Here is a 112,353-nt window from a genome sequence, read left to right as displayed (position 1 = left end):
CCAAAGCCTCTGGCCCGGAGCGCAATCGCCTGACCGATCCGGCCCATGCCGACGATCCCCAGCGTCTTGCCGCTGATCCGGCGGCCGAGCATTCCGGTGGGCTTCCAGCCGGTCCATGTGCCAGATCGCACCAGCCGTTCGCCCTCCGCCAGCCGGCGCGGCACGGCGAGCAGCAAGGCCATCGCCATATCCGCTGTATCATCGGTCAGTACGCCGGGCGTATTGGTGACAATGATGCCGCGGGCGCGGGCGGCCTTGAGATCGATATGATCCACGCCATTGCCGAAATTGGCGATGAGTTTCAGCTTTTCGCCTGCCCCGGCGATCAGATCGGCGTCGATCCGGTCCGTGATCGTAGGCACTAGCACGTCGCATTCGGCCATCGCCCCAGCCAGCGCCGTGCGGTCCATCGGTGCATCGTCCAGACTGAGATCGGTGTGGAATAATTCGGTCATCCGCGCCTCGATCATCGGCGGCAAGCGGCGGGTCACGGAAACCCTTGGCTGGTCAGGGCGTTCAGGCATTGTCATGCGTATTGCGCTAGGCTGCGACGGCCATGGGCGTCAAGCCGCGCGCTTGCAGCAGGCTCGCGCATTTGCGAAAATAAGGCCATGGGCCGGATATGATAATCAGGTGGGGATGAAGCGGTGATATATAAAAGTCTGATTGGCACGGCGGCAATCGTCGTCCTGGCGGTGACGGGCTTTGGCGATGCGATGGCGCAGAAAAAGCCGCCTTATTGGGCCTCGATCGGCGCGGGCAAGGCCTATATGCGCTCGGGGCCGGGGCGGCAATTTCCGGCGCAATGGCTGTTCGTGCGCGCGGATCTGCCGGTGAAAGTGGTCGAAACCTATCCGAACTGGCGCAAGGTGCAGGATCCCGATGGCGCGCAGGGATGGATGCAGGCCAATCTGCTGAGCGAGGCGCGCACGGGGATGATCCGCGGCGAGACACGGCCTTTGCGTTCGTCACCCGAATCCGATGCCAGCATCAGTTGGCGGGCGGAAGCCGGCGTGGTCGGCAAACTCAGCGAATGTGCCCAAGGCTGGTGCAAATTCGATGTGCGCGGCAAGGCAGGCTATGTGGAAACGGCGCACATCTGGGGCGGGGATGAATTGCCGGGAGGGTGAGGACAGGGAAATTTGTCGTCACCCTGAACTCGTTTCAGCGTCCATTTCAAAGTCACGACCCATGCAAGGGCGGAAGAATGGATGCTGAAACAAGTTCAGCATGACGCGGTGGGGATCAATCGCAACGCCTCCACCAGCGGATGTTCGTTACGATCTACGTTCCAATGCGGTCCAAACAGCAAGCCGATCTCGCGGCTCTCATCGAAGCCCGTCATCAGCGGCATGGCCACGCCCGGCCCGCCGAGCGATTCGGGCGCGACCGTGATGCCCAGACCGGCGCGCACCATTGCCATCGCGCGATCATCATTGGCGGACCGGAAACTGAAGGGCGGGCGGACGCCGCGCTCGGTGAAATGGCGGCTGGTTTCGCTCAGCATCTCGCACGCACGCCGCGCGATCATCGTCTCCCCGGCAATTTCCTCCGCCGCCACGGTCTCCCGATCCGCGAGCGGATGATTGGCGGGGAGGGCGAGGCGATAAGGCTCGGTATAAAGGCTTTCGGCCGCAAACCGGTTTGCCTCCGGATGGAGGATGGTCACCGCCAGATCGATGCGGCCATGCGTCAGCGCGCCGTTCACTTCGCGTTCGCCGCCCTCGATGATTTCGATCGGCTCCACGCCGGCATAAGCCGTTAGCGCGCGTTCGATGCGGTCGGTAGACAGGCTGAGCAACAGGCCCAGCCGGATCGGCTGCACGGGCGCAGCGATCCCCGTCACGCTTTCCTCCGCCTCGCGAAATTCGCGTTCGATCGTGCGCGCATGGGCGAGCAGACGGTTGCCCGCCGCGGTCAATTGCACGCGGCGGTTGCTGCGCGCGAACAGCCTAGCCCCCAATTGGTGTTCGAGCGCTGAGATGCCCGCCGAGAGCGTGGGCTGGGTGACATGGATCTGTGCGGCGGCGCGCGTAAAGCTGCCGCTATCGACCACGGCGAGAAACTGGCGGAGATGGGTGCGGCTGATCATAGAAATATTCTATGTGAAATTCGGATCAATTTCAATTTTTACGATGTTAAGGCCTAGGCTATGAAGCGGGCAGAGGCTCCGATAGCATGGCCCGCGAAGGAGAGACGGACGTGACCGCTACCCCCGATTTCGATTTCGCGCTGGGCGAGACGGCGGACATGATCCGCGACAGCACGCGCCGCTTCGCCGAAGACCGGATCGCGCCGCTCGCCGCGAAAATCGATGCGGACGACTGGTTTCCGCGCGAACTCTGGACTGAAATGGGCGATCTCGGCCTGCACGGGATCACCGTTGAAGACGCCGATGGCGGTCTTGGTCTCGGTTATCTGGAGCATGTGATCGCGGTGGAGGAGGTCAGCCGCGCGTCCGCATCCATCGGCTTGTCCTATGGCGCGCATTCCAATCTGTGCATCAACCAGATCCGCCGCTGGGCGAATCCGGCGCAGAAAGCCAAATATCTCCCCAAATTGATTTCCGGCGAACATGTCGGTTCGCTTGCCATGTCCGAAGCCGGGGCCGGGTCCGATGTGGTCTCGATGAAATTGAAGGCCGAGGCACGCGATGGCGGGCATGTGCTCAATGGCACGAAATTCTGGATCACCAATGCGGCCTATGCCGACACTTTGGTGGTCTATGCCAAGACCGGTGAAGGATCGCGCGGGATCACCGCCTTTCTGATCGAAAAGGACATGCCCGGCTTTTCGATCGGGCAGAAGATCGACAAGATGGGGATGCGTGGCTCGCCCACCGCCGAACTGGTGTTCGACGATTGTTTCGTGCCGGATGAAAATATCATGGGGCCGCTGAACGGCGGCGTCGGCGTCTTGATGTCCGGCCTCGATTATGAACGCGCGGTGCTCGCGGGAATCCAGATCGGGATCATGCAGGCGTGCCTCGATGTGGTCATCCCGTTCGTGCGCGAGCGCAAGCAATTCGGCAAGGCGATCGGCACTTTCCAGCTTATGCAGGGTAAGATCGCGGACATGTATGTCGCGCTGCAATCGGCGCGCGCTTATGTCTATGCGGTCGCGCGTTCGTGCGATGCGGGCAAGACCACGCGCTTCGATGCCGCGGGCGCGATCCTGCTGGCGAGCGAGAACGCCGTGCGCGTCGGGCTGGAGGCGATCCAGGCGCTGGGCGGGGCGGGCTATACCAAGGACTGGCCGGTGGAACGCTATATGCGCGATGCGAAATTGCTCGATATCGGCGCGGGGACGAACGAGATCCGCCGGATGCTGATCGGGCGGGAGCTGATCGGGGCGTGAGGGGGGGTGGCATAATAATGGACTGGTGCCCCCCCAACCGTTCGTCCCGAGCGAAGTCGAGGGACGTAGGGACCGGTCCGGAACGTGTCTCGACTGCGCTCGACACAAACGGTTTTGGGTATGGACTGGATTGCCCCACATGATCGAAGCCCTCAAATGGTTCGCGAGCATCAGCGGGATGATCGCCGCGCTGATGATCGCCTGGGATCACAGCCGCCGCATCACCGGCTGGGGCTTCGTCATCTTCGTCGCCGCCAGCATCGCCTGGATCGCATCGAGCCTGATCGAGGGCGAAGCGCCGCTCGCCGTGCAGAATGGCGTGCTGCTCATGATCAATCTGTTCGGCGTTTATCGCTATCTCATCCGCAAGAAGGAAACCAAGGCTTGAGCGCCCCCGTTCTCGATACCAAGATCGCCACTGACAGCGAGATTTTCCGCAGCAACGCCGTGCATAACAAGGCGCTGGCGGAGAAGCTCTATGCCGACGTCGCCACCGCGGCGCTGGGCGGCAGCGAAGCCTCGCGCGCCAAGCACACCGCGCGCGGCAAATTGCTGCCGCGCGAACGGGTGGAGCGGCTGCTCGATCCCGGCTCACCCTTTCTCGAGATCGGTCAGCTCGCCGCGAACGATCTTTACGGTGGAGAGATTCCCGGCGCGGGGATGATCGCGGGCATCGGGCGCGTGTCCGGCCGGCAGGTGATGATCGTCGCCAATGACGCCACGGTGAAGGGCGGCACTTATTATCCGATGACCGTGAAAAAGCATCTGCGCGCGCAGGAGATTGCCGAGGCCAACCGGCTTCCGTGCATCTATCTGGTCGATAGCGGCGGCGCCAATCTGCCGCATCAGGATGAGGTGTTTCCCGATCGTGACCATTTCGGGCGGATCTTCTTCAATCAGGCCAATATGTCGGCGCTGGGGATTCCGCAGATCGCCTGCGTGATGGGCAGTTGCACCGCGGGCGGCGCTTATGTGCCCGCCATGTCCGACGAAAGCGTGATCGTGCGCAATCAGGGGACGATCTTTCTCGCCGGTCCGCCGCTGGTAAAGGCGGCTACGGGCGAGGAGATCAGCGCCGAGGATCTGGGTGGCGGCGATCTGCACGGGCGCAAATCGGGCGTGGTCGATCATGTGGCCGAGAATGACGAACATGCGCTGACGATCGTGCGCGATATCGTTTCCACGCTCAATCCGCCGCATGATCCGCGCGTCAATCTGAAGGAGCCGCGCGCGCCCAAATTCGATGCGGAGGAGCTTTACGGCATCGTCCCCGCCGATGTCCGCGCGCCCTATGACGTGCATGAGGTGATCGCACGGATCGTGGACGGCAGCGAATTTCACGAGTTCAAGGCGCTTTACGGCACTACGCTGGTGTGCGGCTTTGCGCATATCTGGGGGATGCCCGTCGCGATCCTGGCGAACAATGGCGTGCTGTTCAGCGAAAGCGCGGTGAAGGGCGCGCATTTCATCGAACTGGCGTGCCAGCGGCGCATCCCCTTGCTGTTCCTCCAGAATATCTCGGGCTTCATGGTCGGCGGCAAATATGAGGCGGAGGGGATTGCCAAGCATGGCGCGAAACTGGTGACCGCCGTGGCCACCGCGACCGTGCCCAAGATCACGGTGCTGATCGGCGGCAGCTTCGGCGCGGGCAATTATGGCATGTGCGGCCGCGCCTATGCCCCGCGCTTCCTCTTTTCCTGGCCCAACAGCCGCATCTCGGTCATGGGCGGCGAGCAGGCGGCGAGCGTGCTGGCGACGGTGCACCGCGATGCAGCGAGCTGGACGCCGGAGCAGGCCGAGGCCTTCAAAGCGCCGATCCGTCAGAAATATGAGGATGAAGGCAATCCCTGGCACGCGACCGCGCGATTGTGGGACGACGGCATCATCGATCCCGCGCAGACGCGCGATGTGCTGGGGCTTGCGTTTGCGGCGACCCTGGAAGCGCCGATCGCAGAGCGACCGGCGTTCGGGGTGTTCAGGATGTGATGGGGGTGGTTTCTACTCGCCGCCGTCACCCTGAACTTGTTTCAGGGTCCATCCATCCGCGTGGTCGATCTCATCGGATCGAACCCCAGCGCAACCGCCAGATCCTCCCAATGGGGATTGTCACTCTCGATCAGATTGATCTTCCATGGCCGATGCCACCGCTTCAACTGCTTCTCGCGGCCAATGGCGGAAGGCATGTCATCGAACATCTCGAAGCGCACGAGCCGAAAGACGCCGTGTCGGGTCGTAAAGCCGGGGGTGGCGCATGTTCGATGCTGATGAATTCGCGCCAAAATATTCGACGTTACGCCAATATAAAGCGTCCCATAATGTCCACTCGCGAGAATATAGATGCAGGCTTGTCTTGCCATTCCGTTCGCCCCGCCGCCGTCATGCTGAACTTGTTTCAGCATTCATTTCAACACCGCACAATGGTCCAGACGTGTAAATGGACCCTGAAACAAGTTCAGGGTGACGCAGTTGGCGGAGATCTTGGAGTTGTCTGTGATTAAATCCCTCCTCATCGCCAATCGCGGCGAAATTGCGTGCCGGATCATCCGCACCGCGCGGGCCATGGGTATTCGTACCATTGCGGTTTATTCCGATGCCGATGCCAAGACGCTGCATGTGCGTCAGGCGGACGAGGCCGTGCATATCGGGGCGTCTCCCGCGCGGGAAAGCTATCTGGTCGGTGACAAGATCATCGCCGCGGCCAAGGCGACGGGCGCGGAGGCAATCCATCCGGGTTATGGCTTTCTTTCCGAAAATGCCGCCTTCGCGCAGGCGGTGATCGATGCCGGGCTGGTGTGGGTCGGGCCGCGCCCGGCGAGCATCACGGCGATGGGATTGAAGGATGCCGCCAAGAAATTGATGCAGGAAGCGGGCGTGCCGACCACGCCGGGCTATCTGGGCGAGAATCAGGATCCCGATCACCTGAAAATCGAGGCCGATGCGATCGGCTATCCTGTGCTGATCAAGGCCGTGGCGGGCGGCGGCGGCAAGGGGATGCGGCGCGTGGATGACGCGGCGGATTTCACGGATGCGCTGCTCTCGTGCAAGCGCGAGGCGGCGTCGTCCTTTGGCGACGATCGCGTGCTGATCGAGAAATATATCCTCTCGCCCCGCCATATCGAAGTGCAGGTGTTCGGCGATACGCATGGCAATGTGGTTCATCTGTTCGAACGCGATTGCTCGCTCCAGCGGCGGCACCAGAAGGTGATCGAGGAAGCCCCCGCGCCAGGCATGGACGAAGACACGCGCGAGGCGATCTGCGCGGCGGCGGTGAAGGCGGCCAGGGCGGTCGATTATGTCGGCGCGGGCACGATCGAGTTCATCGCCGACGCCAGCGAAGGCCTGCGCGCAGACCGCATCTGGTTCATGGAGATGAACACGCGGCTGCAGGTGGAGCATCCGGTGACCGAGGAGATTACCGGGCAGGATCTGGTCGAATGGCAATTGCGGGTGGCGTCGGGTGAGGTTCTGCCCAAGCGGCAGGATGAGTTGAGCATCAATGGCTGGGCGATGGAGGCAAGGTTGTATGCCGAGGATCCGGCCAAGGGGTTCCTGCCGAGCGTGGGACGCCTTGAACGCTGCTATTTTCCCGAAGACTACGTTCGTATTGAAACCGGCGTAGAGCAGGGCTCTGATATTAGCCCCTTCTACGACCCGATGATCGCGAAGATCGTCGTGCATTCCGATGACCGCGCTAATGCCATCGCCTTGCTCAGTCAGAAAATGGAAGGGCTTGCGGTCTGGCCGGTAAAGACAAATGCTGGCTTCCTTTTTCGTTCGTTGAACCACGCGATCTTCCGCTCGGGGGAGGTGACCACCGGTTTCATCGCCGATTACCAGGACGCGCTTGTGCCCGAAGATGTCCCCGGAGATCTTTTGCTAAAGCAAGCGGCGCAGGTGATCGTAAGCCATTACGCGGATCAACATGCTGTCGAGCCCATCGGCTTTCGTCTCAACCGCAGGCCCGAGCTTACCGTTCATCTTACCGTCGGTGCTGAGACCTATGAGGTCACAGCGGATCGCGAGCCCGTTGGCGACATATATGCTTCTACCATTGGGGACCGAGGTGCCTTGGTGACATTCGAAGGGCAGAGCTTTGGTGTTCTGCTCAAGCGAACGAACGGCGCAGCGGGCGGCGCGGCCGGAGACGGCGCGATCATGTCGCCCATGCCGGGCCGGATCATCGCGGTGGATGTCGCGGCGGGGCAATCCGTGACCAAGGGGCAGAAGCTCGTGACGCTGGAGGCGATGAAGATGGAGCATTCGCTGACCGCGCCATTTGACGGGATTGTCGCCGAATTGAATGCCGAGACGGGCGGTCAGGTGTCCGAAGGGACATTGCTGGTGAAGATGGAGAAGGTGGAGACGGAGGCGGCTTGACCTTTGATCGAGCAGAACCGTCACCCTGAACGCGTTTGGCTTGCGCCGTCCTACGGTTCAGGGTCCATTCGTCCTCCTGCATGATCTCGTGCGTGACGGAATGGATGCTGAAACAAGTTCAGCATGACGTTAGGGGAAGAGTGCGCGACTCTAGCGGAGACCATGAATGCCCGGAAAATTCTACGACCAATGGTGCATCGGCGACCGGATCGTCCATGATCTGCGCCGCACGGTCACCGAGACCGATAATATCCTCATCACCACGCTCACCCACAATCCGCAGCCGCTGCATCTGGATGCCGAATATGCGGGCGCGACCGAATTCGGGCGGGTGGTCGTGAACGGCATCTTCACTTTCGGGCTGCTGATCGGTATTTCGGTGGGCGATACCACGCTCGGCACGCTCGTCGCCAATCTGGGCTATGACAAGGTGGCGATGCCAAAGCCGGTGTTCATCGGCGATACGCTGCGCGCCGAAACCGCGGTGGTCGATCTGCGCGAGAGCGGATCGCGGCCGGGGGCGGGGATCGTGACCTTTCGCCATCACATGTTCAACCAGCGTGACGAGGAAGTCTGTTCCTGCCTGCGTATGGCTTTGCTGAAGAAGACGCCGGCGGCCGCGTGACCGGCTGGATGCCGCTCGCCGGGCTGATCCTCGGCCTGATCTTCGGCAGCTTCATCGCCAATCTGGTGATCCGCTGGCCACAGGGGAAATCGGTGGTGGGCGGACGATCCGCCTGCGATGCCTGTGGCAAGCCGCTCGGCGCGTGTGAGCTGGTGCCGGTGATCAGCCATATCCTGCAGCGCGGCCGCTGCCGGGGCTGTGGCGCTGCGATCGACCGGCGGCATCTGGCGATCGAGATTGCGGCGGGGCTGATCGGGGCGAGCGCCTTGTTCGTTGCGCCCGATCTCAATGGGCTGGCGGGCGCTGTGTTCGGCTGGTGCCTGCTGGCGCTGGCCGTGCTCGACGTGGAGCATTTCTGGCTGCCCGATCGGCTGACGCTGCCCTTGATGGCGATCGGGCTGGTCGTGGCCCCCTTCACCCGTCCCGAGATGACAGAAATGCGGATCATCGGCGCGCTGGCGGGCTTTGTCGGGCTGGCGTTCATCGGCTGGGCCTATCGCCAATGGCGCGGGCGGCAGGGGCTGGGTGGGGGCGATCCCAAAATGCTCGGCGCGATCGGGGCATGGCTGGGCTGGCCCATGCTGCCCTTCGTGCTGCTGCTGGCGAGCCTCGTAGGGCTGGGCGCGGTCCTCATACGCCGGGAGGCGATGCACGCCACCACGCGCGTGCCGCTGGGCGCGTTGATGGCGGTGGCGGCCTGGCCGCTCTGGCTGGTCGGGCAGGGCGCTTTCCCGCTGTTTTGACATTGCCGCCCTGCATCGCCAAACTCGGTTTCAAATCGAAATGGGAGCGGGCCTGTGACGCAGGATATGAAGGCAATTCTCGAAGCGCAGCGCGCTGCGTTCACGGCCGAATTGCCCGTAAGCATCGCGGCACGCAAGGATCGGTTGAAGCGCGCAATCCGACTGCTCGTGGATCATGGCGAGGCGCTGTGCCACGCATTGTCCGAGGATTTCAGCCATCGCAGCTTCGAACAATCCATGGTCACCGATGTCGTGGCGTCGATCCGCGGGCTGAAGCACGCAATCAAGCATGTGGACGCATGGGCCAGCCCGGACAAGCGCAAGCTGGATTTTCCGCTGGGGTTGCTCGGCGCGAAGGCCCGGGTGGAATATCAGCCCAAGGGCGTGGTGGGCGTGATCGCGCCCTGGAATTTTCCCGTGCAACTGAGCTTCGGCCCGATATCGGGCGCGTTCGCGGCCGGAAACCGGGTGATGGTCAAATCCTCCGAATATACGCCCGCCGTGGCGGCGCTTCTGGAGCGGATCGCACCCGATTATTTCGACCGTTCCGAACTCGCCTTCTTCAGCGGCGGGCCTGATGCGGGACAGGCTTTCTCAAGCCTGCCCTTCGATCATCTGATCTTTACCGGCGCGACCCCCATCGGCAGACACATCCTTCATGCCGCGGCGGACAATCTGACGCCGGTGACGCTGGAACTGGGCGGAAAATCTCCCGTCATCATCGGCAAGGGCGCGCATATCACGCAGGCGAGCGAGAGGATTGCGCTGGGTAAGATGATGAATGCGGGCCAGATCTGCCTCGCCCCCGATTATCTGCTCGTGCCGCAGGAGAGCGAGCGCGCCTTGGTCGAGGGGATCGGAAAAGCGGTGGCGGCTTTGTATCCCACGCTGCTCGACAATCCCGATTATACCGCGGTCGCCAACAGCCGCCATGTGACGCGTTTGCAAGGCTATCTGGATGATGCGCGCGCCAAGGGGGCGGAGATTGTGGAGATCAATCCGGGGCATGAGGATTTCGCCGCTTCCAACAGCCAGAAGATGCCGCTCCATCTGATACTTAACCCGACCGACGACATGAAGGTGATGCAGGAGGAGATTTTCGGTCCTATCCTGCCGGTGAAGCGCTATGCCGCCGTGTCGGACGCGGTGGATTATGTGAATGCGCATGACCGGCCGCTGGGGCTTTATTATTTCGGATCGGATGCGGCCGAGCAGCGCATGGTGCTGGACCGCACGATTTCGGGCGGTGTGACGATCAATGACGTGATCTTCCACGTTTCGATGGAGGATCTGCCCTTCGGCGGGATCGGCCCTTCGGGCATGGGCAGCTATCACGGGGCTGACGGTTTCAAGACGTTCAGCCATGCCAAGAGCATCTATGTACAGCCCAGGATCGATGTGGCGAAGCTGGCTGGGATTAAGCCGCCTTATGGCAAGGCGACGCGGGGCGCGATCGCCCGGGATTTCAAAGCCTGATCGTTTGAGGGCCGAATTATTTGACGATGCCGCGGAACATCAATTTGCCCGTGCTGCCCGCCGGTATCGCCTGTTTTAGTGTCCAGCGCACATGGGTCACATCCTCGGGCCGGGCACCGCGCACATAGCCATTGCGCTCTTTCACCCGCAATTGCCCCAGCGTGCCCCAGGTGGCACCGCCATCGACGGAGACGAATGCGCCGGCGTCGGGCGTGCCCTGATAGGATACGGCCTGGGGCAGCGGATTGGTGACGATGAAATCGTTTGCGGGATGGTTGCCGGTGTTGCGATAGCTGAGCATGAACACCAGCTTGTCCCCCGGCGTGACCATCCGGGGTGCCTCGAGCACGATCGAGCGGCGGCCCTGGGCATCCGCCCGATCCTTTTCGACGAAGACCGCGCTCGACAGGGAGACCTGATTGGCGGCCCGCGCCGTTGCCGGTGTGGCGCAGGCCAGCGCGGCCATCATGAATATCTTGATCGTCATGACTTGGTCGTCCGCTTTCAGTTCCGATCGCGGAAAAACCCTCCGCCCCCTGAACCGAGAGATGCGCCCAAATGGCAAACAAACCGTTAACCATATTCGGGCGGGCAAAAGCTTCTTCTCGTTCCCGCTCCGCTCCAAGCCTTGGTGGAGGGGTTGTGTGTGGTTTTTCTTCTTCTCCTTCTTCGTCAGGAAGAAAGAAAAAGGCCCACCCCCAGCCCCTCCCGGAAGGCAGAGAGGGGGAAGAAGGTGTTTCGCATTATGGGGTGAGGCATAGTAGCTGTTATGGTCGGGCCAAACTGGCTTGAGCCGCATCACAGGGAACATATGGCCGACAGCGATCCACTCACGATCCAGCAAGGCGTGGAAGATACCGCGACAATGCCGGACGTTCACCCGCCGCATGGTCATCATGACCGGATGGATTTGCGGCGGGACCGGCTTCTGGCAGCACTGACACTGCTCGCGGGAATCGGGCTGCTGCTGGGGCTGCCCTTTGCGCTCCGGGCGGGATCGGAGTTTTTTCTGCCCGTTACCGCCGCGCTGGTCGTGGCCATCGCCATGGTGCCGGGGCTTGAATGGCTGCAGCGCCGGCGCATTCCCGCGCCTGCCGCGGCGTTCCTGTGCGTGCTGATTTTCCTGGTCGTCATCAATCTGGTGCTGGTCTCGATCGTGGTCCCGGCGGCGGAATGGTTTCGCGTGCTGCCGGAGCGGATCGGGCTGATCCAGGCCAATCTCGCGCCGGTCATCGATTTCTATGCCAATCTGCAGAAATTCATCGACGACAGCATCGCGATGATCGCCAGCGGCCCGGTCGCCGCGGCGCAGACGGTGGCGGTCGCTGCGCCCAGCTCGCTGCTCGATCTGGTGGCCACCTCAGCGCCTTATGCGCTGATCCAGATGTTTTTCGCGATTCTGCTGATCTATTTCTTTCTCGCCGGATGGACCCGCCTGCGCGAGCATACGATCACGGGGCGGAGCAGCTTCGATGGCGCGATGGCAACCGCGCGGGTGATCCAGAATGTGGTGGATGCCACCTCGGCCTATCTCGGTACGATCACCGCGATCAATCTGTGTCTGGGCCTCGCGGTGGCGGCGGCGCTGCAATTGCTAGGAATGCCATCGCCGCTGATGTGGGGGGGCATCGTCGCGATTCTCAACTACATTCCCTATCTGGGGCCGATTCTCGCTGCGATCCTGCTCGCCATGGGCGGGTTGATGACCTTTCAGGATCTGTGGGTCGCGCTGCTGCCTGCGATCGTCCAGATTATTTTTCATTTGATCGAGGCGAATCTGATCACGCCGACCATCGTCGGACGGCGGCTGACGATCAATCCGTTGCTGATTCTGATCTCCTTGAGCTTCTGGGGCTGGATTTGGGGCACGCCCGGAGCGCTTCTCGCCGTACCGCTCACCATCATCATCCGCACCGTGATGGCGGCCGCCGGCAAGCCGGATATCGCGGGTTTCCTGTTCGAGGAAGGCACGCTGACTCATATCGATGACGAGGTTGTGCAGGAAGTTTCACCTGGACCCGCGCGGGCCGCTTGACAGCTTGGCAACCCTCAACTAACTGCCACGCCTCACCGCGAGAGCGGGTGTAGCTCAGTTGGTTAGAGCGCCGGCCTGTCACGCCGGAGGTCGCGGGTTCAAGTCCCGTCACTCGCGCCATCCTCCGCATTTCGGAGGATGGTTTGGAAGCGCGATGATACTCCCCCAAGGCTTTGCGCCTTATCAGAAAATTGACCTTCTCGCCTCCAATGGTCGCGCGATGTTATAGGTGATTTCCGAATCGGCGGATCGTACCGGCCTGGGGGCAAGATGAGCGTTCTTCAACTGCATTCGATTGATGGTTTCCTGCATTTCGACGAAGCGGAATGCCGCGCTGCAGGCAAAGCGCTGGCTGCGAGTTATCAAACGGCATCGCCATTCCCGCATGTGGTGATCGATGATCTCCTGGATGCGGATGTGCTGCGGGATGTGGCCGCGCATTATCCCGCGACGGATGACAAGACCTTCTTCGACCGCGATCAGGAGCGGTTCAAATTCCAGTTCCACCCCGAAGAAGTGCCCAGCGGACAGACGCGCAATCTGCTGGCCGAACTCAATGGGCGGGCGTTTCTGGGTTTCCTGGAGGAGATGACGGGAATCACGGGACTGGTGTCCGACCCCTATTATGCCGGGGGCGGCCTGCATTTGACGCGGCGGGGCGGGCATCTGAGCGTGCACGCCGATTTCAACGTGCATGGCGAAATGAAGATGGAGCGCCGCCTCAATCTGCTGGTCTATCTCAACGAGGATTGGCCGGATGCCTATGGCGGCAAGCTCGAACTATGGGATCGCGAGATGAAGGGCTGTGAAAAGTCCGTCGCGCCGCTGCTGGGACGGGCGGTGGTGTTCAATACGTCGCTGGACAGCTTTCACGGCCATCCCGATCCGCTGTCGTGCCCGCCAGAGCGTGACCGCCGTTCCATCGCGACCTATTATTACACCGCGCTGGGCGACGGGCAGACGGCGATCCCGATCCGCACCACCACCTTCCAGACGCGCCCCGGCAGCGCCGACAAGACCGACTGGGGCGTCAAAAGCGGGCATTTCATTGCGGACTGGGTACCGCGCCGCCTGCAGCGCTATGCGAAGCGGATCAATCCGTTTGGTTGAGTTAGTTTGAATATGCCTGGGTTTCGACCGATTTTTGCAGTGTGCCCTTTCGCATCAAATAGCTGCGGGCGGGCCTTTCCACATATTTGAGCGTTCCCAGAGAGATCACGATGAGGGAAGCAAAAACAATCAGTAGGAACGCAATTCTCAGGAAAGGTTCCGGGATCATGGGCAGGCGATCCGCCAATCTGATCCAGAAAAAGCTCAGGATCATGATTATGGGGACGTGATTGAGATACATCGAGTACGAAATATTCCCTAGCGTCTGAATAGGTGCGCTGCTCAGCATATGCGAAGCTATGCCGCGATCTGTGCATGTCGATAACACAAGCGCGCAGAATGGCAGGATGAATGCTATGTCATTACAATCCCAGACCAGTCCGGAAACAATGGCAGCAAGTGATATGATCTGTACAATAGATAAGGTCGATGCTGACATGCGATCGCAAATCCGACGCGCATAATAGATCACCATGCCAAGGCAAAAACCGGCCAGGCAACGTAATGGTGCCAATCCTGAAACGATGTCCAGGTCGCCGGTCGATTGGCCTATCCAGAGATAAAAAGCAGTTGGAACGCCTATAAGGATCAGCATACCGATCGGGCGCGACCGGCCATGCAACCATACTAGCGGCAGAAACATGAAATAGGCGAAGATCTCGGCGCTGATTGACCAAGAAGGGATATTCCAGGCTACCCATTCGGGTGGTCCCCAGGATTGGAGAAGCAGAATTTGAGCGCCCAGCGCCTTCAAATTCTCGGGTGCCCACCATCCGGCATCCGCGTTCTTTCCTGCTGCCAAGAAAGCGAGCGTTACCAATCCAAAATAGGCCACGAGATAAGCAAGGCAGAATATGTGTAACGGATAGATGCGGGCTATGCGCTGTCGCATGAAGTGCCTTGCTTCCGGCCATGAAAACCCGAGGTCCCGCTCGGCATTCGCAGTGTAGCTGATGATGAAACCGCTCAGGACGAAAAAGAGATCAACCCAAAGGTAGCCTCTCCCGAAAAAGGTATCAGAACCCTCGAACGGAAAGCGGTAACCCTCGCCGAATTGCAGATGATAAGCTACCACAAGTAGCGAAGCCAAACCACGCAGCCCCGTGTGCGAATGAATATGCGCAAGCCGCGCCGGACGGACGGCCTCTACGGATGAAGTGTCCGCACTCATACCCGCCACTTTCCCAATTCCATCCAGCGGAGCAATCGTTTCATCGGGAAGAGCCAGAGCCAGAGGATGCCGGCGGCGAGATAGGCGGCGGCCTGGGCCAGGATGGGCAGGGCGAGGGCGTCGATCAGCGATACGGCGAGCACGCACCAGATCGTGATCATCAGCATGATGGCCAACATGCCTATTGGTTTGCGCCAGCTTGGGCTTGGGCTCACGATGATGGTCCTATCCACTCTTTTTCGGTGACGATGGCGTGGAGCGGCATGTCCCATGCGTCAACCGGGATTTGGGGCACCTCTTGCACACTCCAGGCGATTCCGACGCAGATGGATGCGGGATGGGCGGACAGCCAGCGGTCGTAAAAGCCCGCCCCCTGGCCGATGCGCTGCAACGCGCGGTCGAAGCCGAGCAAGGGGGTGAGAATGACGTCTGGCACGATCGGCAATCCGGTGTCGGGTTGGGGGAGCCCGAAACAGCCCTTCTCCAGCACGGTGCCGGGCGTCCATGTGCGGAAGTCCATCGGCCTATCCCGGTGCGTGACATGGGGCAGGGCGGTGGCGATGCCGCGTGATGCCGCCTGCTCCAGCGCGGGCAGGATCGGGAATTCGTTGCCGAGCGGGGCATAGCCGCCCACGCAACGCGCTGTTTGCAAAATCGGGATCAAGCGTGCGGCGACGGCCATCGCGTGGCGCGCGATATCGTCCGGGTGCATGTGCGAGACGAAAGCAGCCCGCGTGGCGCGCAACCGGGTGCGCAGCGCCGCCTTGTTCATCGGATCAGGCCGGGAGGGTGGCGGGACCGCCATGGCCGTTTGCCGGAATATCCTCTGACGCCAGTAACGTCAGGTGGGGACCATATGCACCGGACCAGGGTCCAGACAGGGACAGCCCCCTCGGAAAGTGAATCGCCTCAGGGATTTTCATGGCTCGTACCGGGCAGAACCCGCCATGCCCAATCTAGGCATTTGTGTCCGCAGTCTCAAGCCTGTCCGCCAGGGATTCGACGCGCGCGGCCAATTTTTCAAGCATCGGGGCCATGTCCGCCGCCGGATCGGGCGCGATGGCGGGCGCGGCGGGTGCCTCGGCGCGCACTTCATTGAGTTCATCGGCGAGCAAAAGCGCCGCGAGCAGCATCTGCCGCGTCTCGTTCACGCCGCCTACGGCGCGCTGGATATCCTTGGCCTTCGCATCGACCAGGCTTGCGATCACGCGCAGATGATTCTCTTCGCCATCGCGGCAATTGACCGGATAGGAGCGGCCAGCCACTTCGACCAGGACTTCAGCCATGATATTCAGCCTTTCGCGATGATCCCGTCCAGAGCGGCAATCGCACCCTCAACCTGTTGCTTCAGCCGGTCATGCCGCGTCGAAAGCGCATCCCATGCCGCCTGTGTTTCATTGTTTGCAGCGGGGGTGGACGCAGGCGATTTCTGAGCCGCGTTTTCCACCCGCGCCAATGCCCGTTCCAGGCGCCCGATGGCGAGGATAAGCCGGTCTTCTGACATATTGTGTGAAATAGCAGGTGTCTCGCCATGAGCAAGCATTAAGCAATTGTGACGGTTACCGCGGTTGACGCCCCGGCCCCCAGCGGTCAAGGAAACCGCGCGCGGCGACTCGTGCCCGCGCCCAGCCTGATGACGCCTGTTCGGGAACAGCATGACCATAAGCCACAATGAGCTCGCCAACGCCATAAGGGCGCTTTCCATGGATGGCGTGCAAGCCGCCAATTCCGGGCATCCCGGTATGCCGATGGGCATGGCCGATGTGGCGACGGTGCTCTTCACGCGCTATCTGAAGTTCGATCCCGCCGATCCCAAATGGCCGGATCGCGATCGTTTCGTGCTTTCGGCGGGCCATGGCTCCATGCTGATTTACGCGCTGCTGAACCTGACGGGCTATGCCCGCCCGACGATGGACGACATCCGCAATTTCCGTCAGCTCGGCAGCCCCTGTGCCGGGCATCCCGAGAATTTCGAGCTGGCCGGGGTGGAATGCACCACCGGGCCGCTGGGTCAGGGCTTGGCGATGGCGGTGGGCATGGGCGTGGCCGAGCGCCATTTGAACGCCGTGTTCGGTGACGATCTGGTTGATCACCGCATTTGGGTGATCGCGGGTGACGGCTGCCTGATGGAAGGCATCAACCACGAAGCGATCGGGCTGGCGGGTCATCTCAATCTCGGCCGCCTGATCGTCTTGTGGGACGATAACAAGATCACCATCGACGGCGCGGTTTCGCTGTCGTCCAACGAAGATATCCCGGCGCGTTACCGGGCGACCGGCTGGCATGTCGTGAGCTGCGATGGGCATGATCCCGTCGATATCGCGCGTGCCATGGAGGAGGCCATGGCCGATCCCCGCCCGTCGCTGGTCCAATGTCATACGGTGATCGGCAAGGGCGCGCCCGGCAAGGAAGGCACCAGTGCCGTTCATGGCGCGGCGCTTGGGGCGGCAACCGTCTCTGAAACCCGCGTCGCACTCGGCTGGACGTCGCCCGCGTTCGAAATCCCCGAAGCGATCGCCGCCGAATGGCGCGCCGCCGGGCAGCGCAGTGCTGAGGCACATCGCGCATGGGATGTGCGGCTGAAAGCCTCGGATGCCAAGGTAGCGGCCGATTTCACCAGCCGGATGGCGGGCGATCTTCCCGCAAGCATTGAAGGCTTCGACGCCTATCTCGCCGATCTGCAGGCCTCGCCCAAAACCGTCGCCACGCGCAAGGCGTCCGAAATGGCGCTTGAAGTGCTGACCGCCGCTTTGCCCGAAATGATCGGTGGTTCTGCCGATCTCACGGGATCGAACAACACCAAGACCAAATCGCTCAGCGTGCTCTCCCGCGACGATTATGCGGGGCGCTATGTCAATTACGGCATTCGCGAATTCGGCATGTCTGCGGCGATGAACGGCATGGCGCTGCACGGCGGCGTGATCCCCTTCGGCGGCACCTTCATGGTCTTTTCGGACTATGCCCGCCCGGCGATCCGCCTGTCGGCGCTGCAGCGCGCCCGCGTGATCTATGTGATGACGCATGATTCGATCGGTCTGGGCGAAGATGGTCCGACCCATCAGCCGGTCGAGCATCTGATGAGTTTGCGCGTCATGCCCAATCTCAGCACCTTCCGGCCGTGCGATGTGGTGGAGACCGCCGAATGCTGGGCCTTGTCGCTTGAAAATCAGGATGGTCCCTCGCTGCTGGCTCTCAGCCGCCAGAATCTGCCGCAACTTCGCACCGACGTGTCCGAAAACCTCTGCGCCAAGGGGGCGTATCGCCTCGTGACCGCGCAGGCGGCGCGCAAGGTGGTGCTGATCGCCACCGGCTCCGAAGTGGAGATCGCGGTGAACACCGCCAAGGCGCTTGAAGCACAAGGCGTCGGTGCCGATGTGGTGTCTATGCCGAGCTGGTCGCATTTCGATGCGCAGCCCGAAAGCTATCGCAATGATGTTCTCCCCGATGATGCGCTGCTGGTTTCGATCGAAGCCGGCATCACGATGGGCTGGGAACGCTATACCGGCCGCAAAGGCCTGAATTTCGGAATGACCGGTTTCGGCGCTTCGGCACCCGCGCCCGATCTTTACGACCATTTCGGGCTGACCCCCGAAAAGATTGCGCCGCAGATCCTTGCGGCCTTGAACTGAGAGCAGGAGCAGAAAGACATGGCAGTGAAAGTCGCGATCAACGGGTTCGGACGCATTGGCCGTCTGGTCGCCCGCGCTATTCTCGAGCGTGGCAATGGCGAACTCGAACTGGTCGCCATCAACGACCTGGGCGATGCCAAGGCCAATGCGCGTCTGTTCAAGCGCGATTCGGTGCATGGAGCCTATCCCGGCACGGTGGAAGCCGATGGCAATGACCTGATCATCGATGGCAAGCGCATCCATGTCACCGCCGAGCGCGATCCCGCGAACCTGCCCCATGCCGCAAATGGCGTGGATATTGCGCTGGAATGCACCGGCTTCTTCACCGATCGCGCATCTGCCGAAAAGCATATCGCGGCTGGCGCGAAGCGCGTGCTGATCTCGGCACCCGGCAAGAATGTCGATCTCACCGTCGTGTTCGGCGTGAATCATGACAAATTGACCGCGGAACACACGATCGTTTCCAATGCGTCGTGCACCACCAACTGCCTGGCACCCGTTGCCAAGGTGCTGAACGACAGCGTGGGCATCGAGCGCGGGCTGATGACAACGGTTCACGCCTATACCAACGATCAGAAGATCCTCGACCAGATCCATGAGGATCCCCGCCGTGCGCGCGCCGCCGCCATGTCGATCATTCCGACAACCACGGGCGCTGCCCGCGCGGTGGGCGAAGTGCTGCCTGAACTGAAGGGCAAATTGGATGGATCGGCCATCCGCGTGCCCACGCCCAACGTGTCGCTGGTCGATCTGACCTTCACGCCCAAGCGCGAGACGACCAAGGACGAGATCAATGCCATCCTGAAGGCGGCTTCGGAAAGCGGTCCGCTGAAGGGCATTCTGGCTTTCACCGACGAACCTCTGGTGTCGATCGATCTCAACCACAATCCGGCATCGTCCACCGTGGACAGTTTGGAAACGACCGTGCTCGAAGGCAAATTGGTGCGCGTCGTGAGCTGGTATGATAATGAATGGGGCTTCTCCAACCGCATGGTCGATACGGCGACGGCGATCGGCAAGTTGATCTGACGAAACCCTTGATTTTGCACCCTATTCCGTTTGTGTCGAGCGCAGTCGAGACACCTTTGGTGCGTGACCCATACGTCCCTCGACGTCGCTCGGGACAAACGGTGGAGTGCGGTTAATGGATGGCCGCCTGATCGGCATTGCCCGGCACGGACGTCCGCGGGGGCCGATCGAGATTCTGGATCATGTCCATGTCTCGATCGAAGCGGGCGTTTCCGGCGATTTCCGGGGGGCGGTGAAGCCCGGTGGGCGCGGCAAGCGTCAGGTGACGATCATGTCCCGCGAGGGATGGGAACAGGCGATGACCGATCTGGGCCGCGACGATCTCGACTGGTGGATACGGCGGGTCAATCTGCTGACCGAACATGTCGCTTTGCCGCATAAACCGGGGACGATCCTGCATTTGGGATCGTCCGTCGCATTGCAGGTGACGGGCGAATGCGATCCGTGCAGCCGGATGGAGGAGATTGCGCCGGGGCTGAAGGCCGCTTTGACGCCGGAATGGCGTGGCGGTCTGTTGTGCCGCGTGATCGCTGGAGGCGAGATCGCATTGGGTGACGGCGTGAAGATAGAGGAACAGGCGTGAGCGGCTTCAAGACACTGGACGATATGGGCGATCTCACGGGCAAGCGCGTGCTGGTCCGCGAGGATCTGAACGTGCCGATGGCGGATGGCAAGGTGACCGACGATACGCGGCTGCGCGCTACGCTCGCCACGGTGACCGAGCTTGCCGATCGCGGGGCGATCGTCCTGATCCTGGCGCATTTCGGACGCCCCAAGGGCGCGCCGAATGCAGCGATGTCGCTGGCGATGGTGACCGAGCCTTATGCTGCGGTATTGGGCCGTAACGTCCTGTTCGTGCGCGATTGCCAGGGCGAAGTCGCAGAAACCGCGATCGCCGCGATGCAGCCCGGCGAGATCGCGGTGCTGGAAAACACGCGCTTTCATGCCGGCGAAGAGAAGAATGATCCGACGCTGGCCGCCGGAATCGCCCTGCTCGGCGATTATTATGTGAACGACGCCTTTTCCGCGGCGCATCGCGCGCATGTATCCACCGAAGGCCTCGCGCGCTTGCTGCCCGCCTTTGCGGGGCGCGCGATGGAGGCGGAATTGCAGGCGCTTGAAAAGGCGCTGGGCAATCCAGAGCATCCCGTGGCGGCCGTGGTCGGCGGGGCCAAGGTGTCGAGCAAGCTCGATGTTTTGACGCATCTGGTGACCAAAGTGGATCATCTGATCATCGGCGGCGGCATGGCCAACACATTCCTGGCCGCGCGCGGCGTGGATGTGGGCAAGTCGCTCTGCGAACATGATCTGGCCGAGACCGCAGAGGGCATTTTGGACGCCGCCGATCGCGCCGGATGCACCGTGCATCTGCCCTATGACGTGGTGGTGGCCAAGGAGTTCCGGTCCAATCCGCCCACGCGCACCGTGAACGTGCATGAAGTGGCCGCGGACGAGATGATCCTCGATGTCGGCCCGGCTGCCGTCGAGGCGCTGGCCGATGTGCTCAAGAATTGCCGCACCCTGGTGTGGAACGGGCCGATGGGCGCGTTCGAGATGACGCCGTTCGATGCGGCCACGGTCGCGCTCGCGAAAACGGCGGCGGCGCTGACCAAGGATGGTTCGCTGGTATCGGTGGCCGGGGGTGGCGATACCGTCGCCGCGCTCAATCATGCGGGCGTGGCGGGCGATTTCACCTTCGTCTCCACCGCGGGCGGCGCTTTCCTCGAATGGATGGAGGGCAAGGAATTGCCCGGCGTTAAGGCGCTCGAAAGCTAAAATTGCGAGAGCAGGTGGCAGAGGCTATCTGGCGCTCAATCTGAGATTCAAACCAACCGAAAGGACACGGCATGACGATGACGCCCACCGTGAAGGCAATTCTCGACAATTATGAGAGCGACAATCCCGGCGTAAAGGCCAATCTCGCGCGCATCCTGATGCAGGGCAAGCTGGGCGGCACGGGCAAGTTGATCATCCTGCCGGTCGATCAGGGTTTCGAACATGGCCCGGCGCGCAGCTTCTCTGTTAATGCACCGGCCTATGATCCCCATTACCATTTCCAGATGGCGATCGACGCGGGCCTGTCCGCCTTTGCAGCGCCGCTCGGCATGATCGAGGCCGGTGCGGCGACGTTCGCCGGCCAGATCCCGACGATCCTGAAGGTCAATTCCTCCAATAGCTGGTCGACCGGTGCCAATCAGGCGCTGACCGGCGGCGTGGACGATGCTTTGCGTCTCGGTTGCTCGGCGATTGGCTTCACGATCTATCCGGGTTCGGACGATTGCTTCGAATTGATGGAAGAGATTAAGGAATTGTCCGCGGAAGCCAAGTCGGTCGGCATCGCCACCGTCATCTGGTCCTATCCGCGCGGCGGCGATCTGCCCAAATCGGGCGAACTGGCGCTGGATGTGGGTGCCTATGCGGCGCATATGGCCGCGCTTCTGGGCGCGCACATCATCAAGGTGAAGCTGCCGAGCGATCATATCGAGCAGAAGGATGCCAAAAAGGCTTATGAAGGCTTTGACGGCTCGACCCAGGCCAAGCGTGTCGCGCACGTCCGTCAGGCGTGCTTCAACGGCCGCCGCATCGTGGTGTTCTCCGGCGGTGCCGCCAAGGGTGCCGATGCGGTCTATCAGGATGCGCGCGATATTCGCGACGGCGGCGGCAATGGCTCGATCATCGGCCGCAACACTTTCCAGCGCGAACGCGGCGAGGCGCTGGCCATGCTCGAAAAGCTGGTGCGCATCTACAAGAACGAAGAATAAGCGCTGCAAACGGCAAAACGCATTGTCATCCCCGCGAAAGCGGGGATCCCGCTTCTTCTTGCGGCATGAAAAGAAGAAGCGGGATCCCCGCTTTCGCGGGGATGACAGTGGGGTTATGAAGCGATGATGACAGAAATAGATGATGATGACGTCCGGCTCGATCCGGGATTTGCCGACCAGTTCGACCGCGGCTTTCGGCCACCCTGTCAGCTTTACCTGATTTCGCCGCCCGAGATCACCGATGCGTTCGGAGACCGGCTGAGCGCCGCGATCGATGCGGGGTCGGTCGCCGCATTCCAACTGCGGCTAAAGGGCATAGACGATCACGCGATTGCGCGGCTGGCCGAGCCTTTGCAGAAGATCTGCGCCGACCGCGATGTGGCGTTCATCATCAATGACAGCATCGGCCTGGCCAAGCGCCTGGGCGCCGACGGCGTGCATCTGGGGCAGGGCGATGGCGACGCCCGCGACGCGCGCGCGCAGCTTGGCCCCAAGGTGCAGATCGGCGTGACCTGCCACGACAGCCGCCATCTTGCGATGGAAGCGGGCGAGGCGGGCGCGGATTATGTGGCATTCGGCGCTTTTTATCCGACCACGACCAAGGACACCGAGCACCGCGCGGAGCCCTCGATTCTGGGCTGGTGGACGACGGTGTTCGAATTGCCCTGCGTGGCGATCGGCGGAATTACACCGGATAACGCCCGGCCGCTGGTCGAGGCCGGCGCGGATTTCATTGCTGCGTGCAGTGCGGTGTGGACCGATGGGGATGGCGAAGCGGCGGCGGTGAAGAAGTTCGCGGCGCTTTTCTAGACCCTAAGACCGTCTGTCCCGAGCGCAGTCGAGGGACGTTGGAACTGTAACCACGTCCCTCGACTGCGCTCGGGACAAACGGTGTCTGGGTATCGATTTAGCCTAAATCGCCTTTCCTCCGTCACGATAGCCCATCAGGTAGAAGCGCTGGGCCACGCTTTCCCAGTCATGCGCCACATCGTCCGCGCTGCGGCGCGGGGTGCCGCCATAGGCTTCGGTCGCGTGAAGCTGGCCAAAGCAGCCTGCGGCGGGCGCGGTGCATCTGGCGGGCGTCGCGGCCTGGTCCTTTTCGATTTCGATGGTGTAGTCTGACATCATACGCTCCTACAGACCGGGCGCTTACAGGCGCGGCCCCAGTGATCCAATGCCAAAAGTTTACGCTTTTTAACCTTTGCCGTATTGGACGAATCCGACGTCGGTTTTGCGCTGCGCTTGCCTCGGCGCGCCTCTGGCGATAGAGCGCCCCAGCTTATTTCTTTGAACCAGCGAGAAACCCATGAAGATCAGCGGCGTGGACATTCGTCCCGGCAACATCATCGAGTATGAAGGCGGGATCTGGAAGGCGACCAAGATCCAGCATACCCAGCCCGGCAAGGGCGGGGCGTATATGCAGGTCGAGATGAAGAATCTCATCGACGGCCGCAAGAACAACGTCCGCTTCCGATCGGCCGAAACTGTCGAGCGCGTGCGTCTCGATACCAAGGATTTCCAGTTCCTGTTCGCCGAGGGCGAGGCGCTGACCTTCATGGATAAGGACACTTACGAGCAGATCACGCTCGATCGCGGTGTGCTGGGTGAGGCCGCGGCCTTCCTGCAGGATGGCATGGACGTGGTGCTTGAGCTTTGGGACGAACGCCCGATCTCGGTGCAATTGCCCGATCAGATCGAAGCCTTGATCGTAGAAGCCGATGCCGTGGTGAAGGGGCAGACGGCGTCGTCGTCATTCAAGCCCGCCATCCTCGAAAATGGCGTCCGTATCATGGTTCCGCCGCATATCGGCGCGGGCACGCGCATCATTGTTGACGTGTATGCGCAGGAATATGTGAAGCGGGCGGAATAGCCTGAACTCCCCTCCCGTGTTTCGGGAGGGGCCGGGGGTGGGCTTACCCATCCCGCGTGTCGATAGATGCCCACCCCCAACCCCTTCCGCACGCGGGAGGGGGGAGAAGAACATGGTTTCCAATTCTGGCCTTCTGACCGTCATGGAGCGCGCCGCACGCAAGGCTGCGCCACGGTTGCGTCGTGATTTCAACGAGGTGCAACATCTTCAGGTCTCGCGCAAAGGCCCGGCCGATTTCGTGTCGATGGCCGATCAGCGCGCCGAGCGCACGCTCTATGACGAATTGCTCAAGGCACGCCCCGATTGGGGGTTCCTGCTCGAAGAAGGCGGGGAGATTCAGGGCGATCCCAACAAGCCGCGCTGGATCGTCGATCCGCTCGACGGCACCAGCAACTTCCTGCACGGCATCCCCCATTTCTCGATCTCGATCGCGGTGGAAGAGCCGCGTCCGGGCGGGCGATCGGAAATCACCTGCGGCTTGGTCTATCAGCCGCTGACCGACGAAAGTTTCTGGGCGGAAAAGGGCAGGGGGGCCTGGTTGCAGGACCAGCGCCTGCGGGTCTCGTCGCGCCGTCATCTCGATGAGGCGCTGATCGCAACCGGCGTGCCGTTCAAGGGACATGGCAATTTCGGCCAGTGGCGCGCGATTTATGACGCCGTTGCACCGGAAGTGGCCGGTTTGCGTCGGTTCGGCGCGGCGTCGCTCGATCTGGCATGGGTCGCGGCGGGGCGGTTCGACGGTTTCTGGGAAAGCGATCTGAAGCCTTGGGACGTTGCGGCGGGCCTGTTGCTGGTACGCGAGGCGGGTGGCTTCGTCACCGATTTCCGCGGCGGCGATCGGGCTATGGAGCGCAGCGAATTCCTGGCGGCGAACGATGTGTTGCATTCCAAGATGCACAAGCTGGTGGCCAACGCTTTGAAGGCACCGCGCTAGGCGTTTGTTCCGGCCTCGCAACCCCCGGAAAACCGTCTAATTGCGAGTCATTCTCACAGGCCTTGGCCTTGCTTCGCACCTGCAGCAGTCCTAAAGCCGCAGCACATTAAACTCGCAGCCGCACGAGAGTCATTTGGTCGATCTGTCGCAATATCTGCCGATCCTGCTGTTCCTCGGGGTTGCGCTCGTGCTTTCCAGCATTTTCGTGTTCGCCCCGATGGCGGTCGCGCGGCTGACCGGCGCGCACAAGCCCGACGCCGAGAAGCTCTCCGAATATGAATGCGGCTTTCCCGCGTTCGAAGATTCGCGCAGCCAGTTCGACGTGCGTTTCTATCTCGTGGCGATCCTCTTCATCATCTTCGATCTCGAAGCGGCGTTCCTCTTTCCCTGGGCGGTTTCTCTGAAAGAGATCGGTTGGGCCGGCTGGGGTGCTATGATGATCTTTCTGGCCGAACTTGGGCTGGGCCTTGTGTATGCGTGGAAAAAGGGAGCGCTGGAATGGGAGTAGAATTGCAGCCCGCCATGCCCGGCGCGCCGCCGATCGGCACGCAGCCGGATCAGGCATTTTTCCAGGATCTGAACGGCGAATTGGGCGATAAGGGCTTCCTCGTCACCTCCACCGAGGATCTGTTTCAATGGGCGCGCACGGGTTCGCTCTGGTGGATGACCTTCGGTCTCGCGTGCTGCGCGGTCGAGATGATCCATGTGAACATGCCGCGCTACGATCTGGAGCGCTTCGGTGCCGCGCCGCGCGCGTCTCCGCGCCAGTCCGACGTGATGATCGTTGCGGGTACGCTGTGCAACAAGATGGCCCCGGCGCTGCGCAAGGTCTATGACCAGATGAGCGAGCCGAAATACGTCATCTCCATGGGCAGTTGCGCCAATGGCGGCGGCTATTATCACTATAGCTACAGCGTCGTGCGCGGTTGCGACCGGATCGTGCCCGTGGACATCTATGTTCCGGGCTGTCCGCCGACTGCAGAGGCGCTGCTTTATGGCATCATGCAACTCCAGCGGAAGATCCGCCGCATCGGCACGATCGAGCGCTGAGATGCGGATGCTTGCTTTTCTCCGTTCGTCCCGAGCGCAGTCGAGGGATGTGGCCGCAGGGCGCGATGTCTCGACTTCGCTCGACAGTAACGGAATCCGGTAATGGCCAGCCCCGCACCCGCATATGCCAGCAATGATGGCGTGATCGATGCTATCCGCAGCGCGTTGGGCGCGGCGGCGCTCGATGTGACCGAGGCCGTCGGCGAAATCTTCGTGACCGTCGAGCGCGAGGCTTTGGTGCCCGCGATGATCGCGCTGCGCGACGAACTTCACTATCAATCGCTGATGGAGATCGCCGGTGTCGACTGGCCCGATCAGCCCGAGCGGTTTGAAATCGTCTATTGCCTGCTGTCGCTGACCAAGAACCACCGCATCCGCGTCCATGTCTGGACCGATGAGGACAAGCCCGTGCCCAGCGTGACGGGCATCTGGCCCGTTGCGGGTTGGCTCGAGCGTGAAGTGTATGACATGTATGGCGTGCTCTTTTCGGGCAATGCCGATCTGCGCCGTATCCTGACCGATTATGGCTTTCGCGGCCATCCGCAGCGCAAGGATTTCCCGCTGACGGGCTATGTCGAATTGCGCTATTCGGAAGAGGCCAAGCGCGTGGTCTATGAGCCGGTGCAACTGGCGCAGGATTTCCGCAGCTTCGATTTCATGTCGCCCTGGGAAGGCGCGCAATATGTGCTGCCCGGCGACGAGAAGGTGAAGGCGCCCGAGGCCAAGGGCGCGCCCACTCCGCTCACGGCTGACGAGATCAAGAAGGCGGATGCGGCCGTGGCAGCGAAAGCGCCGCCGTCCACGCCCAAAACGACCGAGACCAAGGCGCAGACCGGTGCGGGCGAACCCGCCAATACCATGGCCGCCAAAAAGTCCCCGGCGCGCAAGGCGAATGCGGAGGATGGCCCGGTGACGAAGGTGGCCAAGCCCCGCGCCCCGCGCAAGCCCAAGGGTGAAGCATGAACTTATTTCCGTTCATCCTGAGCGCAGTCGAAGGACTAGGCCGAGCGCAGCCGAGGTCTTTGGTCGGGCTGACAGATGTTCTCGGCTTCGCTCGAATGCGTCCCTCGACTGCGCTCGGGATGGACGGGTTTGTGGTTAGCGCGGGAGATATCGCATGACTGACCATGTCGCAGAACTCGAAGCTCAGGTGGATGCGCTCAATCCGACGCCCGGCGATGTCGAGATCCAGAATTACACGATCAATTTCGGTCCGCAGCATCCCGCCGCGCACGGCGTGCTCCGCCTGGTGCTCGAACTGGATGGCGAGATCGTCGAGCGGGTCGATCCGCATATCGGTCTGCTCCACCGCGGCACCGAAAAGCTGATCGAATATAAGACCTATCTTCAGGCTTTGCCCTATTTCGATCGTCTCGATTATTGCTCGCCGCTGGCGATGGAGCATAGCTATGTGCTGGCCATCGAAAAGCTGCTCGATCTGGAAGTGCCGCTGCGCGCGCAATATCTGCGCGTGTTCTTTGCGGAGCTGACGCGCATCTGCAATCACATGCTCAATCTGGGTTCGCATGTGATGGACGTGGGCGCGATGACGCCCAACCTCTGGCTGTTCGAAATCCGCGAGGATTGCCTCAATTTCTTCGAACGCGCGTCGGGCGCCCGGATGCACTCGGCCTATTTCCGGCCCGGCGGCGTGCATCAGGATGTGCCCTTGAAGCTGCTCACCGATATCGGAGACTGGCTGGACAAGCGGATGCCCGAATTGTTCGAGGATGCGATCAGCCTGGTGGCGGACAACCGCATCTTCAAGCAGCGCAATGTGGATATCGCGGTCGTCTCCAAGGACGATGCGGTGAAATGGGGCTTTTCCGGCCCGATGATCCGCGGCTCCGGTATCCCCTGGGATCTGCGTAAGTCGCAGCCCTATGATGTCTATGATCGCATGGACTTCGACGTGCCCGTGGGCACGCGCGGCGATTGCTACGATCGCTTCATGGTGCGCGTGGAAGAGGTCCGCCAGTCCGCGCGGATCATGAAACAGTGTCTGCGCGATATGCCCGAAGGCCCGATCGCCAGCCTCGATCGCAAGGTCGTGCCGCCCAAGCGCGGCGAGATGAAGCGCTCGATGGAAGCGCTGATCCATCACTTCAAGCTGTATACCGAAGGTTTTCATGTGCCCGCGGGCAGCGTCTATGTCGCGACCGAAAGCCCCAAGGGCGAATTCGGCGTCTATCTGGTGTCCGATGGCAGCAACAAACCCTATCGCTGCAAGATCCGGCCCACCGCTTTCAGCCATCTCCAGGCGATGGATTTCATGACCAGGGGCCATATGCTCGCGGACGCCACAGCGATCCTGGGCGCCATGGATATCGTGTTCGGGGAGTGCGATCGTTGACGGACCGTATTGCCCAGGTCGACACGCTGATGGCATTTTACAATGCGCAGGATGCGGATAATTATGCCGACATGTTCACCGAGACCGGCAGCGAAGCCGGTTATCGCGGCGACGTGGTGCGCGAGGGCCGCGAAGGTGTCCGCGCTGGGCTGAAAAAGACGTTCGCCGAATTTCCCGAAAACCGCGCGGACATCCTCCAGAAATTCCAGATGGGCGATTTCGTCGTGCTGCACGAGCGCGTCTATCGTTCCAAGACCGCCGAACCGTTCGATGTGATGACCGTCTACAGCTTTGACGGCGATCTGGTCGATCGGGTGGAGTTCATTCGCTAATGGCCGACAAACCCAACATTCCTGATGAAGCCGAGACCCGCGCGCGCTGGGGCGCTTTTGCGTGGTCGGAGGCGAATGCCGCCAAGGCGAAAGAGATCATTGCGCGCTATCCTGCGGGACGTCAGGCTTCGGCTGTGATGCCCTTGCTCGATCTGGCGCAGCGTCAGGTGGGCGTGGAAACCAAAACGCAGGGCTGGCTGCCCGTGCCGGTGATCGAGTTCGTCGCGGCGCAGCTCGATATGCCCTATATGCGCGCCTATGAGGTCGTGACCTTTTATACGATGTATAACATCGCGCCGGTCGGCCGCTATCATGTGCAATTGTGCGGCACCACGCCGTGCATGTTGCGCGGGTCCGACGATGTGATGGCCGCGTGCAAGAACCACGGCCTGCAAAAGGGCAAGACCACGCCCGATGGGCTGTTCACGCTGACCGAGGTGGAATGCCTGGGCGCCTGCGCCAACGCGCCGATGGTCCAGATCAACGACGATAATTATGAAGATCTGGATTTTGACAGCATGAGCAAGATCCTCGAAGCGCTGGCCCGCGGCGAAACGCCGAAGCCCGGCCCGCAGATCGACCGTCAGACCAGCGCGCCCGAAGGTGGGCCGACCACGTTGAAGGATATGGTCGCGGCGAACCATGATTATCGGGGGGAATGGAAGTGATTCCGACATCCCCCATCCGTTCGTTTCGAGCAGCGTCGAGCATCGCCGAGACGCGCCCGTCGAGAAGCCTGGCGCTATCGTTCTCGACACCGGTTCTCGACTGCGCTCGAACCTTGCTCGAACCCAACGGTTTTGGAGGCGATTTCGGTGCTTAACGACAAGGATCGCATCTTCACCAATATCCATGGTTTCCAGCCCTGGAATGTGGACGCGGCCGTCAAGCGCGGCGATTGGGATAATACCAGGGCGCTGATGGCGCGCGGGCAGGATGCGATCATCGAAGAGATCAAGGCATCGGGCCTACGCGGGCGCGGCGGGGCAGGGTTCCCCACCGGCATGAAGTGGAGCTTCATGCCCAAGGAACCCAAGCCCGATCGTCCGAATTTCCTCGTCATCAATGCCGATGAATCCGAGCCGGGGTCTTGCAAGGATCGCGAGATCATCCGTCATGATCCGCACAAATTGATCGAAGGCGCGCTGATCGCCGGCTATGCGATGCGCGCGCGGGCGGCCTATATCTATATCCGCGGCGAATTCATTCGCGAGGCCGAGACTTTGTTTGCGGCCGTCGCCGAAGCCTATGCCAAGGGCTATATCGGCAAGAATGCCTGCAAATCGGGCTATGATTTCGATGTGTTCGTCCATCGCGGCGCGGGCGCTTACATTTGCGGCGAAGAAACCGCGATGCTCGAAAGCCTTGAGGGCAAGAAGGGCCAGCCGCGCCTGAAGCCGCCTTTCCCGGCGGGCGCGGGCCTTTATGGTTGCCCGACCACGGTCAACAATGTGGAATCGATCGCGGTGACGCCGACGATCCTCCGCCGTGGCGCGCCCTGGTTCAAAAGCTTTGGCCGTGAGGGCAATGCGGGCACCAAGCTGTTCCAGATCAGCGGCCATGTGAATACGCCGTGCGTGGTCGAGGAAGAGATGTCGATCCCGTTCCGCGAACTGATCGAAAAGCATGGCGGCGGCATCCGGGGCGGGTGGGACAATCTGCTCGCTGTGATCCCCGGCGGTTCCTCGGTGCCGCTCGTGCCTGCGGCCGAGATCATGGATGCGCCGATGGATTTCGATGGTCTGAAGGCTTTGGGTTCCGGTCTGGGCACCGCCGCGGTCATCGTGATGGACAAGTCCACGGACATCGTGCGCGCGATCAGCCGGTTGAGCTATTTCTACAAGCATGAGAGCTGCGGCCAATGTACCCCCTGTCGCGAAGGCACGGGCTGGATGTGGCGCGTGATGGAGCGGCTGCGCAAGGGCGAGGCCGATGTGTCGGAAATCGACATGCTTTACGACGTCACCAAGCAGGTCGAAGGCCACACCATCTGCGCGCTGGGCGATGCGGCGGCCTGGCCGATCCAGGGGCTGATCAAGCATTTCCGTCCCGAGATCGAGCGGCGGATCAATGAGACGAACGGCAATGCGGCCATGATGGAGGCGGCGGAGTAACATGCCCAAGCTAACAGTAGACGGCATTGAACTCGAAGTGCCCGCAGGCGCGACCGTGCTGCAGGCGTGCGAGCTGGCCGGGAAGGAAATTCCGCGTTTCTGCTATCATGAGCGGCTGAGCATCGCGGGCAATTGCCGCATGTGTCTGGTCGAGGTGAAGCCCGGCCCGCCCAAGCCGCAGGCGTCGTGCGCATTGCCCGCTGCCGAGGGGCAGGACATCCGCACCGACAGCCCGATGGTCAAGAAGGCGCGCGAAGGGGTGATGGAGTTTCTCCTCATCAACCATCCGCTCGATTGCCCGATCTGCGATCAGGGCGGCGAATGCGATCTGCAGGATCAGTCGATCGCTTATGGCAAGGGCCATTCGCGCTATGACGAGAATAAGCGCGCGGTCACCGAGAAATATATGGGGCCGATCGTGAAGACGGTCATGACCCGCTGCATCCAGTGCACGCGCTGCATCCGTTTCGCCGAGGAAGTGGCGGGCGTGCCCGAAATCGGCGCGATCGGGCGTGGCGAGGATATGCAGATCACCACCTATCTGGAACATGCCGCGCAGAGCGAACTCTCCGGCAATGTGGTCGATCTCTGCCCCGTGGGTGCGCTCACCTCCAAGCCCTATGCGTTCGAGGCCCGGCCGTGGGAGCTGAAAAAGACCTTTGCGATCGACGTGATGGATGCCGTGGGCACCAACATCCGGCTCGACAGCCGCGGTCGTCAGGTGCTGCGCGCGCTGCCGCGGATCAACGAGGATGTGAATGAGGAATGGGCGTCGGACAAGACGCGCCATGCCGTGGATGGTCTCGTCCGCCGCCGCCTCGATCAGCCGTTCGTGCGCAGGGATGGCAAGCTCATCCCCGCGACCTGGGATGAAGCCTTTGCCGGGATCGCGCAGGCGGCCGCACGCGCGGGCAGCAATGTCGCGGCGATCGCGGGCGATCTGCTCGATTGCGAGACGATGTATGCGGCCAAGGCGCTGTTGCGGTCGCTTGGTTCGGATCTGCTCGAAGGGCGCCAGACGGGCTTGTCCTATGACGTGACCAATCTCGCAGCGGTGAATTTCAATTCGACCATCGCGGGGATCGAGGAAGCCGATGCCATCCTGCTGATCGGCACCGATGTGCGCCGCGAAGCGCCTCTGGTGAACACGCGCATTCGCAAGGCGATCAAGAAGGGCGCGCAGGTCTTCGCTGTCGGCCCCGAAAATGACCTCACCTATAAGGTGGAATGGCTGGGCAATGATCTGGCGCTGCTGGGCAAGCTCTCCAAGAACGTGCTTGAAGTGTTCAAGAATGCGGCCAAGCCCGCGGTGATCGTGGGCGGCGGCGCGCTGAACAATGGTCTGGGTGCCGCGCTGGCGCTCGTGCCGAAGCTGGGTCTGGTGAAAGAAGGCTGGAACGGCTTCAACGTGCTGCACATGGCGGCGTCGCGCATGGGCGGGCTGATGCTCGGTTATGCGCAGGCCGGCGGCATTGCCGATGTGGTAGCGAAAGCGCCCAAGCTGACGTTCTTCCTGGGCGCGGATGAAGTGGATTTCTCCAAATTCTCCGACAGCTTCAACGTCTATATCGGCCATCATGGCGACAAGGGCGCACACGCGGCGGATGTGATCCTGCCGGGGGCGGCCTATAGCGAAAAGCCGGGCACCTATGTGAATCTCGAAGGCCGGGTCCAGCGCGGCGATCGCGCCGTCTTCCCGCCGGGCGATGCACGAGAGGATTGGACGATCCTGCGCGCGCTGTCTGCGGCGCTGGGCAAGCCCTTGCCGTTCGATACGCTGGCGCAGCTTCGCGCGGCGATGGCGAGTGAAGTGCCTGCCCTGGGTGTCGAGGGTCTCGCGACTTTTGCCTGGGCGCCGCCCAAGCTGGACGCCAAGGCATCGGGGCCGGTCGGCTATCCGATCAAGGATTTCTACCTCACCAACGCCATCTGCCGCGCCAGCCCGACGATGGAGCGCTGCTCGGCGGAGCTTGTGCATGGCGAGCAGTATCTGGAGGCGGCGGAATGATGGCCGCAGCAACTCAAAACTCCGTTGGTGTCGAGCGTAGTCGAGACACGTTGGCGCAGTCCCCACGTCCCTCGACGTCGCTCGGGACAAACGGCGTGGGTGAAGGCGTAAGCGCATGACCGAATTCTTCCAATCCACCTTCCTCGGCTATGGCTTCGGCTGGTTCCTCGCCACGCTGCTGCTGATCCTGTTCATCGCATTGCCGCTGATGCTGGCCGTCGCCATGATCATCTATGCCGATCGCAAGATCTGGGCGGCGATGGCGCTGCGCCGCGGACCCAATGTGGTCGGGCCGCTCGGCCTGCTCCAGTCGTTCGCGGACGGCCTCAAGGTCTTTCTGCAGGAAACGATCGTTCCGAGCGCGGCCAATCGCGGGCTGTTCGTGATCGCGCCGATCATCACCTTCACGGTCGCGCTGATCGTCTGGGCGGTGATCCCGTTCGGCGCGGGCATGGTGCTGGCCGATATCAATGTCGGCCTGCTCTATATTCTCGCGGCGTCGTCGCTCGGCGTTTATGGTGTGATCCTTGCCGGCTGGGCGTCCAATTCCAAATATCCGTTTTACTCCGCGATCCGCGCTGCGGCGCAGATGGTCTCCTATGAAGTCTCGATCGGCTTTATCCTGATCTCCGTCGTGCTCTGGTCGGGCACGTTCAACATGAGCGGGATCGTGGAAGGGCAGCGCGGCCAGATCTTCGGCGTCATCAATGCCTATGGCTTCAATCCATTGCTGTTCCCGATGGCGGTGATGTTCCTGATCTCCGCGCTCGCCGAAACCGCGCGCGCACCGTTCGATCTGACCGAAGCGGAATCGGAGCTGGTGGCCGGCTATCAGACCGAATATTCCTCCATGTCCTTCGCGCTCTACTGGCTGGGCGAATATGCCAACGTCATCCTGATGTGCGGGCTGAACGCGATCCTGTTCTGGGGCGGCTATCTCCCGCCGTTCGAATGGGCACCGCTCTATATGGTGCCGGGCATCTTCTGGTTCTTCGGCAAATTGCTGTTCTTCTTCTTCGTCTTCTCGTGGATCAAGGCGACCGTGCCGCGCTACCGCTATGACCAGCTCATGCGGCTGGGCTGGAAGATCTTCCTGCCGATCTCGCTCTTCTGGGTCTTCCTGGTGAGCGGCTATCTGATGTTGACGAGGTATTCGGCATGAGCATTGCTCACCTGATCAAGTCCTTCACCCTCTGGGAGTTCGTGAAGGCGCACGCTTTGACCTTGAAGTATTTCTTCAAGGCCAAGGCGACCATCAACTACCCTTATGAAAAGAACCCGCTCTCCCCGCGATTCCGCGGCGAGCATGCGTTGCGCCGTTATCCCAATGGCGAGGAGCGCTGCATTGCGTGCAAGCTCTGCGAAGCGGTGTGCCCGGCGCAGGCGATCACGATCGAGGCCGAGCCGCGTGACGACGGCAGCCGCCGCACCACGCGCTATGACATCGACATGACCAAGTGCATCTTCTGCGGCTTCTGCCAGGAAGCCTGCCCGGTGGATGCGATCGTCGAGGGACCGAATTTCGAATATGCGACCGAAACGCGCGAGGAGCTTCTCTATGACAAGTCGAAGCTGCTGGACAATGGCGACAAATGGGAACGCGCGATTGCCGCGAACCTTGCCGCCGATGCCCCGTATCGGTAGGGCGCGCTGATCGTGATTCAAACACATTCCCAACCGTTTTTCCCGAGTGCAGTCGAGGGACCAGGCCGAGCGCCGCCGAGGTCTGTTTCCGCGCGCGCGCACGTTCTTGGCTTCGCTCGAACCGGTCCCTCGACTGCGCTCGGGATGAACGGGTTTGAGTCCGGTCTCACTGGTGTGAACGCATGATACAGGCTCTCGCTTTCTATCTCTTTGCCGCGCTCGTCATCGGCTCCGGCCTGCTGACGATTACTGCCCGCAATCCCGTGCACTCCGTGCTGTGGCTGATCCTGGCGTTCTTCAACGCCGCGGGTCTGATGCTGCTGGTGGGTGCCGAGTTCATCGCGATGCTGCTGGTGATCGTCTATGTCGGCGCGGTCGCGGTGCTGTTCCTGTTCGTCGTCATGATGCTCGACATCGATTTCGCCGAACTGCGTGCGGGTTTCGCTCGTTATGCGCTGTTCGGTCTGGCGATCGCGATCGTTCTGGTGTCGGAGATGATCATCGCCGCGGGTGCCTGGAGCGCGGGCAGTCTTGAATTGGCGCAGCGCATCGCGCCGACGCCGAACGACATGCCCAATATCCAGGCGGTCGGCGGATTGCTCTACACGCGCTATCTCTATCTGTTCGAAGCCGCGGGTTTCGTGCTGCTGGTCGCCATGATCGGCGCGATCGTGCTGACGCACCGTGCGCGCAGCGGCGTGCGTCCGCAGAATATCAGCGAGCAGGTGAAGCGCCGTCCGCAGGATGCGGTGCGCAATATCAACCAGCCTTCCGGGCAGGGAGTGGAGCTGTGATTGTTTCTCACGCCGTCATGCTGAACTTGTTTCAGCATCCATTTATCCACGCGAACATTGGTGGGGCGGACAAATGGACCCTGAAACAAGTTCAGGGTGACGTTATTCATGGGATTTTCTCATGATCGGTATCCAGCATTATCTGGTCGTTTCGGCGATCCTGTTCGTGATGGGGGTGCTCGGCATCTTCGCGAACCGCAAGAATGTGATCATCATCCTGATGGCGATCGAACTGATCCTGCTTGCGGTGAACCTCAATCTCGTCGCGTTCAGCGCCTATCTGGGCGATCTTGTCGGCCAGGTGTTCGCGATGTTCGTGCTGACGGTAGCGGCGGGTGAGGCTGCGATCGGGCTTGCGATCCTGGTCATCTATTTCCGTGGCCGCGGCACGATCGCGACCGATGACATCAACCGGATGAAGGGATGATGGCTTTGCTTCAACCCAGTGCCGTCATTCCCGCGCAGGCGGGAGTCCCGCTTCTTTCTTCTTCTGATGCTTCCCGGAAAAGCGGGATTCCCGCGTTCGCGGGAATGACAGGAAAAACAAGCAAGTGAACGCGATCCTCTTCATCGTCTTCCTGCCGCTCGTGGCAGCGATCATTGCGGGCTTCGGCAATCGCGTGCTGGGCAACACTGTCGCCAAGTCGCTGACCACCGGCGCGCTGTTCGTCTCCTGTCTGCTGAGCTGGCCGATCTTCCTCTCCTTCATGGGCGGCACCGGCCATGCCGAAGTCGTCCCGGTGCTCGATTTCATCAAGTCGGGCAATCTCGACGTCTCCTGGGCGCTGCGCGTCGATACGCTGACCGCGGTTATGCTGGTGGTGATCACCACCGTGTCCGCGCTCGTCCATCTCTATAGCTGGGGCTATATGGATGAGGATCCCGATCAGCCGCGTTTCTTCGCCTATCTCTGCCTCTTCACCTTCGCGATGCTGATGCTCGTGACCGCCGACAATCTGGTGCAGATGTTCTTCGGCTGGGAAGGCGTGGGTCTGGCCTCCTATCTGCTGATCGGCTTCTGGTTCAAGAAACCCTCGGCCAATGCGGCTGCGATCAAGGCGTTCGTGGTCAACCGCGTCGGCGATCTCGGTTTCATGATGGGGATCTTCGGAACCTTCCTGGTGTTCGGCACGATCTCCATTCCCGAAATCCTGGCGGCCGCGCCCGGCATGGCCGGATCGACGATCGGCTTCCTCGGCTATCGCTTTGATACGATGACGGTGCTCTGCCTGCTGCTGTTCGTCGGCGCGATGGGCAAGTCCGCCCAGCTTGGCCTGCACACCTGGCTGCCCGATGCGATGGAAGGCCCGACCCCCGTGTCCGCGCTGATCCATGCCGCGACGATGGTCACCGCGGGCGTGTTCATGGTCTGCCGCCTGTCGCCCATGTTCGAGATGAGCCCGACCGCGCTCGGCTTCGTGACCTTCATCGGCGCGGCCACCTGCTTCTTCGCCGCCACGGTCGGCACGACGCAGACCGATATCAAGCGCGTGATCGCGTATTCGACCTGTTCGCAGCTCGGCTATATGTTTTTTGCAGCGGGCGTCGGCGCTTATGGCGCGGCGATGTTCCATCTGTTCACGCACGCCTTCTTCAAGGCCTTGCTGTTCCTGGGCGCAGGATCGGTGATCCATGCGATGCACCATGAGCAGGACATGCGTTTCTATGGCGGTCTCAGGAAAGAAATCCCACTGACCTTCTGGGCGATGCTCGCGGGCACGCTGGCGATCACCGGCGTCGGCATCATCAATGTGTTCGGCTTTGCGGGCTTCTATTCCAAGGACGGCATTCTCGAAGCGGCGTTTGCGGCGGGCGGCGGCGGCAAGGTGGCCTTTTATATCGGCATCTTCGCGGCGCTGCTGACCAGCTTCTATTCCTGGCGTCTGATGTTCCTCACCTTCTGGGGCAAGCCGCGCTGGGCCGCGTCCGAGCATATCCAGCACGCGCTGCATGATGCCCATGGCCATGACGACCATGCCCATGATGATCATGCGCATGATGATCATCATCATGCCCCGGCCACCGGCACGGGCGGCTATCATCCGCATGAAAGCCCGCTCACCATGCTGATCCCGCTCGGTGTGCTCAGCATGGGCGCGATCTTCGCGGGCTTCCTTTTTCATCACAGCTTCATTGATGCCGAACATGGCGCGGCCTTCTGGAACGGCAGCATCGCATTCAACACGCATCTGATGCACGCGATGCACGAAGTGCCCTTGTGGGTGAAACTGGCGCCGGGGATCGTGATGCTTACCGGCCTGTTCATCGCTTGGCGTGCGTACATCGTGAACACCGACATTCCGGAGAAGTTCGTGGCGCAATTCGGCGTGCTCTATGATTTCCTGCTCAACAAATGGTATTTCGACCAGCTCTATAACCTGATCTTCGTAAAGCCCGCTTTCGCGATCGGCCGCTTCTTCTGGAAGCGCGGCGATCAGGGGACGATCGACCGGTTCGGCCCCAATGGGCTGGCCGCATTGGTGGTGAAGGGCGGGCAATATAGCGCCAGGCTGCAATCGGGATATCTGGCGAGCTACGCATTCGTGATGCTGATCGGCCTTGCCGCCGCCGCGACCTGGGCGATGACACGATGAACGGTTTTCCCATTCTTTCCATCATGCTCGCCGTGCCGATGGCGGCAGCGATCGCCTGCCTTTATGCCGGCGCGGACAATGCGCGGCGCATCGCGCTTGGCGCGACGCTGATTGATTTCGCTTTGGGCATCGTTCTCTGGCTCAATTTCGATGCCGCCATGGGCGCGCCGCAATGGCAGTTCGTGGAATATTCTCAGATTTTCGGGCGCTTCGCCTGGGCGCTGGGGATCGACGGCATCGCGCTGATGCTGATCATGCTTTCGGTGTTTCTGATGCCGATCTGCATCCTGGCAAGCTGGACCTCGATCGACAAGCGCGTCGGCGAGTATATGGCGGCGTTCCTGCTGATGGAGGCGCTGATGATCGGCGTGTTCGCGGCGCAGGATCTGTTCCTATTCTATATCTTCTTCGAAGCCGGCCTGATCCCGATGTATCTGATCATCGGCATCTGGGGCGGGGTGGACCGCATTTACGCCAGCTATAAATTCTTCCTCTATACGCTGTTCGGATCGGTGCTGATGCTGATCGCGATGCTGTGGATGGCGCGCGAGGCGAACACCACTTTCATCCCCACGCTGATGAATTATGATTTCGATCCGCAGGTGCAGATTCTGTTGTTCCTGGCCTTTTTCGCCTCGTTCGCGGTGAAGATGCCGATGTGGCCGGTGCACACCTGGCTGCCCGATGCGCACGTTCAGGCGCCGACGGCGGGTTCGGTCATCCTGGCGGGCGTGCTGCTCAAGATGGGCGGATATGGTTTCATCCGTTTTTCGCTGCCGATGTTCCCCGAAGCCTCGGCGGAGCTGGTGTGGCTGATCCTCGCGCTGTCGATGATCGCGGTGGTCTATACCTCGCTCGTCGCGCTGGTGCAGAATGACATGAAGAAGCTGATCGCTTATTCCTCGGTCGCGCATATGGCGATCGTCACGGTCGGGCTGTTCGCGTTCAACCGTCAGGGCATCGAAGGCGCGATGATGATCATGCTCAGCCATGGTCTGGTGTCGGGGGCGCTCTTCCTGTGCGTCGGCGTGATCTATGATCGGCTGCATACACGCGAGATCGATCGCTACGGCGGCCTGGCGATCAACATGCCCAAATATGCGATCCTGTTCCTGTTCTTCACCATGGCCTCGATCGGCCTGCCGGGGACGAGCGGGTTCGTCGGCGAATTCCTGTCGCTGATGGGGATTTACGAAGTGTCGAGCTGGGCCGCTCTGGTCTGCACCACGGGCATCATCCTGGGCGCTGGCTATATGCTCTATCTCTATCGTCGCATCTGCTACGGCGATCTGACCAAGGACGATGTGCGCGCCATGCCCGATATGTCCGGCCGCGAAATGTGGCTGCTGGCCCCGATCGCCGCCGTGGTGCTGTGGATGGGTGTCTATCCGGAGAGTTTCCTTAGCCCCATGCGCAACGATGTCGGTGCGCTGGTCGCCCGGCTGGAACGCGCCAAGCCGCTGGGCGATGCGCAACTGGCCGCTGGCAAGCCCGTGGCGAAGGCGGAAGCGCACAAGACTGAAGCGCATGGGAGCGCCCACTGATGAATTATGTCGCTTCCCTCATGATGTCCTTGCCCGAGGTGATCCTCGGCCTCGGCGCGCTTGCCTTGCTGATGGTCGCCGCCTTTGCGGGGGATACTTCCACGCGGCTGGTAAGCTGGCTTTCGGTCGCCTTGCTGGCGGCTGCCGGCGTGTCGCTGCTCGGCCCGGCCGGCAGCGGCGGTGAAGCCTTTTACGGCCTCTACCGCGCCGATGCTTTTGCCGCTTTCGCCAAATTGCTCATCTATATCGCCGCCGCCGTCTCCATCCTGATTGCGCCGCGCTTTTTCGAAAAGCGCGAGGCTTTGCGCGCCGAATATCCGATCCTGATCGTGCTGGCCGCGGTCGGCATGGGGATGATGGTCTCGGCAGGCGATCTGCTGACGCTTTACGTCGGGCTCGAACTCAACAGCCTGTCATCCTATGTGCTCGCCAGCTTCATGCGCCGCGATCAGCGCTCCGCCGAAGCAGGCCTCAAATATTTTGTCCTGGGCGCGCTTGCGAGCGGCATCCTGCTTTACGGCATTTCATTGCTCTATGGCTTTACCGGCACGACGCTGTTCGATGGCGTCGCAGTCGCGATGAAGGATGATCTGTCCACCGGCGAACTCTTCGGCCTGGTGTTCGTGCTGGCCGGTCTCGCCTTCAAAATCAGCGCCGTGCCGTTCCACATGTGGACGCCCGACGTGTATGAAGGCGCGCCGACGCCGGTCACGACCTTCTTCGCCAGCGCCCCCAAGGTTGCGGCCATGTGTCTCACCGTGCGCATCGCGGTCGAGGCCATGGGGCCGGCGACCGATGCCTGGCGTCAGATCGTGATCTTCGCCGCGCTCGCCTCGATCGTGCTGGGCGCGGTCGCCGCCATCGGCCAGACCAACATCAAGCGTCTGCTCGCTTATTCCTCGATCAATAATGTCGGCTTCGCGCTGGTCGGCCTCGCCGCCGGCACCGCCGAGGGTGTGTCCGCCGTGCTGACCTATATGGCGGTGTATGTCGCGATGACGCTGGGCAGCTTCCTCTGCGTGCTGCAGATGCGGGACGATGAGGGCAACCATCTGGAGACGATCCAGAGCCTGTCCGGCCTTTCGCGCACACGCCCCGCCTTGGCGGCGGCGCTGGCGATCTTCATGTTTTCGCTGGCCGGCATTCCGCCGCTGCTGGGATTCTGGGCCAAGTTCCTGGTGTTCGATGCCGCCGTGGGCGCGGGGCTGTGGCCGCTGGCGGCGATCGGCATCGCGGCGTCGGTGATCGGTGCTTTCTATTATCTGAAGATCATCAAGACGATGTATTTCGACGAGCCGGCCCCGGCCTATCGCGCGTCGGACAGCTATATCGAAAGCGGGTTGATCGCACTGTGCGCACTAATCGTGTCGCCGCTCGGCTATTTCCTGATCCCGGTGCTGGGTCTGGTCACGATGAACGCAGCGATCGCCTTGTTCTGAGTTTGCACCGCTGACGATCATTCGCATATTGGAGGCTACGGCCTCGACCAATCAGGACATGATCGCGCTTGCCTCAGCCGGAGAAGCCGAAGGCCTCTGGCTGCGCGCCGTGACTCAAACCGCGGGGCGGGGGCGTCTGGGCCGGATATGGCAATCGCCGCCGGGCAATCTTTATGCGAGCACCTTGGTGCGACCGCGCCCTGCCGATCCATCGCCCGCGTCGCTGGGGTTCGTGGCGGCGGTGGCCTTGCACGAGACGGTGACACCATGGGTGGGTGAAGGCGCGCTGACGCTCAAATGGCCGAACGATCTGTTGCTGGATGGCGCAAAGCTCTCGGGCATCCTGCTCGAAGGCGCTGATGGCGCGGTGGTCATCGGCATGGGCGTCAATCTGGCGCATTATCCCGAAGGTCTGGAGCGCGCGGTGACCAGCCTCGCCGTCGGCGGCAGGGGAGCACCCGATCCGGCGTTATTCCTGGAAGATCTGGCCGCGGCGTTCGCGCACTGGCTGGGGCGCTGGCGCAGCGAAGGCCTCGCGCCCATCCGCACCGCCTGGCTCGCCGCCGCGCATCCCAAGGGCACCGCCTTGACCGCCAATCTGCCCGATGGCGAAAGCATAAAGGGCTTGTTCGACGGGCTGGATAGCGATGGTGCGCTGATCCTGCGCTTGGCGGATGGCCATAGCCGTGTCATTCACGCCGGCGATGTCTTCCTGATCTGAAGGGCCAGGCCATGTTGCTCGCAATCGATGCCGGAAATACCAATGTCGTCGCCGCGCTTGTCAAGGATGGCGAGATCAAGGCGCGCTGGCGCATCGCCACGGACGCGCGGCGCACGGCGGACGAATATGCGGTGTGGATGCACCAATTGCTTCAGATCGAGGGCTATCAGCGATCGGACGTGAGCGCGGTGATTATCGGCACGGTGGTGCCGCGTGCGCTCCACAATCTCGAAATGCTCTCCAATAAATATTTCGGCGTGCGCCCTCTGGTGGCGGGGCGCGGGCCGGCCGAATGGGGCATCACGCTGGATGTGGTGGAGCCGCAGACGGTGGGGGCCGACCGGGTGCTCAACGCCATCGCGGCGCACGCGGCGCATCCAGGCGATCTGATCGTGATCGATTTCGGCACCGCGACCACCTTCGATGTGGTCGATTATACCGGTGCCTATAAGGGCGGGCTGATCGTGCCGGGCATCAATCTCTCGCTCGATGCGCTGGTTGCGGCCACGGCCAAGCTGCCACGCATCGCGATCGAGGCACCCAAGGGGCATAGCGTAATCGGCCGCACGACCGAGGATCAGATGCACGCGGGCATCTATTGGGGGTATATCGCGCTGCTGGAAGGTCTGGTAACGCGCTTGAAAGCAGAGATCGGTCGCCCATCTAAGGTGCTGGCGACCGGAGGGCTCGCCACGCTTTTCGAAAAACATAGCGACGTTTTCGATGCGATCGAGCCGGACATGACGATCACCGGTCTATCGCTGCTGTATGAGCGATCCAGGACATAGATTTTATGCCCACCCGCCGCGATGGCGCGCGTGGGCGACATAACAAGAATTGGAATATATTTTCAGTGACGAAACCCGGCAAAGAACTCCTCTTCCTCGCGCTTGGCGGCTCGGGCGAGATTGGCATGAACGTCAATCTCTATGGCACCCAGGGCAAATGGGTGATGGTCGATTGCGGGATCACCTTCGCCGATCCGGCTTATCCCGGGATCGACCTGATCCTGCCCGATCTGGCCTTTATCGAAGAGCGGCGGGATGATCTGCTCGCGATCGTGCTGACACACGGGCATGAGGATCATATCGGTGCCTTGCCCTATTTCGCTGCGGATCTCGGCGTGCCGCTTTATGCCACGCCGTTCACCGCCGGCCTGATCCAAGGCAAATTGGACGAAGAGGGCATCGCCAGCCGTGTCGAACTGAACATCGTGCGTGATCTGGAGCCATTCCAGATCGGGCCGTTCGGCTTTCGTTATCTGCCGCTGGCGCATTCGATCCCCGAAGGCAATGCGCTGCTGATCGACACGCCTTATGGCAAGATTTTTCATACCGGCGATTGGAAGCTGGACGAAGCGCCGCAGCTCGGCGTGCCCTCCACCCCGGCGGAATTGAGCGCGGTCGGCGATCAGGGCATTCTCGCCATGGTCTGCGATTCGACCAATGTGTTCAACGAACAGCCTTCAGGATCCGAAGGCAGCGTGCGCGCCGATCTCGATCGTGTGGTGGGCGAAGCCAAGGGCCGGGTGCTCGTCACCACTTTCGCGTCGAACGCCGCGCGGCTGCAGACCCTGGGGCAGGTGGCCAAGGACACGGGGCGCACGATGTGCGTGGCCGGGCGCTCGCTCGATCGCATCTTGCGCGTGGCGCGGGCCAATAATTATCTGCAGGATTTCCCCGAGACGGTGGATTTCGACAGCGCCATGAGATTGCCGCGCGACAAGGTGATGATCGTTGCCACGGGCGGGCAGGGCGAAGCCCGCGCAGCGCTGGCGCGCGTGGCCGAGGGCAGTCATCAGATCAAGCTGGAGGCCGGCGACACCGTGGTCTTTTCGTCAAAGCAGATTCCCGGCAACGAAATCGCGATCGGCCGCATCCAGAATTCACTGGCGGCGCAGGGTGTGGAAATGATCACCGACCGTCAGGCGCACGTCCATGTGTCGGGCCATCCTGGCCGCCCCGAACTGGCGGAAATGTATAAATGGATCCGTCCCGAAATCCTGCTCCCCGTGCATGGCGAGATGCGCCACATGGCGGAACAGGCGCGGTTCGGCCTGAAGCAGGGCGTGCCCAAGGCGATCGTGCAGGAGAATGGCGAGCTGTTGCGGCTCGCGCCCAACGGTCCAGTGAAATTGGGCCATGAGCGGGTCGGCCGGCTGGTGCTGGATGGTGATGTGATCCTGCCCGCGGACGGCACGACGATGAATGAGCGCCGCAAGGTCGCGCTGCACGGCCAGATTTCGGTCGCGGTCGCGGTGGACGGCTCCAGCCGCCTGAAGGGCAGCCCCGAGATCAAGATCCAGGGTATCCCGGTGGAGGAAGATCGCGATGCGTTCATGGTCGACGCGATCGCGGCCGCTGCCGAAGCCGTGAAAAAGGGTGCCAAGAGCGAGGACGCGCTGCGCGAACAGGTGCGCCTGGCGGTGCGTCGTCGCGCGACGCATTGGACGGGCAAGAAGCCCATGGTCGATGTGCTGCTTGTAAGGGTATGATGCGATGAGCTTGAGTTCTATCCTCGCCATTTATCTGCTGTTCTGGGTGATGACCGCTTTCGTGGTCATGCCCTTTGGCGTGCGGACGCATGACGAGGCGGGACTGCCCAAAATCCCAGGACAGGCAGACAGCGCGCCCGCCAATTTCCGCCCCAAGCGCGTGGCGCTGATCACTACGATCCTATCGGCGGCGGCATTCGGCCTGTTCTACGCCAATTATGTGAATGGCTGGATCGGGGTCGAGGCGTTCGATTTTTTTAAGGGCTAGGCGGAGCGCACCCGATTATACCGTCACCCTGAACTTGTTTCAGGGTCCATTTCAAAGTCACGGCCATCAGGCCGACGGAGGAATGGATGCTGAAACACGTTCAGCATGACGGATGGGCGCTATCCCCTCACGTCCGCAGGCGTTCGATCGCTTGGGCCAGCGCCACATAGAGCTTGCCCATATCCGACGAAAGGATCGTCACGCTGAGCGGGGAGCCTTCGCGGGTGGCGAGGATGTTGCGCAGCAGCGCTTCGAAATCGTGAATATAGCGGTTCACATGTTCGCGGAATTCTGGATCCTCGTCATAATGACGTGCGATCTCGCGCACTTCGCCGGCATCCAGCAAGCGCACGGCACGCCGCGTGAAGACCCCGCGATCGCCTTTCAGATACGCGGCCCAGGCGCTGTCCGTCACATCGTTGGACAAGATCTTGGTCACGTCGATCGCGGTGGAATTGAGCGATTCGATCAGCAGCGCGACGCGCCTGGCGAAACTGTCCGTATTGGCGGTGCGAACTTCTTCGCGCGCGTCTTCGATCCGCGATTCCACCTGTGCGCTGGTGTCAGCGATGGTCAGCATCTGGCGCATGAGCCGCTCGGAGGCGGCATGGGCGGCGTCCACCGCCCGGTCCGCGGCGGCGGAAATCTCCGCCATTTGCGCTTCCACCCGGGTCTTGATCGTGTCGCCCATCGCTTCGTCGCTCGCCTTTGCGAGCGCGGCGGCGGTATCGGGAATGATCGCGGCCAGGCTGTCGCGTGCGCGCTCGGACGCCTGCAATGCGGTCTCGCGGACGCGGACCAGCGAATCGAGCAATTGGGGTGCGGCGGATTCGGCAAAGCGCGTGGCTTCGTCCCCGGCCAGCCCGATCGCCTTGCCCAAATCCTCCACCGCCGCGCGATTGTCGCCGATGCGCTTGTCCATATCGGCGATCACCGCATCGATCGTCGCGCTTTGGCGCTTGATCGCCTCTTCGGCTTCGTTGAGCCGGTTGGAAGCGCTGACCGCGGTCATCTCCAGTTTTTCGGCATCGGGCATGACGGACGCCAGCAGGATGCGGCTATGATCGATCTTGCTATCGAGACGTGTCAGTGCGGCGGGCAGGGTTTCGTCAAGCTCGCGCGCATTGGCATCCAGCGCGGTTAGCAGCGCTTCCGATTTCTGGATCAGCGAATCGGCCATCGCGCCGCCGCCCTGCAGGGTGCTCGTCATCTGCTCGGCGTGACCGCGCAGCAGGGCGATCGCCTGGGCGAGCTCGCCCGTCCGCTGCGTGCCCGTGGTATCGAGCAGCGCCATTTTCTGTTCGACCTCGGCAAAAGCGGTTTGGATCGCGCTCGTCATCTCGCGGCTGGCCGTCTCGTGCATTTCGAGCGACTGGCCAAGCTGGACGATGCCGTCGTTGATATCGGCGATTCGCGCGTTGAGCGCGGCGCTGGCGTCTTCGCCGGTGCGGCCGAGCGCTGCCTGGGACTGGCTGATCATGGCCAGCATGGCAGCACCCTGCGCCTCCATGCCCTTGCGGGCTTCGTCCACGGCGTCGGCCGCGCGTGACAATGCGGCATCCACCGCGACGGTCATCTGGCTCGCTGCGCCTTCGAGCCGGGCGGCCGCGACTTCGCTGGTGCTTTCCATTCGCGCCATATGCGCCGAGAGCCGCTGGGCGGCGCCTCCCGCAATCTCGTCGGCTTCGCGCCCGCGCATCGCCAGCGAGGAAAGTTGCGCCTCGAGCGCGCCGGCATTTTCATGCGCGATCAGCCCGGCGTCGCGGAGATTCTCGGTGACTCGCCGGGTTTCGACCTGCGCCTTGGGCAGATCGGCCAGCAATACGCTCATGTCCGCGCGTGCGGCGGTGGCGGCGTTCTTGAGCGCCTGGGACTGACGGCCGATCGAATCGACCTCGCCGCGCATCGCTTCGTTCAACACCTTCATCCGGCCCGCGGCTTCATCGCCCACGGTCAACAAATGCGTGGTCTGCGCGGCCAGGCTGGCGCGATTTTCCTCGATCTTGGTGGAAACCGAGTTGAGCACCGCCTCCAACCAGGCCGATTCGGCGCGCAACGCCCCAGAGGTGCGCGCGAAACGGCGCGCCTCGCGCTTGCTGCCGCGCATCATCAGCAGATAGCCGACGCCAATCAGCGCGAGCGGGGCGCTGCCCATCGCCACGATCCCTGCGAATTCAGCAGGCGTCGCCATGCGTCCGCCCAGCGAGGTCCAGCCGGTCCAGGCGACAAGACCGATCCAGCCGCCCGCCAGAATGGCCGACACACTGGCGATAATCCGGTCTTTCCAAGGCGAAGGCGCAGGGTCTTCCTCCCAGAAAGCCGTTTCAGGCTCCTGATGATAGTGCGCCGCGGCTTCGGCGGGCGCGATGGCGTCCGGCGTTGCCGTTTCGTTTTCCGCGCCATTGCGGCGGAAATCGATGATCCGTGATCCCCCAGTCATAGCTGACATGTTTACCACGTTTTTTCTGCGAACAAACAGATTCCCGAAACCGGTCCTTAAGACGAACGATATATCAGACGAAAATGGCTTATGATCCAGGAGCGCTCGATACCGCGTTGGCGGCCGCCGTTGGCGACGATCCGTCGCTGATCGCGGAATTGCGCTCCGCCTTCCTCGAAAGTGCCTTGCGACAGGCCGATCTGCTCTCCCGATCCCGCTGCGACGCCAATTGGCGCATGGCGGCGTGGCGGCTGAAAGGGCTGGCGGCGAGCTTTGGTGCCACCCGGCTGATGGCGGCGGCGGATGAAGCGGCAGAAGCCGCGCCAGGCGATCCGGTCTCGGTGCGCCGGGTGAACAGCGCGATATCGTCGTTCGGCGGCTGAGCGGGACTTTGCGTTCATCGTCATAAGCGCTTATCGCCCGCTTGAAATCACGAATGTGGGGGAGAGTGCGTGGCGCTGGCCAGTCTGATCGTCGGTATGGCAGAGTGCGGGGATGATGGCGGCGGCGTGCGCGCTGCCATGCCGTTTCTGGGGCGCAGCCTGATCGAGCATCAGGCGCGGCAGGCCGCCGCGGCGGGCGCACATCATATCGTGATCCTCGTCGAACGCGTGCCCGCAGCGCTCGTCAGCGCCGTGGACCGGCTGAAGCGCGACGGAATCGGCGTGGAACTGGCGCGCTCCGTGGCGGACGCCGCCGATCGCATCCATCCCGAGGAACGCCTGCTGCTGATCGCGGACGGAATCATCGCGCGGCAGGATCTGATCGTGCGGGCGGGCAACGCCAATGTGCCCAGTCTGTTCACTTTGCCCGAATCGATCGACACCGCGCAATTCGAACGGATCGACGCCGGATCGCGCTGGGCCGGGCTGGCACTGATCGACGGCGCGCTGCTGCGCAAGACGGTGGCGATGCTGGGGGATTGGGATCTGCAATCCACACTGCTCCGGCGGATCGTGCAGGCCGAAGCGGTGCGCGTGGAAGTGTCGCCCGCCGGGATCGTGCTCGCCGAATCGATGGAGAAGGTGCGCAAGGCCGAAAGCGCGCTGCTGACGATCGACGGGATCGGCGGCTGGATCCCCGCGTCCGTGCGCGAAGGGATATCGGGCTTCATCCTGGCCAAGGGCATCAAGCCGCTGTGGATGCGGTGCGCCGCGCTCGGGCTGGCGGCGCTGGCTGTGATATTGGCGGCCACAGGCTGGACGGGGACAGGTGCGCTCGCGCTGGCGCTGACCGGGCCGCTGCTGGCGATCCCAGGCCAGATCGACGCGATCGCTCTGCGCCCCGCGAAATGGCGCGGCCTCTGGCTTGCCGGCCGGAATGCACTGGCCGCGCTTGCGATGGTGGCGCTGGGGTGGCGGTTTGCGCTGGAATATGGGGGCTGGAGCATATGGCCGCTGGTGGGGAGCGCGATCGGCGTGATGATCATCCTGCGCGGCACCGAACATCTGCTGGGCCGCGCGCTGGCCGGCCCGGCGGCCATGGCTTTGCTGGCATGGCCATTCGCCGCCTTCGGCCTGCCGCACTGGAGCCTCGGCGCGGTCTGCCTCGCGGGTTTCAGCGCCGTGATCGCCGGACAAAGATTGCTGGGCCGGCGTGCCCCAGGGTTAGGGTCAATTTAACTATAGCGCCTTATATTCACGTCCATGTTCGCTGATGACGATGACGGTTCGGCCGCTCAGCCGATAGGGGCGGAGCGCTTGCTCGCCGATGCCGCCCGCGCGGCGCATGGCGCGCGCAAGCGGCTGGCGTCGCTCGTCGATCTGTTTCTGCCCGAAACGATGCGGCTGAACGATTATCAGCGAGTCACCGTCCGTCATTTTCTCACGCGGCTTGTCGCCGCGGTGGAAAGCGACCTGCGCCAGCATATCGTCGCTGCGGATTCGCCGCATTTTTCCGCGGAATTGCTGACGGCGCTCGGCAGTATGCGCGTTTCGCTCGCCATGCCCGTGCTGGATCGGGCGCGGGCGCTGCACGATGTCGAACTCGTTTCGCTGCTGCTCGCGCGCGTGGAGGAACAGCGCATCTCCCAGATGCTGCGCCGTAACGATTTCGAACCCGAATCGCGGCTTGTCGAGACCTTGCTGAGCGACGAGGATCCCGAGGTGGCGATTGCCGCCATGGCGCTGCTCATCGCGGAAAGCCGCCGGCTCTACATGTTCGACGAACCCACATTGCTGCGCACCGATCTGCCGGCCGACCTGCATTACAGGCTGGTGTGGTGGGTGGCCGCGGCCTTGCGCGAATATATGGTGCGCCAGCATCGGGCGGAGCCGGGCGCGGTGGATGCCGCGCTGATGGATGCCGCCGGGGCCAGCCTGTCCATGCACGATGAGGGCGAAACGCTCGAGGCCGCGTCGATGCAGCTCGTCTATCAATTGTCCGATCGCGGCGTGCTCAATGATATGATGCTCAAGGCCGCGTGTCTCGAGGGGCGGCTTTCGCTGTTCGTGGCGATGCTGGCGGTGCGCGGCGGGATCGATTTCGAATCCGCGCGTGGCATGGCGCTGCCGCCTTATGGTGACCGCCTCGTGGTGTTGCTGCGCGCGCTGGACGTGGGGCGTGAGGCGGCGGCTTCGATCATGATGGCGATCGGCACGGATGATGCGGCGGTGGTCGAGCAGATCGACGCTTATGAGACGCTGGACCGGGTTCACGCGATGGAAGCGATTCGTCCGTGGCAGATCGACAATGGCTATCGCACCGCGATCACCGCGCTGGCGGCCGGATTGGCCGAGCGACGGGATGGCTGGGCATGAATGCGGCACCGGTGAGCGGCCGGGTCGATGTGCACGGACGCCTTGTCGAGGCGGATCCACCGTTGCTGGGGCTGCATTTGCGCGCGGGCGGCGAGGAGGGCGGCACGATCGCGGTGCCCCAGATCGCCACGCTGGTGCGGCTGGCGCAGCGGCTGGGCATCTTGATCTCGCGCGGGGTGATCGCCGCCGATACCGACAATGATCTGGATCTGTGGGTGCGCGCGGAGCCGGAAGACGGCCATGTGCGCCTAACCATCGGCGGATGGACGCCGCGCCCGCCGCGGCTGCCGGCCCCGGCCGCGCAGATCGACCGCGAAACCGATTTTCTACGCGCATCTGCAGACTGGCTCTGGGAAACCGATGCCGAAATGCGGCTGATCGCGCTCTCCGCCTCCGCCGAGCGGGTGATGGGCGTGCTCGCCGGATCGGTGATCGGCAAGCCTTTGACCGGGTTGTTCCAGCTTTTCGAGAATGACGAACAGGATATGCCGCTGCTGAGCGGTCTTGGCGCGCATCGTGCCTTTTCGGGACAGCGTGCGATGCTGCGGGAAACCAGCCTGATCGTCGAGCTGTCTGCCGTGCCGATGCTGGACGGCCGCGGTCGCTTTTGCGGGTTTCGCGGCAGCGCGTCCTGCGTCCAGCCGCCGGTAAAGCTCGCGCTGGTGGAAGATGCCACGCCACCGGACGATGCCTTTGGCGAACGTCTGGACAATGCGTTGCGTCAGCCGCTGGCACGGATCATCGCCAAGGCGGAAACGATCAGCGCGCAGAATGAAGGGCCATTGCGCCGCGATTATGCCGATTATGCGTCCGACATCGCCTCTGCGGGCCGGCATTTGCTCGCGCTGGTGGACGATCTGGTCGATCTGCAGGCAATCGAGCGCCCTGATTACCGGCCTGCGATGGAAAAGATCGATCTGGCCGATATCGCGCGCCGCGCTTCGGGCCTGCTCGCGGTGCGCGCCGGGGAGCGCGGGGTGCGGATCGATCGTCCCGCCGATAACGAGCCGTTGCCCGCGCGCGGGGAGTTCAAGCGCGTGCTGCAGATCCTGGTCAATCTGATCGGCAATGCGGTGCGCTATTCGCCCGATGCCGGGATGGTGTGGATCCGCTGCGAGGAAGAGGGCGGGGTGGCCACCGTGATCGTTGCGGATCAGGGCAAAGGCATCGACAGTGCGGATCACGAGCGCATTTTCGACAAGTTCGAACGGGTGGATGTGTCTGAGCCCGGTGGATCGGGGCTTGGGCTTTATATCGCCCGCAAGCTGGCGCGCGCGATGGGCGGCAATATCCTGGTGGATAGCGCGCCGGGACAGGGCGCCCGCTTCGTCCTCACGCTGCCGAGCGCCTGAACAAGAAAAAGGCTCGGTTTTCACCGAGCCTTTTCTTGTCTCTCTCAGCGCTGGCCGATCGGCACATAGTCGCGCTGGGTCGGGCCGGTGTAGAGCTGGCGCGGACGGCCGATCTTTTGGCCGGGATCCGAAATCATCTCGTTCCACTGCGCCACCCAGCCCACGGTGCGGGCCAGAGCGAAGAGCACGGTGAACATCGTCGTCGGGAAGCCGATCGCCGACAGGATCACGCCCGAATAGAAATCGACGTTCGGGAAGAGCTTCTTCTCGATGAAATAGGGATCACTGAGCGCCATTTCCTCGAGCTTGAGCGCCACATCGAACACCGGATCGGTCACGCCCAATTCGCCCAGAACCTCACGCACGGTCTGTTGCATCACGGTCGCGCGGGGATCGTAATTCTTGTAGACCCGGTGACCGAAGCCCATCAGGCGGAACGGATCGTTCTTATCCTTGGCGCGCGCGATATATTCCGGAATGCGATCCACCGTGCCGATTTCGCGCAGCATGTTGAGCGCGGCCTCGTTCGCGCCGCCATGTGCCGGACCCCAGAGGCAGGCGATGCCCGCAGCGATACATGCGAACGGATTGGCCCCCGAAGACCCGGCGAGACGCACGGTCGAGGTCGAGGCATTCTGCTCGTGATCGGCATGGAGGATGAAGATGCGGTCCAGCGCGCGCTCGACCACCGGGTTCACTTCATACGGCTCCGCCGGCACGCCGAAGGTCATCCGCAGGAAATTGCCGGTGTAGCTCAGGTCATTCTGGGGATAGAGAAAGGGCTGGCCAACCGAATATTTATAGGCGGCGGCCGCGATCGTCGGCATTTTCGCGATCAGGCGATGGCTGGCGACCATGCGCTGATGCGGGTCCGAAATATCGGTGGAATCATGATAAAAGGCCGAAAGTGCGCCGACCACGCCGCACATGATCGCCATGGGATGCGCATCCCGGCGAAAGCCGCGATAGAATTGCATGAGCTGCTCGTGCAGCATCGTATGACGTGAAATTGTGTAGCTGAACTTTTCCAGCTCGTCCTTGCTGGGCAGTTCACCGTTCAGCAGGAGGTGCGAAACCTCCATGAAGCTCGAACTTTCGGCAAGCTGGCCGATCGGATAGCCGCGGTGGAGCAATATGCCCTCGTCGCCATCGATATAGGTCAGGCCCGAATCGCAGCTCGCGGTGGAGGTGAAGCCCGGATCATAGGTAAACATGCCGGTCTGCGCGTAAAGCTTGCGGATATCGACGACATCGGGGCCGACCGTTCCGGACAGAACGGCGAGATCCAGTTCCTTGTCGTCAACGCCCAGTTTTACGCTCTTTCCGGTCATAAGGTCGTCCTTCTATAGTTGAATCAGGCAGCCGTTCAGGCAGCCCGGTCGGCAATACGCGCCAGCGACTCGTTCCGCCCGAGCAGCATCAGCACATCGAAAATCCCTGGCGACGTCGAGCGCCCGGTGAGCGCCGCCCGCAAAGGCTGGGCGATCTTGCCCAGGCCCAGTCCCGCATCCTCGGCCACTTGCCGCACCGCTTCTTCGAGCGTTGGCACGGACCATTCCGCAGCTCCCGCAAGCGCATCAGAAACGCCTTTCAACAGAGCCTTAGCCTCTCCTTCTAGCAGAGTTGCAGCCTTTTCGTCGAGATTGAGCGGGCGTTTTTCGAATAGAAACAGCGCACCCTCGGCAAGTTCGTTCAAATTCTTGGCGCGAGGCTTCATCGAAGCCATGGCCTGGGCCAGAAGCGTTTCACCTTCATGACCGATCGCAAAGCCGATCAGCGCCTCCACGCGTGGGCGCACGGCAGCGGCCAGACGGGCGTCATCGGCCTCGCGGATATAATGGCCGTTCAGATTCTCGAGCTTTTTCAGATCGAAACGCGAAGGCGATTTGCCCACCGCATCGATATCGAACCATTCCACCGCCTGGGCGCGGCTGATGATCTCGTCATCGCCATGCCCCCAGCCGAGACGCAGGAGATAATTGGACACCGCTTCGGACAGCAGCCCCATTTCGTCGCGATACGCGTCCACCCCCAGCGCGCCGTGCCGCTTGGACAGCTTGGCCCCGTCCGCGCCGTGGATCAGCGGGATATGGGCATAAATCGGCGCATCCCAGTTCATGGCGCGGATGATGCCGAGCTGGCGGAAGGCGTTGTTCAGATGATCGTCGCCGCGGATCACGTGGGTGACGCCCATATCGTGATCATCGACCACCACGGCGAGCATGTAGGTGGGCGTGCCGTCCGAACGGAGCAGCACCATATCGTCCAGCTCTGCATTCTGCACGACGACGCGGCCCTGCACCTTGTCTTCGATCACGGTCTCGCCTTCGCGCGGCGCTTTAAGGCGGATGACGAAAGGCGCGCCTGCGGGGGCATCGGCGGCGGAGCGATCGCGCCAGCGACCATCGTAGCGCATCGGCTGCTTGGCAGCGCGTTGTTCTTCGCGCAATGCGGACAGTTCTTCGGGCGTGGCATAGCAGCGATAGGCATGGCCGCTTTCGAGCATGGCATTGGCCACTTCGGCATGGCGCGCGGCGCGGGCGAATTGATAGACTTCATCGCCATCCCAATCGAGATCGAGCCAGCGCATCCCGTCCAGAATCGCAGCAATCGCCTCGTCGGTGGAGCGGGCGCGATCGGTATCCTCGATCCGCAGCAGGAACGTGCCGCCGTGATGGCGCGCATACAGCCAGTTGAACAGCGCGGTGCGCGCGCCGCCGATATGGAGGAATCCCGTCGGCGATGGCGCAAAACGGGTCACAACGCCTGAATTTTCTTGGCTTGCGCCCACGCGCATATTCTCCATCATGCTTGGATGGCCAGGACGACCGGGGGCGGCTCTAGCACGGCTTTTTTAAGGCTGCAAAAGCCCCGTTGGACCGGGGCGGGCAATATCGCGTCCGTGCTGGAAAACTGGCTCGAATCCGAGCGTGATCAACTGGCCTTATGGATGCCCGTGGGGCTTGGTGTTGGCATCGCGGCCTGGTTTGCGCTGCCCATGCAGGGCCAATGGATCGCATTCCTGCTGCTGGCATCGGGATTCTCGGGACTGGGTGGGGCCATCGGGGCCAATCGCCGGCTTGGCCGGGCGCTGATCGTCTTTCCGCTGGCCGCGTTTTCGGGGTGCCTCCTCATCTGGTGGCAGGCGGAGCGGGTGGCCGCCCCGGTGCTGTCGCGTCCGGTGATCGAACAGTTCGAGGCGCGAATCATGACGGTCGAGCCTTTGCCGGCGCGCGAAAGCGTGCGGCTGTTGCTCCGGCCGCTGGGGGTGGCAACGCTGCCCCCGCAGATCCGCGTCAATCTGGATGAGAAGGATGCCCTCGCCGGCCTCCAGCCCGGCGCGATCGTCGCCCTGCGCGCGCGCATCATGCCGCCGCCCGAGGCGGCTGTGCCGGGCGCCTATGATTTCGTGCGGCTGGCGTGGTTCCAGCAGATCGGCGGGACGGGCAGGGTGCTTGGCAAGATCGTGGTCGTCAGTCCCGCGCCGGATCAAGCCGACGGCGGGGGTCTGCGCCAGCGGTTGTCCGCCCATATCGCGTCCCGGCTGGCGGGCGGGGAAGGCGCGATCGCATCGGCCCTGGCGACGGGCGATCAGGGCGCAATTCCCGAAGCGGATGCGGAGGCAATGCGGCGCAGCGGTCTGGCGCATCTGCTTTCGGTCAGCGGCCTGCATCTGACCGCGGCGGTGGGGCTGACGATGCTGCTGGTATTGCGCCTGCTCGCGCTGAGCCCATGGCTGGCGCTGCGCTGGCCGTTGGTGCTGATCGCCGCGGCGGCGGGCGCGCTGGTGGGCTTGGGCTATACCTTGCTCACGGGATCGGAGGTGCCCACGATCCGTTCGCTGATCGCGGCGCTGCTGGTGCTGTGCGGGATCGCGCTCGGGCGCGATGCGATCACCTTGCGGCTGGTCGCGGTCGGCGCGCTCATCGTTTTGGCCTTCTGGCCGCAAAGCCTGGTCGGACCGAGCTTCCAATTGAGCTTCATGGCGGTCACCGCGATCATCGCTGTGAGCGAGCACCCGCGCGCCAAGGCGCTGGTGGCGCGCCGGGATGAGCGCATGATCCGGCGCTTCGGGCGGATCATGCTGTCTTTGCTGATCACCGGGCTGGCGGTGGAGATCGCGCTCGCGCCGATCGCGCTTTATCATTTCCACAAAGCGGGGGTGTATGGCGCGCTCGCCAATATCGTGGCGATCCCGCTGACCACTTTCGTGATCATGCCGCTGGAAGCGCTGGCGCTGATGCTTGATCTGGCCGGGCTGGGCGCGCCCTTCTGGTGGCTGGCGGGGCAGGCGCTGACATTGTTGCTGTGGGTGGCGCACACCGTGGCCGCTTCTCCGGCGGCGGTGGCGTCGCTGCCCACGATCACCGGCGGCGCGTTCGGGCTGATGATCGCGGGCAGCTTATGGCTCTGTCTGTGGCGCACAAAAGTGCGCCGGCTGGGACTGATCCCGGTGCTGGCGGGGGCGATCTGGGCTTTGAATACGCCCGCGCCCGATATCCTGATCACGGGGGATGGCCGTCATCTGGCAGTGCGAACGAAAACGGAGGGCTATGCGCTGCTCAGGCCACGCGCCGGCGATTACGTGCGCGATATGCTCTCCGAAAGCGCGGGGTTCGAAGGCGATCTGGAGGCGCTCGACAGCCTGGAGGGGAGCCGCTGCAGCCGGGACGTCTGCACGATCGACCTGATCAGCGGCACCCGGCGCTTCCGACTCCTCGCCACGCGGAGCGGCTATCTGGTGCCCGGCAGGGATTTCGGCCCGGCCTGCCGCGATGCCGATATTGTGGTGACGGACCGGCGGGTGCCCGCCTGGTGCACACCGCGCTGGATCAAGGCGGATCGAATGCTGCTCAAGGAAACCGGCGGACTTTCGATCGTGCTGGCGGACCAGAGCGTGAAAAGCGTGAAGACGCCGGGGGATGATCATCCCTGGATCCATCCGCCGCATCCCGTGGAGAAACCGTATCTGACCCAACCCGCATCAACCCATTTCCGACCCGCTCATCCTGAGGAGGGATCGAGCGCAGCCGAGAGCCCGTCTCGAAGGACGCACGGTGCGTCCTTCGAGACGCGTCTTCGACAAGCTCAGCCGCTCCTCAGGATGAGCGGAATCAAAAACGATTAGAGATCAACAACTTTGAAACACCGGCTCCACCGTCACCGGAAAATTCACCGAGCGCGCGATGAAGCATTTGGCGTGCGCTTCATGATGCAGTGCGCGCGCCGCCTCGACATTCGCGTCCGCTGCTAGCGTGACCTGCGGCCGCAGCACCACGCCGCTGAACTGCCCCGCGCCATCGGACTCCATCGCCATCATGCCGTCCGCCTGATCGCGATAGCCGATGATCGCGATCCCGGCTTCGGCGCAGAGATGCAGATACCAGAGCATGTGGCAGGCCGACAGCGACGCCACCAGCATCTCTTCGGGATTATGCCGCGCCGGATCGCCGAGAAATGCGGGATCGGACGATCCGGGGATATCCGGCTTGCCCGCGATCCGGATCACATGATCGCGGGCGTAATCGCGGTAACCGGACGTGCCGGTCCCCTGATTGCCGGTCCATTCGACCGCAATGCGATAATGATGGCCGCCCGCCATGCTCAATAACGGCGGAGCAGGCCCGCCAATTTGCCCTGCACCCGGATCTGATCAGGGCGATAGCGCTGCGGATCATAAGCGCGGTTGGCCGGATCGAGCCGGATCATCGCACCTTCGCGGCGGAAATATTTGAGCGTGGCCTCGCTTTCGTCGACCAGCGCCACGATGATCTCGCCATCGCGCGCGGTCTCGGCGCGGCGGATCAGCGCATAATCGCCATCGAGAATACCCGCCTCGACCATCGAATCGCCCGACACCTCAAGCGCATAATGATCGCCCGAACCCAGCAAGGCGGCGGGCACGGAGAGCATGGACTGCCCCTCCATCGCCTCGATCGGCATCCCTGCGGCGATCCGGCCGTGCAGCGGAATTTCGAGCACATCATTGGCGGCGATCGGGATCGGCGCGGACACCGCAGGGGCGGGTGCTGCCTTCTTGATCGGCTTCACATCGGCGCGCTCAGGCACCTTAAGCACTTCGAGCGCGCGCGCGCGATTGGGCAGACGGCGGATGAAGCCGCGTTCCTCGAGCGCGCTGATCAGACGGTGCACACCCGATTTGGATTTGAGGTCCAGCGCCTCCTTCATTTCCTCGAATGACGGGGAAACACCGGTTTCCTCCAGACGATCGGTGATGAAGCAGATGAGTTCATGTTGCTTGCGGGTCAGCATCTTGTTCTCCGTTGGAACGAACGAGGAACGTGTAGGAAACATCGGACGCGTCGTCAAGTCAGAGATATGACGTCCACGGTTTCGCCCGCCGGCGCGGCGGGCGCATGAGCCGCGCGCACGATCAGCGCATTCGCCGCGGCCAGCGATAGCACGGCCGCGCTGTCCTGATCGGTCGCGGTCACGACATCGCCCGCGCGCCAGATGGCGCGCAGATATTCCGCGCGCGGGCCACCTGCGGGCAGCGGATGGCCAAGCCGGCCGTGATGCAAAGGGGGCAATGGCTCCGCCGCGCCGGACATCGCACGGATCAGCGGCAGCAGGAACAGCGTGGCGGTCACATAAGCCGACACCGGATTGCCTGGCAGTCCCAGCACGACCGAGTCGCCGAGCGTTCCCGCCATCAGCGGCTTGCCGGGCTTCATCGCGATCTTCCAGAAATCCATCGCCGCGCCGAGGCTCTGCAGCACGGGACGGACCAGATCGTGATCGCCCACCGACGCGCCCCCGGTGGTGACGATGATATCCGCGTCCTTGGCTGCCCGGAATGCCGCCGCCAGCGTCTCGAAATCGTCGCGGACGATGCCATGATCCTCGATGATCGCGCCGCTGGGGGTCATCAGGGCGCGGAGCATCGGGGCGTTGGACGCGGGAATGTTCACGCCCTGCGCGTCCTGCTCATGATGCACCAGTTCGTCGCCGGTGGAGATCAGCGCCACGCGCGGCCGGCCGCCGACCATCACGCGCCCATTGCCCGAAAGCGCCGCAATCGCGATGCGCGCGGCGTTGATCTGGGCACCCTGGGCGATCACCGTTTCCCCCAGCATGAAATCGCTGCCCGCGCGGCGCACATGCTGGCCCGATTGGCGCGGTCCTTCCCCCGAAAGCGTCAGGCTGTCGCCATCCCGCGTCGCCTCCTCCTGGATGAGGATCGCATCGGCGCCATCGGGCAAGGCCGCCCCGGTGAAGATTCGCACCGCTTCGCCGGGCGAAAGGCTGAGATCGGGCAATGTCCCCGGTGTGCTTTCGCCGATCACGCGCCACGGGCCGGGCAGATCGGCGAAGCGGATCGCATAGCCATCCATGGCGGAAAGATCGGCTGCTGGCTGGTTGCGCTGCGCCTGATGCGCGCGCGCGGCCCATCGGCCTGTGCCCTGTTCAAGCGAAACGGTCTCGGCGGGCAGCACCCGTCCCAGCGCGACCAACCTCGCCTGCGCTTCGGCGACAGGCAACAGGCTCATGCTCCACCTCCGTCACCCTGAACGCGTTTTAGGGTCCATTTCGCCGTCACGGCCGTCGTGCTGCGGTGAAATGGATGCTGAAACAAGTTCAGCATGACGAATAAAATGAGATCGGCAAATGCGCGGCTCTCACGCCCGATAATCCCCGGATTTCCCGCCGGTCTTCGACATCAGCCGCACCGCGCCGATCTCCATCGCCTTGTCGATCGCCTTGGCCATGTCATAGACGGTCAGCAGCGCGATCGAGACCGCGGTCAGCGCCTCCATCTCCACGCCGGTCTGCCCTGTGGTTCGGGCGGTGGCGGTGGCGTTAACGCCGGTGGCGTCCAGATCGAGATCGATCGACACGGAGGACAAGGGGAGCGGGTGACACAGCGGGATGAGATCGCTGGTCTTCTTCGCGCCCATGATCCCGGCGACGCGCGCCACGGCCAGCACATCGCCTTTCTTGACCAGCCCATCGCGGATCGCGGCGGCGGCCTCCGGGGACATGGAAATCCGGCCTTTGGCGATGGCCTCGCGCATGGTGACGGCCTTGGCCGAGACGTCGACCATCTGTGCCGCGCCGTCGGCATCGAGATGGGTGAGCCGGGTCATGTGCCGATCAACGCTCGGGTGGCCAGTTCGACATCGGGCTGGCGCATCAGTGCCTCACCGACGAGGAAGCAATGCACCCCGTGCGCTGCCATGGCATCGAGATCGCCTTTGGAGGTGAGCCCGCTTTCCGCCACAAAGGTGCAGCCTGCGGGCGCGCTGCCGACCAGTTCATAGGTTCTGGCAAAATCGACCGAGAAGTTCCTGAGATCACGGTTGTTCACTCCGATCAAACGCGATGTGAGCTTGAGCGCGCGGTCGAGTTCGGCGGCGTCATGCACTTCGATCAGCGCGTCCATCCCGAAGCGGATCGCCTCGGCCTCGATCTCGGCCATCTGTCCGTCATCCAACGCCGCGACGATGATCAATATCGCATCGGCACCCAGCGCGCGCGCTTCGGCGATCTGCCAGGGATCGACCATGAAATCCTTGCGCAGGCAGGGAATCGACACCGCCGCGCGCGCCGCGACCAGATAGGCGTCCGCGCCCTGGAAATAGGGCTCGTCGGTCAGCACCGAAAGACAGGCCGCACCTGCGGCTTCATAGGCGCGGGCATGGGCGGGCGGATCGAAATCGGCGCGGATCAGCCCCTTGGACGGGCTGGCCTTTTTGATCTCTGCGATGAGCGCATGGCCTGGTTTGGCATCCAGCGCGGCACGGAAACCGCGCGGCGCAGTCTGTGTGGCGGCGCGGGATTCCAGCTCGGAGAGCGTGGTGAGCGCCTTGCGCCGGGCGACGTCCTGGCGCTTGAAATCGCAGATTTCGGTGAGCTTGTTCATGATAACGCCTTCAGAAGCTGTCCATCCCCAGCCCCTCCCGGAAGACCGGGAGGGGAGCCGGATCGTGCTTCTCTTCTCCCCTCCACACCTTTGTGGAGGGGCTGGGGGTGGCCCTTCATCATCATCGAAACGCGATCCAGCAATCGAGCAAGGCATTGGCCAGCCCGTTATCAAGCACTTCGCCCGCTTCCTCGACACCCTCGGTCAGGCTCTCCGCTCGCCCGGCGACAACCAGCGCGGCGGCGGCATTGAGCAGCACGGCATCGCGATACGGTCCCTTTTCGCCCTGGAGCAAGCGACGGAGCGCGGCGGCATTGAAGGCCGCGTCGCCGCCGTGGATCGCGCTGGTCGGTGCGCGGGGCAGGCCAGCCTCTTCGGGGGTGATCGTATCACCCACGGGCAGATTGCCGACGCGATACACCCGGCTTGGTCCAGCGCCCGAAAGCTCGTCCAGCCCTTCCTCGCCCGAAACCACCATGCCGGCTTCCGCGCCCAGCGATTTGAGCGCCGCGCCATAGATGGGCACATAATCGGGGCGTGCAATGCCGATGAGCTGTCGCGTCGTCCGCGCGGGATTGGCGAGCGGCCCCATCAGATTGAAGATGGTGCGCTTGCCGATGGCTTTGCGGATCGGCTGGATCCGGCCCATCGCGGGATGATGATTGATCGCGAAGAGGAAGCAGATGCCGATCTCGTGCAGCGTGGCTTCGGCGGTCTGCCCCAGCCGCTCCAGATCGAGCCCGAGCGCTTCCAGCGTATCGGCCGCGCCCGCCTTGCTCGACGCCGCGCGATTGCCGTGCTTGGCGACCGGCACGCCGCAGGCCGCGACGATGATCGCGACCGCAGTGGAGACATTCAGACTGTGATGCCCGTCGCCGCCCGTGCCGCAAACGTCGATCGCGCCTTCGGGGGCGGCAACCGGGATCATGCGTTCGCGCAATTCCTGCGCCGCGGCGGCAATCTCGATGCTGGTTTCGCCACGTTCGGAAAGCGCGATCAGGAAGTGCGCGATCGCTTCATCGGACACCTTCAGATCGAGGATGTCGGAAAAGGCCTGGCGGGCGGCGGCTTCGTCGAAAATCTCCGACGGATCGGGCAGGCGGATCGGCACGGTCATGCGCGCGCCTTCACCGTCAAACCGGCCAGCGTCATGAAATTGGCGAGCAACAGATGGCCATGCTCCGTCGCAATGCTTTCCGGATGAAATTGGACGCCGTGGATCGGCAGCGTCTCGTGCCGAAACCCCATGATGGTGCCGTCAGGCGCGCGGGCGTTGACCTTGAGGCTGGCGGGCAAGCCTTCCTCCGGCACGATCAGCGAATGATAGCGCGTCGCGGTGAAGGGGGAGGGGATGTTGGCAAAGACGGCGGTGCCGTCATGCGTCAGCGGCGAGGTCTTGCCGTGCATCAATTCGCGCGCACGCACCACCTGCCCGCCGAAATACTGGCCGATCGACTGATGGCCCAGGCAGACGCCGAGCAGAGGCTTGCCCGCATCGGCGCAGGCCGCGACCAGGTCGAGCGAAATGCCGGCCTCATTGGGGGTGCATGGCCCCGGCGAAATCAGAAACGCTTCGGCACCCGACGAAATCGCCTGCCCGGCCGAAATCGCATCATTGCGCACGACTTCGACCTTGGCACCCAGCTCCATCAAATAGTGGACGAGGTTCCAGGTGAAGCTGTCATAATTGTCGATGACGAGGATCATGCCGTTGTCCTATCGGCAGACCGCGCAGCTTGAAAGGCTTTGGGTGGCCTGTTCATTGCCCGAAGCCCGCGCCATTTGCGCGCGTCACGGCCTCGCGCGCGGCTGCGATCAGCGCACCGGCCTTGGCTTCGCATTCGCGCTGTTCATAGGCCGGGTCCGAATCCGCAACGATGCCCGCGCCCGCCTGAACGTGCATCACGCCATCCTTCACCACGGCGGTACGCAGCACGATGCAGCTATCCATCGATCCATCGGGCGAGAAATAGCCGACGCCCCCGGCATAGGCACCGCGGGTTTCGCACTCCAGTTCGGCGATGATCTCGCACGCGCGTACCTTGGGCGCGCCGCTGACCGTGCCCGCGGGAAAGCCGGCGAACAGCGCGTCGAGCGCGTCCTTCGCAGGGTCGAGCCGGCCGACCACATTGGAAACGATGTGCATCACATGGCTATAGAATTCGACCGTATAGCTGTCCGTCACGGTCACGCTGCCCGCCGTCGCAACGCGGCCCACATCATTGCGCCCCAGATCGAGCAGCATCAGATGCTCGGCGCGTTCCTTGGGATCCGCGAGCAGGCTGGCGCGGTTTTCGGCGTCTTCCGCAGCGGTCTTCCCACGCGGGCGCGTGCCCGCGATCGGGCGGATCGTGACCTCGCCATCGCGCGCACGCACCAGGATTTCCGGGCTTGATCCGATCAGCGCAAAGCCCGGCATGTCCAGAAAATAAAGGAAGGGCGACGGATTGATCCGGCGCAGGGACCGATAAAGATCGAAGGGCGGAAGCGGGAAGGGCGTGGTGAAACGCTGGGCCAGCACGACCTGGAAGATATCGCCCGCGCCGATATAGTCTTTGGCACGCGTGACCATCTCGCCATAGCGGCCGGGCGGGAGGACGGGATCGAGCGCGATATCTGCGGTCATGGCAGACGGAATAGTCGCAGCCGATGCAGCCGGGATCGGCTGGGCGAGGCGCGCCGCTGCGGCGTCGATCCGCTCATGCGCCAGGGCGATCCTCTGAACGGGTGAGCCGGGCGCGTCTGGCCACACCGGCGATACCAGGAACAGTTCGTCCGCCAGCCGATCGAATACCAGGATTACGGTGGGCCGCACGAACAGCATGTCGGGCAGGTCCAGCGGGTTTTCCGCCGGACGCGGCAATTTCTCGACCAGGCCGATGGTTTCATAGCCGAAATAGCCGACCAGGCAGGCGAGTGCACCGGGCAGTTCGGCGGGGACATCGGCCCGGCACGCCGCGACCAGCGTGCGCAGTGCGCTCAGCGTCGGTGCGCCGGCGGGGGCAAAGGCGTCGCGATTTGTCAGCCAGTGTGGATTGATCTCGGCCGACTGGCCATTGGCGCGGAACATTAGATCGGGGGCGAGACCGATCAGGCTGTGACGCCCGCGGGTTTCGCCGCCTTCCACCGATTCCAGCAGGAAATCCCCACGATCTGGCTCGATCAGCTTGAGCGCCGCCGACACCGGGGTTTCGGTATCGGCGATCTGCCGTCGCCACACCAGTGCGGGCTTGCCGGCCTCGATCAGTGCGCGGACCGCGGCGTCCCTGTCGATGACGTCGCTCACTGTGCGCCGGAAAGCTGCCGCTTGACGGCTGCAATCGCCTCCGCATTGCGCACCACGCCCATATCCGCCTTGGCCGCGCCATAGAATTGCGCGGCATATTCCTGCGCATAAAGCTGCGAGAATTGCGCCTGGAAGGCGGGGACGGCGCGCGGCTCTGTCGAAACGTCGCCGGGTGTGATCGTATCGAGATAGACCACATACCAGCCCTGCTTCTGCGGGGCTTCGAGGCGCTTGGCCTTTTTCTCCGCCATGGAGAAGAGCAGGGCGAGCGGGGGCGGCACCTGTTCATTCGGGCGCGTCAGATCGCGGCGCTTGCCATTGACGGTCTGCACCGGCGGCAAATTCAGCCCGGTTTCCTTCAGCGCCTGCGTCAGCGTCATCCCCTTGCCAATCTTGGCGATGGCGGCATCGGCCAGCGCACGGCCCTGCCTGGCTGCGCGATCGGTTTCCATATCCAGCGTCACCTGCGGCGCGATCTGCGCCAGCGGACGCGGCGTGGGGGCCACGACGCTCTCGAGATAGGAGAGCGCGAACATCTGATCGGGCACCACGGTTTCCATGATCGCGTCGTCGCCGGGCTGCGCCTGGAACATCGGGCCGATGAAGCGGGCGAAGGCGGGATCGGGCTTGAAGGCCTGATCGTCCGGATTTTGGCCGCTGGCGACAATGGCGGGCGTGGTGACGACTTTCAGGCCATATTTCTTGACCACATCGTCAAAGCTCGCACCATCGGCGATCTCATTCTGGATGTTGGTCGTAAGGTCAGCGAGCGCCTCGGCACCCTTGCGCTGCGTCAGCGTGGGGAGGATTTCGGCGCGCACGGCATCCAGCGGGCGACCGGCCACCGTAGTGATCGAATCGACCTTGACCACATGCCAGCCGAGACCAGAGCGCTGCGGCGCGGCGACGCCGCCCTGCGGCGTTGCGAATGCGGCATCGGCCACGGCCTGCGAACTGTCCGTCGCAAGCTTGGTCTTTTCGATTCCGGTCAGTACGAGCGGGCTGAGACCCGCCTGGCGTGCAGCGTCGGCAAAGCTCGCGCCGCCCTTCACCTTGGCTTCGAAGGTGCGCGCGGCATTCTGGTCCTGAATGATCACCTGGCTCAGATTGCGGGTTTCACGCGCGGCATAGGTCGCGGCGTTTTCCTTGTAATAAGCCGCGATGTCCGCCTCGCTCGGAACCGTCTTGCCGGCCACATTTTCGGGGCCGATCAGTGCATATTTGATCACGCGACGCTCTGGCAGCGTATAGCGCCCGATGTTGCCCTTGTAGAAAGCGGCAAGCTCAGCCGCATTGGGCGCGGCCCCCTTGGGAATCGCGGCGGTGGGGATGAATCCCACCCCGCCGGAGCGGCCTTCCAGCGAAAGCTGCGCATAGGGCAGGGACAGGCCGGCGGGCGCGCGCGTGGCCCCCGTCGCAGGGATCATGAGCTGGCGGGACAGCAGATCGGATCCGATATCGTCACGCACCTGGATTTCGCTCAATTTGTTGGCGCGCAGGAAATTATCGAACGTGGTCCGATCGAACTGGCCGGTGGGGCCATAGAATGCGGGAATGCGCAGGATTTCAGCATCGATCTGGCGCTTGCTCACGCCAAAGCCCGCTTTGCGCGCAAACTCCGTCATGCCCACGCTGTTGATCGAGCGCTCCAGTATATCCTCAAACCCGCCCTGCTGCAGGAACGTCGCCATATCGAGGCCCGGCGTCTGCTGACGCTGCTGGCTGAGGATCGCATTGGCGCGATCGACGATCTCCGTGTTCGTGATGTCCTTCTTGCCGACTTCGGCCACCGTGGTGCTGCTCAGCCCGGAGCTTGAGCCCATGCTGCTGCTGATATCGCCCGCGGCAAAGGCGATGCCGATGATGATCAGAAAGCCGAGGCAGATGGCGATGCCGATCTTCGAATTGATGAGGCGGCGAAAGAAAGTGATCATGAAGGCGGCTCGCAGGTCACAACGGGAAACAGGGGCAACGCCTTAGAGCGGGCGGCTTCCATCGGCAAGGCATCGGCGATAGGAGCAGCATCTGATGTGAATGGGAGACTTGATCGATGGCATTGCGCAAGCTGGTGGCGGGCAATTGGAAAATGAATGGCAATCGGGCGGCCTTGGCCGAACTGGATGCCATCGCTATGGCTGCCGAGGCGAATGGCGGCGTGGATGTCGCGATCTGCCCGCCCTTCACGCTGATCGCACCCGCTGCAGAGCGCACGCCAAGCCTCGCCATCGGCGCGCAGGATTGCCACCCAGCGGCCAGCGGCGCGCATACCGGCTGTATTTCCGCCGCCATGCTAAAGGAAGCGGGCGCATCGCTGGTGATCGTCGGCCATAGCGAGCGCAGGGCGGACAATCACGAGACCGACATGGACATCCGCGCAAAGGCCGAAGCGGCGATCGCTGCCGGGCTGATCGCGATCGTCTGCGTCGGCGAAACCGAGGCGGAGCGGGACGCCGGCCAAGCCGTTTCAATCGTGGAGGGGCAACTCGCAGGGTCCGTGCCGCCGACTGGCACGGGCTATACCCTAGTCGTGGCCTATGAACCCGTCTGGGCGATTGGCACGGGGCGCACTCCGTCGGTGGCGGATGTGGCGCAGATGCACGCGGCGCTCCGCACCAAATTGGGCGCGTTGCTGGGCGCGGAAGGCGCGAAGGTCCGCATTCTCTATGGCGGGTCGGTCAAGCCCTCCAACGCAGCCGAACTGATGGCTGTGCCCGATGTGGATGGCGCATTGGTCGGCGGGGCGAGCCTGAAGGCAGCCGATTTCGTGCCGATCATCGAAGCCTCGGGCTGAACCTGTCGATCGATCTTCTGTCTGAATCCCCTCCACGTCTTCGTGGAGGGGCTGGGGGTGGCTTCTTCTTTTTGACAGCGCCATGATAAAATGAAGGCCCACCCCCATCCCCTCCCGGAAGGCCGGGAGGGGGGTAAGAAAGGACACTCCCGGCCCAAATGGTATATTTGGTTTCCTGTCCATGCTAACAAAGCCGCGAGTCGCACCAGCCGGATAACCGGTATCTCAGATCATCTTTGAACGGGGCGGGCGGCTATGAAATCGAAACCATTGATGACGGCGTTATGCTGGCTCTGGGTCGCGGCGGTGGCGGCCTATATGATCTGGGGCTGGACCCATTATTCCGGGCTTTTCAAGTGGCTGGCCGAATGGCAGACCGCGCAATTCGGCAAATATTATCCTGCGATGACCGCGATGATCCCCGGATTCCTGATCGCGGGACCGGCGCTCTCGTGGCTCGGCAAGCAGAGCCGCGCCATGATCGCGGGGCAGGATGGTCCGTTCGATCTGGTGGCCAATGCGCGCCGCAATGCGCGGATCGCGTTGATGCTGGCGCCGTTATGCGCCGTGATCGCCGTTGGTGCCTATCTCCTGTCCACGCGTCTGCCCGATGACAGCGGTGTGCCGACCCGCGTCGATATCGCGGCGCTGGGCGATGCCGTGCCCCCGCTCGGCCATGTGACGCTGATCGGCACGATCGACACCGATCGCGCGACCGGGCTGACCGAAAAGGGCAAGGCGCAGACCGAGGAGAGCTTCTATGTGCCGGTGATGCCGAGGACGGCGGATGGCAAGGTGGATGCAACCACGCCCGTGCGTTTCCTGATCGAGCGCGAAACGCATCTCTATGCGGGCGAAGCGCAGACCCAGCAGGGGTTCATCGGCGATCAGAGCGGAATGCTGGTGGAGAATGGCCTGCCGGGCGAATTGCTCGGCATCTATGCCCGCAATGGCGTCACCCTGGCCGAGCCGCATTATGTGCTCGTGTCATCGGCCGAGGATGTGGCGACGCCTTATTATGTCGTTGCCGCGCTGGGCGGGTTTTTCGCGATCATCCTGCTGATCATCGCGCCGCTGATGGTGATGAGCGCGCGCAAGATGGCCCGCCAGCAGGGGCAGGCCATCCAATAGGCGCTCAGACCGGTGGGATCGAGCGCGTCGCGGTTTCACGCACCACCACAGGCTCGCGCACCACGGCAGGGTCGCGTTCGACGACGACCGTGCGGCGACGCGCGCGCAGACTGTCGAAGCTATGCGAGACGCCGTTATACGCCAGCAGCACGAGAAAACCGCCGGCCAGCGCGATATTCTTGAGGAAACTCGCCTGCTGCATCGGATCCGCGAAATCATTGTGGAAGAGCAAGGCGGTCATCAGGCAGAAACCCGCGAGCAAAAATGCGGTGATCCGCGTGAAAAAGCCGAACAGGATGAACAGCCCGGCGATCAGCTCGAACAGGCCTGCGGGCAGCGCCAAGGACGCGGGCAATCCGACCGAGGCCATATAACCACCCGTTCCCGCGAGATCGGCCAATTTGCCGATGCCCGACAGGATGAAGATCAGCGATAGCAGGATGCGCCCGATCAGCGCGACGAAGCCGTTGACGAAAGTCATGAACAATCTCCCTGTCTGTAACGGATCAACAACGTCCTTGAGCGGATTTGGCTGCATGTCCGTCCCAGCCGCCGATTCAACATGCAATCTATTCATTTGTCGGGGAGTCATGGATGTGACATTCAAGTGTCACAAATAAGAAACAGAGACGTCATCATATCGTCTCATTCGAGGAGACTTGCCATGTTCAAGATCGCCGCACTGGGCCTTTCGAGCGCCGCTTTGATCGCAACATCCGGCGCGGCGCTTGCCCAGCGCCCGTTCGAGCAACCCGCCGATGCGCGTTATGGTTACGCCCAGATTTCAGCCAATAAGCTGAGCGCCGCAGAGACCCAGCTCGATGCCCGCCGCGCCGCAGAACCACGCGAGCCCTCGGTCCTGCTCAATCTGGCGTTCGTCTATGCCAAGACGACGCGGACGGCTGAAGCCAGCGCACTTTACCGCGATGTGCTGGCGCTGCCCAATGTGCAGATGGAATTGGGCAATGGAAAGCCCGCCTGGTCGCACGATCTCGCCAAGGCCGGGCTGGGCCGCAGTGCGTTGATGGCCTCGCGCTGAGGCCCGGAGTCAACCGCCCTTCAAGGGTCGCAACGACAGGTTCGGCCCCGGGATTTCATCGCGGGGCCGACTTGGCGTTTTGGCTGACCTACAATTTGGGTAACGTCACGCCCCTTTGCCCCATATATTTGCCGGCGCGATCGGCATAGCTCGTCTCGCACGGCTCATTGCCCTGCAGGAACAGGAACTGGCACGCCCCCTCATTCGCATAGATTTTGGCGGGGAGCGGGGTGGTGTTGCTGAATTCAAGCGTCACATGCCCCTCCCAGCCCGGCTCGAGCGGGGTCACGTTTACGATGATGCCGCAGCGCGCATAGGTTGACTTGCCGAGGCAGATCACCAGCACATCGCGCGGCACCCGGAAATATTCGACCGTGCGGGCCAGCGCGAAGCTGTTGGGCGGGATGATGCAGCAATCGGTCTTGCGATCGACGAAGCTGTTGGCCGCGAAATCCTTGGGATCGACGATCACACTGTCGATATTGGTGAATATCTTGAACTCGTCCGCCACGCGCGCGTCATAGCCATAGGACGACAGGCCATAGCTGATGCAGCCATCGCGGCGCTGCGATTCCACGAACGGCTCGATCATGCCGTGTTCCTGCGCCTGCGTGCGGATCCATTTGTCGGAAAGGATGGACATGATGTGCTCCCTCTCCCCTTCAGGGGAGAGGGCCGGGGAGAGGGGGATGTCTCCGCGGCCCATTGTTTGAATGTTTTGGCGAGGTGAGTCCCCCTCTCCCATCCCTCTCTCCTGAAGGGGAGAGGGCTAATCCACAATCCCCAGATCCCTTGGCCCGAAGGCGTGGGGGAGAAGATCCGAGAGCTTCAGCGTGTCATGATGCGCACCGTCGCCCGATGCGCAATGGATCAGGATGTCGCGGCCCGCAAGCTGCGCGGCTTCGTTCAATATCTGGCGGCAGCGACCGCAGGGACGCACGATATCGCCGCCGGTGAGCGCGCCTGCTGCATCCTGCATCCCGCCGATCACGCCGATCTCTACCACCCGGCGCAACTTGCCCTCGCTATTGGCCTTGGCCAAGGCGACGGTTTCGGCACAGAGCGACAGGCCATAGCTGGCATTCTCGAAATTGGTGCCGGTCACGATGCTGTCATCGTCCATCAGGATCGCCGCCCCCACGCCGAAGCGCGAATAGGGGGCATGGGCAAAGCCGGCCGCCACGCGTGCGGCTTCGATCAATCGGAGGGCATTGTCGCTCATGCGCGGATCACATTCCAGTTTACGGGGCCGTCTATGCCTTCGATCTGGCGCATGGCCGAGGCCTGCCACATCACCCAGGGCCGCCCGCCATAGGCCGGCGGCAGAAATTCGCGGCTGAGCCAAAGGTTGCGGTCGATCGCGGTGGCGAGCCGATAACTATCCTCGAAATCGGGTGAAATGTGCAGGATCGCATTCTTGCCCGCATGGGCCTCGATCATCTCCACCAGCGTCTCGATCTCCTTCACCAGTGCGTCGCGCGACGGGCGCGCGGCGCAATTGCCCTGGAATGCGAATTCGATCGCCGGCGGCAGCGCATTTTGCTCGCGCGGGACGGTGGCGATGAAATTGGTCGCCTGATCATGTCCCGTCCGGCACAGATTATAGACATGGACTGCGCCGCGCCCGATCCCGGCGGCTTCGGCGTCCTGCCAATGCTGCGGGAAGGCCGGATCGCGTCCGTCCTCGCCCGATGTGGCACGCAGATAGGCGAAATCGACGCCGCGCGCTTTCAGCGTGGGCCATTCGACCGTGCCCTGATCGGCGGAGAGTTCGACACCCTGCATCGGATAGGTTTCGCGCGCAGGTGCCCAGCTTTGCGCATAGCGATACAGGCCCAGCGCGGCGATCGCGGTGACGATCGCCACCGCGGCCAGCCAGATCAGCCGCCTCTTCCACGTCCGCACTGCCATGGCCCCCGCCTACCCCTTGATATGCAGGACGCAGATCAGCGTGAACAGCCGCCGCGCCGTATCGAAATCCACCTCGATCTTGCCCTCAAGCCGCTCCATGAGCAGCTCGGCGGCTTCATTGTGGATGCCGCGCCGCGCCATGTCCACCGTCTCGATCTGCGCGGGGGTGGATTGGCGGATCGCCTGGAAATAGCTGTCGCAGATCGCGAAATAATCCTTGATGGGGCGACGAAAGCGGCCAAGCCCCAGGATCACGGCCTCCAGCGGGGTCTTGTCTTCGCGGCCGATATCGATGGCGAGCCGGCCTTCCTCCACGCGCAGGCGGATCGCATAGGGGCCTTTATAGCCATCGGGATGTTCGCGCTGCGGGGCGAAATGATTGCCTTCCAGGATATCGAACACAGCGATGCGCCGTTCCTGCTCGATATCGGCGGAGCGCCAGATGATCGTCGCCTGATCCAGCTCGATATCGATGATGCGCGGGTCCGCCATGCAGCGGCTTTAGTGGGGAAGGGGGATGCGCTCAAGGCACCTCTGTCATTCCCGCGCAGGCGGGAATCCTGCTTTTCCGTGAAGGGTCCGAAAGAAGAAGCAACGGGATTCCCGCCTGCGCGGGCATGACGGTGTTTTCCGGCAAACTTATCCACAGAAACATACAGACTTCTCCACCTTGAACCAAAGGGCAGGGTGGCCCACACACGGGCGATCATGGCCGATCCCATCCGACTCGTAACCGCCCCCGATGGCGAACCCCCTGAGCTGCCCCAGAATATCGAGGCTGAGGCGGCATTGCTGGGTGCCATGATGATCGACAATCGCGTCGGTGAAGACGTGATGCAGAAATTGCGCGCGGATCATTTCTACGAGGCCGTGCACGGCCGCATCTACGATGCCATCATCAAGCTGGTCGGCCGCAATATGGTCGCCAATCCCGTCACGCTGCGACCGATGTTCGAGGGTGACGAGGCGATGCGCGAACTGGGCGGGCCGGCCTATCTGGCGCGGCTCACCGGCAGCGGTGCCGCGCTGATCGGCGCGCGCGATTTCGCAGAGCAGATTTACGAGCTGGCGCAATTGCGCGCCTTGATCACCGTGGGCCGCGAAATGGTCACGCGGGCCATGGATACCAGCGAAGAGGTCAATCCCAAGAAGCAGATCGAGGACGCCGAAGTCGCGCTCTATTCGGTGGCCGAAGAGGGCGGGGAGACCGGATCGGTCAAGACCTTCCTGCAGGCGAGCCGCGCTGCAGTGGAGAATGCCGAAAAGGCGCTGAATGCGGGCGGCGGACTCTCTGGCGTCACCACCGGGCTTGAAAATGTGAACGAGCGCACCGGCGGGCTTCATCATTCCGATTTGCTCATCCTGGCCGGACGTCCGGGCATGGGCAAGACCTCGCTCGCCACCAACATGGCGTTCAATGCCGCGCGCCGCTGGGTGCAGGATATGGAAGACGGGATCGATCCGTCCAAATCCGTGGGCGCGAAGGTCGCGTTTTTCAGCCTGGAAATGTCCGCCGATCAGCTTGCGACGCGTATCCTGTCCGAGCAATCGGGGATCAGCTCGCAGGCGCTGCGCATGGGCAAGATCAGCCAGCAGGATTTCCGCAATCTGGCGCGCGCTTCGGGCGAATTGGAAAATCTGCCGCTTTATATCGACGATACCGCGGGCCTCACGATCGCGGCGCTGCGCACCCGCGCGCGACGGATGAAGCGCCGCCATGATATCGGGCTGATCATCATCGACTATCTCCAGCTTCTGCAAGGCTCCGGCCGTGGCAATGAAGGCAATCGGGTGCAGGAAATTTCCGAGATCAGCCGTGGCCTGAAGACGCTGGCCAAGGAGTTGCATTTGCCGGTTCTGGCGCTTTCCCAGCTCAGCCGCGCGGTGGAGCAGCGCGAGGATAAGCGCCCGATGCTTTCGGATTTGCGCGAATCCGGGTCAATCGAGCAGGACGCCGATATCGTGATGTTTGTCTATCGCGAGGATTATTACATGGCGATGCACGAGCCCAAGCAGCCGAGCGAGCAGGATGATGCCAAGACGTTCGACGATCACGCCACCTGGATGAACAAATATCGCGAAGTGGAGGGCTTAAGCGAGTTGATCATCGCCAAGCAGCGCCACGGCGCAACGGGCAAGGCTAAATTGCGCTTCGACGCCAAGATCACGCGCTTTTCGGACTGGATCGACGAACGGCGGCTGCCCGAGCAATACGGCTAAGCGGCCGGCTCAGGCGGCCTGCCGCAAACCTTCGGTCCGCGCGATGAGCAGCCCCTCCGCCACGCCATGGGTGCGGATATTGTCGACGTCGATCGCAACCGCGCCATCCTCCAGGATCAGCGGTCGGATGTTCAATCGGAAACGGCGGGAAAAGCGCTGGAAAGCGGCCTCAAGCGTGCCGATCCCGAAGCGGAAGCGGATGAGATTGATCAGGCCGAAGGCGTGCAGGATGCGCGCGGGATGCTTGGCGAACTGGCCGCCTTGCCGGAACACGCGGGTGGCCGAGAGCGCGCCCGCGCTGCCGATCCAATAGCTGTTGCAATTGGAATAGCCGCCTTCGGAGAAATTGTAGAATTTGCGCTGTCCGTCCGGATGCGCGGCCAGCACCGCCTCCCGGCGGGTAAAGCCGACGCCGATATCGGCGTCCGCAGCATCGTGCGCGATCTGCGCGATGGCTGCAGGGGTGAGCAGCACATTGTCCGCCGTGGTCACCAGCACCGGATAACGGGCACCGACCAGGCTTTCGATGACGCTGTCGGCCAGGTTCGCGCGCGATCGGATGAGCTTCACCCGGCCCTGCGCGATCAGCCGCGCCACATCGTGCAGCGTTTCGATCACGCTGAAATCATCGATCGAGATGCGGATTTCGCCGATGGCCGGAGATGCGGCCAGCGCGTCGATCACATGAGCGATCAGCGGCCGGCCGGCAATGGGGACGACGCATTTGTGAGTGACGCCGAAAGCGGCGGCGAGCGGATCGATCCGCCCCTCGCGCTGCGCTGCCAGGATAAGCGCGGTCACGCTCATGCCGCGATGCTCTCACGCCTGTCGGTCAGCAGACCTTGCCGCTCCAGGCTGTGCGCGACGATGCTCTCCACCAGTTCGGCATGATCCACGCCCAGCGTGGCGGCGGAGCGGGAGATCGTTTTTTTCGACCAGAGATTGCAGGAAAGATTGACCTCCATGAAGCGCAGCGCGCCCGTGGCGGGATCGAAGCGAAATTCGAACCGGCCATAATCGAACGGCCACATTTCGGCGAGCAGTCGGCGGCCGTGCGCTTCCAGCATCTGGCGCAGCAGCGGATCCTCGACCGGCGAAAGCGGATCTTCGCTGCTGGTGTCCCCGGTCAGCGCGCGCTTTTCTTCATAGGACCGCAGATGCGTGGGATCTTCGGGAAGATAGGCCATGGGTGGAAGCATCCAGGGGCCATTGGCACCGCCCACCACGGGCAGCGCGATATCGATCAGCGGCACCCAGGGCTCGACGATCACGTCATGGCCCTCGCGATGGAGCCACGCGATGTGCGCATGGGCCTCCGCCCAGCTATCGACGACGCGGATGCCCCAGCTTGCCGAGGAGGCATTGGGCTTCACCACCAGCCGCTCCCAGGCGAAAGCGGGGGCGCCGGGCTGGAGGCCGCCGATCCGGTGAATCTGCCAATCCATCGTCGGCACACCGGCATGACGCGCAACCACTTTGCTCAGATGCTTGTCATCGGTGAATCCGCGCACGATCGGGCTCGCGCCCAGAAAGGGCAGGCCGTGGCGCTGGAGCAGCAGGGGTGCCAGCATCTCGCTATTCTGAAAGCCGCCGCGATTGAGCAAGGGAATCACGAAATCCGCCTCGGGCCGCGCGATCACGGCCTCATAGCTGTCGGCCACGACCACATTGAGGCCGATGGCGCGCAGCGTCTCGCGCAATTCATGGTGATAGACCGCGTGATTGCCATCCAGCGCATCCTTGCCGCCGTCGCTGCAGGCGTGCTTGGCCAGCAGCATGATGGTGAGGTCCGCCTTGGCCGCGGCGGGCAGGCGCATGGATTCGCGTTGGTTGATCATGACGCCGGTCTAACCGGCGGGCGTGACGTGGGTTGGACGGGGCTGTGTCAGGATGATGACGCGACCATGGCCCGGTTATGACAATGCGCCTGTCAGAAGACCGGCTGGTTCGCCGGATCGTCCGGATCGGCGACCGGCGTATGGATACCGCACTCCACCTTATCCCACCCGCGCCAGCGGCCGGAACGCGCATCTTCGCCTGCCTGCACGCGCGAAGTGCAGGGCGCGCAGCCGATCGAGGGATAGCCCTCGGCCACCAGCGGATGCCGCGGCAGATCATGCGTCACGAAATAGGCTTCGATATCGGCCTTGCTCCAGCTTGCCAGCGGATTGACCTTGAGCCGGTCCCCATCCAGCTCGAAACGGGGCAGGCCGGCGCGCGTGGCGGACTGGAAACCCTTGCGGCCGGTGATCGAGGCATCGAACCCCGCGAGCGCCCTTTCCAGCGGGATCACCTTGCGGATCTCGCAGCAGCCATCGGGATCATAGGACCAGCGCAGACCCGTCTCATCCTTCTTCGCGATCGTTTCGGGATCGGGTGTCAGGATGCGCAGGTCGGTCAGCCCCAGTCGCTCGGCCAGATCGCCGCCATAAGCCAGCGTCTCGGGAAAATGCTTGCCGGTATCGAGGAACAGCACGGGCGTGGAAGCATCGGCCTGCGCAATCATGTGCAGCAAAGCAGCCGATTCCGCGCCAAAAGAGGAGACCACGGCGGCGTCGCCCAGCATATGTTCGCGCAGCAGCGTGTTCAGCATATCCTGTGTCTCGACGCCGCGAAACATGTTGTTCAGCCGGATCGCATCCGCGGTGGTAAAGCGCGGACGCACATCGATCAGATCACGCACGCGCACGGGGTCAGCCATGAGAGTCCCCAAACCCGTTTGTGTCGAGCGAAGTCGAGACACGTTTGTCCCCTGCACCAGTTCCCTCGACTGCGCTCGGGATGACCGGAAATCTGTGAGGCTCAGCCATGACGGAGTTTCCATATGGGTGCCCGCCCATCGATGGTCGCCTGATAAGGATGCTCATAGCGTTCGAGCGATGTCTTCACGACGGCGGGATCGAGCGGCTTTTCAGGGGCGAAACTGTCAAAGCCGCAGCGGCGCATATAGGCGAGCTGATCGACCAGCACGTCGCCCTGCGCGCGCAATTCGCCCGTATAACCGGATTCCCGCAGGATCCGCGCCGCCGAATAGCCGCGGCCATCACGAAAGGCGGGAAAGGCCACTTCCACCAGCGCAAGGCGATCGAGATAGGGCAGCAGCGCGCGCGCATCCTCGCCCGGCTCGAGCCGCACGGCGGTGGCGTTGGACTGATCGAGAAAAGAGTCCAGCGTCACGGCAGGCTCTTCATGCGCGCCATCGGTGCGAAAGGTGAGGGGATCACCCATAAATGGCCTCCTTGAACGGGTCCATGCCGACGCGGCGATAGGTATCGACGAAGCGCTCGCCATCGGTGCGCAGCGCTTTGTAGACGTCGGTCGCCTTCTCGATCGCATCGACCACACCGTCCTCGGAGAAGCCGGGGCCGATGATCTTGGCGAGCGAGACGTCTTCCGCGCCCGATCCGCCGAACAGAAGCTGGTAATTCTCCGTGCCTTTGCGGTCCACGCCGAGAATGCCGATATGCCCGGCGTGATGATGGCCGCAGGCATTGATGCAGCCGCTGATCTTCAGCTTCAATTCGCCCAGATCGCGCTGACGCTCCGGATCGGCGAAACGCTGGCCGATTTTCTGTGCCAGCGGTATCGAGCGCGCATTGGCCAGGCTGCAATAATCGAGGCCGGGGCAGGCGATGATATCGCTGATCAGATCGAGATTGGCGGTGGCCAGGCCCGCTTCGTCCAGCGCCTGCCAGATCGTGTAGAGATCGGCCTTCTTCACATGCGGCAGCACGATATTCTGCGCATGGGTCACACGCAATTCATCGAAGCTGTAGCGTGTGGCGAGATCGGCCATCAGATCGATCTGGTCCGCCGACGCATCGCCCGGAATCCCGCCGATCGGCTTCAGGCTGATGTTCGCGATCGCATAACCCGGCGTCTGGTGCGCGATCACATTCTGGTCGACCCAGAGGCGGAAATCGGGATCGGAGAGATCGAGATCGTCGCTCAGTCCCTGTTCCCATGCGGGCGGCGCGAAGAAGGCGGCGATGCGATCGAATTCGGCCAGCGGCGGATCGATGCCGAGCGTCTTCACATGCGCGAACTCTTCCTCGACCTGACGCTTATATTCCTTCGCACCAATCTCATGGATCAGGATCTTGATGCGCGCCTTGTAGATATTGTCGCGACGGCCGTGGCGGTTATACACGCGCAGAGCGGCTTCGAGATAGCTCAGCAGATCGTCAGCCGCCACGAAATCCTTGATTTCCGGTGCGATCATCGGGGTGCGGCCCATGCCACCACCGGCGAAGATGCGGCCGCCCAGCACGCCATCGCGCTTCACCAGCTCGATGCCGATATCATGCAGGCGCATCGCCGCACGATCCTCAGCGGAGGCGATCACGCAGATCTTGAACTTGCGCGGCAGATAGCTGAATTCGGGGTGGAAGCTGCTCCACTGGCGCAGTAATTCGGCCCAGGGGCGGGGATCCGCCACCTCGTCCGCCGCGGCACCGGCATATTGATCCGAGCTGATGTTGCGGATGCAATTCCCGCTCGTCTGGATCGCGTGCATTTCCACCGTGGCCAATTCCGCAAGGATATCGGGCGCTTCATCCAGCTTGATCCAATTATACTGGATATTCTGGCGGGTGGTGAAATGGCCGTAACCGCGATCATATTTGCGCGCGATATGCGCCAGCATGTGCATCTGCTGGCCTGACAGCGTGCCATAGGGCACCGCCACACGCAGCATATAGGCATGAAGCTGGAGATAGAGACCGTTCATCAGGCGCAGTGGCTTGAACTGATCCTCGCTCAGCGCGCCGGACAGGCGACGGGCGACCTGATCGCGAAATTCCTCGACGCGGGCATCGACGGCGGATTGGTCATATGTGTCATATTGGTACATGTCAGATTGCTCTCTCAGCCCGTTTGTCCCGAGCGTAGTCGAGGGATGTCGGTCCCTGCGACAGGCGTGTCTCGACTTCGCTCGACACCAACGAAATGGGGTGGATCAGAAAACGCATCAGATCACCCAGTTTCCGGCATCGGGGTCGGCCGGTTTAAGCGTGAGATCGGGTCGGATCGTGGGGCCGAGCGCGCGGATGCGATCCTTGATATGCGCGGGACGCGGGCCTTCGGGCGTCGCCTGGGCTTCGATCACATAGGGGACGTTGACGCGGCGTGCGCCTTCCTCGGCGCGGGCGATGGCCTCACCATGCTCATTCACATCGACAGAATCCTCCACATGGCGGGACCAGCTTTCGCCCGTCCACCACACGACATCGCCGGATGCCAGATCATTGCCCGTCAGGATCTTCACTTTACCCCCTCAACCCGTTTCGCGAATGCGGCCAGCCGGTCATCGGCGTCGGACCGCAACACCACATCGCCCACCACGATCAGCGCCGGACTTTTCACCTTTTCGCGCGCGATCATGCCGCCCAGATCCGTGAGCAGCGTGCGCAGCGCGCGCGCATCGGGGCGTCCGGCCTTTTCGAGCACGGCCACGGGCATATCGGGCGAGACGCCATCGGCGATCAACTTGTCCGCAATCTGATCGGCCGTGGCGACGCCCATGTAAATGACCAGCGTGCGGCCTTTGCCGGCGAGGCCGGACCAGTCCTGATCGGTCAGCCCCTTGCACTGGCCGGCCACGAAGCTGACCGCGCTGGAAAGTTCGCGATGCGTCAGCGGCAGCATCGCTTCCGCCGCGCCGCCGATCGCCGCGGAAATGCCGGGCACGACCTGAACGGGAATGCCCGCTTGGCGGCAGGCCTCGACCTCTTCGCCGCCACGTCCGAAAATGAAGGGGTCGCCGCCCTTCAGCCGCACGACCATCGCGCCGCCGAGCGCTTCGGCCACCAGCAATGCGTTGATCGATTCCTGCGCGAGCGTATGGCGCGCGCGGCTCTTGGCGACGGAAATGCGGCGCGCATTGGCGGGGGCCAGCGCGAGGATTCGATCATCCACCAGTCCGTCATGCACGACCAATGTGGCGCACGACAAAGCGCGCACGGCTTTCACCGTCAGAAGATCGGGATCGCCGGGGCCGGCGCCCACAAGAGCCACGGTGCCGGGGACAAAATCACGCAATTTGTCGTCCATGAAGCGCAGATGGCGGTTTCCTGCGGAAAACGCAAAGCAGGGTTTTTTGCCGGTAAGTTAGTTCAACTATCCCGCAGCCCGATTCCGATCGAGGCGCGCGCCTGATCGGATTCGGACGACGTGACCGGATAAGCGCAATAATCCGCAGCATAATAGGCGCTGGGGCGGTGATTGCCCGAAAAGCCGACGCCGCCGAACGGGGCGTTGGACGGTGCGCCATTGGTCGGCCGGTTCCAGTTGACCACGCCCGCGCGGATGTTCGCCCAGAAACTGTCGTAGAGCGCGGGGCTGCCGCCGATGAGCGAGGCGGCGAGGCCGAAGCGCGTATTGTTCGCTTCCTTCAGCGCCGCATCGAAATCGGCCACGCGGATCACCTGCAGCAGCGGCCCGAACAATTCGACATCGGGGCGGTCGGCCACTTCGGTGACGTCGATGATGCCTGGCGAAAGGAAGGGGCGCCCTTCGATCGGGCGGTCCATCCGCCGGAAGGGCGTGCCGCCCTTCATCATCAGCGAAAGAAAATTATCCTGCAGATGGTCGGCCGCCTCATTGTCAATCACCGGCCCCATGAAAGGTTCGGGCTTGCTGTGCGGCTCGCCGATGATGATGCGATCGACCAGCTTGCCGATTTCGCGCAGCAAGGGCTCTTCCTTGCCATCTTCCACGATCAGGCGGCGCGCGGCGGTGCAGCGCTGGCCCGCGCTCATGAAAGCGGATTGCACCACCACGATCGCGGCGGCGTGAAGATCGGTGGCGTGCCAGACGATGATGGGATTGTTGCCGCCCAGTTCCAGCGCCAGGATCTTGTCCGGACGTTCTGCGAACTGCCGGTTGAGCGCGATGCCGGTGGCGGCCGATCCCGTGAAAAGCAGCCCGTCGATATCCTCATGCGCGGCCAATGCCTTGCCCTCGGCCGGACCGCCGATCAGAATGCGGATCACGCCGGTGGGCACACCGGCGGCATGATAGCAATCGACGAGAAAGGCACCCGATGCGGGCGTTTTTTCAGACGGCTTGAACACCACGGCATTGCCCGCGATCAGCGCGGGGACGATATGGCCATTGGGCAGGTGCGCGGGAAAATTATAGGGGCCGAGCACGGCCAGCACGCCATGCGGCTTGTGCCTGACCGCGGTGCGCGCGCCCATCGCGCCCTCCAAACGGCGCTGCGCCGTGCGCTCGCCATAGGATGAGAGCGAAATCTCCACTTTGTTGACCACCGCCTCCACCTCGGTGCGGGTTTCCCACAGCGGCTTGCCGGTTTCGCGCGCGATCAGATCGGCAAAGGCTTCCGCCCGCGATCGGACGACATTGGCGAAGCGACGCATGGTTTCGGTGCGCACGGCCAGCGGCTGGGAGGCCCAAGCGGCCCAGGACGCCCGCGCGATCGCGACCTCCTCATCGACATCGCCCACCGTGCCGCGCCACAATGTAGCGCCGGTCGCGGGCTCAAAGGACGTGATTTCGGGGCTGGTCATGGTCTTTCCCAAAGAGACGAGCGCCTCTCCAGCACCATCCATCATGGCAGGTCAACCCGCATGGCATCGCCCATATGGCGGATTGCACTCACCTTGGCCTCGAGCGCTGACCAGTCATCGGCTTGAGCAATGCCCGCCCAGATGGATTCCACATCTTCGATGTGCATCGAACAGGGCATCGCGCCGCACCAATAGGGATGATCGCTGCTTCTCGCGGGTGCGAAGTTCGCCACCGCGGCGACGAAATCGGCAAACGGTTCGGCTTCATAGGCGGCTTCGGCGGGCGAAGATCCTCGGCGCTTTCCACCATTCCAATCGAAGAAAAAACGGTCGATCTGAACAGTCTGGGCCATCAGCGCGCCTTCTATCGCACCAACAAGCGCCTTGTTTTCAGCGCGTTCCCTGGGTTTGACGCCAAGCCGCCACAGCAGTCGGTCGATCAGGCCATCCTCATAATCGCCGCCGAAATGTTCCAGCGCCGGCACCAGCACCTCGGCGTCCGCCACCAGTCGCAGCGCGACCGCAAGTTGCACGGTGTCCCAGTGGATCGCCTCCGCCTGCCTGCCAAAGGCGTAAAGCCCTTGATGATCGAAATAGGCAGCGGTGAAGGCGGGATCGTAAAAAGGTGTAAAACGCCAGGGACCATAATCGAAACTCTCGCCCGAGACGTTGATATTGTCGGTGTTGAGCACGCCATGCACGAATCCCGCAGCGATGTAAGACGGGGCGAGCCGGGCGGTGCGCCGCGCGACATGCGCCAGCAAACGCGCCGCACCGTCCTGACCAGGCTCGTCATCGAAATAATGCTTCAGCACATAAGCGATCAGCCGGTGCATCCCATCCACATCGCGGAGCGCGGCCAGGCGCTGGAAGCTGCCGATTCGGATATGGCCATGGCTCAGTCGCACCATCACGGCGGAGCGGGTGGGGGAGGGTTCGTCGCCGCGCTGGAGCGATTCCCCGGTTTCGATCAGCGAGAATGTCTTGGATGTTTCCACGCCCAGCGCTTCGAGCATTTCGGTGGCCAAAATCTCGCGCACGCCGCCCTTCAGCGTCAGGCGCCCGTCGCCGGCGCGGCTCCACGGCGTCTGGCCCGATCCCTTGGTGCCCAGATCCATCAGCCGTCCGGCCCCGTCGCGCATCTGCGCGAACAGAAAACCGCGCCCGTCGCCAAGATTGGGATTGTAAACGCGGAACTGATGCCCGTGATAGCGCAGTGCCAGCGGCTGATCGAGGCTACCGGCCAGCGGCTGGAAGCGCCCGAAATGCGCAATCCATGCGGCGTCGCTCAGGCTGTCCAGCCCCACGGAGGCCGCCGCGCGATCGTTGCGGAAGCGCAGGATGGTTTGCGGAAAATCCGCGGCGTCCACGGGATCGAACATGGTGTCACCCAGTGCGAGGATCGTGCGTTCGGCGTGGAAATGAGGTGCTTGCGGGGATGTGATCATGTCGCGATATGGGGGTGGAAACAGCAAAGGCGCAACCATGGCCGCATATGACGACGGATATTGGTGGTCGGGCGACAACCTTCGCCTGCATTACCGCGACTATCCGGGTTCGGATGCACAGCCGCCGGTGATCTGCATTCCGGGTCTCACCCGCAATGCGCGCGATTTCGAGGGGGTTGCCGCCCGACTGGCGGGCGAACGTCGCGTGATCTGCGTCGATCTGCGTGGGCGCGGCGAAAGCGCTTATGCCAAGGATCCGATGACCTATGTGCCGCTCACCTATGCGCAGGATCTGGAGCGGTTGATCGCCGAACTGGCGCTGAACCGCTTCGTGATGATCGGCACGTCGCTGGGCGGCATCGTCTCCATGCTGCTCGCCGCGACCGGCCCGGCGCGAGTTGCGGGCGTGATCCTGAACGATGTGGGGCCGGTGATCGAGCAAAAGGGGCTGGACCGGATCCGCGGCTATGTCGGGCGCGGCAGCGCCTGGCCCACCTGGGTGCACGCGGCGCGCACGCTCGGCGAGGTCAATGCCGCGGTCTATCCCGATTATGATCTGGAAGACTGGCTGCGCATGGCCAAGCAGCTTTACAAGCTCAACGCCAAGGGCCGCATCGTGCCCGATTATGATAGCAAGATCGCCGAACCCTTCCGCTTGCCGGGTGGCGAGGCGGGCGTGGATCTGTGGCCGGCGATCGAGGCGATGAAGACGGTGCCGCTGCTGATGATCCGCGGGGCATTGTCCGACATTCTGTCCGAAACGACCGCGGCCGAAGTAAAAAAGCGCGTCAAGGGATCCAAACTGGTCACGGTGCCCGAGACCGGCCATACGCCGACGCTGGACGAGCCCGCCGCAGCGCGCGCGATCGACCGCTTTCTGGGATCGCTCCAGCCCTGATGAGCCGGCCGGTCCATATCCTGCATTGCCACTCGTCATTCAGCCTTGGCGGCAAGGAAGCCCGCGCGGTGCGGCTGATGAATGCTTTTGGGGACAAGGCGCGACACAGCATCGTCAGTGGCGTGCCGGAGGCTCTGGATGCGCGCACGGCGATCGCGCCGGGCATTCAGGTGGAATTTCCCCAACACGCGCCGCCGCTCACCGGCACGCCGTCGGTCAAGCGCTATGACGCCCTGGCGCGCTACATGCGGCGCTTCGATCTGGTGCTGACGTATAATTGGGGCGCGATGGACACGGTGATGGCGCGGCGGGTGTTCACCAAAGGCACCCCGCCGCTGATCCATCACGAGGATGGTTTCAATGCGGACGAGGCCGATGGCCTGAAGAGAGACCGCAATCTGTTCCGCCGGATCGCGCTGCCCGCCGCGCAGGCGCTGGTCGTGCCCTCGCAGAAACTGGAAGCGATCGCCCGCAAGACCTGGAAACAGCCCGACTATCGCATCCACCGAATCAGCAATGGAATCGATGTGACCCCTTATGGCCGGTCGCCCCGGCTGGACGCCATTCCGGGATTCACGCGGAGAAAGGGCGATCTGGTGATCGGCACCATGGCCGGTCTACGCTCCGTCAAGGATCTGCCACGGCTGGTGCGCGCCTTTGCGGGGCAGGGCGATCGCGCACGGCTGGTAATCGTGGGCGAAGGGCCGGAGCGCACGATGATCGAGGGCGAGGCCGCGCGGCTGGGCGTCGGCGCGCGGGTCCATATGCCCGGTTTCGTAGCACGGCCGGAGCGTTATGTGGGGCTGTTCGATATCTTCGCTTTATCGTCCCGCAGCGAGCAATGTCCAATTGCCGTGATGGAGGCGATGGCGGCGGGATTGCCCGTGGTATCGCCGGATGTGGGCGATGTGATGGCGATGGTGGCCCCCGAAAACCGGCCCTTGATCGGCGAGGATATCGGTGCCGCGCTGGCTGCCTTGTCGGACGATCGTGATCTGAGGCTGAGGATCGGTGCTGCCAACCAGATCAAGGCCCGTGCGGATTATCACGAAAGCGTCATGATCGCTGCCTATGCCCGCCTTTACGGGGCCGCCCTCGGCCAGAGCGCCCGTTTCAGCGGCTGAGCTGATTTTTTCCACGCATTTCCCGCTTATGTTGGTATAGCGCCCCCATTCCTGAGGAGTTCAATTCGGTGTTCAAGGGTCTTAAACCCATCAACTATGGCGGCCGCGAAGTCTGGCCGCTGGTGGAAGGCGGCAAGGGCGTCGCCGCGACAAATCACATGAGTTCGGGCGCCTGGGCCGCCGCGGGGGGGATCGGCACGGTCTCCGCCGTGAATGCGGACAGTTATGATCCCGAAGGCAAGATCATCCCGCAAATCTATCGCAGCCGCACCCGGCGCGAGCGGCATGAGGAACTGATCGATTACGCCATCGAAGGTGCGGTCGAACAGGTGAAGCGCGCGTATGAGATTGCCGGCGGCAGGGGCGCGATCAACATCAATGTGCTGTGGGAAATGGGCGGTGCCCAGCGCATCCTGCACGGCGTGCTGGATCGCACCCGCGGCATGGTTGCCGGCGTCACATGCGGCGCAGGGATGCCCTATAAGCTGAGCGAGATCGCTGCATCCTATGAGGTCAGCTATCTGCCCATCGTCAGTTCCGCGCGCGCCTTCCGGGCGCTGTGGAAGCGCGCCTATTCCAAGGCGGCCGAATGGCTGGCAGCGGTGGTTTACGAAGATCCCTGGCTGGCGGGCGGGCATAATGGCCTGTCCAATGCCGAAGATCCCTTGAAGCCGGAGGATCCCTATCCCCGTGTGAAAGCGCTGCGCGATACGATGCGCGAGGGCGGCATTTCCGATGACGTGCCGATCGTGATGGCCGGCGGCGTGTGGTTCCTGCGCGATTGGGACAATTGGATCGACAATCCCGAGCTTGGCACGATCGCCTTCCAATTCGGCACGCGCCCCTTGCTCACTAAGGAAAGCCCGATTCCGGAGGGCTGGAAGAATGCGCTGATGGAGTTGAACGAGGGCGACATCCTGCTCCATCGTTTCTCGCCGACGGGTTTTTATTCATCCGCCGTTCGCAATCCCTTTTTGCGCAATCTGGAATCACGCTCCGAACGCCAGATCGCCTTTTCCACCGAAGCCGCGGGCGATCATCAGTTCCAGCTCGATGTGGGGGTGAAGGGCAAGCATATGTGGGTCACGCGGAACGATCTGCTGCGCGCCCGCGAATGGCATGGCCTGGGCTTTACCGATGCGCTCAAGACGCCCGACAACACGCTGGTGTTCGTCGATACCGAGGAAAAGGGCATCATCCGCAAGGATCAGGCGGATTGCATGGGGTGCCTCAGCCAGTGCGCCTTCTCCGCCTGGATGGATACGGACACCAATTCCACCGGACGTCTGGCCGATCCGCGCAGCTTCTGCATCCAGAAGACGCTGCAGGACATCGCCCATGGCGGCGAGATCGACGAGAATCTGATGTTCGCCGGCCATGGCGCATATAATTTCAAGAAGGATCCGTTCTATTCCAACGGCTTCGTGCCGAGCGTCAAGCAATTGGTGGATCGGATCCTGACGGGGGATTGAGATTTTCCGGGCTGTGCGCTACCTTAGCTAAGTCTGGCTAAGGATTGGGCGATGCCCACGGTGAACATGCTCGAGGCGAAATCGAATCTTTCCCGGCTCGTCGAAGCCGTGGAGAGCGGTGCCGAAGCCGAAATCGTGATTGCGCGCAACGGTCGCCCCGCCGCCAAGCTGGTGGCCATCGGCGCAAAAGTTGCGGGAAAGCGCCTTGGCGTGGCCAAGGGGAAGTTTATCCTTCCGGATGATATCGACCGGGACAACGCCGCCATTGCCGGAATCTTCACGGGCAAAAGCTGATGCGGTTGATGCTTGATACGCATGTCGCCCTGTGGGCGATATTGGACGATCCACGCTTGGCGAAGCACGCCGCCGATATGATCTGTCATGCCGACAACCGCATCTTTATCAGTGCTGCGACCATCTGGGAAATTGCCATCAAACATGCGCTCGCGCGGGGGCACAAGGATGATATGCCCGTCAGCGCCGGCAATGCCGTCGCTTATTTCGGGCAGGCCGGCTTTGAGATGTTGCCGATTACCGCTGACCATGCCGTAGCGGCCGGCGACCTCCCCGCGCTTCATGCTGATCCGTTCGATCGAATGCTGATCGCGCAGGCGATGGCGGAGCCGCTCAGGCTGATCACCCATGATCGTCAGGTGGCGGCTTATGATGATGGCATTTTGCTCATTTAGATGAAGGCCTCCCCGGACATGATCCGGGGAGGCCTTCGATATTTTAGCGGAGCACGCCGCCGATCACGGCACCGATGATCCCGCTGGTGATGCCGATCAGCACGGCGTCATTGCCGGACTGAACCCACTGATAGCCGCGGGGCGGGCTGTAGAGTCGCTGCTGGCGATATTGGCGATAGTCGATCTGCCGGTAATTCTGGGCATAGCGACGATCGAACTTCTGGCCCTTGCTCCATTTGCGATATTCCACGCGCTGGGGCTTTTGCTTGCTGACCTTGACCACCTTCTTGGTGGTGACCGTGCGATTGGGACCGCGATCGACCTGCTTGACCACTGTGCGCTGATTGTTCTGATTCCCGTATCCGGGGGCTGCGATCGCTGGCGTGACGATGACCGATGCGGCGATCGCGGCGATGAGAAACTTCTTCATGACCATCTTCCTTATCTCGTGCCGCCATCAGTGGCGACACCTGGAAGATGGCGTCTGCATGTAACACAGATGTGCCGGAACGGGTTCGAAATGGTCGCAAATTGTCCTAATTTGCTGAACAGCCGTTCATGTCATTCGTGCCGGAGTGCATCGATCGGATTGAGCGCGGCGGCACGCTTGGCGGGGAAATAGCCGAAAACCACCCCGATCGCCGCCGAAAAGGCGAATGCGATTACGTTGATTCTGACATCGAACAGGAAAGGCACGCCCATCAGCGGCGCGGCTATGGCGGTGGCAATCAGCGCGAGGAACAGCCCCATCAGCCCGCCGAGGCAGGATAACACGATCGCCTCGACCAGGAATTGCAGCAGCACCTCGCTCGCCACCGCGCCGATGGCGAGGCGGATGCCGATCTCACGCGTGCGTTCGGTCACGGACACGAGCATGATGTTCATGATGCCGATCCCGCCCACGAGGAGGGAGATGCCGGCCACCGCGGTGACGATCTGGGTGAGCATCGTGGTGGTGCCCGTCAGCGTGTCCGAAATCTGCTTAGTGTCGAACACGTTGAAATTGTCCGGATCGCCCGGCTTGATGTTGCGCCGCTCGCGCATCATGCCTTCGAGCGAGGACTGGACGGCGGATGTCTCATAAGCATCATCGACCGCGATCATGATCATGCTCACGTCGCGATTGCCGGTGAATCGCCGCTGCACGAATTTGATCGGCATCACGACCACGTCATCTTGATCATTGCCGAACCCGCCCTGGCCCCGCGTGGCGAGAATGCCGATCACCTGGCAGCTTACGCCCTTGATGCGGAATTGCTTGCCCAGCGGGTCTTCCTGCTTGAAGAGATTATTTTTCAGCGTGCTGCCGATGATGCATACCGATTTCCCCGCTTCCTCTTCTTCGGGCATGAACAGCCGGCCCGATTGCAGCGCCCATTGCTGCGCCTCGAAATAGGATGCGGTGGTGCCGTTGACCGTGGTGCTCCAGTTATTGCCTTCGTAAATCGCGGTGCCGGAGCTTTGCGCCTGCGCCGCCACGGCGCGCACGCCGGTGATCTGCTGGGCGATGGCGGTCACGTCATCCGGATCGAAATCGGGCGGGCGCGGGCCGCCGCCGCCGCGCCCGAAACCCTGGCCGGGGCGAAGCTGGAGGATATTGGCGCCCAGGCTGCTGATCGATTCCTTGACCGATGCGGTCGCGCCATTGCCCAGCGTGACCATGGTGACCACCGCGGCCACGCCGATGATGATGCCCAATGTCGTGAGGAAAGAGCGCAATTTGTGACGCATGATCGCGCGGAAGGCCAGCGTGACCGTGGTGCCGATGATCACGCGCGCGCTCCCTTTTCGATGCTTTCGACCACGCCGTCGCGGAAATGGATGATGGTGCGGGCAAAGGCCGCCATATCGGGTTCGTGGGTGACCATCAGCACGGTGATGCCGCTATTCTGGTTGAGATCGGTCAGCAATTCCATGATCTCGATCGACCGTTCACTGTCCAGATTGCCGGTGGGCTCGTCGGCCAGCAGCAAATCGGGCTGGGTCACGATCGCGCGCGCAATCGCCACGCGCTGTTGCTGCCCGCCTGACAATTCCGCGGGCGTGTGATCCCACCAGGGTTTGAGGCCCACCTTGTCCAGCGCCGCCAGACCCGCTTCCTGTCGCGCCTTGCGCTCATCGCCACGGTATAGCAGCGGCAGTTCGACATTCTCCAGCGCGGTCGTGCGCGAAAGCAGGTTGAAGCCTTGGAAGACGAAACCCAGATATTTGCGGCGGAGCAGCGCGCGCTGATCGCGGTCCAATCGCTCCACATGATGGCCGTGAAACAGGAATTCGCCGGCGCTTGGCACGTCGAGACAGCCCAGGATGTTCATCGTGGTCGATTTGCCCGAACCCGACGGCCCCATCACCGCGACGAAATCGCCACGTTCGATCTCGAGATCGACGCCCTTCAGCGCCTGGAATGCGGTCGGCCCTTCGCCATAGACCTTGGTAACGCCCCGCATGGTGATGATGGGATCATTCAGCATTGGCCGCAGCCGCTCCGCTGGACGCGCGCGCCCCCTGTTTTTGCATCTCGGCCTTTTGCGCGGGCGGCAGACTGTCGAAATAGGCGCGCCGCTGATCGGGCGTCATGCCGTTCATCCGCTCCTTGTCCGCCGCCTGGGCGTTTTCGGCGGCGCTCCTGCCCGGTGCGACTGCTGCGGCATTGCCGGCAGGGGATGGAGCCGCCGGTGCCATGCCGTTGCCAGCCGGCGGCTTGCCTTGTCCGCGCTTGTCGCCCGCCGTATCGGCCTGATCCTCGGCAGGTGCGCTTTGCCCCGCTGCCAACTGGCCGGTGATGACCTTCATGCCTTCCTTCAGATCGCCGCCGGTGATCGCGGTGCGCGAGCCGTCGCTATCGCCGACGGTGACCTCGACCGCCTGCGGCTTGCCGTCTTCACCCATCACATAGACGGTCTGGCGGCTGCCGGCACCGAAGCTCACCTCGCGCGTGGCGCGATTGCCGCGGCGTGGCGGCCCCATGAGCGAACTGGTGATGCCGCCGCTCTTGGCACTGCCCTGGCTGGGTGTGAAGCGCAGCGCCGCATTGGGCACAAGCAGCGCATTGGCGAGTTGCTTGGTCACGATGCTCGCGGTGGCGGTCATGCCGGGACGCAGCATTTCATCCGCATTGTCGAGCGAAAGGACGGCCGTATAGGCGACCACGGTGCCCGTCGTGCTCGTGGTCGTGGTTGTCGATGCACTGCTGGCGGCGTTCGAGCCGACATTCACGCGCGTGACCATGGCGGGAAAGCTGCGGCCGGGAAAAGCGTCAACGGTGAAGGTCGCGCTCTGGCCATCCTTCACCTGACCGACATCGGCTTCGTCCACCGACACCTCGACCTCCATCTGCGTCAGATCCTCGGCGATGGTGAAGAGCACGGGGGCGTTGAACGACGCCGCCACGGTCTGCCCCGGCTCGATATCGCGCGACAGCACGACGCCGGTGACCGGAGACACGATCTGGGCGATGCTCAGATTGGTCTGCGCCGTGGAAAGCTGCGCACGGGATACCTGCGTCTGCGCCTGTGCAGACCGCACCGCGGCCAAAGCCTGACGATAATTGGCGCGGGCGCTGTCAAGTTCGGTCTTGGAGGGAACGCGGCCACCTGAAATCTTGAAAACGCTCTCCTGCCGCTCAAGCGTCGCCCTGGCGAGCGCCGCCCCGGCCTCGGCCTGCGCCACGCCGGCGTCCGCCGAAGCGACCTGCGCCTGATTCTGCGTGATCGTATCGAGCAGACGGCGAATATCGAGTTCGGCCAGCTTCTGCCCCTTGGTCACGCGATCGTTCACATCGACATAGACCTGGGTGATCTTGCCCGATTGCTCCGAACCGACATCCACCTGATTGACCGGCTTCAGATTGCCGGTGGCAGACACGGTGACGGTCAGATCGCCGCGGCGCACCTCGCGCGTGCTGTAATTGGGTTCCTCGCTGCCGCCGAAGCAGCGCGCCAGCAGAAGCAGGATGATGATCAACGAGAGCGCAATGCCGCCGCGCACCGCCCATTTGCGCCACGGCTTTTGCGGCTTCACGCCCAGGAAATCGTCCAGGTCGGTGGCTGGAGGGGTCGTGTCTTCAGTCATTCGGGTTTTCCATCCATGGTCTGCCATCCGCCGCCGAGTGCGCTGTAAAGCTGCACCACCGCCTGCGCCTGCGCCGCCTTGGCGGAGGCCAGGCCGTCGCGCGACGACAGCAAGGATTGCTCCGCCTGCAGCAGCGTCTGAAAATCGGTCAGCCCCGCGCGATACTGGCTGCGCGCCAGGATCGCTGAATTGTTCGAAGCGTCGAGCGCGATCACGAACTGGTCGAGCCGCTCCTGCGCGGCGTCGAGCGCGACGAGTGCATTCTCCACATCCTCAAGCCCGGTCAGCACGGTCTGCTTATAGGCCGCGAACGCGCCGTCCGCCGCGGCTTCCTGTGAACGCACCTGCGATCGCAGGCGTCCGCCATTGAATAGCGTCTGGGTCAGGCCGGCGAAGAGGCCGCCGGTGATCGTATCGGCCAGGCTGCCGAGGGACAGCGCGCTGGTGCCGATATTACCGCTGATGCCGAGCGACGGATAGAGAGCGGCCTGCGCCACGCCGATCCGCGCGGTCGCCGCCGCCAGCGTGCGTTCCGCACCACGGACGTCGGGGCGCTGGCGCAGCGTATCGGCGGGGATGCCGCTGGCGATATCCAGCGGCGGAACCGGAATGTCGCGGGCTTCCTCAAGCGCGCGGGTCGATTCGCCGGGGGCGTCGCCGGTCAACACGGCAATCCGGTTAAGCGATCCGGCAAGCGTCGTTTCGATCGTGGGGATGGACGCGGCGGTGCTGGCACGGCTGGCGCGCGCCTGCTCCTGATCGAGCGAGGAGACCAGCCCGGCCTGGATGCGCCAGCCGGTGATCTGGAGAGTGTCATCCGCAATCTCGAGCGTCTCGCGCGCGATCCGCAGACGCTCCTGCGACTGGCGAAGCTGGATATAATTGGTCACCAGTTCGGCGATGATCGCGGTGCGCACCGCAGCGAGATCATAGCCGGCGCCCTGCAGATCGGCGCGCGCGGCTTCGACCGAACGGCCGATGCCGCCAAACAGATCGACTTCCCAGGATGCGTCAGCGCCGACCGAAAAGCTGTTGCGATCCGCGGCATCGCTATCGAAATTACGACCGGTGCCAGCGGACCCGCTCACCTGCGGCAAATAGCCGGCGCGCGCCTGAACCAGCGATTCGCGCGCCTGCCGCAGCCGGATCGTACCTTGGGCGATATCCAGATTGGCGGCGATCGCCTTTTGCACCAGCGCATCAAGCGCGGGTTCGTTGAAACGGGTCCACCAACTTGCGAGATCGGCATCGGCCAGGGGTTCGCCGCCGCCGCGGGTATAGCCCTCAGGAAGGCCGAGATCGAGGGCGGCAGGCGCGGCATAGTCGCGGCCCGCGGCGCATCCCGCGGTCAGCGCGATCAGGCCAAGGGAGAGGATCAACTGTCTACGCACGTCCTTGAACACTCCGAACACGCCTGAACGCTAAATGAAAACCGCGACGCTTGCGCAGCGCGCACGCCCTGACTAGTCCCTGCCGCAATCCCATTTAAGCGCCAATCCTTTTTGTGTCGCCATTTGTAACAGGAGCCAACCGCGCCATGAAGGCTTTCATATTTCCCGGCCAGGGCAGCCAGGCCATCGGCATGGGCAAGGCATTGGCCGAGTCCAGTCCCGCCGCCCGCGAAGTGTTTCAGGAAGTGGACGAGGCGCTGGGTCAGCATCTCTACAAGCTGATGACCGAGGGCGATGAACGCGATCTGACGCTGACCGAAAATGCGCAGCCCGCGATCATGGCCAATGCGATTGCCACCTTGCGCGTGCTGGAAAAGGAAGGCGGCGTGCGCCTGCCCGAAAAGGCATCCTATGTCGCGGGGCACAGCCTGGGCGAATATACCGCTTTGTGCGCCGCCGAGGCGCTCGAGGTGCGGACCACCGCCAGGCTGCTCAAGCTGCGCGGGCAGGCGATGCAGGCGGCGGTGCCCGTCGGCGTGGGCGCGATGGCGGCCTTGCTGGGGGCCGATATCGAAAAGGCGCAGGCGCTGGCGGACGCCGCGGCCGAGGGTGAAATCTGCACCGTCGCGAATGACAATGATCCCTCGCAGGTCGTGATTTCCGGACATAAGGACGCGATCGAGCGCGCCATTGCCCTGGTCAAGGAGCATGGCATCAAACGCGGCATATTGCTGCCCGTCTCGGCACCCTTCCATTGCCCGCTGATGCAGCCTGCCGCCGATGCCATGGCCGAGGCCTTGTCTACGGCTGATCTCAAGGGGCCGCTGGTGCCGGTCTTCGCCAATGTGACCGCAGCACCGGTAGCAAGCGCCGATACCATCCGCACCTTGCTGGTGGAGCAGGTCACGGGCCGCGTGCGCTGGCGCGAATCGGTAATCGCCATGGAAGCCGCCGGCGTGACGCAATTCGTCGAATTCGGCGGCAAGGTGCTCGGCCCGATGGTCAAGCGCAGCGCCGTGGGCGAGGTGGAGACGGTAAGCGTGGTGTCGATGGATGATATCGAGGCGTTGCTGAAGATTTTATAGGTTAGCGCAGAGCCGCCTATAGACAGACTCACACCCCGTTCGGGCTGAGCCTGTCGAAGCCTTTTTCTTTTCTGCTTGAGGTCGCAAGAAGGAAGACCCTTCGACAGGCTCAGGGCAAACGGAGTTTTGTATGATGTTCGATCTGACAGGAATGACCGCGCTGGTGACGGGCGCTTCGGGCGGGATCGGGTCCGCCGTGGCGAAGGCGCTGGCGGGGCAGGGCGCGCGGCTGGCGCTGTCGGGCTCCAATGCCGATAAGCTGGAGGCATTTCGCGCCGAACTGGGTGGCGACCATGTGACTTTGGTATGCGATCTTTCCGATGGCGCGGCGGTGGATGGACTGATCCCGCGCGCGGTGGAGGCGCTTGGCCATCTCGATATCCTCGTCAACAATGCCGGCGTCACGCGCGACAATCTGGTGATGCGGATGAAGGATGAGGAATGGGATAGCGTGATCCGCGTCAATCTGGAGGCGGCATTCCGCCTCGTCCGCGCCGCCGCCAAGCCGATGATGAAGGCGCGGTTCGGCCGGGTGATCTCGATCACATCGGTGGTGGGGGCCACCGGCAATCCGGGGCAGGCCAATTATGCGGCGTCCAAGGGGGGGCTGACCGCCATGTCCAAGGCGCTGGCGCAGGAGCTGGCAAGCCGCAACATCACCGTGAATTGCGTGGCGCCCGGCTTCATCGCATCCCCGATGACCGATGCGTTGCCAGAGGCGCAGAAAGAAGCGCTCACGGCGCGAATCCCGGCTGGAAAATTGGGCGAAGGCAGCGATGTGGGCGCTGCGGTGGCCTATCTGGCCAGCCGCGAAGCGGCGTATGTGACGGGGCAGACCGTGCACGTAAATGGCGGAATGGCGATGGTTTAAGGGCGTCAATGCCCCATATCCGGTCTGCCTTCGTTCTCCCCCTCTTGCCAGCGGCGTGACGGGCGATTAGGGCAGACGACGAAACATGAACACCCGTTAAGAGAAGGACCTTCCATGAGCGAGACCGCCGACCGCGTGAAGAAGATCGTCGTCGAACATCTCGGCGTCGAAGCCGAAAAAGTGACCGAAGATGCAAGCTTCATCGACGATCTGGGCGCAGACAGCCTCGATATTGTCGAACTGGTCATGGCGTTCGAAGAAGAATTCGGCGTCGAGATCCCCGACGATGCGGCCGAGAAGATCTCGACCGTGAAGGACGCGATCACGTTCATCGACGCCAATAAGGGCTGATCCGGCCTCTCACGAGAGCCGCGACATTCTAAACGGCTCCCCGACCCGGGATCATACAGGGCCGGGGGGCCGTTTTGCGTAATACCCCTTGGTTTCAAGGGATGGGGACACCCCCGAGGAGTTTGAGATATGCGCCGCGTCGTCGTCACCGGACTGGGATTGGTCACGCCTCTCGGGGCCGATGTTGAAACCGTCTGGAAAAACATCCTTGCCGCCAAATCGGGCGCAGGCCAGATCACGCGCTTCGACGCGAGCGGATATGCCTGCACGATCGCCTGCGAGGTGAAGCCTGCGGGCACGGAAAACGGGTTCGATCCCAATTTGCGCGTGGATCACAAGGTCCAGCGTCAGGTGGATCCCTTCATCATCTATGGCATCGATGCGGCAGGCCAGGCGCTGGAAGACGCCGGGCTGACCGACATGAGCGAGGAAGAACGCTTTCGCGCGGGCTGCTCGATCGGGGCCGGCATCGGCGGGCTTCCCGGCATCGCCAGTGAATCGATCGTGCTTCACGAAAAGGGTCCGCGCCGCGTGTCCCCGCATTTCGTGCACGGACGCCTGATCAACCTGATCTCGGGTCAGGTGAGCATCAAATACGGGCTGATGGGGCCGAACCATGCCGTCGTCACCGCTTGCTCCACCGGCGCGCATTCCATCGGCGACGCCGCGCGGATGATCGCGCTGGACGATGCGGATGTGATGCTCGCGGGCGGCGCTGAAGGCGCGATCTGTCCGCTCGGCATCGCCGGCTTTGCACAGGCACGTGCGCTTTCGACCAATTTCAACGCGACGCCCGAACGCGCAAGCCGGCCATGGGACAAGGATCGCGACGGCTTCGTGATGGGCGAGGGCGCGGGCGTCGTCGTGCTCGAGGAATATGAGCGGGCCAAAGCGCGCGGCGCGAAAATCTATGGCGAAGTGCTGGGTTATGGCCTGTCGGGCGATGCCTATCACGTCACTGCGCCGCATCCCGAAGGTTCAGGCGCATTCCGCTCGATGGAAATGGCGATGCGGAAATCGGGCCTGGCGATGTCCGACATCGATTATGTCAACGCGCATGGCACCTCGACACCGCTGGGCGACGAACTGGAACTGGGTGCTGTCCGCCGCCTGTTCGGCAGCGAAATCAGCAATATCTCGATGAGCTCCACCAAATCCGCGATCGGACATCTGCTCGGCGGCGCAGGGGCGGTCGAATCGATCTTCTGCCTGCTCGCCATGCGCGATCAGATCGCCCCGCCCACGCTCAATCTGGAAAATCCGAGCGATGGCTGTCAGGGGATCGATCTCGTTCCGCTGAAGGCCAAGGAGCGCAAGATCAAGGCGGTGCTGAACAACAGCTTCGGCTTTGGCGGCACCAACGCCAGCCTGGTGATGAAGGCGCTCTGATATCATGCGCAAGCTCGGCTGCTTCGGCCTGATCGTAGCGGCCCTGCTTGGGCTTTCGGCGCTCTATGTGCTGCGCACATGGGGCGGAGCGGGGCCGGCCACGCAGAATCTGACCGTGACGATCAAGACCGGCGCTTCGCTTACCAGCGCAGCGGCGGATCTTGAAAAAGCGGGTGCGATCCGATCGGCCAAGACTTTCCTCACCTTCGCCAAATTGCTGGGCGGCGGTGCGCCGATCCAGTCCGGCGAATATCGCGTGCCGGCAGGGATGAGCGGCGCCGACGTGCTCAAGATGCTTCAGGGCGGCAAGACGCTGCAGCGCTTCGTGATGATTCCAGAGGGTATGCCCTCAATCATGGTCCATGAGCGACTGATGGCCGAAAAGCTGCTGACCGGGACCATCGCCGTGCCCGCGGAAGGATCTATCCTGCCAGACAGCTACAGTTTCGAGCGGGGGGAGACGCGCGCGTCCGTGGTCAAGCGGATGCAGGCGGCGATGACGAAGACGATGGCCGCGCTTTGGGAGACGCGCAAAGCCGGTATCGCGGTCGCCAGCCCGCGCGAGGCGATGATCCTGGCCTCCATCGTGGAGAAGGAAACCGGCGTGCCGGGCGAACGCCGAACGGTCGCCGCCGTTTATGGCAATCGCCTGAAGCGCGGGATGAAGTTGCAGGCCGATCCAACGGTCATCTATCCCACCAGCAAGGGCAAGCCGATCGGTCGCCGCATCCTGCGCTCCGAATTGCAGGCGATGAACGGCTATAACACCTATGCGATGGTGGGCCTGCCCGCCGGGCCGATCGCCAATCCCGGCCGCGCCTCGATCGCGGCGGTGCTCGATCCGGCCGAAAGCAATGCGCTGTATTTCGTGGCGGACGGTTCGGGTGGGCATGTGTTTGCCGACACGCTCGAACAGCATAATGCCAACGTCCAGAAATGGTATGCGCTCAGGAAGTCTCGCGGCGAGATGTGATTGATCGGTTCGATCGATCAAAGTATCTTCGTTAATCGATTGGCGCTTTTCATGCACGCCCGCCATAGGTTTTTCCGGCTTTCAGAGATCTAACAGGAGATTATTCAATGCTCGGACGCACTGTTCCCGATGTGACACTCAAGACCCGCGTGCGCGATGAAGCGGTGGGCGGCCCCAATCCCTTCCGCTGGGAAGATCTGCAGACCGGTGCCCTGTTCAAGGGCAAGAAGCGGGTGGTCGTCTTTTCCCTGCCGGGTGCGTTCACGCCCACCTGCAGCACAGAGCAATGCCCGGCGTTCGAGCGTCTGTATGACGATCTCAAGGCCGCGGGCGCGGATGAAGTCTATTGCGTCTCGGTCAATGATGCGTTCGTGATGTATCAATGGGGCAAGGGTCTCGGGATCAAGAACGTGAAATTGCTCCCCGATGGTTCGGGCGATTTCACGCGTCGCATGGGCATGTTGATCAAGAAGGACCATCTCGGGTTCGGCGATCGTTCGTGGCGTTATGCGATGGTCGTCGATAATGGCACGGTGGTCGGCTGGTTCGAGGAACCGGGCATCAACGACGTGGGTTCGGACAGCGACCCTTATGGCGAAACCAAGCCCGAACCCGTGCTGGAATGGCTCAAGGCCAATCCCGCCTGAACGCCTGAACATCAGCGGTAAATGAAAAAGGGGTCAGGCGCGTGCCGGACCCCTTTTTCATTTTAGCGCAGCCAGCCTCGTCGAGCGGCCAGGCCCGAAAACCAGATCTCGATCAGCGCCATCGCCACGATGAAGGCCGGAAACGCTGCAGACGATGCGCCCAGCTTCTGCAGCTCCGCATAAATTCCGAAGAACCAGCCGAACTGGATCAGCACCCCGATCAGCGACACGATGAACAGTAGCCTTGCGAGGCCGCTGCGCATCAGCAGCAGGATCGAGCCCAGAAGACCCGCCGCCACCGCGACGACATAGGCGATCTTCGGCAATGGGGTCATCGCGCTCCAGGCATCCTGCTGCGCAGCGGGCAGTTTCGCGAGATCCTGCGGGGTGAGGGTGAGCTGCGTATAACAGGCGAAACAACCCGCCAGGCTCCACAGCAGAAACACGATCGCCACCAGCCAGAACCAGCCGGGTGCATTCGCTTTCGTCCTTTCAGCCATGATCATCCCCCTGAATGTATGCGGGGATGCTGCGACAAAATGGAATGCTTGGCAAATACCGGCATTGGGAATAGATAAATGCGCATGAATCATGCGCATAAAATGGAGCGGACCATGACGTCTCTTGCCAGAAAACCCACCAATATCTCGCTTAACGCGGGCTTGATTGAGGAGGCGAAGGCATTGGATATCAATATCTCTCGCGCCTGTGAACGTGGATTGGCCGAGCAGATTTCGGAAACGAAGGCGGCGCGCTGGTTGGCCGAGAATGGCGATGCGATCGCTTCATCCAATGATTTTGTTGAGCAGAACGGATTGCCGCTCGCGCGCTATCGTCAGTTTTGATGGCGAAATTCGACGTCTATCGAATGTCAGGGGGCAGTGGCTATCTGATCGATTGTCAGGCCGATCTGCTGAAGGGATTGAACAGCTGTTTTGTCGTTCCACTCTTGCCCATCGATCATGCGCCGAAGGCCGCGGACCGCCTCAATCCCATATTCCAAATTGGCGGCGAGTCCTGCGTGATGGTGACACAGTTTGCTGCAGCGGTCTCCGTCAGAGAATTGGGTGAACGGATCGGATCGCTTATCGATCAGGACACGAAAATCATGAACGCGCTCGACATGTTGTTGAGCGGTTATTGACCGCCCCTAGGCGCGCAACCCCAAAAGCTCGTCCAGGCCCAGCGATATGTTGAGATTCTGCACGGCCGCGCCCGCAGCGCCCTTGCCCAGATTGTCGAGCGCGGCGACCAGCCGGACCTGTCCGGCGGACTCATGGCCGAACACGAACAGTTCGAGGCGATCGGTGCATGCCTGACGCTCAAGCGTGATCAGGGAAAGACCGTCTTCGACATTGACGCTGACCAGGGCGGAATCGGCATAGGCTTCAGTCAGTGCATCGCGAATCGCACCGAGCGACGGCGCTTCGGGCATGGCGCAAAGCTGCAGCGGCACTTCGACGATCATCCCGCGATAGGTGCGCGCGACGGCGGGCATGAAGATCGGCGGATGGGCGAGCGCGGCATGGGCCTGCATCTCGCTCACATGCTTGTGGCCAAGGCCGAGGGCATAGATGCGAAATGCCGTATCGGTGGCGTCTGGCGCGTCCGGATCTTCAAACGCAGCGATCATCGCCTTGCCGCCGCCCGAATAGCCCGAGGTGGCGTTGGTGGTGAAGGGCCAGTCCGCCGGGATCAGGCCCGCGGCCACCAGAGGCCGGACAAGCGCCAGGAAGCCGGTGGGATAGCAGCCCGGATTGGAAATGCGCCTGGACTGCGCGATCGCTGCGCGCTGGCCGGGCGCAAGCTCGGCAAAGCCATAGGTCCAGCCCGGTGCGGTCCGGTGCGCCGTGGAGGCGTCGATCACGCGGGTGCGGTCGTTGGCGATCAGCGACACGGCTTCGCGCGCGGCATCGTCGGGCAGGCACAGGATGACGGCATCGGCATCGTTCAGCGCCTCGCGCCGGGCGGCGGCATCCTTGCGTTTGTTGTCGGCCAGCGTGATCAACGAGAGATCGCTGCGACCGGAAAGCCGTTCGACGATTTCGAGGCCGGTGGTGCCCGCGCCGCCATCGATGAAGACCTGCGCGCTCATGCCCGCCGCACCATGAAGCTGTCCACACCCTTGGCGGCGGCGCGCGCGCGGACATCGGCTACCGGATCGATGCTCACGGCATTGGCATTGCCATTGGCGTGGATCATGCGTTCCGCATCCACCATCATCCCCACATGCCCTTCGAAAAAGATGAAATCGCCGCGCCGCAACGCCGCGTCGGGCGCGCGTGGCGTGCCCAGCGCTTCGGCCTGGAGATCGCTGTCGCGCGGGGCTGAGACCCCTGTAAGCGCGAGCGATAGCTGCACCAGTCCGGAACAGTCGATGCCGTCCACGCTGCGGCCGCCCATGAGATAGGGGACGCCGATCATCTGCTGGGCGAAGGTGACGGGATCGCCGCCCACATGATTGGCCGGCTGGAGCGATTCCCGCGCGATCCAGCCTTTCGCCGTTTCGACACCGTCGCCATCCAGGGTTCCTGCCACCAGCGCGCCCATCGACAGCCGTTCACGCACGCTGGCACCCTCGGTCGCCGCGTTCAGAACCTCTGCGCTGCGCACGCGCACGCGCCAGGCAGGGGCAGGGGAATCGTCCAGCACATCTTGCCTGATATAGCCGACATAATGATCATGCGCCGAATAGCCCCAGGCCCATGCGCCGCTCAGATCAAGAATCTCGAACGCTTCACCGTGGAGCAATTCGGATATCAGTTCGGCATCATCGCCCGGCGCTTCTCTGACGGCGGCGACGGGCACGCTGCAGCGCCGGGTCATGGGGCGGGCATAATGCGGCGCGAAAAGCACACCGGCCAAGGCGATGTCGGCGATGTCGCCACGCACGGCATGGATCCGCCGGTCCAGCGCAGCCGAGCGTCCGATCAGGCCAAAGCCTTCAGGCGTGTTCGTGCTCTCGCGCCGTTTCGCCTGTTTTCCCAATGAGTTCACCGAAGCCTTCAAGAAATTCTGCCCCTTCACGCGTCTTCGCAACGAATATATTGCGGCGGTCCGCATCGTCGCGCTGGCGGCGCAGATAGCCGAGAGCGCCCAGCTTGTTCAAGGCGCGCGTGACAACGGGCTTGGAGACATTCAGCGATTGGGCGATCCCGCGCACGGTATGCGGCCCTGGAAGAAGGTAAACCAGCAGCAGCAATGCCATCTGGCGATTGGTGAGATCGGGATTTCCCGAGCGCACATAAGCTGTCAGCGTATTCATCCAGCCATTCAGGGCGGCGTCAGCCACTATATCCTCACTCTGCCTGCATTCAGGCCTTTTGGAACGGGTTCGTCATGGCATAACGCGCGATGGGCAAAGCGGTTTCAAGGACGAAACCAATTTACGTCAATCGACGCTGTTTCCGCCGCATCATCGCTGGCCAAGCCGCTCGCACTTGATCTAGGCTCCGGCGCGATGGCCCGTCCCAAATCCACCCGCGACCTCCGCTATGAAACGCTCCAGCGCCAATCCCGCACCCCGGTGTGGGTTGCGATCGGGTGGCGGGTGCTGCTGGTGCTGGGGCTTACGGGCATCGCCATCGGTGTGCATTGGTTCGATCGCCTGGGCCTGCGTGACAATTATGATGGCGTGGTCAGCTTCACCGACGTCATCTATTTCACGATGATCTCCATCACCACCACCGGCTATGGCGATATCGCGCCGGTCAGCGATCGCGCGCGGCTGTTCGATGCGTTGATCGTGACGCCCATCCGGGTGTTCGTCGTGCTGATCTTCATCGGCACGGCATATAATTTCGTTCTGAAGCGAACATGGGACAAATGGCGCATGAAGCTGATCCAGAAAAATCTGAACAACCACATCGTCGTCTGCGGATTCGGCACCAGCGGATCGGAGGCGGTGGACGAATTGCTGGCGCGCGGCACCCGGCCCGAGGAGATCGTGGTGATCGATTCGTCGCAGATCGCGCTTGAGCGCGCCGAATCGAAGGGCTGCGCGGTGATCGAGGCGGATGCCACGCGCGATCAGACTCTGAAGGACGTGAAGATCGGCCGCGCGCGCGCGGTGATCGTCTCCGCGGGCCGGGATGACAGTTCGATCCTGATCGTGCTCACCGTCCGCCATCTGGCTGCCACCGTTCCGATCAGCGTGTTGGTCCGGGCAGAGGATAATGAGACGCTGGCCAAGCAGGCGGGGGCCACCACGGTCATCAATCCGGTGAGCTTTTCCGGGCTGCTGCTCGCGGGGTCCTGCCATGGCCCGCATATCGCCGATTACATGGCCGACTTGGCGGCGACAGATGGGCGGGTGAAGCTGGCGGAGCGGGTGGTGACCGCGCGCGAAGTCGGCAAGCCGCTCTCCGCGGTCGAAACCGGCATGGCCGTCCGGCTCTACCGCCACGGCGCGCCTTTCGGCTATTGGGAGCCGGAGGCACGCGCGCTGCAGGCCGGGGATATGATCATCGAGATCGTGCCGGGCGATAATATGGGGTGAGGGCTGACTCCATCTTCCAACGGGAACGGGTGGATGATCCCGCCTGATGACATTTGCGCGCGAAAGCCTTATGTGCGCGGCTCCCATGGCAACCATACTCCCTTCTCCGCCGAAAATCGGCATGGTCTCGCTCGGCTGTCCGAAGAATCTCGTCGATAGCGAGCGGATCCTGACCAAGCTGCGCGCCGATGGCTATGCCATGTCCCCCGATTATGCGGGGGCTGACGTCGTGCTGGTCAATACCTGCGGTTTTCTGGATTCCGCCAAGGAGGAAAGCCTTGAGGCGATTGGCGAGGCGATGGCCGAAAATGGCCGCGTGATCGTCACCGGCTGCATGGGCAAGGAAGCCGAGACGATCCGTGCACGCTTTCCCAATGTGCTGGCGATCACCGGGGCGCATCAATATGAGGATGTGGTCGGCGCGGTCTATGATGCCGCCCCGATGCCGCCCAGTGCCTTTCTCAATCTGGTGCCGGAGCGCGATCTGAAGCTGACGCCGCGACATTACAGCTATTTGAAGATATCGGAGGGCTGCAACCATCGCTGTTCCTTCTGCATCATCCCGAGTCTGCGGGGCGATCTGGTCAGCCGCCGCCCCGATGCGATCCTGCGCGAGGCCGAAAAGCTGATCGCGGCGGGGACGAAGGAATTGCTGGTCATCAGCCAGGATACTTCGGCTTATGGCGTGGACATCAAGCATCAGCCGCGCCCGTGGAAGGGCGAGGACGTCCGCGCACACATGACCGATCTATCGCGCGAACTCGGCAAGCTCGGTGCCTGGGTGCGGCTGCATTATGTCTATCCTTACCCCCATGTGGATCATGTGATCCCCTTGATGGCGGAGGGGCTGGTGCTGCCCTATCTCGATATCCCCTTCCAGCACGCCAGCCGCCCGGTGCTGCGCGCGATGAAGCGGCCCGCCAATGAGGCCAAGATCCTCGATCGCATCCGCAACTGGCGCGTGATCGAGCCCGATATCGCAATCCGCTCCACCTTCGTGGTCGGTTTCCCCGGCGAGACTGAGGATGATTTCAAATATCTGATGGACTGGCTTGAGGAAGCCCGGCTTGATCGCGTCGGGGCGTTCCGCTTCGAACCCGTGGAGGGCGCGGCCGCCAATGATCTGCCGGACCCTGTCCGCGAAGAGATCAAGGAAGAGCGCTACGCCCGCCTGATGGAGTTGACCGCGCGGATTTCCGCGGAAAAGCTCCAGGCCAAGATCGGCCGCACGCTCGACGTGATCATCGACGAAGTGGATGAGGAGGGCGGTGCCACCGGACGCTCCAAGGCCGATGCGCCGGAGATCGACGGCACTGTGCTGCTGCGCGATGCAGAGGGCTTGAAGCAGGGCGATATCGTCCGCGTCGAGATCGAGGATGCCGACGAGCACGATCTGTTCGGGGTCCCGGTCGGCGGGTAAGGGGGCGGACTTTGCCCGGCTTGCCTATTGTCGCATACGGCCCCGTCCGGGCTGAGCCTGTCGAAGCCTTCTTCTTTTTCCGATCGAAGGGCTTAGATAGGCTCAGCCCGAACGGACGGAGTTGGTCGTTTGCGTCTCGTTCGGACGATCGCCTATGACCACCGACAGCGAACAAAAAGGGTAACAATGACAGAGACATTTTCGGTGGACGAGCGACGCGAGCATTTTGCTTATTGCGTTCAACTGTTCGGTGGCACCACGGCATTCTCTCGACGCCTTGGCATAGACGAGCGGGCGATCCGCCGTTTCATCAATGGCGAGCGGCCTCTTGGTGACGGACTGCTGGAAGATACCGCAAAGGCCTTGCGTCTGCTCATTGCCGAAGCGACCACGGCGGAGGGGCAGATCGCTGCCACTTTGCGCGGTCTGCCGACTGATCCATCTTAGAATATCTCGTCAGACCCGCCGCAGTCAGTGACCGACGGCGGACGATCGGGACTGGGGATGCAAAAGCGCGGCTGAACGATCGAGATGGATCGGTAGCGGCATATCGCTCCTCCAAAAATCCCTGTCCTACAGGCGGATCGGGGATTACCGTCCGCTTATGCCCGCCTCCACACTATCGCAGCCACGCCGTCTTCTGATCGTTTCACTCGATCACAGCGCCTTCTTCAATCCGCTTGATCGTGTTGCATGGACGGTATGAACTTGCGCTTCGATGATTGATCGAATCGATCAATCGCCTCTGTTGACTGATAGGACCATAGCCATCCCGATGACCGATCTTTCTCCCTTGCTCCAAGCCGACAAGGGCCAGCCTGCGCGCAGCGTCCATCTGGTCGACAAGAACGGTTTTGATGACTGGCTGAAAGCCCAGCCGCCGCGCCATCGGGCGGCAGTCGAGGCGCAGAAGCTCAAGCCCGTTGGCTATGCCAGCGCGATCCTGCCGGGGGACAAGGCCGAGGACTGGTCGGTGGTCACTGTCGTCGCCAATGTGGAGGGGCTGTCCGCATGGTGCCTTGCGAAGCTGGCGGAGACCCTGCCCGAAGGCGTTTACCGCGTGGAGGGGCGGGATCCCGGTGTGGCAACGCTGGGCTGGCTCACCGCGCAATATGCGTTCGAGGCATATAAAAAGGTGGAAAAGCCCACCGGGCCGCGTGTGTTGCTCACCACCGACGTTGCGCGGATCGAAGAGACCGTGCGCATTGCCGAGGCGACCGCGCTGGTGCGCGATCTGGTCAACACGCCCGCGGCGGACATGGGGCCGGCGGATCTTCAGGCCAAGGCGGAAAATCTCGCCAAGGCGCATGGCGCAGAGGTGACCGTCACCAAGAGCGGTGATCTGGAATCGGGTTATCCGATGATCCATGCGGTCGGCATGGCGGCGGAGAAGAAAAACGCGCCGCGGCTGATCGAACTCATCTGGGGCCATCCCAAGCATCCGCGCGTGGCGATCGTGGGGAAGGGCGTGTGCTTCGATAGCGGCGGCCTGGATATCAAGCCGTCTGCAGGGATGCGGCTGATGAAGAAGGATATGGGCGGCGCGGCCCATGCGCTGGCGCTGGCGCAACTCGTGATGGAGCAGCGCTTGCCGGTGCGGCTCCATCTGCTGATCCCGGCGGTGGAAAATGCGATTGCGGGCAATGCCTTTCGCCCCGGCGACGTGCTCAAAAGCCGCAAGGGGCTGACGGTGGAGGTGACCAATACCGATGCTGAGGGGCGGCTCGTGCTGGGCGATGCGCTGGCCAAGGCGGTGGAGGAGAAGCCCGCACTTATCCTGGATTTCGCGACGCTCACGGGTGCGGCGCGCGTGGCGCTTGGCCCCGATCTGCCGGCGCTGTTCGCCAATGACGACGCACTGGCCGAGGCGTTGCTGGCAGCGGGCGTGGCGGAGAGCGATCCCCTGTGGCGGATGCCCTTATGGGCGGGCTATGCCGACATGCTCAAATCCGACATTGCCGATCTCAACAATTCGCCCGACGGCGGCTTTGCGGGCGCGGTCACCGCGGCGCTCTTTTTGGATAAATTCGTGCCGAGGGATATGCCCTGGGCGCATTTCGACACTTTCGCCTGGCGTCCCGCGGCCAAGCCCGGCCGCCCCAAGGGCGGCGAAGCACTGGGTCTGCGCGCCGCCTGGGCGATGCTCAAGGCGCGGTATCCGGCTTAGGCCGTCTCTTGTCGAGGGGCGCGTTGTGGCGGCACGATCATGCCGCCGAATGCCGCGGCACCCGCAGGCTGCGCGGTGTCGGTCATAATAATGCGAACGCATCGCTCCTTTTTTTGATGTGGCGAGAGCGGCGGAATTGGACCAACTTGTGCCGATCGAGCGACTGGCAGGCGGGCCGACAATAAGGCGAGTAATGCAGGCAGGCGCGCGCCATTTGAGGGGCTGACCGTGAATTGGAAAAACAGGACAATGTTGGCGTCGTTTTCTGCGGCAGCCATGATGATGAGCGCGACCGGCGAGGTGCGCGCGGCGGCAGGGCAGGCGGCCGCGCCCGCCATCAGCGACGGATGCTCAACACTGACCGGCTTCCAGGCCGAAGGCGTGACGATCGTGACCGCGCAGACGCAACCCGCTCAAGATCCGGTGGCCGGCGTCAAAATCTTCGATCTCACCGGACAGGCGCCGGACGGGATGCCGGTTGCCGGGCTTCCTTCCTTTTGCCGCATCGTCGGGCGGATCATGCCCGAACAGGGTTCGAACATCGGGTTCGAGGTGTGGATGCCGACGACCCGATGGGATGGTCGGCTCCATGGCGTTGGTGTCGGTGGTTTCGCTGGCTATGTGGATCATATGATGCTGGCGCTCGCCGTGAAGGGCGGGCAGGTGGGCGTGGCAACGGATACGGGGCATGACAGTACGGCTTCCGGGTGGCCGTCCGCCGACAGTAGCTGGGCGAGGGGGCATCCGCAGCGCGTGCGGGACTATGGCTGGCGCGCCGTTCATCTGAGCACGATCGCGGCCAAGCAACTTATCCGCGCGTTTTACGGGCGTGATGCGGATCGGTCCTATTTCGTGGGCTGTTCAGGTGGTGGACGCCAGGGGTTGATCGAAGCATCCCGCTTCCCCGACGATTATGACGGCATCGTGGCCGGCGCGCCCGCCGCGAGCCTGACGGATCTGGCGATAGTCATGTCACTCTCCATTCAATCGCAGAAAGCGCCGGGCGCGGCGATCCGGCCGGAGCAGGGGCAGTTGGTTCAGGATGAAGTGATCCGGCAATGCGACGCGGGCGATGGGCAGGTCGATGGTCTTGTCGCTGATCCGCGCCAATGCAGGTTCGACGTGTCAAAGCTGGCCTGCGGCACTTCGAAATCGGATCAATGTTTCAGTCCGCCGCAGATCACGGCGCTCAAGAAAATCTATGCGGGGCCGCGCGATGCCGCCGGGCGGCAGTTGACAGCGGCCTATCTTCCCGCCGGTTCTGAGGTCAGCACGCCCTTCCCCTTTCTGGGATGGGACGCCTATATCTGGGAAGGATCGCCCCAAAAACCCACGAGCAATGCCTTGGCGGGCGGCTTTCTCGGTGATTTTATCGATAAGCCCTTTGCCACGCCCGAGACGTTCGATTTCGATACCGATCCCGCACGGCTGAAGGCTGCATTGTCCAATGATCTCGATGCTTCGCCCGACCTTTCGCGATTTTTTGCGCGGGGCGGCAAACTCATTACATGGCATGGCTGGGCCGATGCGGCGATCCCGCCGGAGGGGACGCTGTGGTATCACGAGGCCATGCTTAGACAGTCAGGCGAAAAGGCCAAGGACTCGTCGCGACTCTTCATGGTGCCCGGGGTTCAGCATTGCGTGGGGGGCAACGGACCCTGGTCATTCGGCCAACTCAATGCGCCGCAAGAGGGAGACAGTCGGGCAAACAGCATGGTAGCCGCGCTGCAGGACTGGGTCGAAAAAGACGTGCGCCCCGACAGCCTGATCGGCCGTTCCGATCCGGGCGGCGCATTGGGCTTTCCCGCGCAAAAGCCGGAGGGGCAGCGGCTGTTGTGTGCCTGGCCTAGAAAGGCCGTGCTCCGCGCCGGCGGCGACCCACGCAATCCGGCAAGCTATAGCTGCACAGGCAGCCATGCTGCGTCCACTGAAATGCCTCGGGATTGAAGCTCCATGTGGTTCCAACTTGTGGTCGACCTATATTTTGATAAGAACGTGCTGTCAAAAATAGAAAAATAAGGTCATGCTGCCGATGCTGCACTCGAGAGCGCTCATGTATTTCGACGAGGTGGCGCGAAGGGGGGCTATCCGCCGCGCATCGGATCATCTGGATATCGGTGCCCCCTTGTTCAAACGTACCACCAAGGCCTTATCCTGACCGCCGCGGGCGAGATATTGCCCGACATCTTCCACGATGTCTTCGGCCATGTGCCCTTGCTCGCCAATCCGGTATTCGCCGATTACATGCAGGCTTATGGCGTCGGCGGGCAGCGCGCCGCCGGGCTGGGCGCGATCGAGAAACTGGCGCGACTTTATTGGTATACCGTCGAATTCGGGCTGATCCGCACGGGCGGCGATCTGCGGATCTACGGGGCAGGCATCGTATCGTCCTTTGGCGAATCCGTCTTCGCGCTCGACGATCCCTCGCCCAACCGGTTGGGCTTCGATCTCAAGCGGCTCATGCGCACCCAATATCGGATCGACGACTATCAGCAGACGTATTTCGTCATCGACAGTTTCGAGGATTTGCTGCGCCAGACCCAGGAGATCGATTTCGGGCCGCTTTATGCCGAGCTTGAGGGGCAGGGGACGATCGAGATCGAAACCATCCTGCCCGGCGACACCGTGATCACCCGCGGAACCCAAGCCTATGCGCGAAGCAAGCTGGTGGGGGCATGACCGCCCTGACACCGGTCGCGGAGACGTTCGGGTGGTTCGATACCTGGGTAATCGCGGCAAAAGGATAGCCTCCGCAGCGGGCCGACAGCGCACGGCGACCGCGACCGGGGCTTTTCCATGAAACGCCATCGTGCGTGTCTTCGAGCAAGCCGAGCCTGCCTTGTCGGCTCCATGCCGCGCTGCGCCTGTCGCCGGTTACAGGTCCCGCAGGGCGTAACGCTGGAGCTTGCCATTGCCCGTCTTCGGCAGTTGCGCGACGAACACGATCTCTCGCGGATATTTATAGGGCGCGATCAACATCTTTACATGATCCTGCAGTTCCTTCGCCAGGGATGGCGGCGGTGCCGGATCACCCGTGACGATGAACGCCTTGACGCGCTGTCCGCGTTGATCGCAGGGCACGCCAATCACTGCGCATTCGCGCACCGCAGGATGCGCCAGCAACGCATTTTCCACCTCGGGCGCACCGATATTATAGCCGGAGGACACGATCATGTCGTCGGACCGCGAGACATACCAGAAATAGCCCTGCGCATCGAGACGATAGGTGTCGCCGGTGACGTTCCAGCCGTTGAGGACGTAATTCGCCTGTCGCGTGTCATCGAGATAGCGGCAGCCGCACGGTCCCTTGACCGCCAGCCGCCCGGTTCCTGACGACAGGGGGTTTCCCGCATCGTCCAGGATGCACGCCTCGAAGCCCGGAACCGGCAGGCCTGTGGCACCGGGGCGGATATCGTCTCCCGCAGCCGAGATGAAAATGTGCATCATCTCGGTGGCGCCGATGCCGTCGATGATGCGCACGCCCGTCGCTTCGTGCCAGGCGCGCGCGGTTGCTTCGGGAAGGTGCTCACCCGCCGAGACGCACATGCGCAGCGCAGACAAATCCTGGCCAGCCAATTGGTGCAGCATTTCCTTATAAGCGGTGGGCGCGGTCAACAATATGGTGACCCCGTGTTGCGCCGCGGCAGCCAGCAAGGCGGCGGGGGCGGGGCGTTCGATGGTCAGCGCCGTAGCGCGGGCGAGCAGCGGGAAGATCAGCAGCGCACCCAGGCCGAAGGTGAAGGCGATTGGCGCGGAACAAGCGAAGACGTCATCGCGCCGGGGCTTGAGGATATGGCGTGCGAAGGTGTCGTTGGGCACCAGGATGTCGCGGTGGAACTGGATACAACCCTTGGGATGGCCGGTCGTGCCCGAGGTGAAGGCGATCAGCGCTGGATCGTCAGCCTTGGTCTCGATCGCCGGGAATCCCGGTGCGGCTTGCGCGATGCGCTGCTCCAACAGGCCTTCGCCGCCGTCGCCCTGATAGGTCAGCAGAGATCGGCCATGGTCCGAGGCTTGCCATGCGGGGAGAAAATCCGCCTCTGTCCGTCCATCGACGATGGCATGGCTGATCCGGGCTTTTGCCAGGATGGCCGAAATCTCTTGCGCGCGCAGGATCGGCATGGTGGTGACGGCAATGCCGCCGGCCTTAAGCACGCCCAGCCAGCTTGCAAATAGCATGGCATTGTTGGGGCCACGCAATAGCACCCTGTTGCCGGGCACCAGTCCTTCGTCTTCCACCAGGATACGGGCGATGCGGGCCGAAAGATCCGCCAGCTCGGCATAGGTCCATCGGCCGGCATCGTTGACGATGGCCACGCGATCGCCATCACCTTCAGCCACCGCGCGATCGACGATCTCGACTGCAGCGTTCAGCGTTGCGGGATATTGCAACTCGGGCCGGTCGAACAGGAAGTCCGGCTGGGCTTGCCTGAGCGGAAGATGATCGCGGACAAAGGCATCATACATGTCGTTCACCTCGATCTATGACTGGGCGGCATGGCTGCGATTGAATGATCAGGCGGGCGCTGCACATCAGGTGACGCGCGAGCGTGCCCGGAACTGTTCGGCATCCCACGCCCGCGTAGACAGGATATCCTGCAGGATGCAGACCGCGCTCCAGACATCGGAAAAGCGCGTATATAATGGTGTGAACCCGAACCGCAGGACTTCGGGTGCCCGGAAATCGCCCACGACGCCGCGCGCGATGAGAGCCTGGCAGATCTCGAACGCATGATCGTGCGCAAGGGAGACGTGGCTGCCGCGTTCTGCCGGATCCGCCGGGCTGACCAGCGAGAGAGCGAATTGCTCGCACAGGGGCGTCACCAATGCGATGAACAGCGACGAAAGCGCTTCAGACTTGCGTTGCAGCGCCGCCATGTCGGTGCGCAGATGGAGATCGACGCCCACCTCCAGGCTGATCAGCGCGAGGATGGACGCCGTGCCGCATTGAAAGCGGTCGATCCCTGCACCGGCCTCATATTGATCATTAAAGGCGAAGGGGCTGGCATGTCCCATCCATCCCGACAAGGGCGTTTCCAATCGTCCTTGGAGTGCGGGCGCGACATAGAGGAAGGCGGGGGCACCAGGGCCGCCGTTGAGATATTTATAGCCGCATCCGATCGCCAGGTCCGCGCCGCTGCCGGCGAGATCGAGCGGCACCGCGCCGGCACTATGGCTGAGGTCCCAGATGACAAGCGCCCCCTTGTCATGGGCTGCGGCGGTGACCTTGGCCATGTCGAACTTGCGGCCGGTCTTGTAATGAACATGTGTCAGCAGCACGACGGCAGTGTCCTCGTCGATCGCGTCGATGATGTCATCCGCCGGCAAGGTGACGAGTTGCCGGCCCTCGAGCACATTGGTCACGCCCTGCGCAATATACAGGTCGGTCGGGAAATTTCCGGGTTCAGACAGGATCTTTGAACGGTCGTCCTGATGCTTCAAAGCCGCGACGAGCAGCTTGAACAGGTTGACCGAAGTGGAATCGGCGACGACCACGTCATTCTCGCCCGCCCCGACGATCCGCGCAATCTTGGCACCGACACGCCGCGGCGCGCCGATCCAGTCATGGCTGTTCCAGCTCCCGATCAGATCGCGGCCCCATTCGATCTCGATCGCCTGTTTCATGCGATCGGGAGTCGCGGCCGGCAGTGCGCCCAGCGAATTGCCGTCGAGATAGATAATGCCTTCGGGCAATCGGAACTCAGATCGGAAATGGGCCAAGGGATCGGCGTGATCGGCGTCGAGGATATGCTTCGGTGGTGTCTGCGTCATGCGATCAACTCCCGCAAAATGGCACGGACGGGCGACGCATCGACGCCATCCATCTTGAGCGGAAGGGCGATCAATTCATAATCGCCGGGCGGGACGTCGTCGAGGACGATGCCCTCCAGAATGTGCATTCCCGCATCCTTTACGGCCAGATGGGCATCCATGGTTTTTGAATCCTCCGGATCAAGAGAAGGGGTGTCCACCCCGATCAGCGCAACGCCATGCTGCGCGAGCAGCCGGATGGTCTCGGCGGCAATCGGCGCGAAAGCGCTATCCCATTGGGCGTGCGGGAAACGGCTCCAGGTCCGGATCAGCAGCCGCGCGACCGTGCCGTCCAGCGCGAAGGCGATATCGTCAGGCAGGATCGGACCGGTACGGTGGGAAAGATCGATAACGCGGGCGATGCCGAGATAGGCATCGAGCGCCACATCGGCCATCGCCTTGCCTTTGGGGTCATAATGAACGGGGGCGTCGGTGTGCGTGCCGCTGTGGGGCGACATCGTCAGCCGCGCGACGGCAACCGGGCAATGCTCGCCATGCTCCCAAAGCGGCGTGGCTTCAAATGGCGTATCCCCCGGCCAGACCGGGAGCGTGGCGGACAGTGTCTGCGAGATATCGAAGATGCGCCGGGTTGCCATTACAGGATTTTCCGGACGTCGAGCAATTCGGGAAAGAAGACCTGATTGACCACCGCGGCCAGATACGGAACGCCCGCGGTGCCGCCCGTGCCCCGTTTGAAGCCGATGATCCGCTCGATCGCCTTGAGATGACCGAACCGCCAGAGCTGGAATCGGTATTCAAGATCGACCAGTTTCTCGGCCAGCTCATAGAGATCCCAATAGCGTTCCGGATCGCGATAGACGATAGCCCAGGCCGCCTCGACGGCCGGATTGGCCGCATAGGGCTGGGTCACGTCCCGCTCGATCGCCTCCTGCGGGATCGGCAGGCCGCGCGTGGCGAGCAGTCTGATCGAAAGGTCGTAGATGCCGGGCCGCTCCAGCCCCGCCTGCAGCATTGCCTTGATGTCCGGCGTTCCCTCATGCACTTCGATCATACGGGCGTTCTTGTTGCCCATGACGAATTCCATCAGCCGATATTGATGCGATTGGAAGCCCGAACTGCTGCCCAGCTTCTCGCGCATCCGCGAATAATCGGCCGGCGTCATCGTCGCCAGTACGTCCCAAGATTGGATGAGCTGGGATTGAATCCGTGCGACGCGCGACATCATCTTGAGCGCCGGAGGAACATTGTCCGCTGCGATCGCCGCACAGGCAGCGCCGAGTTCATGCAGGCATAATTTGATCCATAATTCGGATGTCTGGTGAATGACGATGAACAGCATCTCGTCATGCGCGTCGGACAAGGGTGTCTGTGCGGCAAGTATCTCGGGCAAGCGCAGATAACTTCCATAGGTCGGGGAAGGCGATGCGCTTGCGGCGCCGGCTGTGGTGCGATTTTCCATGGCGCAAATCTATCCTGCAACGCGGAAAACATTGTTCCCTTCTTTCACAATTGGAGATAGGTTTGATGAACGATGTGCTGCAATATGGGATATCAAGCGAATGAATGTTCTCGACCAGAAAATTCTGAAGTCAATCGAATCGAACGGGCGTCAGTCCTTCCAGGAACTCGGGAGCGACATCGGCCTGTCCAAGACGGCGTGTTGGGCGCGCGTGCAATCGCTGGAGAAAAATGGGGTCATTCTCGGCTATGGCGCGAAACTCGATCCGCGATCGCTGGGGCTCGGCGTGTTCGCCATCATCCAGATCATGATCGATCCATCGATGCGCAAGGCGTTCGAAACGGCGGTCCAGGCAAATCCCGCAATCCTGGAATGCCACACAATCGCGGGCGAGGCCGATTATGTGATGAAGGTGGCCTGTCGCGATGTCGACGATCTGGACAATCTGCTGCGGATGCACATCTCCCTCTTGCCTGGTCTGCAGCGCTCGACCACGATGATCTGCATGAACACCATCAAGGCGGGGGGTGCCCTGACCGCCGCAATCGAACCCAGAGACACAATCCGATAGCGATTGGCGAGGCTTTGGAAATCTCACGCCCACAGTGGATTGAGCAGAGCGAAGCGCAAATGATCAACGACGGCTTTGTCCGCCGCTCATGGCATCTTCGCGCACCCACAACCCTGCATCTGTGGATCGGCGTGCAAAAAGGACCCCTGTTGATTGCTGCTGAGAAGTGACCCGGGGTTTTCATCGAGAAGTGACCCGTCTGTAGGTTATGTTTCGAGTTTCATTGGTGGGTCAAGATGGCG

Annotated in this window: 116 protein-coding genes, 1 tRNA gene and 1 pseudogene (1 of these 118 only partly in view); 68 read left to right on the top strand and 50 right to left on the bottom strand. The window is 62.7% G+C overall.

The annotated features are described in order from the left end of the window. Positions 1-530: the 5' portion of a 2-hydroxyacid dehydrogenase gene (locus FHS49_RS05670; protein WP_184016257.1), read on the bottom strand. Its footprint begins 469 nt before the window's first position; the window shows 530 of its 999 coding nt (coding positions 1-530); it begins with the start codon at positions 528-530; the stop codon falls past the left edge of the window. Positions 531-647: 117 nt separating this feature from the next. Between FHS49_RS05670 and FHS49_RS05665 the strand changes: the two genes are divergently transcribed. After that, positions 648-1,130 (top strand): SH3 domain-containing protein, encoded by a 483-nt coding sequence (locus tag FHS49_RS05665; RefSeq protein ID WP_343052905.1) that lies wholly within the window; start codon positions 648-650, stop codon positions 1,128-1,130. A gap of 95 nt (positions 1,131-1,225) precedes the next feature. Here the strand turns inward: FHS49_RS05665 and FHS49_RS05660 are convergent, their stop codons facing one another. After that, positions 1,226-2,092: a LysR family transcriptional regulator gene (locus tag FHS49_RS05660; RefSeq protein ID WP_184016255.1), complete on the bottom strand. Its 867-nt coding sequence runs from the start codon at positions 2,090-2,092 to the stop codon at positions 1,226-1,228. 86 nt (positions 2,093-2,178) lie between these two features. Here FHS49_RS05660 and FHS49_RS05655 point away from each other — a divergent pair, with 86 nt between their 5' ends. The 3 genes from FHS49_RS05655 (at position 2,179) to FHS49_RS05645 (ending at position 5,343) form a co-directional block, all read left to right on the top strand. Beyond that, positions 2,179-3,357: an isovaleryl-CoA dehydrogenase gene (locus tag FHS49_RS05655; RefSeq protein ID WP_184016253.1), complete on the top strand. Its 1,179-nt coding sequence runs from the start codon at positions 2,179-2,181 to the stop codon at positions 3,355-3,357. A gap of 139 nt (positions 3,358-3,496) precedes the next feature. Further along, a complete protein-coding gene (locus FHS49_RS05650) occupies positions 3,497-3,745 on the top strand; it encodes a hypothetical protein (RefSeq protein ID WP_184016251.1) in 249 nt (82 codons plus the stop codon). Next, a complete protein-coding gene (locus FHS49_RS05645) occupies positions 3,742-5,343 on the top strand; it encodes a carboxyl transferase domain-containing protein (protein WP_184016249.1) in 1,602 nt (533 codons plus the stop codon). The genes FHS49_RS05650 and FHS49_RS05645 overlap by 4 nt, the downstream gene beginning before the upstream one ends. Positions 5,344-5,384: 41 nt before the next feature. Here FHS49_RS05645 and FHS49_RS05640 read toward each other — a convergent pair whose 3' ends face one another. Then, positions 5,385-5,714 (bottom strand): GIY-YIG nuclease family protein, encoded by a 330-nt coding sequence (locus FHS49_RS05640; protein ID WP_184016247.1) that lies wholly within the window; start codon positions 5,712-5,714, stop codon positions 5,385-5,387. A 133-nt stretch (positions 5,715-5,847) separates the two neighbouring features. Here FHS49_RS05640 and FHS49_RS05635 point away from each other — a divergent pair, with 133 nt between their 5' ends. The 4 genes from FHS49_RS05635 to FHS49_RS05620 all read left to right on the top strand — a co-directional run bounded on the left by FHS49_RS05635 (position 5,848) and on the right by FHS49_RS05620 (position 10,578). Continuing rightward, entirely contained in the window at positions 5,848-7,734 is a 1,887-nt protein-coding gene (locus FHS49_RS05635) for an ATP-binding protein (RefSeq protein ID WP_184016245.1), read from the top strand. A gap of 166 nt (positions 7,735-7,900) precedes the next feature. Continuing rightward, positions 7,901-8,359 (top strand): MaoC family dehydratase, encoded by a 459-nt coding sequence (locus FHS49_RS05630; protein WP_184016243.1) that lies wholly within the window; start codon positions 7,901-7,903, stop codon positions 8,357-8,359. A gap of 8 nt (positions 8,360-8,367) precedes the next feature. Then, the gene (locus FHS49_RS05625) at positions 8,368-9,102 is read left to right on the top strand and encodes a prepilin peptidase (RefSeq protein WP_184017326.1); all 735 of its coding nucleotides are present in this window, start codon (positions 8,368-8,370) and stop codon (positions 9,100-9,102) included. Between the two features lie 66 nt (positions 9,103-9,168). Beyond that, complete coding sequence (locus FHS49_RS05620; RefSeq protein WP_184016241.1) at positions 9,169-10,578, top strand: coniferyl aldehyde dehydrogenase; 1,410 nt, start codon at positions 9,169-9,171, stop codon at positions 10,576-10,578. A 16-nt stretch (positions 10,579-10,594) separates the two neighbouring features. Here FHS49_RS05620 and FHS49_RS05615 read toward each other — a convergent pair whose 3' ends face one another. Beyond that, positions 10,595-11,065: a DUF11 domain-containing protein gene (locus FHS49_RS05615; RefSeq protein ID WP_184016239.1), complete on the bottom strand. Its 471-nt coding sequence runs from the start codon at positions 11,063-11,065 to the stop codon at positions 10,595-10,597. A gap of 378 nt (positions 11,066-11,443) precedes the next feature. Between FHS49_RS05615 and FHS49_RS05610 the strand changes: the two genes are divergently transcribed. From FHS49_RS05610 to FHS49_RS05600, 3 genes are all read left to right on the top strand, one after another. Further along, positions 11,444-12,613: an AI-2E family transporter gene (locus tag FHS49_RS05610; RefSeq protein WP_184017325.1), complete on the top strand. Its 1,170-nt coding sequence runs from the start codon at positions 11,444-11,446 to the stop codon at positions 12,611-12,613. Positions 12,614-12,656: 43 nt separating this feature from the next. Further along, positions 12,657-12,733 (top strand) — tRNA-Asp (locus FHS49_RS05605). A 150-nt stretch (positions 12,734-12,883) separates the two neighbouring features. Continuing rightward, positions 12,884-13,723: a 2OG-Fe(II) oxygenase gene (locus tag FHS49_RS05600; protein ID WP_184016237.1), complete on the top strand. Its 840-nt coding sequence runs from the start codon at positions 12,884-12,886 to the stop codon at positions 13,721-13,723. A 1-nt stretch (position 13,724) separates the two neighbouring features. Here the strand turns inward: FHS49_RS05600 and FHS49_RS05595 are convergent, their stop codons facing one another. From FHS49_RS05595 to FHS49_RS05575, 5 genes are all read right to left on the bottom strand, one after another. After that, on the bottom strand, positions 13,725-14,894 hold the full coding sequence (locus FHS49_RS05595; RefSeq protein WP_184016235.1) for an acyltransferase family protein: 1,170 nt from the start codon (positions 14,892-14,894) through the stop codon (positions 13,725-13,727). Next, positions 14,891-15,109, bottom strand: a complete 219-nt coding sequence (locus tag FHS49_RS05590) for a DUF2842 domain-containing protein (protein ID WP_343052904.1) — start codon at positions 15,107-15,109, stop codon at positions 14,891-14,893. Before FHS49_RS05590 ends, FHS49_RS05595 begins: the two co-directional genes overlap by 4 nt. Next, positions 15,106-15,699 (bottom strand): 5-formyltetrahydrofolate cyclo-ligase, encoded by a 594-nt coding sequence (locus FHS49_RS05585; protein WP_246350383.1) that lies wholly within the window; start codon positions 15,697-15,699, stop codon positions 15,106-15,108. Before FHS49_RS05585 ends, FHS49_RS05590 begins: the two co-directional genes overlap by 4 nt. A gap of 151 nt (positions 15,700-15,850) precedes the next feature. After that, complete coding sequence (locus tag FHS49_RS05580; RefSeq protein WP_184016232.1) at positions 15,851-16,180, bottom strand: cell division protein ZapA; 330 nt, start codon at positions 16,178-16,180, stop codon at positions 15,851-15,853. Between the two features lie 5 nt (positions 16,181-16,185). Continuing rightward, a complete protein-coding gene (locus tag FHS49_RS05575; protein WP_184016230.1) occupies positions 16,186-16,398 on the bottom strand; it encodes a hypothetical protein in 213 nt (70 codons plus the stop codon). A 151-nt stretch (positions 16,399-16,549) separates the two neighbouring features. On the opposite strand from FHS49_RS05575, the gene tkt reads away from it, so the two are divergent. The 6 genes from tkt to thiE all read left to right on the top strand — a co-directional run bounded on the left by tkt (position 16,550) and on the right by thiE (position 23,124). Further along, positions 16,550-18,523, top strand: a complete 1,974-nt coding sequence (gene tkt / locus FHS49_RS05570; RefSeq protein WP_184016228.1) for a transketolase — start codon at positions 16,550-16,552, stop codon at positions 18,521-18,523. 18 nt (positions 18,524-18,541) lie between these two features. After that, positions 18,542-19,552 carry a type I glyceraldehyde-3-phosphate dehydrogenase gene (gene gap, locus FHS49_RS05565; protein ID WP_184016226.1) on the top strand — a complete coding sequence of 337 codons (1,011 nt, stop codon included), beginning with the start codon at positions 18,542-18,544 and terminating at the stop codon, positions 19,550-19,552. Between the two features lie 115 nt (positions 19,553-19,667). Then, positions 19,668-20,135 carry an MOSC domain-containing protein gene (locus FHS49_RS05560; protein ID WP_184016217.1) on the top strand — a complete coding sequence of 156 codons (468 nt, stop codon included), beginning with the start codon at positions 19,668-19,670 and terminating at the stop codon, positions 20,133-20,135. 23 nt (positions 20,136-20,158) lie between these two features. Continuing rightward, positions 20,159-21,328, top strand: a complete 1,170-nt coding sequence (locus FHS49_RS05555) for a phosphoglycerate kinase (RefSeq protein WP_184017321.1) — start codon at positions 20,159-20,161, stop codon at positions 21,326-21,328. 71 nt (positions 21,329-21,399) lie between these two features. Next, positions 21,400-22,314, top strand: coding sequence for a class I fructose-bisphosphate aldolase (locus FHS49_RS05550; RefSeq protein WP_184016215.1), 915 nt, complete (start codon positions 21,400-21,402; stop codon positions 22,312-22,314). Positions 22,315-22,440: 126 nt separating this feature from the next. Then, a complete protein-coding gene (thiE, locus tag FHS49_RS05545; RefSeq protein ID WP_184017319.1) occupies positions 22,441-23,124 on the top strand; it encodes a thiamine phosphate synthase in 684 nt (227 codons plus the stop codon). 102 nt (positions 23,125-23,226) lie between these two features. Here the strand turns inward: thiE and FHS49_RS05540 are convergent, their stop codons facing one another. After that, on the bottom strand, positions 23,227-23,439 hold the full coding sequence (locus FHS49_RS05540; RefSeq protein WP_184016213.1) for a hypothetical protein: 213 nt from the start codon (positions 23,437-23,439) through the stop codon (positions 23,227-23,229). A gap of 181 nt (positions 23,440-23,620) precedes the next feature. Here FHS49_RS05540 and efp point away from each other — a divergent pair, with 181 nt between their 5' ends. The 21 genes from efp to FHS49_RS05435 all read left to right on the top strand — a co-directional run bounded on the left by efp (position 23,621) and on the right by FHS49_RS05435 (position 44,473). Next, on the top strand, positions 23,621-24,184 hold the full coding sequence (efp, locus tag FHS49_RS05535; protein ID WP_184016212.1) for an elongation factor P: 564 nt from the start codon (positions 23,621-23,623) through the stop codon (positions 24,182-24,184). A gap of 112 nt (positions 24,185-24,296) precedes the next feature. After that, on the top strand, positions 24,297-25,118 hold the full coding sequence (locus FHS49_RS05530; protein ID WP_184016209.1) for an inositol monophosphatase family protein: 822 nt from the start codon (positions 24,297-24,299) through the stop codon (positions 25,116-25,118). Between the two features lie 133 nt (positions 25,119-25,251). Further along, positions 25,252-25,626: an NADH-quinone oxidoreductase subunit A gene (locus tag FHS49_RS05525; protein WP_184016207.1), complete on the top strand. Its 375-nt coding sequence runs from the start codon at positions 25,252-25,254 to the stop codon at positions 25,624-25,626. Next, on the top strand, positions 25,617-26,168 hold the full coding sequence (locus FHS49_RS05520; RefSeq protein WP_184016205.1) for a NuoB/complex I 20 kDa subunit family protein: 552 nt from the start codon (positions 25,617-25,619) through the stop codon (positions 26,166-26,168). Before FHS49_RS05525 ends, FHS49_RS05520 begins: the two co-directional genes overlap by 10 nt. Before the next feature lie 102 nt (positions 26,169-26,270). Beyond that, positions 26,271-27,131, top strand: coding sequence for an NADH-quinone oxidoreductase subunit C (locus tag FHS49_RS05515; protein WP_184016203.1), 861 nt, complete (start codon positions 26,271-26,273; stop codon positions 27,129-27,131). Positions 27,132-27,285: 154 nt separating this feature from the next. Then, entirely contained in the window at positions 27,286-28,521 is a 1,236-nt protein-coding gene (locus FHS49_RS05510) for an NADH-quinone oxidoreductase subunit D (RefSeq protein ID WP_184016201.1), read from the top strand. A 29-nt stretch (positions 28,522-28,550) separates the two neighbouring features. Continuing rightward, positions 28,551-28,853: a nuclear transport factor 2 family protein gene (locus tag FHS49_RS05505; RefSeq protein ID WP_184017317.1), complete on the top strand. Its 303-nt coding sequence runs from the start codon at positions 28,551-28,553 to the stop codon at positions 28,851-28,853. Then, entirely contained in the window at positions 28,853-29,521 is a 669-nt protein-coding gene (locus tag FHS49_RS05500; RefSeq protein WP_184016199.1) for a complex I 24 kDa subunit family protein, read from the top strand. The genes FHS49_RS05505 and FHS49_RS05500 overlap by 1 nt, the downstream gene beginning before the upstream one ends. Before the next feature lie 147 nt (positions 29,522-29,668). Beyond that, positions 29,669-30,967, top strand: a complete 1,299-nt coding sequence (gene nuoF / locus FHS49_RS05495) for an NADH-quinone oxidoreductase subunit NuoF (RefSeq protein WP_184016197.1) — start codon at positions 29,669-29,671, stop codon at positions 30,965-30,967. A 1-nt stretch (position 30,968) separates the two neighbouring features. Beyond that, the gene (nuoG, locus tag FHS49_RS05490) at positions 30,969-32,975 is read left to right on the top strand and encodes an NADH-quinone oxidoreductase subunit NuoG (RefSeq protein ID WP_184016195.1); all 2,007 of its coding nucleotides are present in this window, start codon (positions 30,969-30,971) and stop codon (positions 32,973-32,975) included. 115 nt (positions 32,976-33,090) lie between these two features. Further along, a complete protein-coding gene (nuoH, locus tag FHS49_RS05485; protein ID WP_184016193.1) occupies positions 33,091-34,137 on the top strand; it encodes an NADH-quinone oxidoreductase subunit NuoH in 1,047 nt (348 codons plus the stop codon). Beyond that, a complete protein-coding gene (nuoI, locus tag FHS49_RS05480) occupies positions 34,134-34,619 on the top strand; it encodes an NADH-quinone oxidoreductase subunit NuoI (protein ID WP_184016191.1) in 486 nt (161 codons plus the stop codon). Before nuoH ends, nuoI begins: the two co-directional genes overlap by 4 nt. A gap of 182 nt (positions 34,620-34,801) precedes the next feature. Beyond that, on the top strand, positions 34,802-35,413 hold the full coding sequence (locus FHS49_RS05475) for an NADH-quinone oxidoreductase subunit J (protein WP_184016189.1): 612 nt from the start codon (positions 34,802-34,804) through the stop codon (positions 35,411-35,413). Positions 35,414-35,534: 121 nt separating this feature from the next. Continuing rightward, complete coding sequence (gene nuoK / locus FHS49_RS05470; protein ID WP_184016188.1) at positions 35,535-35,840, top strand: NADH-quinone oxidoreductase subunit NuoK; 306 nt, start codon at positions 35,535-35,537, stop codon at positions 35,838-35,840. A 124-nt stretch (positions 35,841-35,964) separates the two neighbouring features. After that, a complete protein-coding gene (gene nuoL / locus FHS49_RS05465) occupies positions 35,965-38,007 on the top strand; it encodes an NADH-quinone oxidoreductase subunit L (RefSeq protein WP_184016186.1) in 2,043 nt (680 codons plus the stop codon). Continuing rightward, positions 38,004-39,551 carry an NADH-quinone oxidoreductase subunit M gene (locus FHS49_RS05460; protein ID WP_184016184.1) on the top strand — a complete coding sequence of 516 codons (1,548 nt, stop codon included), beginning with the start codon at positions 38,004-38,006 and terminating at the stop codon, positions 39,549-39,551. The genes nuoL and FHS49_RS05460 overlap by 4 nt, the downstream gene beginning before the upstream one ends. Beyond that, on the top strand, positions 39,551-40,990 hold the full coding sequence (nuoN, locus tag FHS49_RS05455) for an NADH-quinone oxidoreductase subunit NuoN (protein ID WP_184016182.1): 1,440 nt from the start codon (positions 39,551-39,553) through the stop codon (positions 40,988-40,990). Before FHS49_RS05460 ends, nuoN begins: the two co-directional genes overlap by 1 nt. A gap of 16 nt (positions 40,991-41,006) precedes the next feature. Further along, positions 41,007-41,711 carry a biotin--[acetyl-CoA-carboxylase] ligase gene (locus tag FHS49_RS05450; RefSeq protein WP_184017315.1) on the top strand — a complete coding sequence of 235 codons (705 nt, stop codon included), beginning with the start codon at positions 41,007-41,009 and terminating at the stop codon, positions 41,709-41,711. Between the two features lie 11 nt (positions 41,712-41,722). After that, positions 41,723-42,499 (top strand): type III pantothenate kinase, encoded by a 777-nt coding sequence (locus tag FHS49_RS05445; protein WP_184016180.1) that lies wholly within the window; start codon positions 41,723-41,725, stop codon positions 42,497-42,499. A 125-nt stretch (positions 42,500-42,624) separates the two neighbouring features. Then, complete coding sequence (locus FHS49_RS05440) at positions 42,625-44,205, top strand: ribonuclease J (RefSeq protein ID WP_184017312.1); 1,581 nt, start codon at positions 42,625-42,627, stop codon at positions 44,203-44,205. 4 nt (positions 44,206-44,209) lie between these two features. Next, the gene (locus FHS49_RS05435) at positions 44,210-44,473 is read left to right on the top strand and encodes a DUF1467 family protein (RefSeq protein ID WP_184016178.1); all 264 of its coding nucleotides are present in this window, start codon (positions 44,210-44,212) and stop codon (positions 44,471-44,473) included. 127 nt (positions 44,474-44,600) lie between these two features. On the opposite strand, the gene FHS49_RS05430 is transcribed toward FHS49_RS05435, so the two are convergent. Next, a complete protein-coding gene (locus FHS49_RS05430; protein ID WP_184016176.1) occupies positions 44,601-46,913 on the bottom strand; it encodes a coiled-coil domain-containing protein in 2,313 nt (770 codons plus the stop codon). A gap of 83 nt (positions 46,914-46,996) precedes the next feature. On the opposite strand from FHS49_RS05430, the gene FHS49_RS05425 reads away from it, so the two are divergent. The 4 genes from FHS49_RS05425 to FHS49_RS05410 all read left to right on the top strand — a co-directional run bounded on the left by FHS49_RS05425 (position 46,997) and on the right by FHS49_RS05410 (position 51,024). After that, on the top strand, positions 46,997-47,296 hold the full coding sequence (locus tag FHS49_RS05425) for an Hpt domain-containing protein (protein WP_184016174.1): 300 nt from the start codon (positions 46,997-46,999) through the stop codon (positions 47,294-47,296). A 69-nt stretch (positions 47,297-47,365) separates the two neighbouring features. Beyond that, the gene (locus FHS49_RS05420) at positions 47,366-48,535 is read left to right on the top strand and encodes a hypothetical protein (protein ID WP_184016172.1); all 1,170 of its coding nucleotides are present in this window, start codon (positions 47,366-47,368) and stop codon (positions 48,533-48,535) included. A gap of 24 nt (positions 48,536-48,559) precedes the next feature. Further along, positions 48,560-49,672, top strand: coding sequence for a DUF2336 domain-containing protein (locus tag FHS49_RS05415; RefSeq protein WP_184016170.1), 1,113 nt, complete (start codon positions 48,560-48,562; stop codon positions 49,670-49,672). Further along, positions 49,669-51,024, top strand: a complete 1,356-nt coding sequence (locus FHS49_RS05410) for a PAS domain-containing sensor histidine kinase (RefSeq protein ID WP_184016168.1) — start codon at positions 49,669-49,671, stop codon at positions 51,022-51,024. Before FHS49_RS05415 ends, FHS49_RS05410 begins: the two co-directional genes overlap by 4 nt. A 44-nt stretch (positions 51,025-51,068) precedes the next feature. Here the strand turns inward: FHS49_RS05410 and FHS49_RS05405 are convergent, their stop codons facing one another. Both FHS49_RS05405 and gltX read right to left on the bottom strand, forming a co-directional pair. Further along, positions 51,069-52,355 (bottom strand): citrate synthase, encoded by a 1,287-nt coding sequence (locus FHS49_RS05405; RefSeq protein WP_184016166.1) that lies wholly within the window; start codon positions 52,353-52,355, stop codon positions 51,069-51,071. A gap of 35 nt (positions 52,356-52,390) precedes the next feature. Beyond that, on the bottom strand, positions 52,391-53,821 hold the full coding sequence (gene gltX / locus FHS49_RS05400; RefSeq protein WP_246350381.1) for a glutamate--tRNA ligase: 1,431 nt from the start codon (positions 53,819-53,821) through the stop codon (positions 52,391-52,393). Between the two features lie 18 nt (positions 53,822-53,839). Between gltX and FHS49_RS05395 the strand changes: the two genes are divergently transcribed. Then, complete coding sequence (locus tag FHS49_RS05395) at positions 53,840-56,152, top strand: ComEC/Rec2 family competence protein (RefSeq protein ID WP_184016158.1); 2,313 nt, start codon at positions 53,840-53,842, stop codon at positions 56,150-56,152. Positions 56,153-56,155: 3 nt separating this feature from the next. Here the strand turns inward: FHS49_RS05395 and FHS49_RS05390 are convergent, their stop codons facing one another. The 9 genes from FHS49_RS05390 to FHS49_RS05350 all read right to left on the bottom strand — a co-directional run bounded on the left by FHS49_RS05390 (position 56,156) and on the right by FHS49_RS05350 (position 65,128). Next, positions 56,156-56,626, bottom strand: a complete 471-nt coding sequence (locus FHS49_RS05390; protein ID WP_184016156.1) for an OsmC family protein — start codon at positions 56,624-56,626, stop codon at positions 56,156-56,158. Between the two features lie 2 nt (positions 56,627-56,628). Next, entirely contained in the window at positions 56,629-57,297 is a 669-nt protein-coding gene (gene lexA, locus FHS49_RS05385; RefSeq protein WP_184016154.1) for a transcriptional repressor LexA, read from the bottom strand. 53 nt (positions 57,298-57,350) lie between these two features. Then, a complete protein-coding gene (locus tag FHS49_RS05380; RefSeq protein ID WP_184016152.1) occupies positions 57,351-58,535 on the bottom strand; it encodes a molybdopterin molybdotransferase MoeA in 1,185 nt (394 codons plus the stop codon). A gap of 129 nt (positions 58,536-58,664) precedes the next feature. After that, a complete protein-coding gene (gene moaC, locus FHS49_RS05375; protein WP_184016150.1) occupies positions 58,665-59,132 on the bottom strand; it encodes a cyclic pyranopterin monophosphate synthase MoaC in 468 nt (155 codons plus the stop codon). Continuing rightward, a complete protein-coding gene (gene trpC / locus FHS49_RS05370; protein WP_184017308.1) occupies positions 59,129-59,911 on the bottom strand; it encodes an indole-3-glycerol phosphate synthase TrpC in 783 nt (260 codons plus the stop codon). Before trpC ends, moaC begins: the two co-directional genes overlap by 4 nt. Before the next feature lie 118 nt (positions 59,912-60,029). Then, positions 60,030-61,025, bottom strand: coding sequence for an anthranilate phosphoribosyltransferase (gene trpD / locus FHS49_RS05365; protein ID WP_184016148.1), 996 nt, complete (start codon positions 61,023-61,025; stop codon positions 60,030-60,032). After that, positions 61,022-61,615 carry an anthranilate synthase component II gene (locus tag FHS49_RS05360; RefSeq protein ID WP_184016146.1) on the bottom strand — a complete coding sequence of 198 codons (594 nt, stop codon included), beginning with the start codon at positions 61,613-61,615 and terminating at the stop codon, positions 61,022-61,024. Before FHS49_RS05360 ends, trpD begins: the two co-directional genes overlap by 4 nt. 52 nt (positions 61,616-61,667) lie before the next feature. Then, positions 61,668-63,194: an anthranilate synthase component I gene (gene trpE, locus FHS49_RS05355; RefSeq protein WP_343052903.1), complete on the bottom strand. Its 1,527-nt coding sequence runs from the start codon at positions 63,192-63,194 to the stop codon at positions 61,668-61,670. After that, positions 63,191-65,128: a peptidylprolyl isomerase gene (locus FHS49_RS05350; protein ID WP_184016144.1), complete on the bottom strand. Its 1,938-nt coding sequence runs from the start codon at positions 65,126-65,128 to the stop codon at positions 63,191-63,193. Before FHS49_RS05350 ends, trpE begins: the two co-directional genes overlap by 4 nt. 116 nt (positions 65,129-65,244) lie before the next feature. Between FHS49_RS05350 and tpiA the strand changes: the two genes are divergently transcribed. Together tpiA and FHS49_RS05340 are read left to right on the top strand one after the other, a co-directional pair. Then, the gene (gene tpiA / locus FHS49_RS05345; protein WP_184016142.1) at positions 65,245-65,985 is read left to right on the top strand and encodes a triose-phosphate isomerase; all 741 of its coding nucleotides are present in this window, start codon (positions 65,245-65,247) and stop codon (positions 65,983-65,985) included. Between the two features lie 273 nt (positions 65,986-66,258). Next, positions 66,259-67,116: a hypothetical protein gene (locus FHS49_RS05340; protein WP_184016140.1), complete on the top strand. Its 858-nt coding sequence runs from the start codon at positions 66,259-66,261 to the stop codon at positions 67,114-67,116. Between the two features lie 4 nt (positions 67,117-67,120). Here the strand turns inward: FHS49_RS05340 and FHS49_RS05335 are convergent, their stop codons facing one another. Further along, positions 67,121-67,597 (bottom strand): DoxX family protein, encoded by a 477-nt coding sequence (locus FHS49_RS05335; protein WP_184016138.1) that lies wholly within the window; start codon positions 67,595-67,597, stop codon positions 67,121-67,123. 183 nt (positions 67,598-67,780) lie between these two features. Here FHS49_RS05335 and FHS49_RS05330 point away from each other — a divergent pair, with 183 nt between their 5' ends. Continuing rightward, complete coding sequence (locus FHS49_RS05330; RefSeq protein WP_184016137.1) at positions 67,781-68,155, top strand: tetratricopeptide repeat protein; 375 nt, start codon at positions 67,781-67,783, stop codon at positions 68,153-68,155. An 88-nt stretch (positions 68,156-68,243) separates the two neighbouring features. Here the strand turns inward: FHS49_RS05330 and dcd are convergent, their stop codons facing one another. From dcd to FHS49_RS05310, 4 genes are all read right to left on the bottom strand, one after another. Continuing rightward, entirely contained in the window at positions 68,244-68,798 is a 555-nt protein-coding gene (gene dcd, locus FHS49_RS05325) for a dCTP deaminase (protein WP_184016135.1), read from the bottom strand. A 126-nt stretch (positions 68,799-68,924) separates the two neighbouring features. Further along, the gene (locus FHS49_RS05320; RefSeq protein ID WP_184016133.1) at positions 68,925-69,377 is read right to left on the bottom strand and encodes a cytidine deaminase; all 453 of its coding nucleotides are present in this window, start codon (positions 69,375-69,377) and stop codon (positions 68,925-68,927) included. After that, on the bottom strand, positions 69,374-70,066 hold the full coding sequence (locus FHS49_RS05315; RefSeq protein ID WP_184016131.1) for a GH25 family lysozyme: 693 nt from the start codon (positions 70,064-70,066) through the stop codon (positions 69,374-69,376). Before FHS49_RS05315 ends, FHS49_RS05320 begins: the two co-directional genes overlap by 4 nt. A gap of 9 nt (positions 70,067-70,075) precedes the next feature. Then, complete coding sequence (locus FHS49_RS05310; protein WP_184016129.1) at positions 70,076-70,558, bottom strand: UPF0262 family protein; 483 nt, start codon at positions 70,556-70,558, stop codon at positions 70,076-70,078. 216 nt (positions 70,559-70,774) lie between these two features. Here FHS49_RS05310 and FHS49_RS05305 point away from each other — a divergent pair, with 216 nt between their 5' ends. Then, positions 70,775-72,286, top strand: a complete 1,512-nt coding sequence (locus FHS49_RS05305) for a replicative DNA helicase (RefSeq protein WP_184016127.1) — start codon at positions 70,775-70,777, stop codon at positions 72,284-72,286. A gap of 9 nt (positions 72,287-72,295) precedes the next feature. Here FHS49_RS05305 and FHS49_RS05300 read toward each other — a convergent pair whose 3' ends face one another. The 9 genes from FHS49_RS05300 to FHS49_RS05260 form a co-directional block, all read right to left on the bottom strand. Further along, the gene (locus tag FHS49_RS05300) at positions 72,296-73,093 is read right to left on the bottom strand and encodes an NTP transferase domain-containing protein (RefSeq protein WP_184016125.1); all 798 of its coding nucleotides are present in this window, start codon (positions 73,091-73,093) and stop codon (positions 72,296-72,298) included. Next, positions 73,090-74,124 carry a D-alanine--D-alanine ligase family protein gene (locus tag FHS49_RS05295; protein WP_184016123.1) on the bottom strand — a complete coding sequence of 345 codons (1,035 nt, stop codon included), beginning with the start codon at positions 74,122-74,124 and terminating at the stop codon, positions 73,090-73,092. Before FHS49_RS05295 ends, FHS49_RS05300 begins: the two co-directional genes overlap by 4 nt. A gap of 92 nt (positions 74,125-74,216) precedes the next feature. Continuing rightward, a complete protein-coding gene (locus FHS49_RS05290) occupies positions 74,217-74,987 on the bottom strand; it encodes a phosphoadenylyl-sulfate reductase (protein ID WP_184016121.1) in 771 nt (256 codons plus the stop codon). 101 nt (positions 74,988-75,088) lie between these two features. Beyond that, positions 75,089-75,514, bottom strand: coding sequence for a DUF934 domain-containing protein (locus FHS49_RS05285; RefSeq protein WP_184016119.1), 426 nt, complete (start codon positions 75,512-75,514; stop codon positions 75,089-75,091). Further along, positions 75,507-77,138, bottom strand: a complete 1,632-nt coding sequence (locus tag FHS49_RS05280; RefSeq protein WP_184016117.1) for a nitrite/sulfite reductase — start codon at positions 77,136-77,138, stop codon at positions 75,507-75,509. The genes FHS49_RS05285 and FHS49_RS05280 overlap by 8 nt, the downstream gene beginning before the upstream one ends. Positions 77,139-77,255: 117 nt before the next feature. Further along, on the bottom strand, positions 77,256-77,552 hold the full coding sequence (locus FHS49_RS05275; protein WP_184016115.1) for a DUF2849 domain-containing protein: 297 nt from the start codon (positions 77,550-77,552) through the stop codon (positions 77,256-77,258). Then, positions 77,549-78,337, bottom strand: coding sequence for a uroporphyrinogen-III C-methyltransferase (gene cobA, locus FHS49_RS05270; RefSeq protein WP_184016113.1), 789 nt, complete (start codon positions 78,335-78,337; stop codon positions 77,549-77,551). Before cobA ends, FHS49_RS05275 begins: the two co-directional genes overlap by 4 nt. A gap of 62 nt (positions 78,338-78,399) precedes the next feature. After that, positions 78,400-79,815: a succinylglutamate-semialdehyde dehydrogenase gene (gene astD, locus FHS49_RS05265; RefSeq protein WP_184016111.1), complete on the bottom strand. Its 1,416-nt coding sequence runs from the start codon at positions 79,813-79,815 to the stop codon at positions 78,400-78,402. 41 nt (positions 79,816-79,856) lie between these two features. After that, positions 79,857-81,263, bottom strand: coding sequence for a protein adenylyltransferase SelO family protein (locus tag FHS49_RS05260; protein WP_184016109.1), 1,407 nt, complete (start codon positions 81,261-81,263; stop codon positions 79,857-79,859). Positions 81,264-81,300: 37 nt separating this feature from the next. Between FHS49_RS05260 and FHS49_RS05255 the strand changes: the two genes are divergently transcribed. The 5 genes from FHS49_RS05255 to FHS49_RS05235 all read left to right on the top strand — a co-directional run bounded on the left by FHS49_RS05255 (position 81,301) and on the right by FHS49_RS05235 (position 85,446). Further along, positions 81,301-82,161, top strand: a complete 861-nt coding sequence (locus FHS49_RS05255) for an alpha/beta fold hydrolase (RefSeq protein ID WP_184016107.1) — start codon at positions 81,301-81,303, stop codon at positions 82,159-82,161. Continuing rightward, positions 82,161-83,285 (top strand): glycosyltransferase, encoded by a 1,125-nt coding sequence (locus FHS49_RS05250; protein WP_184016105.1) that lies wholly within the window; start codon positions 82,161-82,163, stop codon positions 83,283-83,285. Before FHS49_RS05255 ends, FHS49_RS05250 begins: the two co-directional genes overlap by 1 nt. A gap of 68 nt (positions 83,286-83,353) precedes the next feature. After that, the gene (locus FHS49_RS05245; RefSeq protein WP_184016103.1) at positions 83,354-84,757 is read left to right on the top strand and encodes a nitronate monooxygenase; all 1,404 of its coding nucleotides are present in this window, start codon (positions 83,354-83,356) and stop codon (positions 84,755-84,757) included. A 51-nt stretch (positions 84,758-84,808) separates the two neighbouring features. Further along, positions 84,809-85,051, top strand: a complete 243-nt coding sequence (locus FHS49_RS05240) for a type II toxin-antitoxin system Phd/YefM family antitoxin (RefSeq protein WP_184016095.1) — start codon at positions 84,809-84,811, stop codon at positions 85,049-85,051. After that, positions 85,051-85,446, top strand: a complete 396-nt coding sequence (locus FHS49_RS05235; protein ID WP_184016093.1) for a type II toxin-antitoxin system VapC family toxin — start codon at positions 85,051-85,053, stop codon at positions 85,444-85,446. The genes FHS49_RS05240 and FHS49_RS05235 overlap by 1 nt, the downstream gene beginning before the upstream one ends. A 43-nt stretch (positions 85,447-85,489) precedes the next feature. Here FHS49_RS05235 and FHS49_RS05230 read toward each other — a convergent pair whose 3' ends face one another. The 5 genes from FHS49_RS05230 to FHS49_RS05210 form a co-directional block, all read right to left on the bottom strand. Then, positions 85,490-85,876 carry an RcnB family protein gene (locus tag FHS49_RS05230; RefSeq protein ID WP_184016091.1) on the bottom strand — a complete coding sequence of 129 codons (387 nt, stop codon included), beginning with the start codon at positions 85,874-85,876 and terminating at the stop codon, positions 85,490-85,492. A gap of 131 nt (positions 85,877-86,007) precedes the next feature. Continuing rightward, positions 86,008-87,216 carry an ABC transporter permease gene (locus FHS49_RS05225; RefSeq protein ID WP_184017303.1) on the bottom strand — a complete coding sequence of 403 codons (1,209 nt, stop codon included), beginning with the start codon at positions 87,214-87,216 and terminating at the stop codon, positions 86,008-86,010. Then, positions 87,216-87,917, bottom strand: coding sequence for an ABC transporter ATP-binding protein (locus tag FHS49_RS05220; RefSeq protein WP_184016089.1), 702 nt, complete (start codon positions 87,915-87,917; stop codon positions 87,216-87,218). The genes FHS49_RS05225 and FHS49_RS05220 overlap by 1 nt, the downstream gene beginning before the upstream one ends. Beyond that, positions 87,907-89,517, bottom strand: a complete 1,611-nt coding sequence (locus tag FHS49_RS05215) for an efflux RND transporter periplasmic adaptor subunit (protein ID WP_184016087.1) — start codon at positions 89,515-89,517, stop codon at positions 87,907-87,909. Before FHS49_RS05215 ends, FHS49_RS05220 begins: the two co-directional genes overlap by 11 nt. Then, positions 89,514-90,908 carry an efflux transporter outer membrane subunit gene (locus FHS49_RS05210; protein WP_184016085.1) on the bottom strand — a complete coding sequence of 465 codons (1,395 nt, stop codon included), beginning with the start codon at positions 90,906-90,908 and terminating at the stop codon, positions 89,514-89,516. Before FHS49_RS05210 ends, FHS49_RS05215 begins: the two co-directional genes overlap by 4 nt. A 146-nt stretch (positions 90,909-91,054) precedes the next feature. Between FHS49_RS05210 and fabD the strand changes: the two genes are divergently transcribed. The 6 genes from fabD (at position 91,055) to FHS49_RS05180 (ending at position 96,224) form a co-directional block, all read left to right on the top strand. Further along, complete coding sequence (fabD, locus tag FHS49_RS05205; RefSeq protein ID WP_184016083.1) at positions 91,055-91,993, top strand: ACP S-malonyltransferase; 939 nt, start codon at positions 91,055-91,057, stop codon at positions 91,991-91,993. Between the two features lie 133 nt (positions 91,994-92,126). Beyond that, a complete protein-coding gene (fabG, locus tag FHS49_RS05200; RefSeq protein WP_184017300.1) occupies positions 92,127-92,864 on the top strand; it encodes a 3-oxoacyl-[acyl-carrier-protein] reductase in 738 nt (245 codons plus the stop codon). 114 nt (positions 92,865-92,978) lie between these two features. After that, positions 92,979-93,215, top strand: coding sequence for an acyl carrier protein (locus FHS49_RS05195; protein ID WP_184016081.1), 237 nt, complete (start codon positions 92,979-92,981; stop codon positions 93,213-93,215). 129 nt (positions 93,216-93,344) lie between these two features. Next, a complete protein-coding gene (fabF, locus tag FHS49_RS05190) occupies positions 93,345-94,604 on the top strand; it encodes a beta-ketoacyl-ACP synthase II (RefSeq protein WP_184016079.1) in 1,260 nt (419 codons plus the stop codon). A gap of 4 nt (positions 94,605-94,608) precedes the next feature. Further along, positions 94,609-95,577 (top strand): endolytic transglycosylase MltG, encoded by a 969-nt coding sequence (gene mltG / locus FHS49_RS05185; RefSeq protein ID WP_184016077.1) that lies wholly within the window; start codon positions 94,609-94,611, stop codon positions 95,575-95,577. A 107-nt stretch (positions 95,578-95,684) separates the two neighbouring features. After that, complete coding sequence (locus FHS49_RS05180) at positions 95,685-96,224, top strand: peroxiredoxin (RefSeq protein WP_184016075.1); 540 nt, start codon at positions 95,685-95,687, stop codon at positions 96,222-96,224. A gap of 62 nt (positions 96,225-96,286) precedes the next feature. On the opposite strand, the gene FHS49_RS05175 is transcribed toward FHS49_RS05180, so the two are convergent. Continuing rightward, on the bottom strand, positions 96,287-96,724 hold the full coding sequence (locus tag FHS49_RS05175) for a hypothetical protein (RefSeq protein ID WP_184016073.1): 438 nt from the start codon (positions 96,722-96,724) through the stop codon (positions 96,287-96,289). 84 nt (positions 96,725-96,808) lie between these two features. Here FHS49_RS05175 and FHS49_RS05170 point away from each other — a divergent pair, with 84 nt between their 5' ends. Both FHS49_RS05170 and FHS49_RS05165 read left to right on the top strand, forming a co-directional pair. Then, positions 96,809-97,069 carry a type II toxin-antitoxin system CcdA family antitoxin gene (locus FHS49_RS05170; RefSeq protein ID WP_246350379.1) on the top strand — a complete coding sequence of 87 codons (261 nt, stop codon included), beginning with the start codon at positions 96,809-96,811 and terminating at the stop codon, positions 97,067-97,069. Further along, on the top strand, positions 97,069-97,368 hold the full coding sequence (locus FHS49_RS05165; RefSeq protein ID WP_184016071.1) for a CcdB family protein: 300 nt from the start codon (positions 97,069-97,071) through the stop codon (positions 97,366-97,368). Before FHS49_RS05170 ends, FHS49_RS05165 begins: the two co-directional genes overlap by 1 nt. A gap of 6 nt (positions 97,369-97,374) precedes the next feature. Here the strand turns inward: FHS49_RS05165 and argC are convergent, their stop codons facing one another. The 3 genes from argC to FHS49_RS05150 are packed head-to-tail and all read right to left on the bottom strand — an operon-like array spanning position 97,375 to position 99,489. Next, positions 97,375-98,319 (bottom strand): N-acetyl-gamma-glutamyl-phosphate reductase, encoded by a 945-nt coding sequence (gene argC / locus FHS49_RS05160; protein ID WP_184016069.1) that lies wholly within the window; start codon positions 98,317-98,319, stop codon positions 97,375-97,377. Then, positions 98,316-99,221 (bottom strand): C40 family peptidase, encoded by a 906-nt coding sequence (locus FHS49_RS05155; RefSeq protein ID WP_343052901.1) that lies wholly within the window; start codon positions 99,219-99,221, stop codon positions 98,316-98,318. The genes argC and FHS49_RS05155 overlap by 4 nt, the downstream gene beginning before the upstream one ends. Beyond that, positions 99,169-99,489, bottom strand: coding sequence for a MarR family transcriptional regulator (locus tag FHS49_RS05150; protein WP_184017296.1), 321 nt, complete (start codon positions 99,487-99,489; stop codon positions 99,169-99,171). Before FHS49_RS05150 ends, FHS49_RS05155 begins: the two co-directional genes overlap by 53 nt. Before the next feature lie 195 nt (positions 99,490-99,684). On the opposite strand from FHS49_RS05150, the gene FHS49_RS05145 reads away from it, so the two are divergent. The 4 genes from FHS49_RS05145 (at position 99,685) to FHS49_RS05130 (ending at position 104,309) form a co-directional block, all read left to right on the top strand. Beyond that, the gene (locus FHS49_RS05145; RefSeq protein ID WP_184016064.1) at positions 99,685-100,722 is read left to right on the top strand and encodes a potassium channel family protein; all 1,038 of its coding nucleotides are present in this window, start codon (positions 99,685-99,687) and stop codon (positions 100,720-100,722) included. Positions 100,723-100,807: 85 nt separating this feature from the next. Further along, positions 100,808-102,142, top strand: a complete 1,335-nt coding sequence (gene rimO / locus FHS49_RS05140) for a 30S ribosomal protein S12 methylthiotransferase RimO (protein WP_184016062.1) — start codon at positions 100,808-100,810, stop codon at positions 102,140-102,142. 186 nt (positions 102,143-102,328) lie between these two features. Further along, positions 102,329-102,589: a hypothetical protein gene (locus tag FHS49_RS05135; RefSeq protein WP_184016060.1), complete on the top strand. Its 261-nt coding sequence runs from the start codon at positions 102,329-102,331 to the stop codon at positions 102,587-102,589. Between the two features lie 328 nt (positions 102,590-102,917). After that, positions 102,918-104,309: a leucyl aminopeptidase family protein gene (locus FHS49_RS05130; protein ID WP_184016058.1), complete on the top strand. Its 1,392-nt coding sequence runs from the start codon at positions 102,918-102,920 to the stop codon at positions 104,307-104,309. On the opposite strand, the gene FHS49_RS05125 is transcribed toward FHS49_RS05130, so the two are convergent. After that, complete coding sequence (locus tag FHS49_RS05125) at positions 104,306-104,587, bottom strand: hypothetical protein (RefSeq protein WP_184016056.1); 282 nt, start codon at positions 104,585-104,587, stop codon at positions 104,306-104,308. The genes FHS49_RS05130 and FHS49_RS05125 overlap by 4 nt on opposite strands. Here FHS49_RS05125 and FHS49_RS05120 point away from each other — a divergent pair. Continuing rightward, entirely contained in the window at positions 104,586-106,256 is a 1,671-nt protein-coding gene (locus FHS49_RS05120; RefSeq protein ID WP_184016054.1) for a tannase/feruloyl esterase family alpha/beta hydrolase, read from the top strand. The two genes, FHS49_RS05125 and FHS49_RS05120, sit on opposite strands and share 2 nt — an antisense overlap. A gap of 231 nt (positions 106,257-106,487) precedes the next feature. After that, a pseudogene (locus FHS49_RS05115) lies at positions 106,488-106,988 on the top strand (phenylalanine 4-monooxygenase); the annotation flags it as partial. A gap of 195 nt (positions 106,989-107,183) precedes the next feature. On the opposite strand, the gene FHS49_RS05110 reads toward FHS49_RS05115, so the two are convergent. From FHS49_RS05110 to FHS49_RS05095, 4 genes are all read right to left on the bottom strand, one after another. Further along, positions 107,184-108,776 carry an AMP-binding protein gene (locus FHS49_RS05110; protein WP_184017294.1) on the bottom strand — a complete coding sequence of 531 codons (1,593 nt, stop codon included), beginning with the start codon at positions 108,774-108,776 and terminating at the stop codon, positions 107,184-107,186. Positions 108,777-108,842: 66 nt separating this feature from the next. Further along, complete coding sequence (gene kynU / locus FHS49_RS05105) at positions 108,843-110,081, bottom strand: kynureninase (RefSeq protein WP_184016052.1); 1,239 nt, start codon at positions 110,079-110,081, stop codon at positions 108,843-108,845. After that, entirely contained in the window at positions 110,078-110,716 is a 639-nt protein-coding gene (kynB, locus tag FHS49_RS05100) for an arylformamidase (protein ID WP_184016050.1), read from the bottom strand. Before kynB ends, kynU begins: the two co-directional genes overlap by 4 nt. Continuing rightward, positions 110,716-111,540, bottom strand: coding sequence for a tryptophan 2,3-dioxygenase (locus FHS49_RS05095; protein WP_184016048.1), 825 nt, complete (start codon positions 111,538-111,540; stop codon positions 110,716-110,718). Before FHS49_RS05095 ends, kynB begins: the two co-directional genes overlap by 1 nt. 100 nt (positions 111,541-111,640) lie before the next feature. Between FHS49_RS05095 and FHS49_RS05090 the strand changes: the two genes are divergently transcribed. Together FHS49_RS05090 and FHS49_RS05085 are read left to right on the top strand one after the other, a co-directional pair. Further along, the gene (locus FHS49_RS05090; protein ID WP_184016046.1) at positions 111,641-112,111 is read left to right on the top strand and encodes an Lrp/AsnC family transcriptional regulator; all 471 of its coding nucleotides are present in this window, start codon (positions 111,641-111,643) and stop codon (positions 112,109-112,111) included. Between the two features lie 14 nt (positions 112,112-112,125). Next, entirely contained in the window at positions 112,126-112,281 is a 156-nt protein-coding gene (locus FHS49_RS05085) for a hypothetical protein (protein WP_184016044.1), read from the top strand. Positions 112,282-112,353 lie beyond the last annotated feature (72 nt).

The organism is Sphingobium boeckii, assembly GCF_014199215.1.
Lineage (GTDB): Bacteria > Pseudomonadota > Alphaproteobacteria > Sphingomonadales > Sphingomonadaceae > Sphingobium_A > Sphingobium_A boeckii.
This window is presented reverse-complemented; position numbering and strand designations above follow the sequence as displayed.

Coding starts and splice junctions, on each gene's coding strand:
- FHS49_RS05660 (WP_184016255.1), bottom strand. CDS start 2,092: ATGATCAGCCGCACCCATCTCCGCCAGTTTCTCGCCGTGGTCGATAGC.
- FHS49_RS05655 (WP_184016253.1), top strand. CDS start 2,179: ATGGCCCGCGAAGGAGAGACGGACGTGACCGCTACCCCCGATTTCGAT.
- FHS49_RS05650 (WP_184016251.1), top strand. CDS start 3,497: ATGATCGAAGCCCTCAAATGGTTCGCGAGCATCAGCGGGATGATCGCC.
- FHS49_RS05640 (WP_184016247.1), bottom strand. CDS start 5,714: ATGGCAAGACAAGCCTGCATCTATATTCTCGCGAGTGGACATTATGGG.
- FHS49_RS05630 (WP_184016243.1), top strand. CDS start 7,901: ATGCCCGGAAAATTCTACGACCAATGGTGCATCGGCGACCGGATCGTC.
- FHS49_RS05625 (WP_184017326.1), top strand. CDS start 8,368: ATGCCGCTCGCCGGGCTGATCCTCGGCCTGATCTTCGGCAGCTTCATC.
- FHS49_RS05620 (WP_184016241.1), top strand. CDS start 9,169: ATGAAGGCAATTCTCGAAGCGCAGCGCGCTGCGTTCACGGCCGAATTG.
- FHS49_RS05615 (WP_184016239.1), bottom strand. CDS start 11,065: ATGACGATCAAGATATTCATGATGGCCGCGCTGGCCTGCGCCACACCG.
- FHS49_RS05610 (WP_184017325.1), top strand. CDS start 11,444: ATGCCGGACGTTCACCCGCCGCATGGTCATCATGACCGGATGGATTTG.
- FHS49_RS05600 (WP_184016237.1), top strand. CDS start 12,884: ATGAGCGTTCTTCAACTGCATTCGATTGATGGTTTCCTGCATTTCGAC.
- FHS49_RS05595 (WP_184016235.1), bottom strand. CDS start 14,894: ATGAGTGCGGACACTTCATCCGTAGAGGCCGTCCGTCCGGCGCGGCTT.
- FHS49_RS05585 (WP_246350383.1), bottom strand. CDS start 15,699: ATGGCGGTCCCGCCACCCTCCCGGCCTGATCCGATGAACAAGGCGGCG.
- FHS49_RS05580 (WP_184016232.1), bottom strand. CDS start 16,180: ATGGCTGAAGTCCTGGTCGAAGTGGCTGGCCGCTCCTATCCGGTCAAT.
- FHS49_RS05575 (WP_184016230.1), bottom strand. CDS start 16,398: ATGTCAGAAGACCGGCTTATCCTCGCCATCGGGCGCCTGGAACGGGCA.
- tkt (WP_184016228.1), top strand. CDS start 16,550: ATGACCATAAGCCACAATGAGCTCGCCAACGCCATAAGGGCGCTTTCC.
- gap (WP_184016226.1), top strand. CDS start 18,542: ATGGCAGTGAAAGTCGCGATCAACGGGTTCGGACGCATTGGCCGTCTG.
- FHS49_RS05560 (WP_184016217.1), top strand. CDS start 19,668: ATGGATGGCCGCCTGATCGGCATTGCCCGGCACGGACGTCCGCGGGGG.
- FHS49_RS05555 (WP_184017321.1), top strand. CDS start 20,159: ATGGGCGATCTCACGGGCAAGCGCGTGCTGGTCCGCGAGGATCTGAAC.
- FHS49_RS05550 (WP_184016215.1), top strand. CDS start 21,400: ATGACGATGACGCCCACCGTGAAGGCAATTCTCGACAATTATGAGAGC.
- thiE (WP_184017319.1), top strand. CDS start 22,441: ATGACAGAAATAGATGATGATGACGTCCGGCTCGATCCGGGATTTGCC.
- FHS49_RS05540 (WP_184016213.1), bottom strand. CDS start 23,439: ATGTCAGACTACACCATCGAAATCGAAAAGGACCAGGCCGCGACGCCC.
- efp (WP_184016212.1), top strand. CDS start 23,621: ATGAAGATCAGCGGCGTGGACATTCGTCCCGGCAACATCATCGAGTAT.
- FHS49_RS05530 (WP_184016209.1), top strand. CDS start 24,297: ATGGTTTCCAATTCTGGCCTTCTGACCGTCATGGAGCGCGCCGCACGC.
- FHS49_RS05520 (WP_184016205.1), top strand. CDS start 25,617: ATGGGAGTAGAATTGCAGCCCGCCATGCCCGGCGCGCCGCCGATCGGC.
- FHS49_RS05515 (WP_184016203.1), top strand. CDS start 26,271: ATGGCCAGCCCCGCACCCGCATATGCCAGCAATGATGGCGTGATCGAT.
- FHS49_RS05510 (WP_184016201.1), top strand. CDS start 27,286: ATGACTGACCATGTCGCAGAACTCGAAGCTCAGGTGGATGCGCTCAAT.
- FHS49_RS05505 (WP_184017317.1), top strand. CDS start 28,551: ATGGCATTTTACAATGCGCAGGATGCGGATAATTATGCCGACATGTTC.
- FHS49_RS05500 (WP_184016199.1), top strand. CDS start 28,853: ATGGCCGACAAACCCAACATTCCTGATGAAGCCGAGACCCGCGCGCGC.
- nuoG (WP_184016195.1), top strand. CDS start 30,969: ATGCCCAAGCTAACAGTAGACGGCATTGAACTCGAAGTGCCCGCAGGC.
- nuoH (WP_184016193.1), top strand. CDS start 33,091: ATGACCGAATTCTTCCAATCCACCTTCCTCGGCTATGGCTTCGGCTGG.
- nuoI (WP_184016191.1), top strand. CDS start 34,134: ATGAGCATTGCTCACCTGATCAAGTCCTTCACCCTCTGGGAGTTCGTG.
- FHS49_RS05475 (WP_184016189.1), top strand. CDS start 34,802: ATGATACAGGCTCTCGCTTTCTATCTCTTTGCCGCGCTCGTCATCGGC.
- nuoK (WP_184016188.1), top strand. CDS start 35,535: ATGATCGGTATCCAGCATTATCTGGTCGTTTCGGCGATCCTGTTCGTG.
- FHS49_RS05460 (WP_184016184.1), top strand. CDS start 38,004: ATGAACGGTTTTCCCATTCTTTCCATCATGCTCGCCGTGCCGATGGCG.
- nuoN (WP_184016182.1), top strand. CDS start 39,551: ATGAATTATGTCGCTTCCCTCATGATGTCCTTGCCCGAGGTGATCCTC.
- FHS49_RS05445 (WP_184016180.1), top strand. CDS start 41,723: ATGTTGCTCGCAATCGATGCCGGAAATACCAATGTCGTCGCCGCGCTT.
- FHS49_RS05440 (WP_184017312.1), top strand. CDS start 42,625: ATGAACGTCAATCTCTATGGCACCCAGGGCAAATGGGTGATGGTCGAT.
- FHS49_RS05435 (WP_184016178.1), top strand. CDS start 44,210: ATGAGCTTGAGTTCTATCCTCGCCATTTATCTGCTGTTCTGGGTGATG.
- FHS49_RS05430 (WP_184016176.1), bottom strand. CDS start 46,913: ATGACTGGGGGATCACGGATCATCGATTTCCGCCGCAATGGCGCGGAA.
- FHS49_RS05425 (WP_184016174.1), top strand. CDS start 46,997: ATGGCTTATGATCCAGGAGCGCTCGATACCGCGTTGGCGGCCGCCGTT.
- FHS49_RS05415 (WP_184016170.1), top strand. CDS start 48,560: ATGTTCGCTGATGACGATGACGGTTCGGCCGCTCAGCCGATAGGGGCG.
- FHS49_RS05410 (WP_184016168.1), top strand. CDS start 49,669: ATGAATGCGGCACCGGTGAGCGGCCGGGTCGATGTGCACGGACGCCTT.
- FHS49_RS05405 (WP_184016166.1), bottom strand. CDS start 52,355: ATGACCGGAAAGAGCGTAAAACTGGGCGTTGACGACAAGGAACTGGAT.
- gltX (WP_246350381.1), bottom strand. CDS start 53,821: ATGCGCGTGGGCGCAAGCCAAGAAAATTCAGGCGTTGTGACCCGTTTT.
- FHS49_RS05395 (WP_184016158.1), top strand. CDS start 53,840: ATGGCCAGGACGACCGGGGGCGGCTCTAGCACGGCTTTTTTAAGGCTG.
- FHS49_RS05390 (WP_184016156.1), bottom strand. CDS start 56,626: ATGGCGGGCGGCCATCATTATCGCATTGCGGTCGAATGGACCGGCAAT.
- lexA (WP_184016154.1), bottom strand. CDS start 57,297: ATGCTGACCCGCAAGCAACATGAACTCATCTGCTTCATCACCGATCGT.
- FHS49_RS05380 (WP_184016152.1), bottom strand. CDS start 58,535: ATGAGCCTGTTGCCTGTCGCCGAAGCGCAGGCGAGGTTGGTCGCGCTG.
- moaC (WP_184016150.1), bottom strand. CDS start 59,132: ATGACCCGGCTCACCCATCTCGATGCCGACGGCGCGGCACAGATGGTC.
- trpD (WP_184016148.1), bottom strand. CDS start 61,025: ATGACCGTGCCGATCCGCCTGCCCGATCCGTCGGAGATTTTCGACGAA.
- FHS49_RS05360 (WP_184016146.1), bottom strand. CDS start 61,615: ATGATCCTCGTCATCGACAATTATGACAGCTTCACCTGGAACCTCGTC.
- FHS49_RS05350 (WP_184016144.1), bottom strand. CDS start 65,128: ATGATCACTTTCTTTCGCCGCCTCATCAATTCGAAGATCGGCATCGCC.
- tpiA (WP_184016142.1), top strand. CDS start 65,245: ATGGCATTGCGCAAGCTGGTGGCGGGCAATTGGAAAATGAATGGCAAT.
- FHS49_RS05340 (WP_184016140.1), top strand. CDS start 66,259: ATGACGGCGTTATGCTGGCTCTGGGTCGCGGCGGTGGCGGCCTATATG.
- FHS49_RS05335 (WP_184016138.1), bottom strand. CDS start 67,597: ATGACTTTCGTCAACGGCTTCGTCGCGCTGATCGGGCGCATCCTGCTA.
- FHS49_RS05330 (WP_184016137.1), top strand. CDS start 67,781: ATGTTCAAGATCGCCGCACTGGGCCTTTCGAGCGCCGCTTTGATCGCA.
- dcd (WP_184016135.1), bottom strand. CDS start 68,798: ATGTCCATCCTTTCCGACAAATGGATCCGCACGCAGGCGCAGGAACAC.
- FHS49_RS05320 (WP_184016133.1), bottom strand. CDS start 69,377: ATGAGCGACAATGCCCTCCGATTGATCGAAGCCGCACGCGTGGCGGCC.
- FHS49_RS05315 (WP_184016131.1), bottom strand. CDS start 70,066: ATGGCAGTGCGGACGTGGAAGAGGCGGCTGATCTGGCTGGCCGCGGTG.
- FHS49_RS05310 (WP_184016129.1), bottom strand. CDS start 70,558: ATGGCGGACCCGCGCATCATCGATATCGAGCTGGATCAGGCGACGATC.
- FHS49_RS05305 (WP_184016127.1), top strand. CDS start 70,775: ATGGCCGATCCCATCCGACTCGTAACCGCCCCCGATGGCGAACCCCCT.
- FHS49_RS05300 (WP_184016125.1), bottom strand. CDS start 73,093: ATGAGCGTGACCGCGCTTATCCTGGCAGCGCAGCGCGAGGGGCGGATC.
- FHS49_RS05295 (WP_184016123.1), bottom strand. CDS start 74,124: ATGATCAACCAACGCGAATCCATGCGCCTGCCCGCCGCGGCCAAGGCG.
- FHS49_RS05290 (WP_184016121.1), bottom strand. CDS start 74,987: ATGGCTGACCCCGTGCGCGTGCGTGATCTGATCGATGTGCGTCCGCGC.
- FHS49_RS05285 (WP_184016119.1), bottom strand. CDS start 75,514: ATGGGTGATCCCCTCACCTTTCGCACCGATGGCGCGCATGAAGAGCCT.
- FHS49_RS05280 (WP_184016117.1), bottom strand. CDS start 77,138: ATGTACCAATATGACACATATGACCAATCCGCCGTCGATGCCCGCGTC.
- cobA (WP_184016113.1), bottom strand. CDS start 78,337: ATGGACGACAAATTGCGTGATTTTGTCCCCGGCACCGTGGCTCTTGTG.
- astD (WP_184016111.1), bottom strand. CDS start 79,815: ATGACCAGCCCCGAAATCACGTCCTTTGAGCCCGCGACCGGCGCTACA.
- FHS49_RS05260 (WP_184016109.1), bottom strand. CDS start 81,263: ATGATCACATCCCCGCAAGCACCTCATTTCCACGCCGAACGCACGATC.
- FHS49_RS05255 (WP_184016107.1), top strand. CDS start 81,301: ATGGCCGCATATGACGACGGATATTGGTGGTCGGGCGACAACCTTCGC.
- FHS49_RS05250 (WP_184016105.1), top strand. CDS start 82,161: ATGAGCCGGCCGGTCCATATCCTGCATTGCCACTCGTCATTCAGCCTT.
- FHS49_RS05240 (WP_184016095.1), top strand. CDS start 84,809: ATGCCCACGGTGAACATGCTCGAGGCGAAATCGAATCTTTCCCGGCTC.
- FHS49_RS05235 (WP_184016093.1), top strand. CDS start 85,051: ATGCGGTTGATGCTTGATACGCATGTCGCCCTGTGGGCGATATTGGAC.
- FHS49_RS05230 (WP_184016091.1), bottom strand. CDS start 85,876: ATGAAGAAGTTTCTCATCGCCGCGATCGCCGCATCGGTCATCGTCACG.
- FHS49_RS05220 (WP_184016089.1), bottom strand. CDS start 87,917: ATGCTGAATGATCCCATCATCACCATGCGGGGCGTTACCAAGGTCTAT.
- FHS49_RS05215 (WP_184016087.1), bottom strand. CDS start 89,517: ATGACTGAAGACACGACCCCTCCAGCCACCGACCTGGACGATTTCCTG.
- fabD (WP_184016083.1), top strand. CDS start 91,055: ATGAAGGCTTTCATATTTCCCGGCCAGGGCAGCCAGGCCATCGGCATG.
- fabG (WP_184017300.1), top strand. CDS start 92,127: ATGTTCGATCTGACAGGAATGACCGCGCTGGTGACGGGCGCTTCGGGC.
- FHS49_RS05195 (WP_184016081.1), top strand. CDS start 92,979: ATGAGCGAGACCGCCGACCGCGTGAAGAAGATCGTCGTCGAACATCTC.
- fabF (WP_184016079.1), top strand. CDS start 93,345: ATGCGCCGCGTCGTCGTCACCGGACTGGGATTGGTCACGCCTCTCGGG.
- mltG (WP_184016077.1), top strand. CDS start 94,609: ATGCGCAAGCTCGGCTGCTTCGGCCTGATCGTAGCGGCCCTGCTTGGG.
- FHS49_RS05180 (WP_184016075.1), top strand. CDS start 95,685: ATGCTCGGACGCACTGTTCCCGATGTGACACTCAAGACCCGCGTGCGC.
- FHS49_RS05175 (WP_184016073.1), bottom strand. CDS start 96,724: ATGGCTGAAAGGACGAAAGCGAATGCACCCGGCTGGTTCTGGCTGGTG.
- FHS49_RS05170 (WP_246350379.1), top strand. CDS start 96,809: ATGAATCATGCGCATAAAATGGAGCGGACCATGACGTCTCTTGCCAGA.
- FHS49_RS05165 (WP_184016071.1), top strand. CDS start 97,069: ATGGCGAAATTCGACGTCTATCGAATGTCAGGGGGCAGTGGCTATCTG.
- argC (WP_184016069.1), bottom strand. CDS start 98,319: ATGAGCGCGCAGGTCTTCATCGATGGCGGCGCGGGCACCACCGGCCTC.
- FHS49_RS05150 (WP_184017296.1), bottom strand. CDS start 99,489: ATGAATACGCTGACAGCTTATGTGCGCTCGGGAAATCCCGATCTCACC.
- FHS49_RS05145 (WP_184016064.1), top strand. CDS start 99,685: ATGGCCCGTCCCAAATCCACCCGCGACCTCCGCTATGAAACGCTCCAG.
- rimO (WP_184016062.1), top strand. CDS start 100,808: ATGGCAACCATACTCCCTTCTCCGCCGAAAATCGGCATGGTCTCGCTC.
- FHS49_RS05135 (WP_184016060.1), top strand. CDS start 102,329: ATGACAGAGACATTTTCGGTGGACGAGCGACGCGAGCATTTTGCTTAT.
- FHS49_RS05130 (WP_184016058.1), top strand. CDS start 102,918: ATGACCGATCTTTCTCCCTTGCTCCAAGCCGACAAGGGCCAGCCTGCG.
- FHS49_RS05120 (WP_184016054.1), top strand. CDS start 104,586: ATGATGATGAGCGCGACCGGCGAGGTGCGCGCGGCGGCAGGGCAGGCG.
- FHS49_RS05125 (WP_184016056.1), bottom strand. CDS start 104,587: ATGGCTGCCGCAGAAAACGACGCCAACATTGTCCTGTTTTTCCAATTC.
- FHS49_RS05110 (WP_184017294.1), bottom strand. CDS start 108,776: ATGTATGATGCCTTTGTCCGCGATCATCTTCCGCTCAGGCAAGCCCAG.
- kynU (WP_184016052.1), bottom strand. CDS start 110,081: ATGACGCAGACACCACCGAAGCATATCCTCGACGCCGATCACGCCGAT.
- kynB (WP_184016050.1), bottom strand. CDS start 110,716: ATGGCAACCCGGCGCATCTTCGATATCTCGCAGACACTGTCCGCCACG.
- FHS49_RS05095 (WP_184016048.1), bottom strand. CDS start 111,540: ATGGAAAATCGCACCACAGCCGGCGCCGCAAGCGCATCGCCTTCCCCG.
- FHS49_RS05090 (WP_184016046.1), top strand. CDS start 111,641: ATGAATGTTCTCGACCAGAAAATTCTGAAGTCAATCGAATCGAACGGG.